The organism is Burkholderia sp. PU8-34 (assembly GCF_053427725.1).
The window spans coordinates 171,078-285,357 of record NZ_JBSAXC010000004.1 but is presented as its reverse complement, the minus strand read 5'-3'; the positions used below and the strand labels follow the sequence as shown (position 1 = coordinate 285,357).

Below are 114,280 nucleotides of genomic sequence, written 5' to 3'. Positions count from 1 at the left end.
TCCCAGGCGACAAGAATATTCTCGCCAAGGCTGCGCACCAGCCCTGCGTACGGCACGACGATGGCAGGCCGTCCGCTGCCCATCACCACGTCGTCGACGAAATGACGTGCAATATACGTCAAGCGATCCTGAGGATCCGGCTGGCCGAGCACCAGCAGATCTGCGTGACGCGCATGCAGGATCGCGGTTTCGGTCGCGGGGCCGGCGGGCGCGCGCCACTCGACGCTGCGTCCCGCGCGTTCGGCCGCTTCGAGGAAGCGCTCCTCGGCCTGCTTCCGGCGCTCCTCGCACAAGCGTTCGTACACGGCGAGCTTCAGCGGTTCGTCCGGACGCCGCAACGGCTCGGCCAAGTCCTGGCAAACCACGTAGAGGCCGATCAGGTGCGCGTTCCAGCGTCCCGCGAGATCGAGTGCGAGATCGATGCGCGCATTGCAGCGCCGGCTGTCGTCGAGATGGACGAACAAGGTCTTGTAGCTCATGACGGTTCCTTTTCGGTCGAGGCTGCGGCTGTTTCGGCGGCATGCGACGGCGCGCCGTGCGCCGTAATCATCAGGACGGGGCGCGTCGCGCCGCGCAGCACACGTTCGGCGACGCTGCCCAGTACGAGGCGCCGGATGCCGCGTCGGCCGTGCGTTCCCATGACGATCAGATCGGCACCGGTCTGCCGGGCAACGATCAGGATGCGCTCCGCGACGTTTTCACCCGGATCGGTATCGACGATTTGCGGCGTTCCCGGCACGCCGTGGGCAGCCATGCGCTTCGCGGCGTCATCGGTGACGCGCAGTCCTTCCTCGCGGAACGCGTCGATCAGGATCGACGGATCGTAGCCGGCCACATCATAGGCGGGCACCAGAAAATCGATGACGTAGACGGGCGTCAACCGTGCACCGGACTCGGACGCGAGCGTCAGTGCGGCATCGAGTGCCTGGGACGATGTTTCGCTGCCGTCAAGTGCGACGAGGATATTCGAGTACATGGCGATTCCGTTGATCAGGATGGCATAGGTTCATCATCGGCGCGCATGCGAAGATCGCGCTGATCTGGATCAAGCGGCGCGCCCGGCTCGCTCAGTGCGACATCAGCACGGGCAGCGTCATCGACGCGAGAACGGTGCGTGTCGCGCCTCCCATCAGCAGCTCGCGCCAGCGCGTGTGCCCGTAGGCCCCCATCACGAGCAGATCGGCGCCGGTTTCGTATGCGCGTGACAACAACGTGTCACCGGCCGACTCATCGGAATCGCCGGCGACGTCGAGTACGTTGACGTCTCGCGCATGGCGGGCGAGCATCAGCGCCGCATCGGCGCCAGGTATGCGGATACCGGCCGCTTCGTCGCTGCCGTTGGTGACGGCGACGACGGTCGTGCGTTTCGCACGCTTGAGGAACGGCAGCGCGTCATGTGCGGCGCGCACGGCCTCCCGGCTGCCGTCCCAAGCGACGATCACGCGCTCGCCAATCGACCGGAATTCCCCGGCGTACGGCACGAACAGCACCGGGCGACCCGCGGACAGCACCAGGTTTTCCGGGAACTGGTCGTCGATGAACGTCTCGGGGTCGTTCGGGTCGCTCTGCCCGGCGATCACGAGATCGGCGTGGCGCGCATGATGCGGTACCACGCTGTTTGCGCGCGCGTCAGTCGAAATCCAGTTGGCGGACACTTTCGCGCGCATGGCTTCCGCATGAAACAGGCGCTCGAGCGCAGCTTGCCGTTCGTCGCGCCATTGACGATGTTCGCGGAAATAGTCGGCGGAACCGGCCATCACGTAAAACGAAGTCGGCTCAGGCGTATAGATCGCGAACACGCCGGTCAGATGTGCGTCGAATTGCCGCGCGAGCTGCAATGCCAATTCGAGGCGTGAATGTGCGTGGCGGCTCGTATCGAGGTGCACGACTATGCTCTTGTAGCTCATCGCGATCGCTCCGTCGACGGGAAATCCGTCGGTGCAACCCAGTCTACAAAGCAGGCTTCCCGCACGCTTGACTCAGATCAACGGCGCCTGCGCGCGGCGGCCGCACAGTGAGACGGCCGCGCTGCCGGGCACCGGCGTGCCGACGTTCGTCGTCAGGCCCGCGCCGGGGCAGTTGCGCACTCGAGACATGAACAGGCGCGTCTCGCCCGTCGCAGGGGATGGCGCGCGTTCCCGTCGTGAAAGAACGAAGGGGAAGCGCCCCTTCGCTGGAGAAAACGAAATGAGAGCACTCGTATTCCATGGCCCCGGCCGCAAGGCGCTCGAACAGCGACCGATGCCGGAGCTGCAGGCGCCGACTGACGCGATCGTCCGGATGACACGCACGACGATCTGCGGCACCGACCTGCACATCCTCAAGGGCGACGTGCCGACCTGCGAGCCCGGCCGCATCCTCGGTCATGAGGGCGTCGGCATCGTCGAGCGGGTCGGGGCGGCGGTCGACACGCTGAAGGCGGGCGATCACGTGCTGATTTCGTGCATCTCGTCGTGCGGCCGATGCGAGTACTGCCGACGTGGCCTGTATTCGCACTGCACGACGGGCGGCTGGATCCTCGGAAACCGGATCGACGGCACGCAGGCCGAGTTCGTGCGGATTCCGCACGCGCCGACGAGCCTGTACCGGATCCCGCCCGGTGCGGACGAGGACGCGCTCGTGATGCTGTCCGACATCCTGCCGACCGGATTCGAATGCGGCGTGCTGAACGGCAAGGTGCAACCGGGCTGCTCGGTCGCGATCGTCGGCGCCGGGCCGATCGGGCTCGCCGCGTTGCTGACCGCGCAGTTCTACTCGCCCGCACAGATCATCATGATCGACCCGGATCGCAACCGGCTCGACGTCGCACGGCGCTTCGGCGCGACCGACGGCATCGACGGCCGTGCCGGCGATCCGGTCGGCGAAGTGATGAAGCTGACCGATGGCGTCGGTGTCGATTGCGCGATCGAGGCGGTCGGTATCCCGGCGACGTTCGAAATGTGCACGTCGATCGTCGCGCCGGGCGGCGTGGTCGCGAACGTCGGCGTGCACGGCGTGAAGGCCGACCTGCACCTCGAAAAGCTGTGGGATCGCAATATCGCGATCACGACCCGGCTCGTCGACACGGTCAGCACGCCGATGCTGCTGAAAACCGTGCGATCGGGGCGACTCGATCCGAAGCAACTCATTACGCACCGTTTCTCGCTCGACGATGTCGACCGGGCGTACGACACGTTCAGTCACGCCGCGGACACGCATGCGCTGAAGGTGATCATCGAAGTGGCATGAATGCAGAGGGCAGGCCGCGGAGCGGGTGCTCGACACTTGCTTCGCGCGCCTGCCGTCAGGGTGACGGCGCTGCGGGTTCGTCGGCGTGTTCGTCCGCGTGCTCGTTTGCGTTTTCGCCTGTATCGGCCGCCTCGATCTCGTCGAGATCGACGGTCTGCCGATACGTCGGCACTTCGCATGCCCCATGCAGTCTTTCCTCGATACGCCGGCGCAACGCATCCGCGGCCGCAGGCTCGCCGTGGGTCACGAACGTCCGGACAGGGGGCCGCTGCATCGCGCCGAGCCACTGCAGGATTTCTTCGTAATCGGCATGCGCGGACAGCGTCGTGATGGATTCGACCTGCGCGCGCACCCGCACGTATTCGCCATGAATCTTCAGGGTCGGCTCGTGCGCGGCCAGCGCGGCGCCGCGCGTCCCCGCGGCCTGGTAACCGACGAGCGCGATCGTGTTCCGGGCATCGGGTGCGTAACGGCTCAGGTGATGCAGCACACGTCCGCCCGTCGCCATGCCGCTTCCGGCAATGATCACCATCGGGCCCCGATGCTCGGAAATGGCCTTCGATTGATCGACCGTGCGAGTCATCGTTGCCGCATGGCCAAGCGCATCGGCTTCCGACAGGGTCAGCCGATGCTCGAGGAGGTGATGGCGATAAACGGTGGTCACGTCCGACGCCATCGGGCTGTCGAGATACACGGGCATGCGCGCCATCCGACCGCTCGCCGTCAGGCGCGCGATGTAGTGCAGGATCTCCTGCGCGCGGCCGACGGTGAAGCAGGGGATCACGACCACGCCGCCGCGCGAGAACGTCTTCTCGAACAGCGCGGCAAGTTCGTTTTCGGGATCCGACTCGGGGTGCAGGCGATCGCCGTAGGTCGATTCGACGACCACGTAGTCCGCATGGGCCGGCGGCATCGGCGGCCGCATGATCGGGTCGTGGCGGCGGCCGAGGTCGCCGGAAAAGGCGAGCACCTTGTGATGCCAGTTCATGACGACGCTCGCCGCACCGAGAATGTGGCCGGCGGGGAGCAGGCGAAACGACAGCGCACTGCCCAATGCGATGCGCTCGTCGAACGCACACGGCGTGAACTGGCGCAGCACACGCAGCGTGTCGTCCGTTGTGTAGAGCGGCCTGGCCGGATGATGTTTCGAGTAGCCGTGGCGATTCGCGAAATCGGCTTCCTCCTCCTGCAGCCTGGCGCTGTCGCGCAACATGATCTCGCACAGTTCGGCGGTCGCCGCCGTGCAGTACACGGGGCCGCGGTAGCCGTCGCGTGCCAGCGCCGGAAGATAGCCGCTGTGATCGAGGTGCGCATGGGTGAGGACGACCGCATCCAGCGAGTCGGGAGGAACCGGCAGCGGGTTCCAGTTGCGCAGCCGCAGGTTCTTCGTCCCCTGGAAAAGGCCGCAATCCACCAGTACGCGTTGGTCGCCGTGCTCGACCAGGTACTTCGAGCCGGTGACGGTCTCTGTCGCGCCGAGGAAGGTCAGTTTCATCGTTCGCCTCACGGGGTATCACGAGATCGGTGGCTCGATTACACCGGATACGCGGGCCGCACGGTTGACGGAAATCACGGAGCGCTTCGATGTCGTGCACGTGTAGTGCACTTGAAATCGACCGCGAGCGGCAACATGCGGTAAGGGCGCTTGACCCAGATCATGCATTCGCACGATGCCACTGCGGGCCATATGGAATCCGGCCATATTCGATCGGAGCAGCGCTAGGATGAATCGCAGATCCATCCGCCGCTGGAGAGAAACATGAAGATCAGCGAACCGATCAGGGCGTCGTCGGCACCCGACACGCTACCGGTGCTGCAACTGGGGCTGCGGCCGTTCTATCTGGGCGGCGCCTTGTTCGGCAGCGTTGCATTGGCGGTCTGGCTCGCCGAATGGCACGGCGTGCCGGTTGCCGGACGCGCGGCGCCGCTATCAGGGCTGATGTGGCACGTGCACGAGATGATCTTCGGTTTCGTGGCAGCGATCGTCGTCGGCTTCCTGCTGACTGCCGTGCGCGCTTGGACTTCGCGCGAGACGTTGCGAGGCCCGTCGCTGGCCGCGCTCTGGCTGCTGTGGGCGGCAGGGCGGCTGTTGGTCTGGACCGGGCCGCAGACGGTTGCTGCCGTCGTCGACACGCTCTTCCTGCCGGTCACGGCAGTCGTGCTGCTGCGCGTGCTGATCTCCGTGAAGAACCGGCACAACGTGTTCCTGCCCGTGGCGCTCGCGTTGTTCGGTGGATTGAACGCGCTGTTTCACGGGTATGCCGCGACGGATCGAGTGGACCTCGCGCTGCGTACAGCGTATGCGGCGACGGGACTGGTCGTGTTCTTCGTCGCGGTAATTACCGGGCGCATCGTGCCGATGTTCACGATGAACGCGATTCCGGGTTTCACGGTCCGGCGCGTCCGGTTCGTCGATGCGAGTGCCGCCCCGGCGGTCGCGCTGACGTTGATCGCGGACGCGACAGGCGTTCCCGGCGCGATCCTGATCGCCGCTGCGTGCGCCACGGCGTTGCTGCACGTGGTCCGCATCATCGGGTGGCGGTCGTGGCGCGTCGGCAATCGGCCGATCATCTGGATCCTGCATGTGTCCAGCCTGTGGATTCCTGTCGGATTCGCGATGCTCGCGCTGTCGGCCGCGGGCGTCATGCCGCATTCGCTGGCGATTCACGTGCTGACCGTCGGGGCGATCGGCGGCGCGATCATGGCGATGATCACGCGCACCGCGCTTGGCCATACCGGACGAACCCTCGTTGCCGGGCCCTGGGAGCAGCTGTGCTATTGGCTGATGGTCGGTGCGGTCATCCTGCGGGCATTCGGGCCGCTCGTCCCGCGCGTTCCGTACGGATTCTGGCTCGACGCTTCCGGTGCCTGCTGGATCGTGGCGTTTGCTGCATACGCGATTCATTACCTCCCGTTTCTGATTTCGGCGAGGGCTGACGAACGTGCGGATTGACGTTCAACCCGGCAATGGCGGTTCAGAAGATACCCATGACCGCTCGCGACCCTGGCACCTTGTTCGGGCTCAATCGGGCAGTCGATGTATCGGCCGCGGCCGGAGGCGAATCGAGATGTGCCGATGCTGGCATGGTCTCTGTTGATGCAGGTCATGCGGGCCCGCGTCGCGCCCGCTATATTTTTTGCATGGACTCCGGAAAGCCTATGCTGAAGAACGGCGTATCGCGGGAGCCATGATCCGAACAACGCGGCCGTCGCTGCGCCGGGTTCACGCGTGAGAGGTTCGATATGAAAGCGCCGGAAGCGAGCGCCGTACAGTCCATCCTCAGGGAACACCAACAGCTCTCGACCATCATTTCGGGCATGCAGCGCTTCGTCGAACTGCTCGGCGGTGGCGTACAGACCCCTGGGTTGATGGTGCTTCGGGCGATGCTGTACTACATTCGCGAATTTCCCGAGCAAGTCCATCATCCCAAGGAGGATCGCTATCTTTTTGCGCGTCTATGGCATCGTGCCTACGACCTCGACAGAACCCTCGCCGATCTCGAGGAGCAACACGTTCAAGGCGAAGCGCTGGTGCGAAACATCGAACACGCATTGACCCGATACGAACTGGCCGGCGAGTCGGCGCTTCCGGCGTTGCGCGCGATGGTAGACGACTATGCTGCGTTCTACCGAAATCACATGCGCGTGGAAGAAGAGGTGATACTGCCTGCCGCAAGGAGATGGCTGACGGAGCAGGACTGGAACGAAGTCAGCGAGGCGTTCGGCGCAAACCGCGATCCGTTCACCGGCGTTGAAGCCGAGGAGGATCTCGGCCACCTGTTTTCACTGATCGCCAACACCATTCCGCAAGCGTAAATCCGGGGTCTCGCCGGGCGCGACAGGGTGCGACGCGCGCCACCGCTGACGTGCGTGCGGCTTACTCGTGCCCCGCTACCGCGTGCGGCATGTACGGCCCTTCGAGCGCCGCGATTTCTTCCGCGCTCAGCTCGAGCGAGAGCGCCGCAACGGCGTCGTCGAGATGCTGAGCCTTCGACGCCCCGATGATCGGCGCGGTCACGCCGGACTTCTGCAGCAGCCACGCCAGCGCCACCTGCGCGCGCGGCACGTTGCGCTGGCGTGCGATCGTCGCGACGGCTTCGACGATCGCGCGATCGTTGTCCGCATACGCTTCATAGAGCGTCTTGCCGTAGACGTCGCTCTGCAGTCGCTCGCTCGACGCATCCCAGTCGCGCGTGAGCCGGCCGCGCGCGAGCGGGCTCCACGGCAGCACCGCAATGCCCTGGTCGGCGCACAGCGGCAGCATCTCGCGCTCTTCCTCGCGATACAGCAGGTTCAAGTGATCCTGCATGCTGACGAACTGCGTCCATCCATTCAGCTTCGACGTGTAGAGCGCCTTGCTGAATTGCCACGCATGCATCGACGACGCGCCGATATAGCGCGCCTTGCCGGCCTTCACGACGTCGTGCAGCGCTTCGAGCGTTTCCTCGATCGGCGTGTGATAGTCCCAGCGATGGATCTGGTAGAGATCGACGTAGTCGGTGCCGAGACGCTTCAGGCTATGGTCGATCTCGGTGAGGATCGCCTTGCGCGACAGGCCTGCGCCGTTCGGGCCGGGACGCATCCGGTTGAACACCTTGGTCGCGATCACGACGTCGTCGCGCTTCGCGAAGTCGCGCAGCGCGCGGCCGACGATTTCCTCCGACGTGCCGTCCGAGTACATGTTGGCGGTGTCGAAGAAGTTGATGCCGGCATCGAGCGCCTGGCGGATGAACGGACGGCTCGCCGCTTCGTCGAGCGTCCACGGATGCGTACCGCGGTCGGGGACGCCGTAAGTCATGCAGCCGAGACACAGACGCGAAACCTGCAGCCCTGTCGAACCGAGCCTGACATATTCCATTGCTGTTGCTCCTTGCGATTTTCCGGTTGGGGGTGCGTCGCACGCGCGGTGCGGCGGGCCTTCGCAAGTGTATTACCGAGCGGAAAAACGTGCTGGACACTGCCGCGCCCGGATGCGACGGGCGGCACTCCCACACGCTCGGCACGCGTGGCGACACGGTGACATGGATGCGACTTGGGATCTTGCGGCAGCACGAACAGAAGCCGTGCAGATAAAGTCACGGGTCGATGAAGGCAAGGATCCGCGAGCGCTGAAAGCTGAGCAACGTGCCGCTCACGAAACGCCGGAGCGCGCGAAGTGGCGGCAGGCTGTCACCGATGGAGGATGCCTGGGGCAAGAACAGTGCTGCGCGACAGCCGCACTGGAGCGAGCGTACTTTCCGGGATCATGTTTCTTCATTGTTTCCGGTCTGTCTCAAGCCGTACGTTACCTTGTTGGAAGCGTGTCAAACCGGAGGCGTGTGTCCGGTAGGCAACCGCCGGGCACGGCATTGCTGCTCGCGAAGCCACTGCATCCGCGGATGCTGATTCAAGACGGTGCAAAGGCTGCGACAGTCCGCGATGTTGCTGCCGAGATGGTTGGACGTGCCGTCGTCGACTCAGCGGCGGACGGGCGTATAAGCGATTGCATGAAACCGCAGGTCGGCACTATTGCTCGCCGCTTGCCTCGTCCCATTGAACAAGAAGCTCGGCCGGAATCGCCTTCACGGTCTCGGCGTAGCGTTTGCCGACGAATTGCTCTGCGCGTTTTAGCAGCACCGGAATCGGGCTGCTCGGTTCGTGATGCTCGAACCACGTCCGCGCGGTTCGAATCATGACTAGCGCCGCGTCGCGGTTAGCCGGTGCAGCTCCGTGTTGCGCTGATGTACTTTCGGAAACGCTGACAAGTGTAGTATCTGCCGGTTCGAGCGGTGTTGCCGGGTTGTGTGCCGACGTTGTAGCCGGTTCTGCGACGGGCTCGATTGGTACATTGAACGATTCTGACGAAGTCTCGAGAGTGGGCGCGTTTAACCTGCCGAGTAGTCGCGTCAGCGTCGAAAGTTCGGGCCGGTGAGTTTCAAGATGATTGCTGCACCACGCGTCGATACCGGTGAGATGTGCGATTGCATCGTCAAAGCTCGCCATTACTGCGGGTTGCTCGGTACGCAGACCCTGCAACTGCTGTGTGACGGACTCGGGCGCGAGCGCGTCGACTGGCCGCGGATGAGAAAACGCACGCTCGACATCGCGCACCTGCAACCGCGCCAGCATCGATTTGGTGAGGACGATTTCGCGAACGTCCGCCAGCAATCCCTCCGGGTCTGCGAGCGCTTGAAGTGCATTCATCCGCATCTCGAGGGACGCATCGGGTTCGCCATCGACGTCGGGCTGCGGATGAATCTGTTCCGCGAACGCCTCCAGCCAGGCGGCGAGTAGCCCGATGCCCTCGGCGAGACCCTCTGCGCCGACGAGCCGCGTGCGACACCGCGTGTAAAGCACGGCGAGGCGTATGTCCTTCGTGCGCCCCATGAGTCGCCTGCAATCTCGCTCGATATCACTCCAGTTAACCGGATCGGGTGAACCGACGAACGAGCCATACTGAACGTCATGCTTCGGTGCCGTACTGGCAAAGAGCACGACGAAGTCGTGGTCGTATTCGAGATCCGGGCCGCAAGGTGCGGCTACACTCACGGGCGCAAGCCAGTCATGATGCGATGCGCGCTTCGCGGTGCCTTTCCCGGCTCCGAGGTGCTGGCCTGATGGTTTCTTGCTCATGGTCGATTCCCGGATTGGATGGTGTGCTGATCCGAGCCGTCTGCATACCGCTCGGGCTCGAATCGCATTCCGATGATTGGTTTGTGCGGGCTCGGTCGACCCAACCACCCTGACCAGCCCATGCGCTGCGGACCGCCCATCACTGCCGGAGGCGCGCTGTCGGGCTTGATGCGCAATTCAAGCTCCCATTCAAGTTCGTAACCGACGAACGCGCGCACCCATTCGACGAGGCGGGGAAGATCGTCGCCTTGCGGCGTGAAGCGAAGATAGGCGTCGAAATCGACCGGCCCGATCACGATGCGGAAGCGGTGTTGACGATCCGGTGCGACGCGGCCGAGAATCGCGCCTCGTCCCATCGTGGCGGCCGCCCCCGGGCGACCCATGCGGCCGCAATCGGTGGGATCGATCTCGATCCAGTGAAACACGTTCTCCACGATGGTGACCGGGACGCCAAAGTAGTGTTCGAGCGTGGTGCGCAGTCCGTCCGGATTGCGCGATTCGCGCACGAGGTGCGCCGAGGCCGCGAGGCGCGCATGAGCGGGCAGGGGACGTCGGCCGATTTCGACAGTATCCTGCCCTGTCAGGCTCGCGATGTAGAACGAAAACCGTTCGTTTTCTTTGCGGTCGAGTCCGGCCGTCGCTTGACCTGCGGCCCATGTGCGATAGAACAGCGTCAGAAATCGATGATGGAAGATGTCGAAAAAGTCGACCGTCGTCGTATCGCGTCGGCTGTCTTCGCGATCCTTTGCCATCTCGGTGAAATGGATCGGCAGGGGGCCGTTGGGGCCGAGCATGCCCAGGCCGAACAGCCGCACCTTGAGGCGTCCCGCTGCTTCTTGCGCACTGGCGACCTCGCGCGGCGCAAAGGCAAGGCTTGGCTGCTGGCCGAGGCGGAACGGTTCCGCCTGCGGCCGACGCGCCGTGCCGATTGGTTCGAGTGCCGCGTTTGCGCCAATGCGCCGCAATAGCGACAGGAACCCGAAGCGCCACGGTTCTGCATGCAGGCGTTCGAGCAACTGGGGTGAAAGCGTGCTGTCGCGTACCAGCGCGGGCAGGGTGGCACGTTCCATCACAGGACTCCACGCGTACCCGTGCGCACAGGCCAGCGCGCGATGCGACCGCGCTGCATCGAGTGCAGCTCGGTCTGCGTAAAGCTGTTGATCGACACGTGGCGCGCCAGCCAATGCTCGAGGATCACGCCAAAAAGATAAGGACTCGCACCGGAGAAGCCCGCTTCATCGACGGTCAGCGCGCATTCGATACCCCGTCCGAATGTCATCGGGCCGGTACCGGGGAGCTTGCGCGTGACAGGTCGCGATTTGACGCCGACAAGACTTTCGACCTGCCGCTGGTGCTCGGCATCGTCGTCCGTGAGAAACAGACGCAGCAAGTCGCGAACGCCTTGCCCACCTTGCCGATGATCGCGATCCTCGAGCGGCAGATAGTTGAAGTTGAGTTGTCGAATCAGTCGCCAGGCCATTTCGCGTTCGGCAAAGGGCGCCTTCGGTGGACTGGGCGGGCGAATGAGACCGATGCTCTCGACCGGCGCGGATTGTGCAGTCTCCAGGTCGTGTACGCCGTTGCGCGGCACGAGTGTGGCGAGATCCCGGTTCGTCAGCAGCGCATTGACCGACAGAAAGCGGATGTTCTCGCTGTACGGCGCCTCGTTCTGGTCGACGAGCGAGAGAAACACTTCGGTGCCGACATAGGGCGTGCGCGTACCGTAGCGGCGCGCCGAATCCGACACGAGCCGTCGTTCGCGTCGCACCGAGAAGTACCTTCCGTGATTGCCTTCGTCGTTGTTCAGCGTCTGATAGAGCGGGCGGAACTCCATTTCAGTGGACGTCGCTGCCACCTGTCCATACACCGTTTCCACCGAGAATACTTCGTAGTCGAGCGGCGCAAGCCGCGCTGGCACCAGATGGAATTCCGTGTCGCGCGGCGAAATTTCGACGCGATCGGTATGCCGCTCGAACAAATTGATGACCGGCGTGCAGAACAGCGCGAAGCGCGACGCATCGACGAGATTGGCGAGATTTCCCGGTGCCCGGTCAAGCAGTACGACGATTTCGACCTCGCGGCCGTTCACGCGCGACAGGCCTTCGGCAAGTCCGTTCAGTGCAAAGAACCAGAATCGCGCCGGACAGGCAAAGTACTCGTGAAGCAGGTTGTGCCCGTGGAACTTCGTCCAGGTGAGCGGCAGCAGGTTTTGATCGGAGCGCAATCCCTCGTGCTGCACGGCATCGCAGGTGACAGCGGCGGGCGGCCGGCCCGAAGCACCGAATTCACCGGGTGCGGCGATCACGGATGCGACGCTCGCGACGTGCAGCAGTTCGAACAGATGCGAGGCGACCTGCTCGTCACCGGCCAGATACACGGGGAGCCGGTCGAGACCCTTCAGATCGGCGATCTGCACATCCCCCGTTGTTGCCAACCGCAATCGCAGCGCGCCGCGCACCTGCGCGTCGGACGGCACGTAGCGGTCCAGTGCCGGAATGTCGGGGGGAACCCCTGTCAGCCGCGCGTCGGTGATGGTGAGCGGCCAGAGCGTCACGTCCTGTCCGCTCGTGAACTGACATGCCGTTTTTTCCCCATCGGGAACCTGCGCGGTGAACGACGTGCCGCGCGCGATGCGATAGCCTTCGGCAAGATTGCCTTCGGAATGGCCGGGATGAAGGCGCGCGACGGCAATCGATGGCGTGGGCGCAACGTAGTTCGGGTAGATGACCTCAAGCAGCCGTTCCGTGAAGCGCGGAAATTCGGCGTCGAGCTTGATCTGCATGCGTGCAGCCATGAAGCTGAACGATTCGATGAGACGCTCGACGTAGGGATCGGCCACTTCGCCGGCCTGCATGCCGAGCCTCCGCGCGATCTTCGGGTGCGCATGCGCGAATTCGGCAGCGAGCTCGCGCATGTAGATGAGTTCCTGGTTGTAGTAATCGAGCAGTCGCGGGTCCATCGGAGAGGTCTCGTTGTCGTCGTTGTGTCGCGCCGGGTTCAGTTGCCGCGCATGCCGGTGATGCGGATCTCGCTCGTTTCGAGATCCAGCGAGCTCTGCACCATGAACTCGAGAGGATACGGATCCATGTGAATCAAGCCGCGAACTTCAAATGCGAGGACGTTGTGATGTTCGCCGGTGGCGTCGTTGGAGGTGCGAGGGGAAATCACCAGTGAATCCGGGATCAGTCGCGGCTCGAAATCGTTAATGGCCCGCCGAATCATGCGCTCGACGTCATTCCACTGACGCGAAGCGATAAAGGTGCCCGCGAGCGGCGGCACGCCAAAGTTCACGGTCGAGGCGGCCGCATGCGGATGACGCGTGCGATCGATCTGATCCTCGATGCTCGTCGTGTTGAGCAGGTAGGCGAGGTCGCGCTGCACGATGTCGCGCATCTGTTTGCGCGTGACCGCATATTCGTCCGGTGCTTCGACCTGTCGATGAGGCGCATCGTCACGTAGCCGGTCGAGCAGGGTTGGCATCAGATGCGCGTTGGCTCGCCGCGGTGTGCGAGCGACCATCGTGTTGCCGGAAGGCGGTGGTTTCCTGCGTTCAGTCATCGGCAGGCTCTCCGATGGTGGCGCCGTCTGCCGCCGTCCATTCATGCGACGCACCGAACTCCGCGTCAGCCAGTTCGAACAGACTGAAATCGCGCTGCTCGGTTGCCCAGGTCTTTTGTCCGAGCGCGATGACGCCCGTTCGGCCGCACTCCAGCCAGACGGTCTCACGTCCGAGCCGTACGGGGTCGTCGCCCGTCTCGGACCCCGGATACCGGGCCGGCATGAAGCCGTGGACGACGCTGCCGTCGGTGAGCGTCAGTACGCACGGACTCCAGACGAGATCGACGAGCGTTGTCGGCGTCGACACGCGCCATGCTGCCATGTCGGAAAACGACACCCATCGGTAATGTCCGGCCGTGAAGACCTCGCAGACCGGGCCAAAACGGGAATCGCTGTCGACGATCCAGGCGGCCTTTCCGTCGGGAAAGCGAACCGCAACGGTCGGTGCGGCATCGAATGCCGCCTCGCGCTTGCCGTCGGCTTCGTCCGTCCGCCCATCGGCAGCACAACCTAGCGCGTCGAGCAGATCATCGACCCACGGCATCGGCTCGAGAACAAAGCCCGGGCGCTTGAGTCCTTGTACTACGGACATTCTCCAGCGTTCGGCCCGGATCAGATCGCGATACACCTGTGCGATTCGTGTCTGATCCGTGCTGAGCTTGGCCCAAACCTGCAACTGCTGGATCGCCCGTGTCCACTCGCCCGTGACGCACATCAGCTGGAACAGCGCCCAACGATGGGATGCGGAGGCGGGTTGGGCGCGGATGCAAGATGCGATGCGGGCAATCTGCTCGCCTGGCGGCTCCTCGCCCAGGTAACGGGTATGAGGGGCCCGGGATGCGGACAGTCGAGTCATTCATCGTCCTTGCGTAATGGAGCAGCCAGCGGGCTGTCCATGGATAGCGCGTGGTGTTCGCGTCGGGTGAGGGCGGGCGGCAGGGCAGACGCATGGCGCGCCGTGGCCGCGAGAAATTCAGGGGGCGCGAACAACCGCAGGATTTCCGGAACACGCACTTCAGCGAGAGCAGGATCGCAGCCACCCTCCAGCCGACCGAATACGTCCTCGAGCGCGCGTTCGCCGGACAGCATGGTCTCGATTGAGTCGTAACCGCTATGACTGCCATGCGCGTCCTGCTCATCTGACGTCTCGTGCATTGCCGCAGTAGACGACGGTTCGTCCGTTTGTGGCGCCCACGTCCCGGCCAGTGACGCATTGGGATCGGTGAGTGCGCGCCAGTATTGCGCATGCAGTGTGTCGACCAGCGCATCGGCGCTGTCGTCGCCGGCGAACGGGGAGCGGGCCGATGCGTGTGCATATGCCGCAGTGCGATCCATGGTCCCGATGCCGATCAGACTCAGCACCGCGTCGTCAGCAGGCGAATGACTCGACATTTCGTCTACCGGAAAGTCAGTGCCGAGGGCCTGAGACGTGCGCCGTGCGTGCTCGTCGTGCGGCACGAGTTCGGTATGCGAAGTGTCCGATTGGCGACGCCACAGTAGGCGGAAAGAACGCATCGAGGTACCCGTTGACAAGAAGGACGCATTTTAACCACGAGTCATGGTGACTCGTCCATATCGAAGAGGGTATTTGATCTGTTTGGTCGATTGATTGCATTGGTTATGAAATGTCGCGAAGTGTCAAATGTGATCGTGTGGAAAAAGTAAAATCATGGGAAATCAGAAAGTTCGCTATTTATCTCAATTTTACTGCTGCGCATTGCCTGCACTTTATCTCGAAATAACAATGACTTGTAGGTGGGTGGCGGGAAGTGTTTGACGGAGTCCGGAAGCGGCCGAAGAAATTCGGACCGATGTGTTCCAATTTGATGGGGCCGGAATTTTTCGGTGGTTGCTTGAGTGAAATTCAATGGCCTCATCCGTTGACGGAAATTTCATTTCATGTTGATAATGCGACGCTGGTTCGAATTGGTCACCTGAATTGAATCGGTGAGAGTGAGTGCATTGAGCGTTTCCTGGCCGTCCGGTTCGATCTTCTTGTAGGAGTGCGAATCGGTGAAGCGAGCCGGGCGCCACTGTTGATAAAAGTCAAAGAAAGACCATCATGTCCATTTCACGCCAGGCCCTGTTCGGCAAGCTCGGGGTTCAGCTCTACCGGGGTATCGAATCGGCAACGAGCTTCTGCAAGTTGCGCGGCAATCCGTTCGTCGAACTCGTCCACTGGCTGCATCAGCTGCTGCAGCAGCCGGACGGCGACCTGCAGCGGATCGCGCGCCATGCAGGCATCGACCGGGACGTGCTCGAGCGTGACTGCGCGCGGGCGCTGGCTGCGCTGCCGGCCGGCGCGAGTTCGATCAGCGATTTTTCCTGGCATATCGAATCGGCGATCGAGCGCGCCTGGGTGCGCGCGACGCTCGAATACGGCGACCGCCATGTGCGCGGCGCGTGGCTGGTCGCAGCGCTCGTTTCGACGCCCGACTTGCGACGTGTAGTGCTCGCCATTTCTCCCGCGTTCGGAAAGATTCCAGTCGAAGGGCTCGATGCCGTACTGCCCGGCTGGATCGATGGGTCGCCGGAAGCGGGCGATGGTCCGTACGATCACAGCGAATTGATGCCCGCCGTGCCGGGCGAGGCGTCTGGCGCGATGCCGGGTGCGCCGAAGGGCGGGTCGCTTGAACAGTACTGCACGGATTTGACCGCCCGCGCGCGCGCCGGGGAAGTCGATGCGGTCATTGGTCGCGAGCTCGAGATACGCACGATGATCGACGTGCTGCTGCGCCGGCGGCAGAACAATCCGCTGGTGACCGGCGAAGCTGGCGTCGGCAAGACTGCTGTCGTGGAAGGCCTCGCGCGTGCGATCGCATCGGGCAATGTGCCGCCGAATCTGGTTGACGTGCGGCTGCTGAGTCTCGATGTCGGTGCGCTACTGGCCGGCGCCAGCATGAAAGGGGAATTCGAGGCCCGCCTGAAGGGGCTGCTCGAAGCGGCCGCGAAGTCGCCCGCGCCCGTGATTCTCTTCATCGACGAGATCCATACGTTGATCGGAGCCGGTGGACAGGCCGGTACCGGCGATGCCGCCAACCTGTTGAAACCGGCTCTCGCGCGCGGCACGATCCGCACGATTGGCGCGACGACCTGGGCCGAGTACAAACGGCATATCGAAAAAGATCCGGCGTTGACGCGTCGCTTTCAGGTGCTGCAGGTCGCGGAGCCGTCCGAAGCGGCTGCCGTCGATATGGTCCGGGGACTGGTGCAAACGTTCTCGGCGCATCACGGAGTCGTTGTGCGCGACGAGGCGATTCGTGCTGCGGTCACGCTGTCGCACCGTTACATCCCGTCGCGCCAGTTGCCCGACAAGGCGATCAGCCTGCTCGACACCGCCTGCGCGCGGGTGGCGCTGTCGCAACATGCGACGCCGCGCGAACTGGACGACGTGCGCCAGCGTCTCGCTGCCGCGCGAGCCGAAGAGACGCTGCTGGCGCAGGAAGCCCGCATCGGACTGGATGCGGACAAAGCCATCACCGGTGTGCAAGCACGCATCGATACGCTGGCGACGGAAGAGGTCGCAGTCGAGACTCGCTGGCGCGAGCAGGCCTCGGCCGCCCAGGCGTTGTTCTCCGCGCGCGAAGCTGCCACAGATGCGGAAAACCCGACAATACCGATTGAACAGCTGCGTGAGCTCGAGCGTACGCTTGCCGGCCTGCAAGGCGATGCGCCACTCGTTTTTCCCGACGTCGACGAAGCCATCGTTGCCGAGATCGTCTCCGACTGGACCGGCATTCCTGTCGGCCGGATGGTCACGGACGAGGTCGCGGCCGTGCGCAGACTGCCCGAGACGCTGGAGGCGCGCGTGATCGGCCAGACCGACGCGCTGCGCCAGATTGGCGAGCGCGTGCAGACGGCTCGGGCCGGCCTGACCGACCCGAAGAAGCCACTCGGCGTGTTCCTGCTCGCCGGCCCGTCAGGGGTCGGCAAGACCGAAACCGCGCTCGCGCTCGCCGAAGCACTGTATGGCGGCGAACAGAACCTGATCACGATCAACATGAGCGAGTATCAGGAAGCGCACACCGTGTCGGGCCTGAAAGGAGCGCCGCCCGGTTACGTCGGTTATGGCGAGGGCGGGGTGCTGACAGAAGCGGTGCGCCGCCGTCCGTACTCGGTCGTCCTGCTCGACGAGATCGAGAAGGCGCATCGCGACGTGCACGAGATGTTCTTCCAGGTATTTGACAAGGGCTACATGGAAGACGGCGATGGCCGCTATATCGATTTCCGAAATACGACGATCTTGCTGACCAGCAACGTCGGCTCCGATCTTACCGCGAGCCTGTGCGCCGATCCGTCGCTCGCGCCCAACTCGGAGGGTTTGCGCGAAGCGCTGACGCCCGAGTTGCTGAAAACCTTTCCTGCGGCGCTCCTCGGCCGTATGACCGTGGTGCCGTACCGATCGCTGGCCGACGATGCGCTCGCCAGCATCGTCCGCTTGCATCTGAGCCGAGTCGTGAAGCGCATGGCCGACAGTCACGACATCGCACTGAGCTACGACGACGAGGTGATCGACTACATCGTCAGTCGCTGCCTCGTGCAGGAAACCGGCGCGCGCGTGCTCATCGGCTTTATCGAGCAACACGTGCTGCCCCGCCTGTCGGCACTTTGGCTTGAGGCATTCACGTCGAAGGCGCCGCTGGCGCAGATCGCGATCGGCGTCGCCGATTCCGCGGCGGCGCCAGCGCAAGCGCTGACGTTCGAGGCGACGCCCATCCACCTAATCGAGCCCCTCTGCTGAGCTCGCATTCCGTTCTTCTTTGTTCAGGAGTCTGTTCATGTCCGCATCCAGCAGTTCGCAGAAATTTATTGCGCGCAATCGTGCGCCGCGCGTGCAAATCGAATACGACGTCGAGGTCTACGGCTCGGAAAAGAAGGTCGAGCTGCCGTTCGTCATGGGCGTGCTGGCCGATCTGTCCGGCAAGCATCCGGTCGAACCGCTGCCGGCGGTGTCGGAACGGCGCTTCCTCGACATCGACATCGACAATTTCGACGAGCGAATGAAGGCGATCCGGCCGCGCGTCGCGTTTGCCGTGCCGAACACGCTGACCGGCGAAGGTCAGATGATGGTCGACATGACGTTCGAGAGCATGGAGGATTTTTCGCCGGCCGCGATCGCGCGCAAGGTCGAACCGTTGCGCCAGTTGCTCGAAGCGCGTACGCAGCTGGCGAACCTGCAAACCTACATGGACGGCAAGTCGGGCGCCGAAGGGCTGGTTACCCAGTTGCTGCAGGACCCGACGCTCCTCAAGTCGCTGGCTGCCGCCCCGAAGCCTGAACGCGACGAAGGCGAAGCGGCTGACCAGAACGACGCGAACTGACCGACGAACCTATCGAGGATGACCACCATGGCAAAACAGCAAGTACAGGCCGTCGAGGCCCGGACTACTACTCAATCCGATTTTACGCAGCTGCTCGAAAAGGAATTCCGTCCGAAGACCGAGCAGGCCCGCGAAGCGGTCGAATACGCGGTCAAGACGCTCGCGGAGCAGGCGCTCACGCAATCGATCACGATCAGCGACGATGCGTACAAGAGCATCGCGGCGATCATCGCGCAGATCGATCACAAGCTCTCCGAGCAGATCAACCTGATCCTGCACCACGACGACTATCAGGCGCTTGAATCCGCGTGGCGCGGCCTGCACCACCTTGCGTCGAACACCGAGACCGACGAGCACCTGAAGATCCGCGCCATGGACGTGTCGAAGACCGACCTGCATCGCATCATGCGCCGCTACAAGGGCCTGGCGTGGGATCAAAGCCCGCTCTTCAAGCAGATCTACGAGCAGGAATACGGTCAGCTCGGCGGCGAACCGTACGGGTGTCTCGTGGCCGATTACTACTTCGACCATACGCCGCCCGACGTCGATCTGCTGGGTTCGATTGCCAAGGTCGCCGCAGCCGCGCACACGCCGTTCATCACGGGCGCGGCTCCGTCGGTACTGCAGATGGAGTCGTGGCAGGAGCTCGCCAACCCGCGCGACCTGACGAAGATCTTTACGCAGAACCTCGAATACACCGCGTGGAATTCGCTGCGCAACACCGAGGATGCGCGTTACGTCGGGCTTGCCATGCCGCGCTTCCTTGCGCGCCTGCCGTATGGCGCGAAGACCAATCCGGTCGACGAGTTCGATTTCGAAGAGGACACGAACGGCTCGGACCATGGCCGCTACGGCTGGGCGAACGCCGCGTACGCAATGGGCGTGAACGTCAACCGCTCGTTCAAGCAGTATGGCTGGTGCTCGCTGATTCGTGGCGTCGAGTCGGGCGGCACGGTCGAGAACCTGCCGTGCCACACGTTTCCGACCGATGACGGTGGCGTCGACATGAAGTGCCCGACCGAGATTGCGATCTCGGACCGCCGAGAGGCCGAGCTGTCGAAGAACGGCTTCATCCCGCTCGTGCACCGCAAGAATACCGATCACGCGACGTTCATCGGCGCGCAATCGCTGCAGAAGCCGGCCGAATATCACGACCCGGACGCGACCGCCAACGCGAACCTGTCGGCGCGGCTGCCGTATCTGTTTGCCTGCTCGCGCTTCGCGCATTACCTGAAGTGCATCGTTCGCGACAAGATCGGAGCGTTCAAGGAGCGCGAGGACATGCAGCGCTGGCTGAACGAGTGGGTCATGCATTACGTTGATGCCGATCCCGCCAATTCGTCGCAAGAGACGAAGGCGCGGCGGCCGCTCGCGGCGGCCGAAGTCCTCGTCGAAGACGTCGAGGGCAATCCCGGCTATTACCAGGCGAAGTTCTTCCTGCGTCCGCATTTCCAGCTCGAAGGTCTGACGGTATCGCTGCGTCTCGTCACGAAGCTGCCGTCGATCAAGGAAGCTGCCTGATCGCGTGTTCGTGCGCGTTTGACCGGGATCTGTGCGGATTTGAAGCGCTGACCGGATTCCGGCTGTCATTTCTCAACCTGAAGGAGTACTGATATGGCTCAGGATATTTTCCTGAAGATCGACGGCATCAACGGCGAATCGCTGGACGACAAGCACAAGGACGAAATCGAAGTCCTGACGTGGGACTGGGAAATCCAGCAGGAATCGACGATGCACTCGGGTAGCGGCGGCGGCGCCGGCAAGGCGACTGTCAAGGATCTGACGTTCGAGCACAACATCGATCGCGCGAGCCCGAACCTGATGAAGTACGCACTCACCGGCAAGCACATCGATCAGGCCGTGCTCGTGATGCGCAAGGCTGGCGGCAATCCGCTCGAATACCTGAAGCTCACGATGAGCGATGTGATCGTCACGCGCGTGAAGCCGTCCGGCAGCAGGAACGATACCGAGAAGAGCCGTGAAACGGTGTCGCTGTCGTTCTCGAAGGTCAAGCAGGAATACGTCGTGCAGAACGCGCAGGGTGGTAGTGGCGGCGCCATTACGGCCGGCTTCGACATCAAGGGTAACAAGGAAGCGTAAGTTCCCGAGAGCGCCGCGCGTTGGACGAAGGTTCGCCTTCGCTGCGCGCGGCGCATCTCGCGGTCGTTCAAGGTGAATCCCGCATGCGTTTGATTCTGACTGCCGGCGCGCTCGCCGGTGTTGTGTTGATCTCGGCCTGTGCGAACGGCGAGCCGAAGCCGAAGGAGCCGATCCGGCTCGTCATGACTGTCAATGCCAAGACCGATGTCAACCCGGACGATCGCGGGCGAGCCGCGCCGATCGTCGTGCGCGTTTACGAGCTGAAGAACGACGGTGCTTTCGAGACGGCCGATTTCTTTACGCTGCAAAACCAGGACAAGACGATTCTGGCGGACGACGTCGTCAAGCGCGACGAGTTTCTGTTGCGACCGGGCGAACACAAGTCGATCGTCAGGCGAGCCGATCCTGAGACGACTGCAATTGGCGTGCTGGCAGCCTATCGCGACCTGTCGAAATCGGTGTGGCGCGAGGTCTATCACATACCGAGCGCGCCGGATAAAGCGTGGTATCGCTTTTTCGCACCGAAACTGAAGTTGAACATCGATCTTGAGGCAAATGCCGTCAAGGTCACTGAAACGAAGAAATGACTCTCGCCGTGCAACGGAACGGAACACACGTATGAGCTGGTATGCCAAGGTCGCCTGGCAGGAAGGACTGTTTTTCCGTCCGCAACTGTTCCAGCAACAGGATCGCTACTTCGAAAAGTATGCGCACATGCGAGCAGCACCGCTGTCGCCATTCTTCTTCGGTTTCTCGCACTATGCACTCGATCTGGAGTCGCTCGCGCTCGGGAAGGTGATCGTCAAGTCGGCCGCGGGTGTTTACTCGGATGGCACTCCGTTCGACGCGCCCGGCAATACGCCGCTGCCGCCGCCGCTGACGATCCGTCAGGAGCATCTCGACCAGGTCATTTATCTGGCGGTGCCGGTTCGTTTGCCGAATTGCGAAGAGACGACATTCGACAATTCTGCGGATTCGCTCGCGCGGTATCTGGTGTTCGATACGGAATTGCGTGACACGAATTCGATCGGTCTCGCACCCGAAGCCGTGCAGTTGTCGAACCTGCGCTTGAGGCTGCTGCCGGAAAAGGAACTGGGCGACGCGTGGATCGGGTTGGCGCTGACGCGCGTGAAAACGATTCGCGCCGACGGCAGCATCGAACTCGACGATACGCTCGTGCCGCCCGTGTCCGGCTACGGTGCGAGCGATCTGCTGACGAGCTGGGTCACGAAGATTCACGATCTAGCACGTCTACGCGCAAATGCATTGGCGCAGCGACTGGCGGGTACCGACGACACCACCGCGAGTGCAGCGACTGTCACTGACTATCTGTTGCTCCAGATTCTGAATCGGTACGAACCCCTGCTGCAACACATGCTGCGCGTGCCGAACACGTCGCCCGCGGACGTGTACAGCCTGATGATCGCCATGGCGGGCGAGCTGTCGACGCATCTGCGTACCGGCACGCGCCGGCCGCTCGATACTCATCCGCCTTATCAGCATACGACGCCGCATCTTTGCCTGAAGCCGATTGTCGACGACGCGCACCGGCTGCTCAATGCCGTGCTGGTGCGCAGTGCGCAAAGCATCGCCATCGAGGATCGCGGACACGGCATGCGCAATGCGGTGGTCGATCCGGTCGACATGCAAGGCTTCACTGCGGTGGTGCTGGCCGTGCATGCGGCGATGCCGCAGGACGTGCTACAGCAGCAGTTCCTCGCGCAAGCCAAGGTCGGACCGTCGGACAAGCTGCCGAGCCTCGTGCGCAGTCACCTGCCGGGGATTGCGCTGCAGATGCTGCCGGTGCCGCCGCGGCAGATTCCGTTCAATGCTGGTTATATCTACTACGAGCTTACCCAGGGCGGGCCGCTCTGGGAGGAAGTCGTGCGTCATGGTGGGCTCGCGTTGCACGTCGCGGGCGAGTTCCCGTCGCTCAGGCTTGAACTTTGGGGTGTGCGTTCCTGAATGCGACCGGGATGCAAATCATGATTGGAGACGATGCAAATGGCCCTGTTTGATGCACCACGAACCCTGTCGGTTTCCGGAGCGGCACTGCCGATGCACGGCGGCCGGTCGATCCTCACGCCAGTGAAGCTGAGCGGCGTCGAGACCATCGGCGAGTTGTTCGAATACACACTCGAGCTGAAGACGCCCGACGAACTCGCATTCTCGCAAAGCATCGCGGCGAATATCGATCTCAAAAAGCTGATCGGCACGGAAGTGACCGTTTTGATCCAGTTCGAGGGGAAAGGCCGATTCATCCGGGGTTTGCCAGGCGATGCGGGTATGGCCAACATCGGTGCCGGCACGCGAGAGATTACCGGTATCGTGAGCAATGCGCGGTTGCTTCGGGAAGACGGTCGCTCGATCGTCTACGTGCTCACGCTGCGACCGTGGCTCTGGTCCGCAACCATGAATTGCGACCGCCGCATTTTCCAGGACATGTCGGTAATCGAGATCACCGATGCCGTGCTCTCGGCCTACCCGTTTCCGGTAGACAAGCGCCTGACCACGCCACGTCCGAACAAGGCGTGGCCGAAGCGGGACATTCAGCGCCAGCATGCCGAAAGCGACTGGACGTTCCTGCAGCGGCTATGGGAAGAATGGGGCATCTTCTATTTCTTTGAGCACAGTGACGGCAAGCATCGGCTTGTGCTGACAGATTCGCTGGCTGCGCTCAAGCCGCTTGGCGATGCTTATGCGACGATTCGCTATCAGACGCCGACCGGTCGGCGTATCGACGAAGAGCATATTCACGATCTTTCGGTTTCGCACGCGCTTACGACGGGCGCGGTGACCAGCGTCGACTACGACTACACCTGGCCGCGTGCTGATCTGAAGGTCAAGCGTGAAGATCCGCACGACACGGGGCTCGCCCATCAGGAGCATTACACGTGGGGTGATTATGCGCAGCCGCAGGCGGGCGCGACCGGCCTGACCGGAAATCACAACGAACCGCGGACTGAGGCCGAATACCTCACGCTCGTACAGATGCAAGCATATCGATGCCAGGGACTCAGGGCATCCGGCAAGGGGAATCTGCGCGGCGTCGTGACCGGGCAGACGTTCACGCTGTCGAATTACCCGCAGGTTGAGGCCAATCGGGAATACGCGGTCATCGCGTGCAGGTTGACGATCGAGGACGTGGGCGAAGCGTCGGGCTCCGGGCAGCACTACCACTGCGAAGCCGATTTCACGCTGCAACCCGCGAACGAGCCGTTCAGGCTGCTGCGTACCATCGCGAAGCCGAGTATTACCGGTGTCGAATATGCCGTAGTGACTTGCCCCGAGAATCAGGAAATCTGGACCGATGCGCTTGGCCGCGTGAAGCTTCAGTTCCTGTGGGATCGTCTCGGCAATAACGACGAGCGTTCGAGTTGCTGGGTGCGCGTCGCGGGTGCATGGCATGGGGACCAGTTTGGCGGGATCTTCCTGCCGCGTCGTGGGCACGAAGTCGAAGTCGCGTTCGTCAATGGCGACCCGGATTTGCCGATCGTGGTTGGCAGTGCGACCAACGGGTTCAACATGCCCCCATTCGAATTGCCGAAGAACCGTGCGCTGGCTGGTTTCCGCACTCGAGAAGTCGAGGCGCGGCGGGCGAACACGCTGGCTTTCGACGATACCAACGGGAAAATCCAGGTGCACCTGTCGAGTGACGAAGGCAGTTCGCAGTTGAACCTGGGGTACATCACGCGCATTGCGGGCAACTCCGGTCGGCAGGACGAGCGTGGTCGGGGCTTTGAGCTTGCGACCGGTTTATGGGGGGTGATCCGCTCTGCGTTGGGGATGCTGATTACGACGCAATCGCGATCTGGCTCGCAGGGACATGTCAAGAGCATGTCTGACACGCTGGAGAAGCTCGACAGCGCGCAGCGTTTGCATGATGCATTGAGTCGTGTGGCGCAGGAGACGGATGCGCAAGACGCCGACGGGCATCAGTCCGATCTCGCGGAAACGATCGCAGCACAGAACGAACAGATTCGAGGTCGGACAGGCGAGAACAATCCATTTCCGGAATTGGCTGAACCGCATCTCGTGATAGCGGGTGAAGCCGGCGTCGAGATGGTCACCCCGAGGACGGCACATATCGCAGCCCGTCAGGTCGCGGTAACGAGCGAAGGGCATGTCGGCGTCGCGAGTGGACGTAGTCTCTTTGCGAGCGTGCGCGACACGATTCGCATGATCGCGCAGCAAGGGATGATCAAGTTCGTTTCGGCCGCAGGAGACATTGTGCTGCACGCGTTGACGAAATCCATCGTTGCTCGCGCACAGAAACAGATTTTGCTTGAAGCCGACGAAATCGTGCTGCGCGGCAAGCAGAAAATTCGCTTCGAAGTCAACGGCAGCTTCACGAATATGGATTCCACTGGAATCGTACACGGTACGACTGGCAAGTTTCTGGCACACGCGTCGCTGCATCAGTTGCCTGGACCGCTGGATCAATCGGTCGATCTTTCGCCGAAGAAGATTTGTATCGAGTGTTTGATGAAGGCTGCGAGAGGTGGTACCGCTCTTGTGCTTCGCTGACGTAGTAGGAGTGGAAATGTCATTAACAGCAAGAGTTGCTCGCGTGATAATCGTATTCATCATGGTGGGATTTTGTGCGTCTTGTGCGCCTATTTATTCTCCTTACTTAGGAACTTACGTTCCCATTCCAATTCCTATGCTCGTTTCCTGGAAGATTGAAGAGGCGCATCAGCGACGTGCGAGTGAAAGACGGCATCGAGTTTATGAGGCTATTAAGGCTGACGACGCCGTTGAGTTCGCGAAGGCATGGAAGGCATGCGGAGAAGCATGTGATGCTAATAGGGAATATAAAGATTATGGTGTGGGTGGAGTTGATTCGTTGCAGATGCATACCAGTATTGCCGAAGGTGCATGGAAGGTACTTGCCTATCAATTGTCCATAGCTCCGCCTGAATTTAGGCAACGATTGTTGCACACTGCTGGCGGTTTCGGGTGGGGGGGATCGAAGGAACTGGTTGTGGCATTGATATCGAGCGGAGCTCAAGCAGATGGTATCGCGCTTGCCAATGGTGTCACCTACTGTAGGCAGGAAATGGTGGATGTTCTTCTTGCTAATGGCGCCGAGCCACGTGGAAGTTACACCGTGAAGAACCCTTTTAATTCATCGGGGGAAAGTGTATCACTCTCCCTGCTGTCTATAGCCGCGGCAGCGCACTGCCAAGCTGGAATTCGCGAATCGCTCATTGCGCACCGCGCAGATCCGAATGACGTTGATCCAGTATTGATTGGCTTGCAGGCCGCGATTGGCACGGACGATGCGCGGTTGTACGGAGAATTATGGGGCAGATGCAAAGGAGTTGATTTTTGCAGTTGGCCGGGATGGCGTGTGCCGCGTACGTTAAGCCGTGGGAGGTCGGGCGAAATTGGATGGGTCGATGAAGCAATTTCCCGAGGCTCGTGGCGTATTGTTTCCTCTCAGATTGGTCGGATGTCTGACGATATGCGAGATGAAATTCTTAAATTTAGTATTGCGTGCTATCCGAATAGGCCGGATTTAAAGTCAATCTTGAATTCGTATGGTGCGAAGTCTAGAGATTTTTTGAGGGAGTGCAATCGTAGCTTGGGTGGTTAATTGTCTTGAGTGTCGTGTTTGGATTGCGATAGATGAGATTTTTATGCCTTGGTGACCTTGGATAGGGCAGGCTATAACGGGCAATGTTGGGAATAAGCGTGAATCGACTGACTGGACTCGTTGCGGTATTGGCGGTGTTGCTTACTGTGCAGCGGGTTGCATACAGATGTGCCGCCCGCGATCGAAATACCGAAGCGCGTGGAATTGAGTAGCGGTGATTCTCACTCAATGAACTACACCTCGTTGTACATCCATTCGTTTTCGATTTCTGGGCCGAAGGGTTCAGGTGTTGGGGGAGGCGGCGGGAACATGATGCCGATGGACGAGAACGGAAGGCCTGGTCAGGCAGGGCGGCAATGCTGCACGAGCTACCCGAGCGAATGGCAGCCGGACCTGAGGGTCACGGTGCGGTGGCTGGTTAATAAGAAGAACAGCGAGATGTCGGGTTGGTACAAGGCCGAGAACGTTCGGATAGAGCCGTATACGACGCGGACCGCCGGGGTCTGGGCAATTTTCCTGCCCGACGATCGGGTGAAGATCGTAGTCGGGAACCCCAATGCGCGTGATCTTGCTCGTGATGCCGGACCTCCTGCCGCCGACGATCCTTACATAGCGCAAGGCGCGCCCGACGACGAATGGAATTACAAGTATCCGAACGGCAAAGTGCGGGGGATGAAGTGATGAGCGTGAAATGGCCGGAGCATATGCCGGAAGGTGGGCGTCTGTCGTCGAAAGAAGCGGATGCTGCGTGGTCGACAGGCTATTGCAGTGTGGCTGACCCAAGGATGTCGTGTCAGAAGACCTTGCACATTTCGTTGTTCTTCGATGGCACGAACAATAACGATAACCAGGACGGAGAATTGGGAAATGCGTATTGATCGATTGGTGATCCTGATTGGTGTATTGACGGTGTTGCTTGCGGGCTGCGGCGGTTTGCACACAGATGTGCGGTCCGCAGTGGAGATACCGAAGCGTGTGGAATTGAGTAGCGGCGGCACGAAGACGCTGAATTACACACGGTGGTACATCCACACGTTTTCGATATCCGGACCAAAGGGTTCAGGCATCGGAGGCGGTGGACCGAATGTCATGCCAGTGGGTGAGGACGGACGTCCATCTGGGGGCGGGAAGGAGAGCTGCTGTACGAATTATCCGCGCGAATGGCAGCCGGATCTGAGGGTCACGGTGCGGTGGTTGGTGGATAAGAAGAACAGCAGAATGTCGGGTTGGTACAAGGCCGAGAACGTTCGAATTCCCCAGTACGACGGAAATCGAACCTTCGGTGTATGGGCAATCTTCCTGCCGGGAGATCGAGTCAAGATCATGGTGGCTGATGGCAATGCGAATGGTCATAACTCCGTGGGCGTGCGGCCAACCGATGACGATCCCGATGTTGTCCAAGGCAAACCGGACAAAGAATGGAATTACGAGTATCCGAACGGCAAAGTGCGGGGGCTGAAGTGATGAACGTGAAATGGCCGGAGCATATGCCGGAAGGTGGGCGTCTGTCGTCGAAAGAAGCGGATGCGGCGTGGTCGACGGGTTATTGCAGTGTGGCTGACCTGAGGATGTCGTGTCAGCAGACCCTTCACATCTCGCTGTTTTTCGATAGCACGACCAATAATGATAACAAGGATATGGAGTTTGAAAATGCGTATTGATCGATTTGCGATTCTGATTGGTGTATTGGTGGGGCTGCTTGCCGGATGTGCTGGTCTTCGTGCGAATGCGCCAGCAACGAAGATACCCACGCGAGTCGAACTGAACAGTGGGGATTCGAGCTCGCTCAACTATACCCCGTGGTACATCCACGCGTTTTCGATTTCAGGACCGAAAGGATCGCGGGTCGGTGGCGGCGGCGGGAACATGATGCCGATGGACGAGAACGGAAGGCCTGGTCAGGCAGGGCGGCAATGCTGCACGAGCTACCCGAGCGAATGGCAGCCGGACCTGAGGGTCACGGTGCGGTGGCTGGTTAATAAGAAGAACAGCGAGATGTCGGGTTGGTACAAGGCCGAGAACGTTCGGATAGAGCCGTATACGACGCGGACCGCCGGGGTCTGGGCAATTTTCCTGCCCGACGATCGGGTGAAGATCGTAGTCGGGAACCCCAATGCGCGTGATCTTGCTCGTGATGCCGGACCTCCTGCCGCCGACGATCCTTACATAGCGCAAGGCGCGCCCGACGACGAATGGAATTACAAGTATCCGAACGGGAAAGTGCGGGGGTTGAAGTGATGAACGTGAAATGGCCGGAGCGGATGCCGGAAGGCGGGCGCTTGCTGTCCAAAGAGGCAGGTGACGCGTGGGCGATCGGGTACTGCAGCGTGGCAGATCCACAAATGTCTTGTCAGCAGACCGTCCACGTCTCGCTGTTTTTTGACGGTACGAACAACAATGACGACGAGGACAATCCAAAGTGGCGGGACTCGAAGACCGATCATCATACGAACGTGGCGCGCTTACACAACGCGGCACGGCATAAACCGGAAGACGGCATATACAAATACTACATTCCTGGAGTCGGCACGCCATTTAAAAAGATCGGTGAGGAAACCTATTCCCAAGACGGCAAAGCACTCGCGAAAGGGTTCAATCAGCGGTGTGTCTGGGCATACACGCGGGTACTCAACGCGGTTCATGACGCGATTCGGAAAGATTCTCTATGGGAATTGATCGACGACAAAGACGCAAAAAGGCTCAGCAATGATGGAGCGTTTTGTGACGAGCAAACTTTCAAGCAATGTTTCACGCATCACGTGAATCGGTTGCAGGTCGCGCATACCAAGGCCGCGAACGAAAATACGATAAAAAAAATATGGATCAACGTGATCGGATTTTCTCGGGGAGCGGCTGCTGCCCGTGCGTTCGTGAACAAGCTGATCAACGAATGGGCGCCGAATGGCAAGTTGGCGGAAAATACCGATGATCGCCTGCAGGGAGAGAAGGCGAACAATCGCCCACTGCCGTATCAGGTCAACTTCATGGGGCTGTTCGATACGGTTGCATCCGTTGGTTTGCCGGACTCGTTTCGTACCGCGCTGAATCTGGATGTCCTCGACGGGCACGCGCATTTTGCGAGCAACGGCGGACTCGCGATTCCCGACTCCGTTCGCAACTGCGTGCACGCGTTCTCGATCCATGAGCAACGCATGAGCTTTCCGCTCGACTCGATCCGTCAGGGAAGCAGTTATGCCGGCGGAGAAGTGCGGCGCGAGATCGCCTATCCCGGTGTGCATTCGGACGTGGGCGGCGGTTACGGGCCGGGCGAGCAGGGCAAAGGCTGTGATTCGAATGGGAAAGGCATGGATGAGCGAAAGCTCAGCCAGATTGCTTTGCACGACATGTACATCGCTGCACTTCGGTACGGCGTTCCGTTGATGAAAGCAGATGCGATTTTGGAAAATGAATATTTGAAACCAGATTTCGAATTACACGCCGACACCATCACCGCCTTCAACGCCTGGCGCCAGACGACGAACCCCGTCACCCGGCTGGAAGATGCGATGCACTTCGGCATGGCGCAGATGTTGAGCTGGCGCGCATTGCGCGCACAGGTTTCGGACGCCACCTATGTCACGAACCAGAATTTTTTCAAATGGGCGAGGGAGGATGGACTGACGCCTCGCAAGGTAACTCAGGCACTTGAGAAGGCGAAACCGGACGATCCCCGCCTACGGGAACTGAATGCCCGGAGGCGCGAAGCACTCGTGGCACTGTCACAGGCGAGGGCGAGCAAACCGTACCCGGAAAACGTTCCCGCGGTCGATGCGGCACAGGCAGAAGTCGATGCCGCAGACGAAGCGATTCGAACCCGAACCGAAGAGCTATGTGCGGAAGTCGCCTACCACGACACCGCGCCGTCGCAGCGGCCCGAGTCCGGCCGCCCAGGGGAAGGGGCGGGCGACATCACGACCAACGACCAAACCGATTTGCGTCAGGGGGCGGAGGAAATGCGTCTGTTGTTGGCGCATCTTCACCCAGACCAGCGCGTGAAATTGTCCGTCGATGAGCTTGATGCGGCTGTGCAGCCGCCGGAGCATCTTGCAGCCATCAATCGTGCGAAGACGCTCTCGGTGCCACATACGCAACCGGGTTCCGATTCGCATCGCATGTCGCTCGTGGACGTCGGCGTGATCAAATTTCACGCGGCGCGTACGTCGCTCAAACAAAAATACAACGCTGCCGACGACGTGTTGCCGAAGCCGGTCGCGGAGGTCGTTTCGTTTCTGCAGCAACACACGTCTGAGCACGCATTCAAAACGCTGCCCGAAGCGGCAGCGAATCTGTACGACAACTACGTGCACGACAGTCGTTGCTGGTTTCGCGTGCCGTATTTCCACGAGTACGCGCCCGGGGGGTATGGCTGGCCGCGCGTGGTGTTCGTCGGCAAAAAGCGCTTGCCATGGCTGGGGAAAGATCCGCTTGCCGTCGCGTTTCACATGTTCGATTCGGTCGAGACTGCCGTGGCTTGACGCGGGCTTCGACGCCGCCTCGCGCGGACGGGGCATGGCTATCCAACGCAATGATTTTGGCAAGAGACATGGAATCAAATTTCAACCAAGGGCGCGCCCGCCTGTTTGCGCTGATCGATGGCGCAGCGGCCCCCGAACCGCTGCAAGCGCTGCGAGAGCAAGCCGGCGTTGAATTCAAAAACGTCTACGAAGGGCTGCCCGAAGCGGAGTCCGGTTTGGCGTCGCTCTTCCTCGCGCCCGTGCCGGACCCGGATGCCGCCTGGGTGACGGAGCTGGATCGCATCGATCGTCACTCACCTTGTCTGTCGCTTGTCTGGGGGCGCGTCGCGATCGATCAACTGGCCGCGCACCTTCGCGCTTTCCTGTTCGCGGACATCGGCGACGGCGTGCAGGCAATGGTTCGGTTCTTCGATCCACGCAATACCGGCGCGGTGTTCCGCGTATGGGGCGATCAGATTCTGGACATCTTCATGGGCCCGATCGATCGGTGGATGTATCGCGGCCGTCATTCGAATTGGCAATGTGTGGAGAACGATACATTGCAAGGCGCCAAGGTGTGCCGGTCGATCCTGATCGAGCTTGAGCAGAAGGATGTCGACGCCTTGACCGCGCACACCGAACCGGACGAATTGCTGGCCGTGCTGGTCGAGACAGGGTTGATCGACGGTGCGCACCCGTATCTGGACCGGTTGGCCGCTTTCATGCCGCGTTACGAGCGCGCATTGCATTGGGGGCTGACCGAACCGTCCGATCGATTGAGCTTCTGCCAGCAGTCCTGTCTGCACGGCATGGCATTCGACTGCCACCCCGCGATTTCGGAGGCGCTGGAAGCGCGCAGAAGATCGGGCATGAGCCTCGGTCCGGTGATTGACGCCGTGCCGTCCTACGTTTGGACCGAGATTGCCCGCAAGCGCAGTGCCCAGTCCGAATCTTCCAACGGCGCTTACTTCTGAGAGAAAAGAACGATATGGCATTGAAAATCATTGTCATAGGCGACGGTACTTCGCACGGAGGCCGCGTCATCACCGGATCCAATACCCACATGATCGGCGACAAGGGAATCGCGCGTTTGTTCGATCTGGTCGATTGTCCACAAAAGTATCCCGACGGACGCCCGCATGGCATCAACAAGATCGTGGAAGCACACCCGACTTTCACGATCGGCGGCGAGCGCGTTGCGCTGCATGGGCATCGCACCGAATGCGGCTGCACGCTGATCGGTAGCGGCACCGCAAGCATTGGAGATTGAGGGATGGCAAGAGTGAGCGGGCACCTGGAATCCGACGTGTTGGACAAGGCAGCCGACGACGCAGTGGAATCCGCGTCGTCAAACACGATCAGGGGGGCAGTTGAGACTGCGGCAGGCGGATCGGAGTCGCGGCGGGAGCTGCCGCTACCGGAGCCATTTCCGCAGCGACTGACAGCCGTGAATGCGGCGCGAAACCCTTTGCTCGAAGCGTCGCGCGTGTTGTTGCGCGCACAGGCCGACATGCCGGAAAAGCTCGCGTCGAAAGACGCTATCGCTGCGTTGCGCAAGCTCCTCGAACAGGAGGTGCGGATTTTTCAGAAACTATGCGAGCAGGCCAATATCCGTCGCGACCACATGATCGGCGCCCGTTACTGCCTCTGTACCGCACTCGACGAGGCCGCGATGCAGACTGCGTGGGGTAAGGGCGACAACAATGGCATCGAATGGAGCACCAATGGACTTGCGACAATTTTCCATGAGGATCTCCACGGCGGCGACAAGATCTACTTGCTGATCGGCCGCTTGCTTGACGATCCGCGTGAACATCACGATCTGCTCCAGGTCATCTACCGGGTTATCAGTCTCGGTTTCGAAGGGCGCTACCGGGATGAAACGAACGGCAAGCGCAAGCACGACGCGATTCGCCAGCGGCTCTACAACGTCATTACGTCGCAACGCGAATCCGTGCCGATGACGCTGTCTCCGCACCGGCAGTCGGACGTCAAAGGGAAGCACCGGTCGTTCTACGATTTTCCGGTATGGATCACCGCGACTGTCCTGTCGCTGATCCTGCTCGGTCTATTCGGCTGGTTCAAGTACGACCTGTCGAACCGCAGCGCCAATGTGCAGAAGCAGATTGCCGACATCGCACGCATGACACCGCCGCCCGCTGAGCCGAAATTGCATCTGAAGCAATTGCTGAAGGACGAGATTGCGGCCGGCACGGTCAGCGTGAACGAGGATGCTCGCCACAGCGCCGTTACGTTCCGCGGCGATGCGATGTTCCAGCCCGGCGGCGCTTCGGTTCAGGCGTCGATGAATCCGCTGATTTCGAAGATTGCGAGCGAGATCTCCAAGGTGCCGGGCAACGTAACAGTGCTTGGTTATACCGATAACGTGCCGATCCGCAGCCGTCATTTCGCGTCGAATCAGGCGCTGTCGGAAGAGCGAGCCACCCAGGTGATGCAGAAGCTGCAGGCGGCAGGCGTTCCGGCGAATCGTCTCGAAGCCGTCGGCAAGGGCGATGCGGATCCTGTCGGCGATAACCGCACCGCACAGGGGCGCGCGCAAAACAGGCGCGCCGAGATCGTCGTCGCACGATAAGCCAGATCCGTTTCCGGAATAACACATGAAGAAGTTCAAGTTCCTGTCGTTTCTGGCCTCGCGCCAGTTTCTCGCATTCCTCGCGCTGATCGTCGTCGCACTGGTGATCTGGTTCGTCGGTCCGTTTTTCGCGTTCGGCGGACTGAAGCCGCTCGCGGGGGCCGGCATGCGCGTGCTGCTGATCGCATTGCTGCTCGCCGGGGTGCTGCTCTGGCTCGTCGGCTGGTCGACGAGCGTTGTGTTCGCCGCATTGCTTTGCTTGCTGATCTGGTATGCAGGACCATTGCTTTCGTTTGGTCATACCGCGCCGTTCGAGCCATCATCGGCTCGTTTGACCGCCATCGCGCTGGTGGTGGCCGTTCTCGTCATCTTCGGGATGTTCCGGTTGTGGCAGAAAATGCGCGAAGACGACGCGTTCCTGAAGACGATGCTGCGCTTGAATCGCAGGGAAGAGGATTCGCCTACCACTGCCCGTCTCCGGAAAGTCGAAGGGGGCGTGAAGAGCGCGCTCGCACGCCTGAAATCGATGCGTACCGGCGCGCGCGGTCCCGGCAAGCTGTTCCAGGGCAAGCGCTACCTGTACGAACTGCCTTGGTACATCACGCTCGGCTCGCAAGGGTCCGGCAAGACCAGCGTGCTGATGAACGGCGGATTGACATTCCCCGTTGCCGAGCAGATGCAGCGTGCTGCCGGGACGTCTGGCGGTGACGCCGCCGCGGTGGACTGGTGGCTGACCAATGACGCGGTGCTGATCGACACAACCGGCTACTACACGCGTCATGGCATCTCGACAGCTGGGGATGCCGACGCGAAGGTCGCGGACCCGGGCAAACCCGCAGCCAGCGTCCCGGATAGAGGGGACGCCGATACCCAGTCAGATGCGGAACGCGCCGAAGACGATGGGCAGCGGGACGCGCCGGGGCAATCGAAGGCGGCTACCGCATCGAAATCGAGTGCCGATTCTGTTCCGATTCGTCCGGATGCGCGCAACCTCCGGCAAGAGATCGATTGCGCGGAATGGCTCGGATTTCTTGGCATGCTGCGCCGAAACAGGCCCCGAGCACCGATCAACGGCGCGTTGCTGACGGTCGATCTTGTCACGCTGGCGGGTGCCGATGAACAGGCACGCGTCGCCGAGGCCGCCGCATTGCGAGCGCGGCTGGCCGAGCTGAGGCAGGAACTGGGCATCCGTTTCCCCGTTTACGTGATGGTCACGAAGATGGACGGCCTGGCGGGCTTTGCCGAGTATTTCGGGGCGCTCACGTCAGAGGGGCGGGCGCAGGCATGGGGCTTCACGTTGCCATACGGCAAGGAAACGGTCGCAAAGGAAGGGCTGCGCGCGCGTTGCCACCACGAACTCACCCAACTGGCGAAACGGCTGACAGGCTCGATCGATACGCATCTTCAAGATGAGTACGAGTTGCGCAAGCGGCGCAAGCTTGCGGCGCTGCCGGAGGAGTTTTCTGCACTCGTCGCACCGTTGCTCGATCTGATCGACCGGGTATTTCTCGATTCGCGCTATGACGATACCCAACTCCATTCGACGTTGCGCGGCGTGTATTTCACGAGCGCCCGGCAACGGGGCAGCGAGGTCGTTGCGGAGCGCCATACGGTCGTTCAACGCCTTCTGTCGACCCAGGACCACGCTTCTGTTCCACCGGTGCGTGTCGAAGGCAACCAGGGTTTCTTCCTGCACGATCTCCTGACCCGTGTCGTGTTCCCGGAAGCGCATCTGGTGAGCCCCAACCTGCGCTGGGAATACCGCTACCGGCTTTTGCGCCTTATCGGTCACACATTGGCCCTGCTGTTGTTCGTGTGGCTGGCGATGGGGCTGCGTGTGAGCTTCGGCAACAACAGCGACTATCTCGACGCGATCAGTCGCAAGGTGCAGGCGCTCACGGCTCGCGTCACCCAGCTGTATAAGGCGCCCAAGCCGGACGCCGTGCCGGACACGCTGACCGAAGCGCGCTATCTGCCGACCTTCCCGGGTCTCGATCTATCGGATCCGGATAGCACGTGGCGCTACGGTCTATATACGCCGACGGACATTGCAACCGAAAGCCGCCATGCCTACGACGCGCTCGAGGACAACCTGCTGTTGCCGCAGATTGTGCGTCGCCTGGAAGACGTCATGTCTGGCGCGATCGCGAACAAGGATCCGAAGGCCGCCTACGATGCGCTGCACGTGTACCTGATGCTGTACGACAAGGCGAAATTCAACGCCGACGACGTTAAGGCATGGGTGCTCGACGATTGGGCAAAGAACGACAGCGCCGCAATTTTCGGCGGCAGGGCGTCGATGATCGACCACGTTCAGCAGCTCTTCTCCGGCGAACGCGTCGTGCAGTCGCCGCTGATGCGCAACGACGCACTGGTGCAGCAGGCGCGCGCGTTTCTCGACGGCAGCAACGCTACCGACCGCCTTTACCAGCGCGCGAAGGCGGCGATGCTCAAGGAAGCGCCCGACGAGTTTACGCTGCTGCGCGCGGTCGGCCCGCAGGCCGGCACGGTGTTCACACGCGCGAGCGATGCGCCGCTCTCGCGCGGCGTGTCGGGGCTCTTCACGTTCGACGGTTATCGGAATCTGTTCGACAAACGGCTACCTGAATTCGTCCAGATTGCGCGCGACGACGACGCGTGGGTGATGGGACGCTCGTACTTGGGCGAGGCTCAAAAAAAAACGGCTGAGATTGTGAGCAACGCTTCCGGCACGGAGGATGCGTTGACCGACGCGGTTCGTCGCGAATACCTGATGGAATACGCGCAGCAGTGGGAAGCGTTTCTTGACGACATTCGGACTGTGAGCGGCACGAGCCTTGCATTCAATCTGCAGGTGCTGCGCAGCTTTGCGGCACCCGACTCGCCGCTCGCGCGTCTTGCCCGTGCGGCCGTGCACGAGACGACGCTTACGCAGCCGTCGGCTGCGTCGAATGGTTCACTTCTGCAGAAGGCTGCCGACCAGCTCAATCAAAAAACCGACAAGGCGCTGGGCATTCGGGCGTCGGAGCGCGTCGAGCGGGAACTTGTCGACAATCGCTTCGCAGCGTTGCGCGAGGTGGTTACAGGGAACGCTGATGCGCAGATTGATGTGCAATCGGCTGGCGCCCAAGCGGGCAATACAGGATTGGACGGCGTCACCACCCTGCTGAACGACTATTACACGGCGCTCACTGTTGCCGACAATGCGCTGTCGAACAACAGCATGCCGCCGGCGAGCGACTCGGCTGCGAAGCTCAAGATGACGGCCGACACGATGCCTGCGCCGTTCCGCGCGATATTGCTCAAGCTTGCTGCCGATGGATCGCGCGAGGTCAATCAGGGGATTGGCCAACTGCTGTCGCGTCAGATGCAGGCAGTGGTCGGCGACGTCTGTCGGCTGACGATAGAGGGGAACTATCCGTTCTCGCCCGACAGCAAGCGCGACGTCGGCATTGACGACTTCACGCGCGTATTTGCGCAAGGGGGCGTGATTGACGATTTCTTCGTGAAAACACTGGCGCCGTTTGTCGATACGTCCGCGAAGCCGTGGCGTTATCGGACGCTGCCGGGTGCAACGGAGCCCGTGCAGGGTCCGGATCTTGTGCCATTCGAGCATGCGAAGGCGATCCGCGACATTTTCTTCAACGATCCAGGTCACAAGCAGATGACGTGGAAGGCCGACATCAGGATTCCCGAACTTGCCCCGACGATCATGGGTCTCTCGCTCGACATCGACGGACAGACGACGCTCTATCAGCATGGTCCGGTTGCGCCCTTCACGGTCACATGGCCGGGGCCGCGCGGCGGCGTTCACGCGGAGATTACGGCGAGCCCGCGCATCCGGCCGGACACGTCGACGATTTCAACCGACGGCCCGTGGGCACTGATGCGACTGCTTCAGAAAGGCCGCGTGGTCGGGAGTGCCACACCCGGCCACACGCGAGTCGCGTTCAGTTTTGACGGTCGTGAAGCGGCGCTCGACATCGCGAGCGCTGGCAGTGTAGCGAATCCGTTGACGAGCGACGTGCTGAAGACGTTCCGGTGTCCGACTTCGATGTCGATGTTCAATTTGCCGGATAGCGGCCCCCCACCGGGATTGCCGCAGGGCACGTTGCCGATAAGCGCGGGAAGCGTTTCCCGCTGAATCGAGAGGGGCCGATCAAGATGAGTTTCTTAACAGCCGATCCGCAGAACCATGCCGAGGCCTTGGCGTCTCCGCCCGTCGGTGCACGGCTCAAGGCGGCAGAGCAGTCGATCAACCCGCTTCTCGAAGCGTCGCGTGTCCTGCTGCGCGCGTTGGCAGATAGGCCCGAAATTCTCGACGCCGATTCAGTTGCACGGCGACGGCGGTGGCTTGAGCATGAAATCCGGCTCTTTACTCGGATCTGTAGCGAACTCCACCTTCGATCGGAACACGTCCGGAGCGCAAGCTATTGCCTGTGCTCCGCGCTCGACGAGGCTGCCATGCAGACGAGTTGGGGAAAAGGCGAGGCAACCGGTGTCGAATGGCAAATCGATGGCTTGGCAGCCGCGATGGGGCACGATCGTCAGGGCGGCGACCGCGTTTTTCAGCTGATCGACGAGGCGATGCGCAGCCCGCGCGAGAACCTCGATTTGATCGAGTTGTATCAAAACATACTCGATCTTGGTTTTCGCGGGCGTTACCGATTTGAGCGTGAAGGTCAGAAGCGCTTGAAGGTCATTCGCGAGCGCGTACACGACGTGGTTGTGACAGGCGGGCTGTGCGTGAGTCACGTAAGCGAGTCTGCGAGATCGTCGCGACAGACGGTCGATCCGTGGGTACGTCCCGTGGCTGTACGTCGGTCACGCATCGGAGCCGTTTTCGGTCTTGCCGTTGCATTGCTGCTGGGAGCTGCAGGATATGCCTCGGTGGACCATTGGGTCCGTTCGAAAGAGGCTCAACAGGCGATGTCATTCGATTTGCTCGCTCGTGATCTGGAACAGCGGCTTCGCGACGAGGTTGCCGCAGGGAATGTCGAACTGATCCGGGATCCCGGTCGCAATGCATTGACGCTTCGCTTTGGCGGTATGTTTGTGCCCGGCGGTGAGACGGTGGCACCTTGGGGCGCTTCCGTCGTGGCGTCGGCCGGAAGGGAAATCGCAGCGATGGCCGATAGCGCGACCGTCCGGGTCGCCGGATACGCGGACAGTGCGCAGGTCAAATCAGCGCGTCAGGCTTCCAACCAGGCGCTTTCCGAAGCGCGTGCCCGACATGTTTCCCAGATTCTCGTTGCCGCTGGCGTACCCGCGCCGCGCATCAGCGTGGAAGGGCGCGGGGATGCCGAGTCGCTGGCGGACAACGGTACGGCGTCGGGAAGGGCGAGGAACCGTCGCGTCGAAGTGATCGTCTCGGATTGACGCAGAAAAACGTCGTCACGGAGGTTTTCTCGTGATCGATGTGGATCATCGTCCCGGCGGTGATCGTCGCGCGGACGATGGGAATGCTTTTTATGTGGGATAGGGCGGCACGCAGGTGATCGCGTTCGGCAACGCGGCGTGTACGAGTCGGTGCGCGCGTGGCCGTGTGCACGGCCGACTGGGCTCTTTTCCGGACGCCGACGGCCGACGCGCTCGTCGACGCACTCGACCGGTTCGACGCGCTGCCGGCCGGCACCTTCGATGCGCACGCGTGCCGCGGGCAGGCGGAGCACTTCAAGGCCGAGTTCACGCGTTTCGTGCGGGCTGGCTACGCGGTGCTGTAGAACGAGATGGCTGGCACGGCGGACGCGCGTCAGCGAGGGGCTTCATCCGCTATCCGGATCGACGCCGCCGACGCGGATTGCCTGCGCGTGTGACAGCCGTGTTGCGGCGGGCAGCCTGCGGCGCGATCATGTGCGTGTCCGGACCGGCATCGAAAAGCGCGCGCGAGACCCGCGGATTATGCGAATGATGGAAGCGTTTTCGCATCTTTCTAGTCATTCCGGAACGAATGTCGGGTAATCGTTCCAGCTCTGCGGGAAATTGGATAGTATTCCACACGGATTGACGGAAATGATCGAAGATAATTCCGTCCGAGTGGTCTATTCGCATGAGCACCGACTGCGCGACGGCGTAATCGAATGATTCGATGTTTAAAGATTCGTAACAAGACGATCTTGACGCGGGGTGTACATTCGGGAGCGGATGAAACGGGTCCGTCATCCTGGCGAGCCCGATCGAAAGATGCCGGTTCGGCATGCGGGGCGAGCCTGGCGCAGGCAGCCTGACGCGATGGCGGACGGATGTCCGCTGCATCGGCGCATCGTCCACGCGAAGCGCCGCATCGTAAGCGGAACCGCGCGGCCTGGCCGGCCGTGCATTCCGTTCGAGTTCAATGAAGCGAGACGGGATGAATTCCGGCGCGTACTTCGGAACCAGCGCGGCGCGCGACCTTGGTTGCGCCCGTGGCACGCGCTTGCATGCGTTGCCGGGCGGTGTTGCACGTCGAAGGTTCGCGAGGTGGAGAGAGTGACGGTTCGTTATGAAAATGCCAACTACCCGCGAAAAAGGCGGCGCGGCCGGGACCAACGTTGGCCAGCGCCCGCTGATCTACTGGACGCAAGCGCCGTCGATGATGCTGCGCAAGGAACTGGCGCGCCGCGACTGGAAAGTCACGATGGCCGCGCACGCAAACGAGATGCGCGACAGCATCGGCGAAACCACCTGCGGCATTCTCGACCTGAGCAGTTGCCAGGCCGATGCGATCGGCGAGATTGCGGCCGCGTGCGCGTGGATGCGCGACGTCGTATGGGTTGCGCTCGTCGATTCCGGACAGATCATGCTGCCGAGCGTGCGTGCGTTGCTGCGCGATTACTGCTTCGACTACATCACGCTGCCGGCGTCGCATCAGCGGATCGCCGACACGGTCGGTCACGCGTACGGGATGGAGCGCTTGTTCGCGCACGACCGTGAACTGCTCGACGCCGAGGAGCCCGGCATCGTCGGCACCTGCGGCCCGATGCAGCGGCTGTTCGACACGGTGCGGCGCTTTGCGCGCACCGATGCGCCGGTGTTCGTGTCCGGCGAGACGGGCACGGGCAAGGAGCTGACCGCCGTCGCTATCCATCGTCATTCCGAGCGGCGCAACGGCCCGTTCGTCGCGGTCAATTGCGGCGCGATTCCTCCACATCTGATGCAGTCCGAACTGTTCGGCTACGAGCGCGGTGCGTTCACCGGCGCGAACGCGCGCAAGATCGGCTACGTCGAGGCCGCGAACGGCGGCACGCTGCTGCTCGACGAGATCGGCGACTTGCCGCACGAGAGTCAGGCGAGCCTGCTGCGTTTCCTGCAGGAGCGCGCGATCCATCGGCTGGGCGGCAGCGATCCGGTGCCGGTCGATGTGCGGATCGTGTCCGCGACACACGTCGACCTGAGCGATGCGATGGAAGAAGGGCGGTTCCGGGCGGACCTGTTTCACCGGCTGTGCGTGATGCGCATCGATCAGCCACCGCTACGCGCGCGCGGCAAGGACATCGAGCTGCTCGCGAACCACATGCTCGAGCGCTTTCGCGGTGACGCGCGCCATCGCGTGCGCGGATTCTCGGCGGACGCCATCACCGCGCTGTACAAGCATGACTGGCCCGGCAACGTGCGCGAGCTGATCAACCGCGTGCGCCGCGCAGTCGTGATGACCGAAGGGCGGCTCATTACCGCGCACGATCTCGAACTGGAAAGCGCGCTCGATGCGGCATCGCCGTCCGTTGCATCCATTCGCAAGTCGCTCGAGCGCGAAGCGATCGAACTCGCGCTGCTGCGCACGCGCGGGCGGATCGCGGCATCCGCGCGCGAGCTCGGCGTGTCGCGCGCGACGCTCTATCGCTGGATGGAGGCGTACGGGATCGAACGGCCGCGCGGCACCGGGTCGTCGTCGGACTGATCGGCGCGCGTCAGCGGATCACGAACGCGTCCGGATAGTCGGTGGCCTGCGCGGTCTCCTGCACGCACGCCTTCGCGACGTCGAGCACGTCGCCGACCGCGGGATTGTCCTTCAGCGCGTGCTGGTGCACGAGATAGAAGTTGAACCATTGGGTCGAATCGAACGCGCGCGCGACCAGTTCGCGGTTCGCGCACAGATCGGCCGCGGTCAGCGCGTTGAGCAGGCTCACGCCGCCGGTGAGCCGGATCACCTCGCCGAGCGAACTCATGCTGACGCGCAACTCGTAGCCGAGCCGCCGCCGGTCGCTCGAATCGTCGTAGATCAGGTGGTCGGACTGGATCGGCTTGATGTATTGCTGGTCCGAGAGGTCGCCATAGGTCAGCAGCTTGCGCGCGGCGAGCCGGTTCTTGCGCGTGAGCAGCGCGACCATTTTCGCACCGAACACCGGGGTGAAGATCAGGCCTGGCTCGTGGATCTCGTACGAGACGATCGCGAGGTCGAGGCGGCCGCCTTCCACGTCTGAAATCAGCCGGCCGCTCGCGGCGACGTCGAGCGCGACGCCCGTGCCCGGATGCGCGTGCGCATACTGCTGCGCAAGCCGCGGGCCGAAACGGTGGCACAGTCCTGGCGCGCAGCCGATGCGCAGCGACGCGACGCCGCTTTCCTGCAGCAGTGAAATCTCCTCCTCGATGCGGTTCAGCCGGTCGAGCAGCTGCACGGCCTCGTCGAGCATGTAGCGTCCGGCCGGCGAGATCTGCAACCGCTGGTTCTCGCGCGCGAACAGCCGGATGCGCAGGCTCTCCTCGAGCCGCGCGAGCGCGTGGCTCACCGCCGACTGCGTAATGCCGAGCTGCACCGCGGCCTGGCGCGTAGAGCCCGCCGTTGCGATCGCGTGAAAGATCTCGATGTCGCGCAGACTGAAGTCGCTCCGCATTTTCGCTCCCGCCAATCAATTGATCAAAAAAGATCATATATTGACCGAAAAATAATTCAAAGCGAGACTGCGATCCAGTCAAACAACGTGCCGATTCATTCTGCTGCAGGCCTTCCGGCTCGCCGAGAGGTGATGAATCAAATCGGTCACATATCATACGGAGACGCTTATCAGCGCCGTTTCGCCCGCCGGCGACACGCGCTGGCCGGTCATGCCATGTTCGATTTCCAACTCGTCCTCAAGTACCTGCCGATGCTGGTCGAAGCGGCCGGCGTGACGGTGCAGCTGACGCTGCTCGCCACCGTGTTCGGCCTCGCGATCGGCCTCGGCGCCGCGCTCGGCAAGCTGTCGCGGCATCGCGTGCTGCGCGATGCGATGAGCGCCTACATCTGGCTGATCCGCTCGACGCCGCTCCTGGTGCAGCTCTTCATCATCTACTTCGGCCTGCCGCAGTTCGGCGTCGAGCTGTCGCCGTTCACGTCCGGCGTGATCGGGCTGGCGCTCAACGTCGGCGCGTACAACGCGGAGACGATCCGCGCGGGGATACTCGCGATTCCGCACGGGCAGATCGAGGCGTCGCGCTCGCTCGGCTTCGGCGCGGCGCGCACGATGCGCCTCGTCGTGCTGCCGCAGGCGCTGAAGCTGATCGTGCCGCCGCTCGGCAACAACCTGATCATCCTCACCAAGGACACGTCGCTCGTGTCGACGATCACGCTCGCGGAGCTGTTCATGCGCACGCAGCAGCTCGTCGGCGCGACCTTCAAGCCATTCGAACTCTACTTTGCCTGCGCCATGATCTATGCGTTGCTGACGACCGGAACGAGCCTGCTGCTGCGCCAGATGGAACAGCGCCTGATCCTGAAGGGAGGCCGCGCATGAACCGGCCGGAACCGCAGATCGCGCTGCGCGACATTCACAAGAATTACGGGGCGCTCGACGTGCTCAAGGGCATTTCGCTCGACGTGCACAAGGGCGAGGTGGTCGTGCTGATCGGCCCGAGCGGCTCGGGCAAGAGCACGCTGCTGCGCTGCGTGAACCACCTGGAAACGCCGACGCGCGGCGAGGTGCGCGTGCTCGGCAGCCTCGTCAACGACCCGCGCCGCGGCCACCGCGCGCAGGAGCGCTACCTGAACGCGATGCGTATGAGGGTCGGCATGGTGTTCCAGCATTTCAACCTGTTCCCGCACCTGACCGTGCTCGAGAACCTGACGCTCGCACCGATGCAGCTGCTCGGCATCGGCGCGGCGCAGGCACGCGACGAAGCGCGCGAACTGCTCGACAAGGTGGGCGTGCTCGACAAGCAGCACGTGTACCCGGGCAACCTGTCCGGCGGCCAGAAGCAGCGCGTCGCGATTGCGCGCGCGCTCGCGCTGAAGCCCGACGCGATGCTGTTCGACGAACCGACGTCGGCGCTCGACCCGGAGATGGTCGGCGGCGTGCTCGCGGTGATGGAGCGGCTCGCGAAGGCCGGCATGACGATGATGATCGTCACGCACGAGATGCGCTTCGCGGAGCGCGTCGCGGACCGCGTCGTGTTCATGGCGGACGGCCACGTGGTCGAAGCGGGCCGGCCGTCGGACATCTTCCACCAGCCGTCGCACGAGCGCACGCAGGCGTTTCTCGCCGACATCCGCTGAGCACGGCATCGCATTCACGAAACCACCAAGCAAAGGACGCCAATGAGCGACTATCTCTTCTACCAGTCCGCCGTGCAACTGCCGACCGTCGCGCGTGCCGAGGGCATCTACGCGTGGGACACCGACGGCAAGCGCTATATCGACGCGTGCTCCGGCGCGATCGTCGCGCAGCTCGGGCACGGGCATCCGGCGATCCGCGACGCGATGCTCGCGCAGCTCGACAAGGTCGCGTTCGCGTATCGCACGCAATTCGAGAACCAGCCCGCGCTCGATCTTGCCGAGAAGCTGATCGGCCTCGTCGGCGGGCGCTTCGACCGCGTGTTCTTCTCGAGCGGCGGTTCGGAGTCGGTCGAGTCGGCGCTGAAGCTCGCGCGCCAGTATTGGGTCTGTAAAGGCGAGCCGCAGCGCAGCGTGTTCATCGCACGCAAGCCGTCGTATCACGGCTCGACGATGGGCGCGCTCGCGATGACGAGCTACACGCCGCTCACGCAGCCGTTCCAGCCGATGTTCCAGCTCTACCCGAAGCTCGCGTCGCCGACGCAATACCGCGTGCCGGAAGGCAAGAGCGCCGAGCAGCATGCGCTCGATTGCGCGGACGAACTCGATGCCGCGATCCGCGAAGCCGGCGCGCACAACGTCGCCGCATTCATCGCGGAGCCGATCGGCGGCGCGAGCACGGGGGCGGAAGTGCCGCACGACGCGTACTTCGCGCGCATTCGCGAGATCTGCTCGCGGCACGGCATCCTGCTGATCCTCGACGAAGTGATGACGGGTGTCGGCCGCACGGGGCGCTGGTTCGGCTTTCAGCACTGGAACGTCGAAGCCGACATCCTGTGCCTCGCGAAGGGGCTCGGCGCCGGCTACTACCCGACGTCCGCGATCGTCACGCGCGCCGAACTGACCGATCCGATCCTGGCAGCGGGCGGATTCCAGCACGGCTATACGTATGCGGGAAATCCGCTCGCGAGCGCGACGGCGCTCGCGGTGATCGACGTGATCGAGCGCGATGGGCTGGTCGACAATGCGGCGTCCACGGGCGCCTACCTGCGCAGCCAGCTCGAGCAGCTCGCCGCGCGGCACGACTTCATCGGCGACGTGCGCGGCCGCGGTTTCCTGCTGGCGATCGAGTATGTCGCCGACCGTGCGTCGAAGACGCCGTTCGCCCCGTCGCTGAAGTTCGGCGATCAGGTGACGCGCGTGGCGCGCGAGCACGGCGTGATCATCTATCCGCGCAAGTCGCTGATGGGCGAGACGGGCGACCACACGCTGATCGCGCCGCCGCTGATTACCACGCGCGCGCAGTGCGACGAAATCGTCGGGCGGCTCGACGAAGCGTTCCGCGCGGTCGCGCGTTGAGGCGGGCGGCGATGAGCAAGCTCATGCAACTGGCCGACGCGATCGCGCCGATTCCCGACGGCGCGTCGATCATGGTCGGCGGCTTCGGGTCGCCGGGCACGCCGTTTTCGCTGCTCGCGGAACTGAAACGCCAGCGCAAGCGCGGCCTGACGATCATCAAAAACGACGCGAACCAGGACGGCTACGGCGTATCGCGGCTGATCGAAGCGGGTGTCGTGAGCCGGCTGCTGACCACCCATCTCGGGCTGAGCGGCCCCGCGCGGCGCGCGCATCTGGCCGGCACGCTGCAGGTCGAATTCTTTTCGCAGGGGCTGTTCGCGGAGCGGATCCGCTGTGCGGGCGTCGGGCTGCCCGGCGTCGTCACCGATATCGAGCTGCCGCCCGAACTGGGCGCGACGCGCGAGACGATCACGGTCGGCGGACGCACGCTGTTCTTCGAACCGGCGCTGCGCGCGGACTTCGCGCTGCTGTGCGCGGAACGCGCCGATGCGTACGGCAACCTCAGCTATCGCGGCGCCGCGCGCAACTTCTCGCCGCTGATGGCGATGGCGGCCGACCGCGTGCTGGTCGAAACGCGCGCGATCGACGACGCGCCGCTCGCGCCCGACACCGTGCATACGCCGGGCATCCACGTGCACGGCCTGATCCAGATTGACGGAGACCTCGATGAATACCGGCCCATCCTGCGCTGACCCGCGCCACGTGATCGCGCGGCGCGCCGCACGCGAAGTCGCGCGCGGCCAGCTGATCAACCTCGGCATCGGCCTGCCGACGCTGATTCCGTCGTATCTCGACGATCCGTCGGCCGCGTGGATCCACTCGGAGAACGGCATCGTCGGCGTCGGTGCGCTCGCGCACCCGGACGATCTCGACAGCCAGCTGATCGATGCGGGCGGCGGCTACGTGTCGGTCGTGCCGGGCGGCGCGATCGTCGACAGCGCCGCGTCGTTCGGGATGATCCGGCGCGGGCTGGTCGACATCACGTTTCTCGGCGCGCTGCAGGTGTCCGCGCACGGGGACCTCGCGAACTGGCTCGTGCCCGGCAGTCTCGTCGCCGGCATCGGCGGCGGCGCGGAACTCGCGCAGAAGGCGCGCCGCGTGATCGTGACGATGCCGCACGTCGACAAGAACGGACGGCCGAAGATCGTCGCGCGCTGCACGCTGCCGCTCACCGCGCGGCGGCGGGTCGCGACGATCATCACCGAGCATGCGGTGTTCGCGTGCGGCGACGACGGGCTGCGGCTCGTCGAACGGCTTGGTGCGCTGAGCGTCGCGGAATTGCGCACCGTCACCGAAGCCGACTTCACCGTCGACGAGGGGGCTGCATGACGCATCGTCAACAGCACGCATGGATCGTCGGCTACGCGCGCACGCCGATTGGCCGCGCGTTTCGCGGCGCATTCAACGACACGACTGCGCCGACGCTCGCGGCGTTCTCACTGCAGGCGGCGGTGACGCGCAGCGGCATCGATCCCGGACGCATCGACGACGTGATCCTCGGGTGCGCGCTGCCGGAAGGCACGCAGTACTACACCGTCGGGCGGCTCGCCGCGCTGGCGGCCGGCCTGCCGGTGACGACGCCGGGCATGACCGTCGACCGGCAATGCGCGTCGGGGCTGATGTCGATCGCGCTCGCGTCGGCGCGCATCGCCGGCGGCGATGCGGACGCGATCCTGGCCGGCGGCGTCGAGTCGATCAGCCTCGTGCAGAACGCGCACATGAATCGCTACCGTCAGCAAGATGCGCAACTGCTCGAGCGTCATCCGGACGCGTACATGCCGATGGTCGATACGGCCGACGTGGTTGCGCGCCGCTATGGCGTGTCGCGCCGCGCGCAGGACGATTACGCGGCGCTCAGCCAGCAGCGCGCCGCGCGTGCTGCAGAAGCGGGGTGGCTGCGCGACGAGATCGTCGCGGTGGACGTGCGCAAGCTCGAGCACGACAAGGCGAGCGGTACGAGTACGCCGCGTGCATTGCGTATCGCCGCCGACGAATGCGGCCGGCCGGGCACGGCCGTCGACGCACTGGCCGCGCTCGAAGCGGTGCGCGACGGCGGCACCGTGACGGCCGGCAACGCCTGCGCGCTCGCGGACGGCTCGGCGGCCTGCGCGGTGGTGTCCGACGCGATGCTGCGCACGCTCGCCGTGCCGCCGCTCGGGCGCATGGTCGCGTGCACGGTCGCGGGCTGCCGGCCCGACGAGATGGGGATCGGGCCGGTGCCGGCCGTGCGCCGGCTGCTCGAACGCACGGGGCTGTCGGTCGCGGACATCGGCCTGTGGGAACTCAACGAGGCGTTCGCGTCGCAGGTCGTGCACTGCGTGGACGCGCTCGGGCTGTCGTACGAGACGGTCAACGTGAACGGCGGCAGCATCGCGCTCGGCCATCCGTACGGAATGACCGGCACGCGCATGGTCGGCCATGCGCTGCTCGAAGGAGCGCGCCGCGGCGTCAGGCACGTCGTCGTGACGATGTGCATCGGCGGCGGGCAGGGCGCGGCGGCATTGTTCGAGGTGGCTTGTCCGTAACGCGCGAGCGATGCGCTCATGCCGAACGCATCGCATCGTGCCATTTTCAAAAACGACTCTGGAGACACAACATGACTTTCCTGCAACGGCTGACGACCGCGTTTTGCGCGGCGCTGATCGGTACCGCGAGCATCGCGGCCCATGCCGACGATCTCGACAAGGTCAAGCAGACCGGCAACCTGACGTTCGCGCTGACGGGCAAGTATCCGCCGTTCAGCTTCATCGACGAATCCGGCAAGCTGAACGGCTTCGACGTCGATATCGGCAACCGGATCGCGGGCCGGATTGGTGCGAAGCCGGTGCCGGTGATGACGGCCTGGGACGGCATCGTCGGCGGGTTGCTGGCCGGCAAGTACGACGCGATCATCGGCAGCCTCGCGATCACCGACGAGCGGCTGAAGGCGGTGGACTTCTCGCAGACCTACTACCGGTCGGGCGCGCAGCTGTTCGTGCCGAAAGGCAGCAGCGTGCAGAACATCGAGCAGCTGAAGGGCAAGGTGGTCGGCGTTACGCTCGGCGAAACCTACGAGGCGTGGCTGCGCAAGAACCGGCCCGACGTGCAGGTGAAGACGTACAAGGGGCTGCCCGACATCCTGATCGACCTGCAGAATCGCCGGATCGAAGGGTTCGTGACGGACCGCATCGCGGGCATCCTGACGATCCGCGAGAAGAACATCGACGCGAAGCCCGCCGGGCCGCTGCTGTATCCGGAGAAGATGGGCATCGCGGTGCGCAAGGACAGCCCGAAGCTGCGCGACGCGATCAACGCGGCGCTCGACACGCTGTTCAAGGACGGCGAGTACGGCGCGATCAGCAAGAAGTGGCTGGGCGAGGACGTGCGCTGATTGCGCGCGTGGGGCGGCGCGGCGGCAGGGAGGTACGGGCGCCGCATCGTGGCTGCCGGTCGAGGTCGTGTTTCGGCCAGCACGGTACGCGCCGGTGGCGGATTCTACCGGCGTCGTCAAACGACAGCGCCCGCTACGCAGTCCGTATCGACATGCGCACGACGACGGATCGTCACGGGCTGCGCGCGTTCAGCCCGAAACCTGCGCGGCGCCGCTGACCTGCGGCGCGACGGTCGCGTCCTTCGGCTGCATGCCGGGCGCGGCAGGGGCGGCGGTCGCGTCCGGCGTGTCGTGCGCGGCGGGCATGCTGGAAGGTGCGACGGCGTGCTGGATCGTCGGCACGACCATCGTCGGAAAGATGGCCGCCAGCGCGACCCAGATGATGACGCCGAAAACCATGGCTGTCTCCCGAGTGTCGACAGAGCGCGCGCGCACGCCGGCGCACGGCGTGCGCGCGCGGCCTGTCACCACTCTACGGCGCACCTTTGTGCAGGGGATTGATCGATCTCAAGTGCGCAGCGTCGAGCCATTGCACGCAGTGCGCCCGTGCGTTCACGATAGTCGTCGGATTCCCGTCAAATGCATGACCTGCACTTGCCGGGCAAGCGGCGGGACGGGCAACGACCCGCACCGGGCTGGATCGGAGCACGCGATGGCATGGGACGATGAGGACGAACGCGAGCTGCGTCATGTCGAGGCGATGATCGACGAACTGTCGCGCGTCGACGCACGTGAATACGCAGGCTCGACGACGATGGTGCTGCGGCCCGCGTACTGGCGTGCGCGGCTCGAGGCGATTGGCGGCCGGATGCGTGCGGGCGGCCGCGCGGCGACCGTCGCGCAGGCGTTGATCGCGCGTCTCGACGAGCTCGAACAGCGCCACGGGCACGACGGCGACGAGACAGAGCGCAAACGTTAGCGGACCGAACGAAGCGATCGCCACGCGCATGCGGCGCGCATTGGTCATATCGAATGCAGTATGCGGCACGCGCTGCGCATGTGCGCCGTATCTGCCTAACAAGCACATCGCTCGCCAGCCAGGAGGTGTGGAAAGCCCGCATTTTTTTGCGTGACGCATTCACGTCACACTGCATGGCACGGTTTGCGCCGTCACTTTCGTGCCAGAAGGCGAGGCGCGCCATTCGTTACGAGGAGCTCACTGCGATGCTGACCCCGCACGAATTGTCCACGCTGCTGCTGGTTGCCGATGCGCCGCAGCATGTCGATCGTTCCAGTCCCGATTTCGATGCGCTTGTCGCGCATGCGTATGTCGAACTCGTGTCCGGTGCGCCGGGCGAAGGGCCGCGCCCGGCGCTGACGCCACAGGGATGCGGCCTGCTTGCGTGCATCGGCGTCGATACGTCCCGTCATGCATCGACGGGCGCGCAGGGCGCAAGCCGCGAAGTGCGCCGGCTTGCCGCGCGCAGCGCGGCAAGCGCATGCGAAACGATTTCGCGTCGGTCCCCGCTTTTCGCGAGCACGTTCCGCGGCGCCTGATGCCGGTCGACCCGCTGGGCAACGCGCCGGTCAACACACGTCTGCACATTGGGTTTATGCTGCGTCGATGCGTCCGGCGTGTTGTCTGACCGGGCGTCGGACCGGCCGTGCGGCGCGTGTCTCGCGCGCGTTTCCCGCGCGCCGGGCCATGCCGCATGCCGTGGCTGTCTGCGGCTTGCGGGACCCCTGGGAAGGAGGCACGACAATGGCGCTGGACGAACAACAATGGCAGACGCTGCATCGCAAGCTGAGCGAGCACGAGCAGACGTTGCGCGCGGAGATCCGCGCGAGCGAGCATCAGCGCGCGTCGGAGTCGTATGCGGACCTGGCCGGTGCGGCGCCGGATGAAGGCGACGAGGCGAACGCCGATCTGTTCGTCGACGTCGATCACGCGCTGATCGGCATGAGGCTCGCGGAACTGCGCGCGGTCGCGCGTGCAATGCAGCGAATGCGCGACGGGACCTACGGCGACTGCGCGGACTGCGACGCACCTGTCGGCTATGAACGCCTGATGGCGCGGCCGACGGCCGAGCGGTGCGCGCATTGCCAGCAGATCTACGAACGGCGTTACGCGACCGGCACGCGCCCGTCGCTCTGACGCCGCGCACGATTCGCGAACCGTAGCGAACCGCCGACAGCGGGGCACGCAATGCGGGAAGTCGATTATCTGTTGATCGGCGGCGGAGTCGCGTGCGCGACCGCCGCGCTGACGCTGCGCCGCGAGGATGATGCGGCCACCATCGCGATGCTGTGCGGCGAAGCCGAGTTGCCGTACCGCCGGCCACCCCTCACGAAGCTGCCGGACCTCGCGGGCAGCGTGGGAGATCGGCACGCGAATCTCGCGCTGCACGACGCGGCGTTCTACGCGCAGCAGCGCATCGACCTGCTGCTCGGCGCACGCGCGACGCATGTCGACCGGCAGGCGCGCGTCGTCCGGACCGACGCGCACGGCGATTTCCACTACCGCGAGCTGCTGATCGCGACCGGCACGTCGCCACGCATGCCGCCCGTGCCGGGCATCGATCTCGCGGGTGTGCTGTGCCTGCACACGCTCGCCGACATGCGCGCGTTGCAGGCGGCAACGGCGCGGGCCAACCGTGTCGTGATCATCGGCGCGGGCTTCATCGGCATCGAGCTTGCGGCGACCTTGCAGGCGCGCGGCGTGCAGGTGACGCTGCTCGAGCTCGAGCGGAGCGTGTTCCCGATGCTGCAGTCCGACGTGCTGTCGCAATTCTTCGCGCGCTGCTGTGCCGAACGCGGGATCGCAGTCCGCACGAACTGCGACGTGCGTGCGCTGCTGGGCGACGGCAACGTCGAGGCGGTCGAGACGAGCGACGGCGACACGCTGCCGTGCGACGTGGCGATCGTCGCCGTCGGCGTGACGCCGAACTGCGCGTTCCTGGCCGGCAGCGGCCTGCCGATCGGCGATGGCATCGAGGTCGATGCGTTCCTGCGCACGGCGGATCCGCATATCTATGCGGCGGGCGACGTCGCGAACTTCCACGACCCGATCTTCGATGTGCGGCGCCGCATCGAGCACTGGGACAATGCGATCCGGCAGGGCAAGATCGCCGCGCGCAACATGGCGGGCCACCCGGTGCCGTACCGCGATGTGTCGATCTTCTTCGGCGACGTGTTCGGCGTGTCCTACAACTTTCTGGGCGACCAGTCCGGCGCGACCGACACGATCGAGCGCGGTACGCCCGGTGACGGTCCGTATGCGCTGCTGTACCTGAAGGATGACGTGCTGCGTGCCGCGTTCGTGATCGACCAGCCCGCTGCGAGCATCGCGTCGCTGGCCGATGCGATTGCGCTGCGGCTCGACCTGAAGGCGGAGCGCGGGCGCTTGCACGACGCCCGCTTTCCGCTCGATCGACTGCCTGTACAGACGGTGCTGATCCTGCAGGGCGGCGGTGCGCTCGGCGCGTTCGAATGCGGCGTCGCCCACGCGCTCGACGAGCACGGGATCCGGCCGGACATCGTGTCCGCTGTGTCGATCGGCGCGTTCAACGGCGCGATCATCGCGAGCCATCCGAAGGAACCGTCGCGTGCGCTCGATGCCTTCTGGCGCGAACTCGCGATTCCGCTGCCGGCAGCCGGCGGTCCGCAATGGCAGCAACTGATGGTGTCGGCGTACGTGTTCTGGTTCGGCGTGCCCAACTTCCTGCAGCCGCGCTGGTGGAACGCGCTGAACGGCATCGACTGGCTTTATGGACGCACGACGAGCCTGTACGACCCGCATCCGATCCTCAAGCTGATCGAAAAGTACGTCGATTTTGCGTCGCTCGGCGACAGCCCGACGCGCCTCTTGATCAGCGCCGTCGACGTGAAGAGCGGCGAGCCGCGCATCTTCGACAGCTATGTCGACCGGCTGACGCCCGAGCATCTGCTCGCGAGCGGCAGCCTGCCGCCGGGGATGCCGTGGACGAAGCTCGACGGGCACGCGTATTGGGACGGCGGCATCGTCAGCAATTCGCCGCTCGACCTCGTGCTCGAGCGGTGCGGCCGGATCGGCGGGCGGATCTTCATCGTCGACCTGTTTACCGGCAACAAGCGGATGCCGGACGACCTCGTCGAGGTGATGCTGCGCCGCGAGGAGATCAGCTACATGGACCGCGTGCGCAGCGACCTGCGCTTCGAGGAGTACGCGAACGACTTCAGCGATCTCGTCGGCAACATCATGACGCACGTCGCGGAGCCGGCCGCCAGCGCGATCCGCCAGCACCCGCTGTATATCCGGCTGATGGGCAATCGCGCGCGATCCACGTCGAGCGGATCGCGCTGCATCGCACCGGGCCCGTGACGTTCGCGACCGATTACGACTTCTCCGCCACGATGATCGCCGAGCTGCAGGCGCGTGGTTATGCGGAGGGGCTGAAGGCGCTGGCGGGGGATGAGAAGGGATGATGATGCGAGCGCATGGAAGTGCGGCGATGCTATCGCGTAGTGACGTAGCGAAGTAGCGGCATAACCGGTGCGGCGATGCATTGCCGCAATGCCGGCGTCGCGCGCTGCACGCATGCTCGAAACCCGCGCTGCATCGGCCGCCGCCATATCGATCTTGCGCAACGCAGCAACGCTGTATGGCGCGATACTGAGCGTGTCGTGCCGGGCGCCGCGCGGACCGATTGCCGCGCCGTCGGCCGGCGGGCGCCGCCGCCAGCGTTCCGGCACGACCCATGCATGGGTCGCCCGCGGCGATCCGGAACCTGCACGGACTGCGCGGGCGGCGTAGGATGGGATCTGGCGCCCGGCGTTTGTCGTCAAAGCGCCGGGCCGGCAGGCGCCGTGCTGAGGCGGCGCCATCCACGTGCAACGGAGCGACGCCGATCATGTCGATCCACAATGCCGAATGTGCGGCGGTGTTCGCCGAGATCGCCGACATGCTCGAAATCCAGGGCGCCAACCCGTTTCGGGTGCGCGCGTACCGTAATGCCGCGCGCACGATTGCCGACTACGGCCGCGATATTCCCTCCATGGTCGCGAAGGGCGAGGATCTCGGCCGGATCCCGTCGATCGGCGTCGATCTCGCGTCGAAACTGCGCGAAATCGCGGCGACCGGCACCTGCGAACTGCAGCAGACGCTGCGCCGCGCGTTGCCGCCTGCGGTCGTCGAACTGCTCGATGTGCAGGGGCTTGGCGCGAAGCGCGTGAAGGCGCTGCACGACGGGCTCCACGTCGAAACGCTCGAACAGCTGAAGGCGGCGGCGAAGAGCGGACGCATCCGCGAGCTGCCCGGATTCGGCGCGAAAACCGAAGCCCATCTGCTCGAAGCGATCGACGAACGCCTGCATCATGCGCCGCAGCGCTTCCTGCTGCCGTTTGCCGAGCAGTCGCTGATACCGCTGCTCGACCGGTTGCGCGCGGTGCCGGGCGTCGGCGACGTGGTGCCGGCCGGCAGTTTCCGGCGCCGCCGCGAGACCGTCGGCGATCTCGACGTGCTCGTGACGGCGCGCGATGCGGCGGCGGTTGCCGACGCATTCGCCGGCTACGGCGAAGTCGAGCGCGTGCTGGCGAGCGGCGCGACGCGTTCGAGCGTCGTGCTCCGCAGCGGCCTGCAGGTCGATCTGCGGGTCGTCGATGCCGATGCGTTCGGTGCGGCGCTCGTCTACTTCACCGGGTCGAAGGCGCACAACATCGCGTTGCGCCGCATCGCGCAGGCGGGCGGCCTGAAGATCAACGAATACGGCGTGTTTCGCGGCGACGAACGGATTGCCGGCGCGACCGAAGCGTCGGTCTACGAAGCAATCGGCCTGCACTGGGTGCCGCCCGAATTGCGCGAGGATCATGGCGAAATCGATGCGTCGCGCGTGGGAGGCCTGCCGGCGCTCGTCGAGCGCAAGCATCTGCGCGGCGACCTGCATGCGCACACCGATGCGTCGGACGGACGCGACGGCTTGCGTGCGATGGCGGAGGCCGCCCGCGCGCGCGGGCTTGCATATCTCGCGATCACCGACCTTGCGCCACGCGACGGCCGCGCACGGGGCGTCGATAGCGGACGCCTCGCGCGGCAGATCGACGACATCGATCGCCTGAATGAATCGTTCGACGATTTCGTGCTGCTGAAGGGCGTCGAAGCGGACATCCGGGAAGACGGCAGTCTCGATTTGCCGGACGACGTGCTCGGCCGGCTCGACCTCGTCGTCGGCGCGATGCGCAACGGCTTCGACATGCCGCGCGCCGCGCAGACCGATCGCGTGCTGCGCGCAATGGATCATCCGCATTTCACGATCCTCGCGCATCCGACCGGCCGCCTGCTCGGCGAACGGGACGCGTGCGAGCTTGACCTGCCGCGCGTGATCGAGCACGCGCGGTCGCGCGGCTGCTTCCTCGAACTGGACGCGCAGCCGCAGCGGCTCGATCTGGCAGACATCTGGTGCCGCGAGGCCGCGCAGGCCGGCGTGCTGGTGGCGATCGGTTCCGACGCGCACCGCGCCGACGAGCTGGACGATCTCGATCTGGGCGTCGACCAGGCGCGGCGCGGCTGGCTCACCCGCACCGACGTGCTCAACACGCGAACGCTCGAGCAATTGCGGCCGCTGCTGGCGCGCACGATGGGCGGCGCGGGCAGCAAGCATCGCGAGCCGGCGCGGCACCGCACGAAGGAGGCGTGATGGCGGGAGCGATGTGCGATGCCGGCGACGGCATGCTGCTGACCGATCTCTACGAGCTCACGATGCTGCAGGCGTACTTCGACGCCGGGATGAACGACGTCGCGAGCTTCGAGTTCTTCGTGCGCGCGCTGCCGCCGCAGCGCAACTTCCTGATGGCGTCGGGGCTCGCGCCCGTGCTGGAGTATCTCGAGCGGGCGCGGTTCACGGACGCCGACCTCGACGATCTGACCCGGACGGGACGGTTCCGCGCGGACTTTCTCGCGTCGCTGGCCGACTGGCGCTTCACCGGGGCGGTGGAGGCGATGCCCGAAGGCACCGTCTGTTTCGCCGACGAGCCGATGCTGCGGATCACCGCGCCGTTGCGCGAGGCGCAGCTCGTCGAGAGCCGCGTGATGAACCTGCTGCATTACGCGACGCTGGTCGCGAGCAAGGCGGCGCGCGCGGTGCTGGCCGCGCCGGGGCGAGTGCTCGTCGATTTCGGCCTGCGCCGCGCGCATGGCGCGGAAGCCGGATTGCTGTCCGCGCGCGCGAGCTATCTCGCGGGCTTCTCGGGCACGGCGACGGTGCTGGCTGCGGCACGCTACGGGATGCCCGCGTTCGGCACGATGGCGCATTCGTACGTGCAGGCGCATGGCGACGAGGCGCGTGCGTTCGAGCAATTCGCGCGATCGCAGCCGGACAACGCGGTGCTGCTGATCGATACGTACGACGCGGAACGCGCCGCGCAGATCGTCGTCGAGACGGCACGCAAGCTCGCGCCGGATGGAATCGCGATCAAGGGCGTGCGGCTCGACAGCGGCGACCTCGCCGCGCATGCGCGGCGCGTACGCGACATCCTCGATCGCGGCGGGCTCACGAACGTGACGATTTTCGCGAGCGGCAATCTCGACGAATACGGGCTGCACGACCTGCTGGCGCGCGGCGCGCCGATCGACGGTTTCGGCATCGGCACGCGGATGAACACGTCGGCGGATGCGCCGTCGCTCGACTGCGCGTACAAGCTCGTCGAATATGCGGGCCTGCCGCGGCGCAAGCGTTCGGAAGGGAAGGCGACGTGGCCGGGCCGCAAGCAGGTGTTCCGGCGTTTCGACGCGCACGGACGGATCGATGCCGATTGCGTCGCGCTCGCGCGCGAAACGCACGCGGGCATCCCGCTGCTCGGGCCGGTCATGCGCGACGGCGTTCGGCTTGCGCTGCCATCGCTCGACGCAAGCCGCGCGTATGCGGCCGACCAGCTCGCGACGCTGCCCGAACGCACGCGCACGCTGACGGCGGCGGAGCCGGTCGCCGTCGAGATTTCGGCGGTGCTGGCCGCGCTGGTGAGGCGGATGGATGCGCGGCAGGCCGCGTGATGACGGCCGCTGCGGCCCCGCACCTCCGCCCGCACACCGCCCCGGCGTCAGGCCCGCCCAGTCTCAGTCTTAGCCCAGCTTCAGTCCAGTCCAGTCCAGTCCAGCCTTAGCCTCAGCCCAGCCCAGCCCAGCCCAGCCCAGCCCAGCCCAGCCCAGCCCAGCCCAGCCCAGCCCAGCCCAGCCCAGCCTTAGCCTCAGTCCAGCCCAGCCCAGCCCAGCCCAGCCCAGCCCAGCCCAGCCCAGCCCAGCCCAGCCCAGCCCAGCCCAGCCAAGCCCAGCCCAGCCAAGCCAAGCCAAGCCAAGCCAAGCCAAGCCAAGCCCGCCGTCAGCCTCAGCCCTCAGCCCTCAGCCCTCAGCCCAGCATGTCCTCCGCAGGCACGTACGGCATCCCGAGCGCCCGCGCGACCGCTTCGTAGGTGACGTGTCCGTCGCATACGTTCAGGCCGGCCAGCAGATGCGCGTCGTCGGTCATCGCGCGTTTCCAGCCCTTGTCCGCGAGCGCGATCGCGTGGCCGATCGTCGCGTTGTTCAGCGCGAACGTCGATGTGCGCGCGACCGCGCCCGGCATGTTCGCGACGCAGTAGTGGACGACGCCATCGACGACGAAGGTGGGGTCCGCATGCGTGGTCGGGTGCGAGGTCTCGAAGCAGCCGCCCTGGTCGATCGCGACATCGACGACGACGGCGCCGGCGCGCATCTTCGCGATCAGGTCGCGCGTGACGAGGCGCGGCGCCGACGCGCCCGGCACGAGCACGGCGCCGATCACGACATCCGCGTCGCGCACGGCTTCCTCGATCGTGTGCGCGCTCGAACAAACCGTCGTGATCCGGTTGCCGAAGATCAGGTCGAGCTGGCGCAGGCGGCCGACGTTGTTGTCGAGCACGACGACCTGCGCACCCATGCCGACCGCCATCTGCAGCGCGCCCGTGCCGACGACGCCCGCGCCGAGCACGACGACGTGCGCGGCCGGCACGCCGGGCACACCCGCCATCAGCAGGCCCATCCCGCCGCGCGGACTCTCGAGATGCGTCGCCGCAACCTGGATCGACATGCGTCCCGCGACCTCGCTCATCGGCGCGAGCAGCGGCAGGCCGCCGCCGGGTGCGGTCACCGTTTCGTATGCGATGCATACCGCGCCGGACTTGACGAGCGCCGTCGTCTGCTCGGGATCGGGCGCGAGATGCAAGTATGCATACAGCATCTGGCCGCGCCGCAGCATCGCGCACTCGGCCGGCTGCGGCTCCTTGACCTTGATGATCATGTCGGCCCGCGCGAACAGCTCCGGCGCGCTGTCGCACAGCGTCGCGCCGGCGGCCGCGTAGTCGTCGTCGTGCAGCCCGATTGCCGTACCTGCGTTGCGCTGCACCAGAACCTGGTGTCCGTGGCGGGTCAGTTCGCGCGTGCCGGCCGGCGTGAGCCCGACGCGATATTCATGGTTCTTGATCTCCTTCGGCACACCGATCAGCATGGGTCACCTCCACGGGCCTTCGTTATAGGAATGTCTTGCGCACACGTACACGGCCATCGCGGCCGGCATGCGGGCGCGACCGTGCGACGCGCACGTGCGTGCGCGACCCTGCGCGTCCGTTCGCGTCACGCGGTTTTCGCGACCGGATCCGCCTGCTCGATTCGGTCCGCTCGATCGGGCGGCGTCTCGGTCGGCTGGATGCCGTCGCCGAACCACCGCACGTCGGCCGCGAGCGACGCGGTGTAGCGTGTCCAGCCGCGCGGGTTGCCGGCGAACAGCTTCGCGCAGACCGGCGCGGCGAGCGCATCGCGGTCGAGCTGCGCATCGAGCAGTTGCTGCGGCCACAGGCAGAACGCATGCAGCACGGCGCTTGCGAATTCGCGCACCGTCATGTGATCGAACACGTGTTCGAGCAGTGGCAGGTCGGCCAGCATCGGCCGCGTGGCGGTCAGCGCGCCGATCGTCGCGTCGTCGCGCTCGCTTTCGAGCAGGCAACTGAGTGTCCGCATCACACTGCCGAGATGCAGCAGCAGCGCGCGGCGTTCGAGGGCTTCGTTCATGAACCGTTCCTCCGGCAGGGAGGTGTGAGCGGTTGCGCTTTCATCCCTCGACTGCAGTCCTGGAATAAAAGGGTAGTAGCGGGTGGGCGGAAGTCAAGCAGCGACGGCGCCCGCCGCAGACCGTTCGAAGCGTGCGGCGCACGAACGATCCGAGAGGTCGGGGTACAACGCAGAATTTGCTGCTGTGCGGCGTTGGCCGGTTGCGCGCCAACCGCGGAAAGTTGCGCATTGCGACCGGACGTCGCAATGCGCGGGCTATCCGACTTCGGTATCGTCTCGGGGGCGCGGCCAGTGTGCCGGTTGCGCGCCGGAGCCGGGGCCGGGACGCAACGAAACAGAACGAGATAGAACGAGACAAGGAGCCAGACCGACCATGACCGCTGCGTATTTCAGCGTGCCGACGCTGTGTGCGATTGCGTTTGTTCACGTGTACTGGGCGTGCGGCGGACGCTTGGGCAAGCGCGCGGCGATTCCCGAACACGATGGCAAACCGCTGCTGCGTCCGAGCGCAGCCGGCACGTTCGCGGTTGCGGCGGCGCTGTTCGCGAGCGCCTGCGTGGTCGCTGCGCGGGCCGGCTGGCTGCTGCCGAGCCTGCATCCGGGCGTGATCGCCTTCGGGATCGTCGCGCTCGCGCTGATTTTCGCGGTGCGGGCGATCGGCGACTTCCGCTACGTGGGGTTTTTCAAACGGATTCGCGGATCGCGGTTCGCGCGGATGGACACGCTGTGCTATTCGCCGCTGTGTGTGGTGCTGTCGCTGTCCATTGCATCGATGCTCTGGACGAACTAGGCGCGGCGATTCGCTTCGACGTGCTGTGCGGTGCGGCGTCGAGCATGTCGTTCAGGCAGCAGGCGTGTCGAGCACCGACAGAAACGCGGCAGGGACCGCGTCGGCAAGCCACACGCCGTACTCGGCCAGAAAGAACGCGAACCGCTGTTCGTGCATGCGGCGCGCGTCGATCGCCAGCACCACCGGGTTGCCGTAGCGCTTGCCGACTGCGATGGCCGTGCTCAGGTCCTGCAACAGATGCACGTGATGACGCGCGCCTGTCTCCTGACGCCACCGCGCAAATTTTCCATCTTTGTGCATCCCATCACAAACCGCTACGGATTGTTGCAATTTTCGATTCAATAAATTGCGTCAAAATGTCTCGATATGGAACCGGTTCCATATATAATTCGCCGCACCGTCGACCAGGGTGTCCAGAGGGCCGCGCATGTCGTTCTTGCCGTTGGCAAGGGCGGCGACTAAGTTAAAAGGGCCATGGCGACGGCGGGCAGGTTCGGGCCGACTGGCGCGGATTTGTCCGACGAAAGACACGCTAGAGGTCGAAACGCTTTGGAGTCCGACGGATCGGGCCGAAAGCGGCTGCAGGACGCAAGCGGGATCGCCAGCGGTGCGAATCCGCCGTCCGCAGCGAGGTTGTTCGCAACACGGAAGAACAGGGGCGGTCCGGCGCGTCGTCGCGCCACCGTCTCGCGCCGCGCACGGCGCGTGCTGCATGTGCGTGTTCGAAGCGCTGTCCCCAACGATCATCATCCGACCATGACCACGCCACCCGACAAACCCAACTCGCGCCGCCATTTCCTGCGCTCGTCGGTCGCGCTCGTGCCGATCGCGACGCTCGCCGGCTGCGACCTGCGCTCGTCGTCGCCTTCCGCGACGACGGCCGGCAACGCGCCTGCCGCGTCGAGCGATGCCACGCGCGCGCCGTACAAGCCGACTTTCTTCGATGCCAAAGAATGGGCGTTCGTCCAGGCAGCGGCCGATCGCCTGATTCCCGCCGACGCCGAAGGCCCCGGCGCGCTCGAGGCCGGCGTGCCCGAGTTCATCGATCGCCAGATGGAAACGCCGTATGCGCACGGCGCGCTGTGGTACATGCAGGGGCCGTTCCAGCAGGGCGTGCCGGAGCTCGGCTACCAGCTGAAGCTCGTGCCACGCGACATCTACCGGCTCGGCATCGCGGCCGTCAACGCTTACTGCGAGAAGACCCACGGCAAGGCGTTCGCGGATCTCGACGCGCCGACGCGCGACGCGGTGCTCGGCGCGCTCGAGAAGGGTAGTGCGCAGATCGACGACGTACCGCCCGGCGTGTTCTTCGGCCAGTTGCTGCAGAACACGCGCGAAGGGTATTTCTGCGATCCGGTCCACGGCGGCAATCACGGCATGGCTGCATGGAAGATGATCGGTTTTCCCGGCGCGCGCGCGGACTTCATGGATTTCGTCAACCAGAACGGCAAGCCGTATCCGTACGGGCCGGTTTCGATCAACGGGGAGCGTACCTGATGGCCGCAGAGAAAAAACCGCACGTCGATGCGGTCATCGTCGGCTTCGGCTGGACCGGCGCGATTCTCGCGAAGGAACTGACCGAAGCGGGCCTGAACGTGGTCGCGCTCGAGCGCGGCGAATATCGCGACACGTATCCGGACGGCGCGTATCCGAACACGATCGACGAGCTGACCTACAACATCCGCAAGAAGCTGTTCCTCGACCTGTCGAAGACCACCGTGTCGATTCGCCATGGCGTGCAGGACACGGCGTTGCCGTACCGCCAGCTCGCGGCGTTCCTGCCGGGCGAGGGCGTCGGCGGCGCGGGCCTGCACTGGTCCGGCGTGCACTTCCGGATCGCGCCGGAAGAACTGCGGCTGCGCAGCCACTATGAAGAGCGCTACGGCAAGAAGTTCATCCCCGAAGGGATGACGATCCAGGATACGGGCGTCAGCTACGACGAACTGGAGCCGTACTTCGATTTCGCCGAGAAGGTGTTCGGCACGTCGGGGCAGGCGTACAAGGTCAACGGCAAGGTGGTGGGCGACGGCAACGTGTTCGACGCGCCGCGCAGCGACCACTTCCCGCTGGCCGCGCAGCTCAATACGTATTCGGCGCAGCGCTTCTTCGACGCGGCGAAATCGCTCGGCCTGCATCCGTACCGGCTGCCGTCGGCCAATACGTCCGGGCCGTACACGAACCCGTACGGCGTGCAGATGGGCCCGTGCAACTTCTGCGGCTACTGCAGCGGCTACGCATGCTACATGTACTCGAAGGCGTCGCCGAACCTGAACATCCTGCCCGCGCTGAAGCAGGTGCCGAACTTCGAGCTGCGCTCGAAGTGCCACGTGCTGCGCGTCGATCTCGACGACACGAAGAAGCGCGCGACGGGCGTCACCTATGTCGACCCGGCCGGGCGCGAGGTGTCGCAGCCGGCCGACCTCGTGATCCTCGCCGCGTTCCAGTATCACAACGTGCACCTGCTGCTGCTGTCGGGCATCGGCAAGCCGTACGACCCGATCTCGGGCGAGGGTGTCGTGGGCCGCAATTTCGCGTACCAGAACCTGTCGACGATCAAGGCGTTCTTCGACAAGGACACGTATACGAACCCGTTCATCGGCGCGGGCGGCAACGGCGTCGCGGTCGACGACTTCAATGCGGACAACTTCGACCACGGGCCGCTCGGCTTCGTCGGCGGATCGCCGCTGTGGGTGAACCAGGCGGGCGTGAAACCGATCAGCGGCATTGCGACGCCGCCCGGCACGCCGCAGTGGGGCTCGGCGTGGAAGAAGGCGGTCAAGGACAACTACGCGCACACGGTGTCGATGGACGCGCACGGCACGAACATGTCGTACCGCGACGTGTATCTCGATCTCGATCCGACCTATCGCGATTCGTACGGCCAGCCGCTGCTGCGGATGACGTTCGACTGGAAGGACAACGACATCAAGATGGCGCAGTACGTGACCGGCCAGATGAAGAAGATCGCGGAGGCGATGGGGCCGAAGGCGATCGGCGTGTCGACGCGCGAGTTCGGCAAGCACTTCGATTCGCGCCAGTACCAGACGACCCACCTCGTCGGCGGCGCGGTGATGGGCACCGATCCGAAGACGAGCGTGCTCAACCGCTATCTGCAGAGCTGGGACGTGCACAACGTGTTCGTGATGGGCGCGTCGGCGCTGCCGCAGGGCATCGGCTACAACCCGACCGGGATCATCGCGGCGCTGGCCTACTGGTCGGCGCGCGCGATCCGCGAGCACTACCTGAAAAACCCCGCTCCGCTGGTGACCGTATGAAGACGATCGTGATTCACAACGCGCGCGCGGCGAACGCGCACCGTGTGGCGCGCGCGATCGCGTGCGGCACGGCATGGCTAGCCGTGAGCTTCGCCAGCGGCGTCGCAACGGCGGCCACGCAACCGGCTGTCACAGCTGCTGCATCGGCGGCAGCATCGGCTCCGGCTCCGGCTCCGGCTCCGGCTCCGGCTGCTGCTGCCGCGCCGCAATCCGCGGATGCGCTCGTTGCCCGCGGCGCGTATCTGGCCCGCGCGGGCGACTGCGTCGCGTGCCACACCGCGAGCGGCGGCAAGCCGTTCGCGGGCGGGCTGAAGTTCGACACGCCGATCGGCGCGATTTACTCGACGAACATCACGCCGGACCCGAAGACGGGCCTCGGCGGATGGACGCTCGACGAGTTCGACCGCGCGCTGCGCGCGGGCGTGCGCAAGAACGGCGACACGCTGTATCCGGCGATGCCGTATCCGTCGTACGCGCGCCTCACCGACAACGACGTGAAGGCGCTGTATGCGTACTTCATGCACGGCGTCACGCCTGTGCAGCGGGAAAACCGCGCGGTCGACATCGTGTGGCCGCTGTCGATGCGCTGGCCGCTCGGGTTCTGGCGCAAGCTGTTCGCGCCGGCGCCGAAGCCGTTCGATGCCGCGCCGTACACCGACCCGGTTCTCGCGCGCGGCGCGTACCTCGTGCAGGGCCTCGGCCACTGCGGCGCATGCCACACGCCGCGCGCGCCGACGATGCAGGAGCGCGGGCTGACCGACGCGGACGGGCCGGACTACCTGGCCGGCGGCGCCGCGATCGACGGCTGGGTGCCGACGAGCCTGCGCGGCGAGCCGCGCACCGGGTTCGGCGCCTGGACGGAAGCGGAAATCGTGCAGTTCCTGAAGACCGGCCGTACGGAGCGCACCGCGGCATTCGGCGGGATGACGGACGTGGTCGGCCACAGCATGCAGCACCTGACCGACGACGACCTCACGGCGATCGCGCGCTACCTGAAGACGCTGCCGCCGAAGGTGCAGGGCGAGACGCCGTACGCGTACGACGCGGCGGCCGCGCACGCGCTGCAGACCGGCGACGCGAGCAAGCCGGGCGCGGCGGTCTACCGCGACAACTGCATGGCCTGCCATCGCAGCGACGGCCGCGGCTATACGCGCGTGTTCCCGGCGCTCGGCGGCAACCCGGTCCTGCAGGGCGACGATCCGACTTCGGTGATCCACGTCGTGCTGTCGGGCAGCGCGCTGAAGGGCACGCACACCGCGCCGTCGACGTTCACGATGCCGCCGTTCGGCTGGCGTCTGTCGGATCAGGAAGTCGCGGACGTCGCGAACTTCGTGCGCACGAGCTGGGGCAATACGGGCTCGCCCGTCACCGCCGCGCAGGTCGCGAAGGTGCGCAAGGCGACGCCGGGCACGCGGCCCGAGCCGCCGCCGGGCGCGCGGTTCCCGCAAGCGGCTCGTTGAGCGTCCGCTCCCACGCCGCCGCCCGTGAATTTTTCGCGGCGGCGCGCCATTTCTCCCGCCTCATCCCTTATCCTTGAACCTTACTAAACGGTTACGCATTCAAGGGAGGGGGGATGCCTCATGACGTCAGCCTGATTGCTTTGCTCGCGGCCGGTTTCGGTCTCGCGATGATCTTCGGTTATCTCGCATCGCTGCTGAAAATGCCGCCGCTGGTCGGCTATCTGCTGGCCGGGATCGTGATCGGCCCCGGCACGCCGGGCTTCGTCGGCGATTTGTCGCTCGCGCAGCAGCTTGCCGAGGTCGGCGTGATGCTGCTGATGTTCGGCGTCGGGCTGCATTTTTCGATCGGCGACCTGCTCGCGGTGCGCAAGATCGCGCTGCCCGGCGCGATCGTGCAGATCTCGGTCGCGACGGCGCTCGGTGGCGGGCTTGCGCTGCTGTGGGGCTGGAACATTGGCGCGGCACTCGTGTTCGGTCTCGCGTTGTCGGTCGCGAGCACGGTCGTGCTGCTGCGCGCGCTCGAGGGTCGCGGGCTCGTCGAGTCGGTGAACGGGCGCATCGCGGTCGGCTGGCTGGTCGTCGAGGATCTCGTGATGGTGCTCGTGCTGGTGCTGCTGCCGCCCGTCGCGGGGCTGCTTGGCGGCACGCCGCCCGGCGGCGCGGAGGCGGCCGGCGGCAGCCTGTGGGGCACGCTCGGCGTCACGATGCTGAAGGTGGCGGCATTCATCGCGCTGATGCTCGTCGTCGGCAAGCGGGTGTTTCCGCGCATCCTGTGGCTCGTTGCGCGCACCGGCTCGCGCGAGCTGTTCACGCTGTGCATGATCGCGGCGGCGGTCGGCATCGCGTTCGGCGCGGCGAAGCTGTTCGACGTGTCGTTTGCGCTCGGCGCGTTCTTCGCCGGGATGATGATGCGCGAATCCGAGTTCAGCCGGCGCGCGGCCGACGAGACGCTGCCGCTGCGCGACGCGTTCTCGGTGCTGTTCTTCATCTCGGTCGGCATGCTGTTCGACCCGAAGGTGCTGCTGGACGAGCCGCTGCACGTGATCGAGGTCGCGGCGATCGTGCTGGTCGGCAAGACGCTCGCGGCGGTCGCGCTGGTGCTCGCGTTCCGCTACCCGCTCAATACCGCGCTGATCGTCGGCGCGGGCCTGGCGCAGATCGGCGAGTTCTCGTTCATCCTCGCCGGGCTCGGGCATTCGCTCGGGCTGCTGTCGCCGGAGGGCCAGAACCTGATCCTGGCGGTCGCGCTGATCTCGATCGCGCTGAATTCGCTCGCGTTCGCCGCGATCGATCCCGCGCTCGCGTGGATCCGCAAGCATTCGGCGTTCGCGCGGCGGCTCGACGCACGCGACGATCCGCTCGCCGCGCTGCCGATGTCCACGCCGCAGACGCACCTGACCGGGCAGGTCGTGATCGTCGGCTACGGGAAGGTCGGCGCGCGGATCGCGCAGGCGCTCGACGAGCGCAAGATCGCGTATGTCGTCGTCGAGCAGAACCGCGAGCTCGTCGAGAAGCTGCGCGCCGACGGCGTTGCGGCGGTGTCCGGCGATGCGGTCGAGCCGATCGTGCTCGTGCAGGCGCACATCGCGCGCGCGGGGATGCTGGTCGTCACGCTGCCGGACGTGTTCGACGTGCGGCAGATCGTCGACATTTCGCACACGCTCAATCCTTCGCTCGAAGTCGTGCTGTGTACGAACAGCGGCGACGAAGCCGCGCTGCTCGCGAGCGAGGGCGTCGGCACTGTGTTCATGGGCGAGACGGAGCTTGCGCGCGGGATGACCGACCATGTGCTCGGCAGGATGACGAAGCCGGCCGCGGTCGCGCATTCACATTGACCGCGCGGCGGCCGCCGCCCGGCCGAATCTGTGCAGCATGCAGCCGGCACGCGTTGGAGGTCGCGCCGTATCGGCATGGCATGAAGCGCGATCCGTCGGTGTTGCCGGAGCGGCCGATGTCGCCAGTATCGCGGGTTTCGCTGGCGCGACTGGCGACGATCGGCACTTACGAACGCGTCGACGGCACCGCCGCCTGCGTCTGCACCGCGGGTTTCGGCGGGGCGAGCTTGTCCGCCTCGACGGGGGTGTCAGGCGGCACGCCGAGCAACTGCAGCGAGCCGCTCGTGACCGACGAGAACACGGGGCCTGCGACCGTGCCGCCGTAATACCCCTTGCCGCGCGGCTCGTCGATCATCACCGCGACGATCAGGCGCGGGTTGCTCATCGGCGCCATCCCGGCAAACAGCGCACGGTACTTGCCCTGCGCGTACGACTTGCCGACTTGCTTGCGGGCCGTGCCGGTCTTGCCGCCGATCCGGTAGCCGTCGACGCGCGCGCGGCGTCCGGTGCCGCCTTCGCCGACCGCCATCTCGAGCATCGAGCGGATCGCCGCCGCCGTCTGCGGCGTCGTCACGCGATGGCCGCGGTGCGCGTCGAGCGTTTGCTTGTCGGTGCCGTTCTTCAGCAGCGACACCGGATGTAGCGTGCCGTCGCCGGCGTACGCGGTGTACATCTGCGCGATCTGCAGCAGCGACATCGACAGCCCGTAGCCATACGCCATCGTCGCCTGCTCGATCGGCCGCCAGCGCTTGTATCCGCGCAACCGGCCCGACGCGACGCCGGGGAACGTCAGTTCCGGCGCGCGGCCGATCCCGTATTCCTGATACTTGTCCCAGATCGTCTCGGCGGGCAGGTTCAGCGCAAGCTTCGCGAGCGCGACGTTGCTCGACTTCTGCAGCGCCTGCGAGACGGTCAGCGAGCCGTGATTGGACGTGTCGTGGATCACGGCCGGGCCGATCTTGTAGGTGCCGGGCGACGTGTTGATGATCGTGTTCGGCGTCACCTTGCGCTCGTCGATCGACAGCGCGACGACGAGCGGCTTGATCGTCGAGCCCGGCTCGAACGTGTCGATCACCGCGCGGTTGCGCAACTGCTGGCCGGTCAGGCGCGCGCGGTCGTTCGGATCGAAGGTCGGATAGTTCGCGAGGGCCAGGATCTCGCCGTTCTGCGCATCGAGCACGACGACGCTGCCGGCCTGCGCGTTGTTCTCGAGCACCGCGGCCTTGAGCTGGCTGTACGCGAGCTGCTGGATGCGGCGATCGATCGTCAGCTCGATCGTCGCGCCGTGCTGCGCGGGCACGAGGGGCCGCGTGTCCGAGATGATGCGGCCGAGCCGGTCGCGGATCACCTCGCGCTGCCCGGCGGTGCCCGACAACGGCCCGTTGGCGGCGAGTTCGACGCCTTCCTGACCCTTGTCCTCGATGTTCGTGAAGCCGACCACGTGCGCGGCCGATTCGCCTTCGGGGTAGTAGCGCTTCGAATCGGCGATTTGCGTGACGCCCTCGATCGCCAGCTTGTCGAGACGGCTCGCGGTGTCGACGTCGATCTGGCGCTTGAGCAGCACGAACGTGCGGCCGTTGCGCAGGCGGCGCTTCACCTCGGCGAGCGGCATGTCGAGCAGCTTCGCGATCTGCGGGTAGTCGGTCTCGGCGACCTGCTTCGGGTTCGCCCAGATTTCATAGGTCGACAGGCTGACGGCAAGCATCGCGCCGTTGCGGTCGACGATGCCGCCGCGCATCGCGTCGAGTTCGATCGTGCGCTGGTAACGCTTCTGACCCTGGCCGACGTAGAACGCCTGGTTGGCGACCTGGACCCAGAACGCGCGCGCCATCAGCGCGGCGAACGCGAGGAACACGAGGATCACGACGAACTTCGAGCGCCACATCGGCAGGCGCGACGCCAGCATGGGATTCTTGGTCGCCGATGTGTATGGGTCGGCAGGATGGGTCTTCTTTTTCACGCTCATGCGAGGGCTGGATCGAGCCGCGTGGCGGCAAACTGTCAGTATGAATTATGCGATTGTAATAAAGGAGTAATCGTTGTGTGGGGAAAGTGTGATTCTTGATACCGGATCGGCGCAAGACCGGACCGCGAACCGGCGGACGATCGCGGAGGCGGAGGCGGAGGCGAGGGGTGTAGTGGGGGAAGCGGAGAAGCGGGGCGCGGCGGGGCAGGAAATGCATGCACGGCGATGGTGCATGCCGTGGCGTGAGCGGCCAGGGGGATATGCCGGCGACGTGCGCCGGCGTTTTCCATTCGACCCCGATTGAATGAATTCGGGCCAATTAAAAACGCCCCCGTGGGGGCGTCGTTAATCTCGGAAGCGGAAAGAATTTCGATAAAACTGGAATAAACCCGAAACCCGCAGACAATACAGGTCAAAAATATCTATCGATCAACGGAAATAAATTCCTTGTATTCCGGCTGGATCGTACAAGTATCGATTGCCTGCAGTCGCCATGCACCTTTTGCGTGCTCGCCCGACAGCACGGCTGTGCCCTGTTCGCGCTGTACCGCGTCGAACGACAGCCCTTGCAGCTTGCAGACGGCTTTCCCGTCGTCGGCTGCGCAGAGCGCCATTGCGCCCTCGACGTCCTTGACCTTACCCCAGGTCGGAAGATCGATACCCTGATGTGCCTCGCGAGACCACAGCCCTTCGTCGGTGTCGACCCACAGCACTGCAAAGGACTGCCGGGTCGCTGCTTCGCTACCATTAATCCGAATGGTGAGGCGCATTGGATCGTCTCCTATAAAAATGACTCATTCGACCGTTTAGACTTGACCAGTCTAGATAGACTGCGGTGAAACGCAAGACGCAATGCGCAATAAATAATGTCCGTGCGCATTGGCATTCCATATGAAATGACGTCAGACGAAAGCCCGCCTGTCGTGTGACGCCCGCTGCAGGCGGCTGCGGGCGGAACGGTGCCGCGTGACGCGTTGCCGTGGCACGGCGGGGCGTCAGGCGGCACGCGTCGATGTGTCGCGCCTGTTCCGGCGGCGAGATGCGGCGCGGCGCGTGGATGGCTCCACGCTATCGACGACATATTTCAGAAATTTGACACCCCGCGACGCGGACTGTGAATCGCGTCGGGCAGCGTGTACGCGCCCCGATCCACACACTCAGACAATCCGCACACAAATCGCCACACTTTCACGAAACTTTCGGAACAGACTTGTTCCCGATCCGGCCCCACACTGCAGTGTCCCGATCCTGCACCGCGACATGCGTTGGCGGCCCCGTCTGCGTGCGTCGTGCCGACGCACTTGCATGGCGGACATCGGGCCGCCGGGACGCCGGAGCGCACCATGCGGCCGCCGGCAGGCAAGCGCGCGTGCCCAGTGTCACGCGCATCGCGCCGCCAGGCCGATCTTTCGAAGGAGACTTCCATGCTGATCTGGAAAACCGCCTTGTCGCTCAACTGGCGCACGAGCCTCGTCTCGCCGTCCAGCGCGCCGGTTGCGGCCGCCAACGTCGGGCGGCTGGTGCTGACGGGGGCCACCGGCTTCATCGGCAGCACCGTGCTGACGGCGCTCGTCAACGCAGGGCTGCTCGATCGCGTCGTCTGCGTCGTGCGCGCGCAGGACCGCGGCCATGCGGTCGCGCGGCTGCGCGAGGCCGCGCTGCGCGCGGGGCTGGCGCCGTACTGGGCGTCGCGCCTGACCGGCGCGAACGTGATCGTCGGCGGGCTCGGCGACGTCTGGCAGGGCGCCGACGCGTCGCGCCTCGCGCAGGCGACGCACGTGATCCACTGCGCGGGCCATCCGTCGCTGACGGACAGCGCGCGCCTGCAGGCCGACGCCGACGATTCGCTGCGCTTTGCCGAGCAGTTTGCGCGAGTGCCTTTCCTGCAGCGCTTCGTGTATATCGGCACCGCGTTCGTGCGCGGCGGCAACGGCGGCATGGTGCATGAGGAGATCGAGGCCGACACGACCGATGCAGCCGGGTGGCCGTCCACACCGCTCGCGGGCGCCGTGCTCGCCGCCGACTATCTGCGGGCGAAAGGCGATACGGAGCAGCGGCTGCGCGCGCTCGGGCTGCCGCTGGTCGTCGTGCGCCCGTCGCATGTCGTCGGCCATACGGTGCTCGGCACGCGGCCCGCGCCGAATGCGTTCTGGGTGTTCCGTCTCGCGCACGCGGCGCGCCGCTACACGGCGCGGCCGATGACGCGCATCGACATCGTGTCGGTCGACGACGTCGCACGCGCGACGATGCTGCTGGCCGTCAAGCCGGCGCTCGCGCACGACGTGTATCACGTGTCGGCGGGCGACGAAGCGCCGATGGTCGCGCAGATCATGCGCGCGATGGACGAGGCGGCGGGGATGACGGGGGCGCCGCGCTACGCGGCGTGCGCACCGGCGGATCTGCCGCTCGTCGTGCGCGACGTGCTGGGGCGTGCCGTTCCGGCGCTCGAGCGCGTGATCGGCAAGGCGCTGCAGCGTTTCGCGGAGTTTGCGACGGTCGACCGCGTGTTCGACAACCGCCGCGTGCGCGACGAAATCGATTTCGAGCCGCTGCCGTTCATCGACTACGTCGAGGAATGCATGCGCACGTCGCGCGGCGTCGCGGTGACCGAACTGATGCGCAGCGCCGCGCGCTGACGCGCGCGGCTCAGGACGACGACGGGCTGTTGCCGAACTCGATCAGCCGGTCGAGCGCGCGGTAGATGTCGTCGAGCGCCGCCGGGCCGAAGCGCTCCTCGAGCAACCGGTACTGCTCGTCGATGCGCGGCCCGATCTCCGTGACCAGCTTCCGGCTTTGCGGCGTCAGGCTGACGAGCAGCCTGCGCTGGTCTTCCTGCGCGCGCGTCCGCTTGATCAGGCCATCGCGCTCCATCCGTTCCAGCACGCCGGTCAGGCTCGGGCTCAGGATGCAGCAGCGCCGCGCGATCTGTCCCGCTTCGAGCGCATTGGACGGCTCGCCGTCGAGCACGCGGATGATCCGCCATTGCTGCTCGGTCAACGCAAATTCCTTGAGAATGGGGCGGAACAGCCCCATCAGCGTTTCGCGGGCTTCGAGCAGCAGCATGGCCAGATTGCGGTGATCGAGCGTACGGTTCATCGACATGAGCGGGTGGACGGGACGCGCCAATCTTAACAGGCGGTTGTGACGAAATTCGGCTATCAGGGTAATCGAGGTTGTCGGCGTCCGATTGTTTACTTAAGATGTTAAGTATTGACGATGCGCCGCGACGCGCGGCAGGGGAATGACGCATGGAGCTGTCCTGCACGACCGCCGCGGCGCCGCCGCTGCCGGTCGCGATCGGTACCGTCTACGGCGCGCTGCTCAACGAGCGCGCCGCGCTCGACGCGCTTGGCGATGCGACGCATCAGCCGCCTTACGGCCGGCCGCCGCAGGCGCCGGTTCTCTACATCAAGCCCGCCAACACCGTTGTGCCTGACGGCTCGGCGGTCGCGGTGCCGGCCGGCGTCGATGCGCTGGAGATCGGCGCGTCGGTGGCCGTCGTGTTCAGCCGCCGCGCGACCCGCGTGGCGGCCGCACAGGCGCTCGACTACGTGCACGGCTTCACGCTCGCCAGCGACGTGTCGGTGCCGCACCCCGACTACTATCGTCCGGCCGTGCGCTACAAGTGCCGTGACGGCTTTTGTCCGCTCGGCCCGGCGATCGTGCCGGCCGGCGCGCTCGCGGACGTCGATGCGATCCGGCTGAGCGTGCGCATCGACGGCGCCGAAGTGCTGGCCGCGTCGACGGCCACGCTGATCCGGCCGGTGCGACAGTTGATCGCCGATGTGTCGGCCTTCATGTCGTTCGACGCCGGCGATGTGCTGCTGCTCGGCGTGCCGGGCGGCGCGCCGCGCGCGAAGGCCGGCAGCCGGATCGAGATCGCCGCGGACGGCATCGGCACGTTGTGGCATGCGTTGGTCGCGGAGGACGCCCGATGAAAACCGCACGCGTGATCTACAACGGCGCACTGCACGTGGCCGAGCCGGCCGGCGACGGCCTGATCCGCATCGATACGGGGCGGGTCGTCGCCGAAGACGTCGTGGTCTGGCTGCCGCCCGTCGCGCCGCGCACGACGTTCGCGCTCGGCCTCAACTATGCCGACCATGCGAAGGAGCTCGCGTTCAACGCGCCGAGCGAACCGCTGATCTTCCTGAAGGGGCCGAACACGTTCATCGGCCACCGGTCGCGCACCGTGCGGCCTGCCGACGCGACGCACATGCATTACGAGTGCGAACTCGCGGTCGTGATCGGCCGCCCTGCGCGCGGCGTGCGCCGCGCGCAGGCGCTCGACTACGTCGCCGGCTATACGGTCGCGAACGACTATGCGATCCGCGATTACCTAGAGAACTATTACCGACCGAACCTGCGCGTAAAGAACCGCGACACCTGCACGCCGCTCGGGCCGTGGCTCGTCAGCCGCGACGAGATCGGCGACGCGGGCGACCTCGCGCTGCGCACGACGGTCAACGGCCAGCAGACGCAGCGCGGCAGCACGCGCGACATGATCTTCGACGTGCCGTCGCTGATCGAGCACATCAGCGGCTTCATGACGCTCGCGCCGGGCGACCTGATCCTGACGGGCACGCCCGAAGGGCTCGCGGACACGCGCCCGGGCGACGAGGTCGTCACGGAAATCGAAGGCATCGGCCGGCTTGTGAACACGATCGTCGGCGAAGCAGACTACTACCGCGCCGGCTGAGCCCGCCGCACAAGGAGAGCAGATGACCATCAAGCACTGGATCGGCGGGCGCGAAGTCGCGAGCCGCGACACGTTCACCACGCTGAATCCCGCGACGGGCGACGTGATCGCCGAAGTCGCGTCGGGCGGCGAGGCCGAGGTCGACGCAGCGGTGCGCGCGGCGAAGGAAGCGTTCCCGAAGTGGGCGAACACGCCCGCGAAGGAGCGCGCGAAGCTGATGCGCAAGCTCGGCGAGCTGATCGAGAAGAACGTGCCGATGCTCGCGGCGCTCGAGACGCAGGACACGGGCCTGCCGATCGCGCAGACGAGCAAGCAGCTGATTCCGCGCGCGTCGGAGAACTTCAATTTCTTCGCGGAAGTGTGCGTGCAGATGAACGGCCGCACGTACCCGGTCGACGACCAGATGCTGAACTACACGCTGTACCAGCCGGTCGGCGTGTGCGCGCTGGTGTCGCCGTGGAACGTGCCGTTCATGACCGCGACGTGGAAGACCGCGCCGTGTCTCGCGCTCGGCAACACCGCGGTGCTGAAGATGTCCGAGCTGTCGCCGCTGACTGCCGACCAGCTCGGCCGGCTCGCGCTCGAGGCCGGCATTCCGCCCGGCGTGCTGAACGTCGTGCAGGGTTATGGCGCAACCGCCGGCGACGCGCTCGTGCGGCATCCGGACGTGCGTGCGGTGTCGTTTACCGGCGGCACGGTCACGGGCAAGAAGATCATCGAGCGGGCCGGTCTCAAGAAGTATTCGATGGAACTTGGCGGCAAGTCGCCGGTGCTGATCTTCGACGATGCGGACTTCGACCGCGCGCTCGATGCATCGCTGTTCACGATCTTCTCGATCAACGGCGAACGCTGCACCGCGGGCTCGAGGATCTTCGTGCAGCGCTCGATCTACGACCGCTTCGTGCAGGAATTCGCGCGCCGCGCGAACAATCTCGTGGTCGGCGATCCGGCCGATCATGCGACCCAGCTCGGCGCGATGATCACGCGCGCGCACTGGGAGAAGGTGACGGGCTACATCCGCATCGGCGAGCAGGAAGGCGCGCGCATCGTCGCGGGCGGCGCCGACAAGCCGGCGAACCTGCCCGCGCACCTGCAGAACGGCAACTTCGTGCGGCCGACCGTGTTCGCGGACGTCGACAACCGGATGCGCATCGCGCAGGAGGAGATTTTCGGGCCGGTCGCGTGCCTGATTCCGTTCGAGGATGAGGACGAAGGGCTGCGGCTCGCGAACGACACGAGCTACGGCCTCGCGTCGTACATCTGGACCCAGGACATCGGCAAGGTGCATCGCCTCGCACGCGGCATTGAAGCCGGGATGGTGTTCGTCAACAGCCAGAACGTGCGCGACCTGCGCCAGCCGTTCGGCGGCGTGAAGGAGTCGGGCACCGGGCGCGAAGGCGGCGAATACAGCTTCGAGGTGTTCGCGGAGATCAAGAACGTCTGCATCTCGATGGGTTCGCATCACATTCCGCGCTGGGGGCTGTAAGGGGCGCGCGCCTCTGCATCGCTTGACAGAACGACTCCGTAGCCGGCGTTGCGACGGCCGCGGGACTGCGAAGCATGGATCGGGGTAGGTGCTTAAGCGCCAACTCCGGTCGACGGGAGACTCACGATGGGCAAACTGTCCCTCGCTGCAAAGATTACGCACGTGCCGTCGATGTACCTGTCCGAGCTGCCGGGCAAGCATCACGGCTGCCGGGCCGAAGCGATTCGCGGCCATCGGCTGATCGGCGAGCGCTGCCGCGCGCTCGGCGTCGACACGATCGTCGTGTCCGACGTGCACTGGCTCGTCAACGCCGGCTATCACGTGAACTGCAACGCGCGGTTCGCCGGCACCTACACGAGCAACGAGCTGCCGCATTTCATCCGCGACATGCAGTACGCGTATCCGGGCAATTCGGCGCTCGGCCGGCTGATCGCGGAGACCGCGACCGCGCGCGGAATCGCGACGCGCGCGCACGAGATCGACAGCCTCGAACTCGAATACGGCACGCTCGTGCCGATGCGCTACATGAACGGCGACCAGCAATTCAAGGTCGTGTCGATCGCCGGCTGGTGCATGTGGCATGCGCTCGACGAAAGCCGCCGCTTCGGCGAAGCGCTGCGCGAGGCGATCGAACAGAGCGATTCGAACGTCGCATTCCTCGCGAGCGGGTCGCTGTCGCATCGCTTCAACGACAACGGCAGCCCCGAGGAATCGATCCACCGGATCAGCCGGGAATTCTTCCGGCAGGTCGACCTGCGCGTCGTCGAGCTGTGGAAGCAGGGCGACTTCGCAACGTTCTGCAAGATGCTGCCCGAGTACGCAACGCAGTGCTACGGCGAAGGCGGGATGCACGACACCGCGATGCTGCTCGGGCTGCTCGGCTGGGACCGCTACGACAAGCCCGTCGAAATCGTCACCGACTACTTCGCGAGCTCGGGCACCGGACAGATCAACGCGATCTTTCCGCTGGCCTGAACGTCCGCATCGTCAGGCATCCGACCGCGAAGCATGGGACCCGATCAAGCGCTAAAGCGCTAACTCGGATCGACCGCGAAGCATGCGGCCAGCGTAAATGCCAAAGCGCCAACGCTGGTCGACCGCGAAGCATGGGACCAGCGTAAGCGCTAAAGCGCCAACGCTGGTCGACAGGAGAACCGATATGCCACACATCGTTGTCGAATACACCGCGAACATCCGCGCCGACGCGCGCATTCCCGTGCTGCTGCGCGCGATCAACGAAACGCTGATCGCACAGGGCGGCGTGTTTCCGACGGGCGGGATCCGCTCGCGCGCGATCGAGCTGCAGGATTACTGCGTCGCCGATGGCACCGCGGACGACGCGTTCGTCCACGTGACGCTGAAGATCGGCGCGGGCCGCAGCGACGACGTGAAGAAAGCCGCGTGCGACGCACTGTTCAATGCGATCAAGGCGCACTTCGCGGAGCTGTACGCGAAGCGCTTCCTCGCGCTGTCGATGGAGCTGACCGAGTTCAGCGAAAGCGGCTCGTACAAGCACAACAACATCCACGCCCGCTACCAGCGGGCCGGCTGAACCCCAATCGCGATTCCACCATGCTCGATACCGCCACCATCGACCACCTCGCGCAGCGCCTGCACGACGCGGAGCGCGAACGCAAGCAGATCCGCCAGATCTCGCTCGACTACCCGGACATCACGATCGACGATGCGTATGCGATCCAGCGCGCATGGGTGAACGTCAAGCTCGCGGAAGGCCGCGCGCTGAAGGGGCACAAGATCGGCCTCACGTCGAAGGCGATGCAGAACACGTCGCAGATCGACGAGCCCGACTACGGCGCGCTGCTCGACGACATGTTCTTCGAGGACGGCGGCACGATTCCGACGCAGCGCTTCATCGTGCCGCGCGTCGAGGTCGAGCTCGCGTTCGTGCTCGGCAAGCGCCTCTCCGGGCCGAACTGCACGATCTTCGACGTCTACGATGCGGTCGATTACGTCGTGCCCGCGCTCGAGATCATCGATGCGCGCAGCCAGTCGATCGATCCGGATACGCAGCGCCCGCGCAAGGTGTTCGATACGATCGCCGACAACGCGGCGAACGCGGGCGTCGTGATCGGCGGGCGGCCCGTGCGCCCCGCCGACGTCGATTTGCGCTGGGTCGCGGCGATCATGTCGCGCAACGGCGTGGTCGAGGAGACGGGCGTCGCGGCCGGCGTGCTGAACCATCCGGCCAACGGCGTCGTGTGGCTCGCGAACCGGCTCGCGCGCTTCGACGTCGCGCTGGAGCCGGGGCAGATCGTGCTCGGCGGCTCGTTCACGCGGCCGTGCGCGGCGCGCGCCGGCGATACGTTCAGCGTCGACTACGGTCCGCTCGGGACCATCCAGTGCCATTTCGGGTGATGCACGATGCAGATTCCATCGAATCCGTTCAAGGCCGCGCTGGCACGCGGCGACGCGCAGATCGGGCTGTGGCTCGGCCTGGCGAATCCATATAGCGCCGAAGTCGTCGCGGGCGCCGGCTTCGACTGGCTGCTGATCGACGGCGAGCATGCGCCGAACACGGTGCCGACGATCCTCGCGCAATTGCAGGCGATCGCGCCGTATCCGTCGCATCCGGTCGTGCGCATGCCGTGGAATGACCCGGTAATCGTCAAGCAGGTGCTCGATCTCGGCGCGCAGACGCTGCTCGTGCCGATGGTGCAGAGCGCCGACGAGGCGCGCGCGGCGGTCGTGGCCACGCGCTATCCGCCGCACGGGATCCGCGGCGTCGGCAGTGCGCTGGCGCGTGCTTCGCGCTGGAATCGTGTGGGCGACTACCTGCATCGCGCGAACGGCGAGATGGCGGTGCTCGTGCAGGTCGAGACGCGTGCGGGGCTCGACGCGATCGACGGGATTGCGCGGGTGGATGGCGTCGACGGCGTATTCATCGGACCGGCCGACCTGGCCGCCGATCTCGGGCATCTCGGCAATCCCGGTCATCCGGACGTGCAGGCAGCGATCGACGGGGCGATACGCGCGATCAAGGCGGCGGGCAAGGCGCCGGGTATTCTGAGCGCGGACGAGGCGGCGGTGCGGCGGTACCTCGCAGCGGGGGCGACGTTCGTCGCGGTGGGTGTCGATACGACGCTGCTGGCGAGGAGCGCGGAGCGGCTGGCGGCACAGTTCAAGGGGAAAGGCGGCGACGCGGTGAAAAAGGGCGACGGGACGTATTGACGAAGCGGACGGGATCTTTTAGAGGGGACACATTCCGTTTCGTTTGCGGCGAACTCTACCCTGAATCGATGATCGATCGAACCACCATAAAACTGGATTGGGTCCTCAAGCATATGCGCGCAAAGAAGCGATACGATAGTCTCGTGAATGCCGATATATATAGCTCACGTGCGTATGAAACCCTTAAAGATATTCTTGGTCGCTACCGTAGTCGCGGAGACGTATCGCCTTGGACGGTCAGCGGCTACGATATCCGCAAGCTACACAAGGAATTCCAATTCCAGCGAGCGGCGGTAGAAAGCTCCTTTGAACAGAAGGCCTTGCAGGCTGCGCGGCGGCTGCCCGATGCCGGTGTCCCTGACGACCTGACCGGCGCATTGGGGGCATTCAACCTCTATGCGGCGGTAGCGCGCGTTACTTTCGACGCCGGAAATAAGAAGGCGACGGTTACGCACATCGTTGTATACGTCAGGGATGGTTATTCCTTTGAGGGAGCTACAGATTCGCGGTCCCAATACCTGGGCCACTGGAGCAAAAACGGCGTGGTTATCGTACCAAGCTATATGGCAGCGAATCTTGCGGATCAGCCGTGGTTTGACTTTCCGATAGTGGCAGGCAGTACGGTCGCAAACCTTTATGAACCAGGGAAGGTTTACTATCCTGTCCGGAACCGCTCGTTCCGCGAGTGGCAAGCGCGGCACCATCGAGGCGGCGACTTCATCATATTTTCCGACTATAAGCCAATCATGCTGGCTAAACCCATAACGGTGTATTTCGAATGAATGGATTGGCGACAGGTATGCAAGGGGCAGGAGTGGTTGCGCTTGCAGCAATCGTGCTGGCCGGAACCGCTGTATGTCTACTGATAGTCGTTTTATATAGCTTCTCACGCAAAGAGGGGCGCGTCGAACGAATGAAGTCGGGAGTGAAGGCACTGAGTTCCGGTCTGGCAATTGTCACTTTGTTATTCTGCGCCGGTTCTTACTATAAGGATGCGCGCGTACGCGCACATGCGACGCAGTTTGATACCGAGCTCTCCAAGAACGATGGGGGCCACTACACGGCGCAATACGCCTACCTGGGAGCGGATCGAATCCTTTTGCGACTCTATCGGACATCCGACATGCGATTGCTTGCCGAGCGGACTTACGAGTACCCGGATTCCGTTCGTTTGGTATGGACCAAGGAATCCCTGATATTTGATACTGCCGTTGATAGTGACGGAGAGATTAGGCTGCCACCTACACAGTTTGATCGATTCAAGGCTATGTTGCCGTAGCGGACAGTGATCCGTGCGTGTGCGACTTCGTGCTGCGCGCGGGGCTCGGCGCACGATGGCGCGCGAGTGCCAGTGACCGCATCGCATGTAGGCGGGCAGGCGGCGAAGCATGCCGCCGCCCGCGCCGTCAGGCCGGGAATCAGAACCGCTGCTGAATCCCCGCCGTCACGCCGACCTGCGTGTCGCCATACCCGGCCACATCGCGCGACACGCCCACCTTCTGCCCGTGCTGCGCGATTGCGAACGCGCCCGCCGCATACAGCACCGTGCGCTTCGACAGCGCGTAGTTCGCGCGTACCGACACGAGCGTGGGATCGGCATCCGTGCCGCCCTTGATGTTCTGGTGATACACGGCTCCGATCAGCGAGAATGCCGGCGTGAACTGATACGACCCGCCGACCCAATACATGTCGCTCAACTGGTTCGCCGCCGTGGTGCGGAACGTACGCTTGTAATTGCGGTAACCGGCCATCGTCTTCAGGTTGCCGAAGTCGTAGCTCAGGCCAGCATGAATCCCCTGGATGTAGTTGACGGTATCCGCGGGCGTCACGCTGTCGGCCGCGCCGTTCTGCCGGTCGAACGTGACGACCGCGGCGAAGGGCCCCGTCTCGTAACCGAGCGCGAAGTCGTACTTCGAGCTGGTCTTCACGCTGCCGGGCACATTCCCGAAGCCGTACAGCGCGCCGAACTTGAAGCCAGCGTATTCGCCGTCGTAGCGCACCGCATTCGACGAGCGCGTAAACAGGCCGTCCTTGCGTCCGCCGGTGGCCGTCGACGACGTCGCCCACGAATAGTTCTGCGCGTAGCCCATCGGGTCGAACGGCAGCATGTAGTCGTAGGTAACGGTGAAGTTGCGGCCCAGCGTGATTTCCCCCCATTTGCCCTTCAGGCCGACCGTCGCGCGGCGCGCGAAGATCGAATCGGGGCCGTCGTCGAACGCGCCGTTCGCGAGGTCGATGCCGCTTTCGAGGCGGAACACGGCCTTCAGCCCGCCGCCGAGATCCTCGACGCCGCGCAGTCCCCAGCGCGATGTGTTCTTGTTGCCCGATTTCAGCTTGAATGCGTTGCCGCCGCCTTGGGCCGTGTGATTCGTGTATTCGATGCCGGCATCCATGATCCCGTAGATCGTGACCGACGATTGCGCGTGGGCGGCTGCGGCGGCGACGCAGGCTGCGGCGGCCGATCCCGTGAGGACTACTGCGCGAAAGGAACGTTCTGCGCGAAACTTCATTGACGGTGTCTCCTTGGTTCTTGTGAGTTGGGGAAATCGTGGCGCGCAGGGCGCTGCCGAAGTCGTCGATCGACGTGCGTCGCATGGCCCTGAGGGGTGCGGCGCGCGGCGGTGAGTCGACCGCCGCCGCACGCCGGAATCAGCCAGCCTTCGCGAACGCCCAGCAGTCGTTCGTCGGGAATTCGATCCAGTGCTTGCCAGCCGAGCGCGGCACGTGGCCGAATGCGCGCAGCCTCAGCTCGCCGCAATGGAACAGGTATTCCCAGCGGTCGCCGAGATACATCGACGTGACGAGCTCCGCCTGCAGCCGGTTCGCACCGGGGCCGTCGGCGACCTGCACGCGTTCGAGGCGGATCACCGCCTGCGCGTGCTGGCCGGGCGCGAGCGCTTCGCGCGCGAGCGCGCGCAGCTGCCAGCCGTCGCCGGCGAGCGTCACGCTGTCTCCGTCGACCGCCGCGACCCGCGCATCGATCCGGTTGTTGCTGCCCATGAATTCGGCCGTATACAGCGAGCGGGGTGCGCCATACAGCTCGGCCGGCGTGCCTTCCTGCTCGATGCGGCCGTTGCGCAGCAGCAGGATGCGGTCGGACATCGCCATCGCCTCGGTCTGGTCGTGCGTCACGCAGAGCGCCGACAGCCCGAGCGACACGATCAGCTCGCGCAGCCACGCACGTGCTTCCTCGCGCAGCTTCGCGTCGAGGTTCGACAGCGGCTCGTCGAGCAGGATCACGGGCGGGTTGTAGACGAGCGCGCGCGCAATCGCGACGCGCTGCTGCTGGCCGCCGGACAGCTGGTGCGGATAGCGTGCGGCGAGATGGCCGAGGCCGAGCTGGTCGAGCGCGGTCTGCACGCGGCGCTTCTGCTCGGCCGGCGCGACGCGGCGCAGCTTGAGGCCGTAGCCGACGTTGTCCGCGACGGTGCGGTGCGGCCACAGCGCATACGACTGGAACACGAGCCCGAGCGAGCGCTGCTCGACCGGCAGGTCGACGCGCCGCGCGCCGTCGAAGAACACCTGGCCGTCGAGCTGGATGCGGCCGTCGGACGGCTGTTCGAGGCCCGCGACCGCGCGCAGCAGCGTGGTCTTGCCGCTGCCCGACGCGCCGAGCAGGCACACGACTTCGCCGGCCTTCAGTTCGAACGACACGCCCTTGAGGATCGGGTTCGCGCCGTAGCTGAGATGCAGATCGTCGACGATGAGCTTATCCATGAAGTTTCACTCCGAAGCGCAGGGCCACGCCGAGACCGGCGCCGACCATCGCGATGTTGATGACAGAGAGCGCGGCGACCTGGTCGACGGCGCCGGTCGCCCACAGCGACACGAGCAGCGCGCCGATCACTTCGGTGCCGGGCGACAGCAGGTAGACGGCGGTCGAGTATTCGCGCTCGAAGATCATGAAGATCAGCAGCCACGCGGCGAGCAGGCCGAAGCGCACGAGCGGCAGCGTCACGTCGAGCGACACGCGGCCGCGCGTCGCGCCGACGCTGCGTCCGGCTTCTTCCAGCTCCGGCCCGACCTGCAGCAGCGCGCTCTGGATCAGCCGCATCCCGTACGCGAGCCACACGACCGTGTACGCGATCCAGATGCTCCACATCGAGTTCTTCAGCTCGCGCAGGCCCGGCACGAACAGGAAGATCCACAGGAACGCGAGACCGGCGAGCAGGCCCGGCACCGCGCGCGGCAGCAGCACGAGGTAGTCGAGCAGCTTCGTCGCCCAGTCGTGGCGGCGGTGGCCCGCGAACGCGACGAGCGAATAGAAGCCGATTGCGAGCGCGCCGCCGATCACGCCGATGCCGAGCGTGTTGACGATCGCGCGCACGAGGTTGTCCTGCTCGAACAGCTCGACGAAGTTCGACAGCGTCAGCACTTCGCCGAGCGCGACGCCTTCGCCCCAGTTCGTCACGAACGCGCGCAGCACGATGCCGGAGATCGGCACGATCACGGTCAATGCGAGCCACAGCGCGACGATCGCGACCGCGACCCAGCGCCACACGCCGAGCGGCAGAACGGTCGTGCGGCCGGCCTTGCCCTTTACGGTGACGAAGCGGTTCGCGGTCTTCAGCAGCCGGCGCTGCAGCAGCACGAGCGGGAACGTGATCGCAACGATGCACACGGCGACCGCGGCCATCAGGTGATATGACGGCACGCCGAGCTTGTTGGTGAGCTTGTACAGGTAGGTCGCGAGCACGAGGTGGCCTTCGGGATCGCCGAGCACGAGCGGCAGCCCGAACACTTCGAAGCCGAGGAAGAACACGAGCACGCCGGCGAACAGCAGCGCGGGCATCGTCATCGGCAGGCTCACGTCGAGCGCGACGCGGAACGGCCGCGCGCCCGTCACGCGCGCCGCTTCCTCGACGTCGGAGCCGAGATTGCGCAGCGCGGCCGACGAGTACAGGTACACGTGCGGCACGTGCGTGAGCCCGACGATCACCGTGATCGCGAAGATCGAGTAGATGTTCCAGGGCACGCTTTCCACGCCTAAGCCGGCCACGCCGAGCAATGCCTTGAACCACACCGAGTAGAAGCCGACCGGGCCGACCGCGACCACATAGCCGAACGCGAGCACCATCGGCGACACGAACACCGGCGTGAGCAGCAGCGGCTCGAGCCAGCGGCGGCCGGGCAGGTCGGTGCGCACCATCAGGAACGCGAGGATGCCGCCGAGCGGAATCGAGATGAACAGCATCCCGCCGGCGATGATGAACGAGTTCTTCACGGCCGACCAGAAGTCGGGATCGCTGAAGATGAAGCGGAAGCCGTCGATGCCGACCGTCCTGTTCGCGTCGAAGAACGGCGCGGACAGCAGGCTCTGGAACAGGATGAAGCCGAGCGGCAGCGCGACCGCGACCGTCAGCACCGCGATGACGATCCAGCGCAGCATGCCGGCGAGCGGCTGCAGGCTGCTGGCGCGCAACGCGGGAATCGCGCCGCCGCCGGCGGGTTGGGCAACGGGCGGCGGCGTGCCGCGTGTGCTGGTTGAAAGCATGAGTTCGCCCCTGCGGCCCGCAGGCCGCATCAAGAAAGTCGACAGGGAGAGGTGGTCGCCGCCCGCGGCGCGGGCGGTGTTTTACGAGGCGATCAGCGCTTGATCGACTGCTGCCACTGCTTGAGGAACGCGAGGCGCTTCGACTGGTCGAGGTAGACGAGCAGGCCGCTGCCGATCTGGATCGGCTTCAGCGAATCGCCGAGTTCCTTCGACAGGCTCGCGGCCGACGTTTCGCCGTTCACGTCCGCGCGGATCGCGTACAGGTTCGCCTGGTTCGCGATCAGCGTCTGGCCGCGCTGCGACATCAGGTAGTCCACCCACAGCTTCGCGGCATTCGGGTTCTTCGCCTTCTTCGAGATCGTCGCGAGGCGGCTCACGACCTGCGTGTAGTCCTTCGGAAACACGTAGCCGATCGACTTGTCCTTCTTCGCCTTCGCATACGCATACGAACCGATGATGTTGTAGCCGATCAGGTTCTCGCCGGACGAGATCCGCTCCATCATCGCGCCGGTGCTCGACTGCAGCTTCGGGCCCGTCGCGCCGATCGCCTTCACGAGTTCCCACGTGACTTTCTCGTTCACGTGCGCATCCTGCGTCAGGTAGTTGAAGCCGACGCCCGACTTCTCGATGTCGTAGGTGGTGACCTTGCCCTTGAACTTGTCGGGCTGCGCGGTGAGCAGTTTGATCAGGTCGGCGCGCGTCTTCGGCACTTCGCTGTCGGGAATCAGCCGCTTGTTGTAGACGATCGCGAGCGGCTCGAACGTCGTGCCGTATGCCTGCTTCTGGTACTGCGCCCATTGCGGCACGTGCGCGCTCTCGGGCGAGTCGTACGACGCCATCAGGCCGTCGTTCACGAGCTTGACCTGCAGGTCCATCGCCGAGCTCCACAGCACGTCGGCGCTCGTGCTGTTCGCCGCGTTCTCGCTGATGTAGCGGTTGTACAGCTCCGTGCTGTTCATGTCGTTGTATTCGACCTTGACCCCGTAAAGGCTTTCGAAATCCTTGATCAGCGGCCGCACGAGGCCGGTGTCGGTCGTCGAATAGACGATCAGCTTGCCTTCCTTCTTTGCGGCGTCGACGACGCCCTGGTAGTTGCCCGGATATCCGGCCGGAACCTGCGCGCAGGCGGTGCCCGCGACGATCGACAGGACGGCGGCGAGGTGCTTCGGTGCGAACGGCATGTCTTCCTCCAATTACGCGTGTGTGTTGTTCGAGTGACGCGGATGGTAATTGCGAAGTACTTTCAGCCTGCTTTCATTTCGGTTCACAATAGCGTCCTTTGTGTCATGGATTTCCCGAGGTCCTCATGCGTGTGCTGCTCGTCGAAGACAACCCGAACCTGGCGCAGTCGCTGAACGACGCGCTGAGCGCCGCGCGCTTCGCGGTCGATCACATGGCGGACGGGGAGGCGGCGGATCACGTGCTGCGCACGCAGGACTACGCGCTGGTGATCCTCGATCTCGGGCTGCCGAAGCTCGACGGGCTCGAGGTGCTGCGGCGGCTGCGCGCGCGGCGCAATCCGGTGCCGGTGCTGATCCTCACCGCGCACGGGTCGGTCGAGGATCGCGTGAAGGGGCTCGATCTCGGGGCCGACGATTATCTCGCGAAACCGTTCGAGCTGACCGAGCTGGAAGCGCGCGCCCGCGCGCTGATCCGGCGCAGCCTCGGGCACGAGCATTCGAAGGTCGAATGCGGACCGCTCGCGTTCGACAGCGTCGACCGCAGCTTCCGGCTCGCGGGCGAACCGCTGTCGCTGACGCCGCGCGAGCGCTCGGTGCTCGAGGTGCTGATCCTGCGCAACGGCCGCGCGATCAACAAGGAAACGTTGTCGGAGAAGATCTTCGGAATCGACGAATCGGTCAACGCGGACGCGATCGAGATCTACGTGTACCGGCTGAGGAAGAAGCTCGAGAACACGGGGGTCGCGATCGTCACGCTGCGCGGGCTGGGCTACCTGCTCGAAGCGAAGCAGGCCACAGCATGACGCGCCCGAACCTGCGGATGCAGGTCGCGTTGTGGCTGCTGCTGCCGCTGCTCGGCCTGCTCGCGCTCGATTCGTGGCTCACCTACCAGCGCGCGATGAGCGCCGCGCACGTCGCGTTCGACCGCACGCTGTCGTCGTCGCTGAAGTCGATCCGTGAAGGCGTGCGGCTTGATCAGGGCGAAGTCGAGGTCGACCTGCCGTATCTCGCGCTCGAGATGTTCGAATCGGGCGACGGCGGCAAGATCTACTACCTGATCCGCGAGGACAACGGACGCACCGTCACGGGCTACCCCGATTTGCCGCTGCCGACAGGGCGCGATGCGGGCGACGGCGCGCCGTTCATCACGCGCTACTACGATGTCGTCTACCGCGGCGAACGGTTGCGGATGGCCGCGCTGCGCGTGCCGATCCACGACGTGCCGAGCGCGCAGTCGCGGATCGTATGGGTGATGGTCGGCGAGACGATCGAGGCGCGCCAGGCGCTCGCGCGCGAAATCCTGATGGGCTCGCTGCTGCAGGAGGGGCTGCTCGTCGTGCTTGCGCTCGGCATCGTGTGGCTCGGCGTCGGGCGCGGGCTGCGGCCGCTGAACCGGCTGTCGGCGACGGTCGCCGCGCGCACCGAGGACGATCCGACGCCGCTCGATACGGGCGGAATGCCGAGCGAACTCGCGCCGCTCGTCGATTCGATCAACCAGTACATCGGCCGCACGCAGCGGATGCAGGTCGCGCGGCGGCGCTTCTTCGCGGATGCCGCGCACCAGCTGAAGACGCCGCTCGCGGCCGTGCAGGCGGGCGTCGAGCTGGCGCTGCGGCCCGACGAGCAGCCGCGCGTGAACGTGCATCTGCGGCGCGTGAACGGCGCGGTGCGGCAGGCAGCGAAGATCGTCCAGCAACTGCTGTCGCTGTCGCGGCTCGATTCGGAAAGCGGACAGGCCGTCACGCACAAGCCGGTCGCGCTGCATCGGCTTGCACGCAGCGTGACGCTCGACTGGTCGCCGGTCGCACGTTCGCGCGACATCGATCTCGGCTTCGAGCACGACGCGGACGTCGACGTGCTCGGCCAGCCCGACCTGCTCGGCGAGCTGATCGGCAACCTGATCGACAATGCGATCCGCTATGCGGGCGACCGGGCGGTGATTACCGTGCGCGTGTCGTGCGACGGCGAGCACGCGCGGCTCGACGTGATCGACAACGGGCCGGGGATTCCGGAGCGCGAGCGAGATGCGGTGTTCGAACGCTTCCATCGCGGCAGCAAGACGCAGACCGTCGAAGGCACGGGGCTCGGGCTGTCGATCGTGCGCGAGATCGCGCGCGTGCATCAGGGCAGGGTGGGGCTGGCCGATACGGCAGGCGGCGGCTTGGTCGTGACGGTGATGTTGCCGGTGGCGAGCCGTCTTTAGCGCAAGGGGGCCAGACGAGCCGTGGCCGTTTGCGCCGAGCTGCCGGAACACGCGCAGGCATGTCCGGCAGTCTTCATGAAAATGGTGTCAGTCGCCGAACCCGATCTCCGCTTCGACGGACTGCCCGACTTCGAGAAAGCCGCCCGCACCATGTACGACGATCGCGTTGTTGCCGAACGTCAGCGCATCGTCGTAATTCGGATTCGCGCGGTACGTCTGCATCGTGTCGGTCGGTTCATGCGGCCACGCGGGATCGGGTGCGCCGGTCGTCTGGTCGATCGTCGGCATCGGGCAGCGCGTGCACAGCTTCACGAGACGCAGCCGCACCGGCGTCGCACCTTCGGTGTCGAGCTGCTCGACGTAGTCCTCTTCGTACGCATCGAGATCCGTCACGACGATGTTCGGACGGAAGCGGTTCATCGGAATCGCCGGCGCACCCTTCGCGGCGAGCCGCGCATTCAGGTCGTCGAGCGACGCCTGGCCGATCACGAGCAGCGGGTAGCCGTCCGCGAACTGCGTCGACGCGTCGATGTCGCCGGTCCACTTGCGGTTGCACGCGCGGCGCGCGTCGGGCGCGAAGCGCGCGAGCTTCGCCGGCATGCCGAGAAATTCGCTGAACCACGCTGCGGTGGCCGCGCCCGTGTCGATCGCGTCGACGGTGTCGCGCCACACGGTCGCCGCCATCGCCGGCGTTTGTTCCGATGCGTGGCCGTCGAGCGGCGTGCGCAGTTCAGGCATCCCCGGCGCGTTCAGCACCAGCGCATCGCCGTCGAGTGCGGGCTGCACGAGCGCAAGGCGCGGATGCGTGCGCTGCGTGATCATCTGGCCCTGCGCGTCGGTCACCATCCAGTGACGGTCGTACGCGAGCCCGGTGTCGAGCAATTGCGCGCGACGCAGCGCGATGCCGCCGCAGGATTTGATCGGATAGACGAAAAGTTCGCTGATGGCTGGCATGGCGCTGGCTTTGAATGACGCGGATAGTCAAAGCGCGATTGTGCCAGATCGTGCCGAAGCCGTTTGTGCGGCTTTGTCGTTACGCGGGCAGCGGAAAACCGCAGTCGAACGTCGTGCGCGCGACAGTCGGCTGCGTCATCCCGAGCTCGCCGGCCGCGTGGGTCTTTCCGGGATGCGCAACGACCCATGACCGCGGCATCAACGCCGCATGCAACGTTTTGGACGCCGGAGCGGCGGTGTCAGCCCTTGGTGAAAACGTAAATCCCATGTCTTTTTGAGGCGATGTCGGGATGCACTCGGTGAAGCGGGAATCTCCTGCCTGTAGGGGAAGGGGGGAAGGAGAGCAGTCAAGTCTGTTCTGCATGGCCTTTCAGGTGCACCATGACGATCCATCATATTAGGCCTCGGATTCGAGGAGTCAGCCGATGAGTACGCATTCGTTGCAGCAGACGCCGTTTCACCCGTTCGTCGAAAGCCTGGGCGCGCTGCTCGCGTCCGGCGCGGACGAGGCGCGCATCCTGGACGAAGGCGGCGGGCTGCTCGCCGCGCTCGTCGCGCACGACGACTGGCTGCCGGACACGCTCGCGCAGCCGGACCCCGAGCGCTACCGGCAGTACCTGCTCCATCTCGACCCGGACGAACGGTTCTCCGTCGTCAGCTTCGTGTGGGGGCCCGGGCAGGCGACGCCGATCCACGACCACACGGTGTGGGGGCTGATCGGGATGCTGCGCGGCGGCGAGTTCTCGCAGCCCTACCGGCTCGGTGCGGCCGGGCGGCCCGAGCCCGCCGGCGACGCGGTGCGGCTGCGGCCGGGGCAGGTCGAGGCGGTGTCGCCGTGCATCGGCGACATCCATCGCGTGAGCAATGCGTTCGCCGACCAGGTGTCGATCAGCATCCACGTGTACGGCGCGAACATCGGCAAGGTCGAACGCGCGGTCTATCTCGAGGACGGCACCGTGAAGCCGTTCATCTCCGGCTATTCGAATGCGTGACGCGCGGCGCCTTGCCGGCGCGCGCGGCGCGGCTCGAGACTCCATCTACTTCCTTCACCGGCTTCATCAGACATCGTGACGCAATCCGCTGATTCCACCCCACGCTTCGCCGCCGCGTCGTACCAGGACGTGCGCGCCCGCCTGCTTGCCGGCAACGAGATCGCGCTGATCGACGTGTGCGAGGAAGACTCTTACGCGCAAGGCCATCCGCTGTGGGCCGCCAACTTTCCGCTGTCGAAGCTCGAACTGGACGCGTGGACGCGGATTCCGCGCCACGACACGCCGATCGTCGTCTATGGCGAAGCCGGCGGCGAGGATCTCGCGCCGCGCGCGGCCGCGAAGCTTGCGCAGCTCGGCTACACGGACGTGCGGCTGCTCGACGGCGGCCTTGCGTGCTGGCGCGACGCGGGAGGCGAGCTGTTCATCGACGTCAACGTGCCGAGCAAGTCGTTCGGCGAATGGGTCGAGGCCGAACGCCATACGCCGTCGCTGTCCGCGCAGCAGGTGCAGGCGCTGATCGACGCGCGCGCGGACGTCGTGATCGTCGATGCGCGCCGGTTCGACGAATATCAGACGATGAACATCCCGACGTCGACGAGCGTGCCGGGCGCGGAACTCGTGCTGCGCGTGCGCGCGCTCGCGCCGGACCCGGCGACGCAGGTGATCGTCAATTGCGCGGGCCGCACGCGCAGCATCATCGGCACGCAGTCGCTGATCAACGCGGGGCTGCCGAACCCGGTCGCCGCGCTGCGCAACGGCACGATCGGCTGGACGCTCGCGGGACAGACGCTCGAACACGGCGCCGCCCGCCGCTTTCCGGACGACATCGACGCGCCGCTGCGTGCCGACGCGCGCCGCGCGGCGCGGGCGGTCGCCGAACGGGCGGGGGTAACGCGCATCGCGCTTGCCGACGTCGATGCGCTCGCGGAATCGGGCCGCACGCTGTACCGCTTCGACGTGCGCACGCCGGAAGAATATGCGGTCGGGCATCTGCCGGGCTTCCTGAGCACGCCGGGCGGCCAGCTCGTGCAGGAAACCGACCATCACGCGGCGGTGCGCGGCGCGCGGATCGTGCTCGCGGACGACGACGGCGTACGCGCGGACATGACTGCGTCATGGCTCGCGCAGATGGGCTGGGACGTGCGGGTCGTCGAGCCGGCCGGCACGCCGGCGTTCGCGGAGACGGGGCAGCCGCCGCGCGACGTGCCCGCGACGCCCGGCGTCAACGAAGTGTCGCCCGCGACGCTCGCGGGCTGGCTGCGCGACGCTGCGCCCGGCGACAGCGCGATCGCGGTGATCGACGTGACGCTCAGCGCGAACTACGTGAAGCGCCACATCCCCGGCGCGTGGTTCGTCGTGCGCGCGCAGCTACGCGACGCGCTTGCGACGATCCCGCCCGCGAAACGCTACGTGTTCACCTGCGGGTCGAGCCTGCTCGCGCGGTTTGCGGCGGACGACGCGCGTGCGTGGCTGCCGGATTCGGCGGAGATCGTCGTGCTGACGGGCGGCACCGCCGCGTGGATCGATGCGGGCCTGCCGCTCGAAGCGGGCGAGACGCGGCTCGCGTCGCCGCGCGTCGACCGCTACCGGCGGCCGTATGAAGGCACGGACAACGCCGCCGCGGCGATGCAGGCCTATCTCGACTGGGAGTTCGGGCTCGTCGATCAGCTCAAGCGCGACGGCACGCATCACTTCCGCGTGATCTGACGCGCGGCGCGGTCCGCGGACAGGCCGCGCGCCGGATGCACTAAACTTGCGGGAATTTTGCGTTGCCGCACCCGGCAATGCGGCGACTCGCGGGCGGGGGCGAGCGCCGGACGCCCGCGCGCGCCCGGTGCGCGAACCCGCCGATTTTCCCGGACCCATGACGAACCACACCGATCCCGCCTACCTGCTCGGCGAACTGCTGAAGAACGTATCCCGGTCTTTCTACCTGACGCTGCGCGTGCTGCCCGACGGCATGCGCGACCCGGTCGGCCTCGCGTACCTGCTCGCGCGCGCGGCCGACACGATCGCGGACACCGCGCTCGTCGCGCCCGAGCGCCGCGCGGCGCTGCTGACCGATCTGCGCGAGGACATCGAGCGGCTCGGCGACGGCGCCGCGCTGTCCCGCGCGCTCGAGGACGTAACGCGGATGCAGACGGATTCCCACGAGCACGTGCTGCTCGGCGCGATGCAGCCGATGCTCGCGCTGCTGCGCGCGCAGGCCGACGCCGACAGCACCGCGATCCGCAAGGTTGTCGCGACGCTGACGTCGGGGATGGAATTCGATCTGCGCACGTTCCCCGACGAGCAGTCGGGGCAGGTGGCGGCGCTGCCGTCGCGCGACGCGCTCGACCGCTACACGTATCTGGTCGCCGGCTGCGTCGGCGAGTTCTGGACCGACATGACCGGCATGCACACGCGGGCCGCGCGGCGCTGGAACCTGCCGGACATGCGGGAGAAGGGGATCCGCTTCGGCAAGGCGTTGCAGATGACCAACATCCTGCGCGACTGCGCGAAGGACTTGCGGATCGGCCGTTGCTACCTGCCGCTGGACCTGCTCGCGAGCCACGGGCTCGAGGTCGCCGACCTGCTCGCGCCGGCCGTGCCAGCCGTGCCAGCCATGCCGACCGCGTCGCTGCGCGCGCGCCCGGTGCTGTTCGACCTGCTGCGCGTCGCGCTCGCGCAATACCGCGACGCGTGCCTGTATACGCTCGCGATCCCGCGGCGCTTCGTGCGGCTGCGCCTCGCGTGCCTGTGGCCGATCCTGATCGGCCTCGAGACGCTCGAGCTGCTGGCCGGCCACGACGCGTGGCTCGATCCGGCGCGCCCGGCCAAGGTGCCGAGAAAGCGCATCTACCGGATCATGGCGTCGTCGCTCGCAATCGTCGGCTCGAATGCCGCGATCCGCGCCCGTGTGTCGCGTCTCGTCGACGCGGTCGACGCGCTGATCGGGCCGCCCGCCGCCCGCTGATCCCGGCGGCGTGCGCAGTGTCGCACGCCGGCAACGCACATTCCCGTAACCAGGAAAATCTGTCTGGCGGCCAGCGCAAGCCCGTTACTTGCGTGAACAGGCCCTGGTCCTTCCGCCCGGCGTCCTGCCGGGCACTGCCTCTTCGATATCCCAAGCATTCGTTGCGCCGCACGTCGCCGCATGACGATTCGGTTGCCGAAATACGCACGCCACAATCGCCAAGCAAGCTGCGCGGTCATGCGTGGGGCAGCGCGACGGAGCGCGCGGGCGCGGTCGTAGCACAACCGGGCCCACAGGTGTCTGACGACATTGGACAGGCGCGCGGCGCGAGTAAAAATGTAAAGCTAGGGTTTTCACTGGTAAATGCCGGAGAGCCGCGTCGGATATGGCGTCGGCGGTACTTTGTAACTGTTTAGTGAACCTGCGCGTTGCGTCGATCATACGATGACCGAATGTGTAACTTGGGAAATGATCGGCAATCCGTCAGAATGGCCCCCGCATGTACTCGCACATGTGTCATAAAAAACCACACCAGAAAAGAAGTCATTCTTTGAGGACGGAGAATCAATGAAAAAGCGCGTCGCTTTCGCCATGACGGCAGTGGGCCTTGCAGCCGCTACCGCCGCCCACGCCCAGAGCAGCGTGACCCTGTACGGTATCGTCGATAACGCTATCGCTTACCAGAACAACTCGTCGGCGACGAGCGCGACCTCGGGTGGTCACTCGAAGGTGCAGATGGCCACCGGCATTTGGGCAGGCAGCCGCTTCGGCCTGAAGGGCAGCGAAGATCTCGGCGGCGGCACGAAGGCGATTTTCCAGTTGGAAGCCGGCTTCAACGCGAATAACGGCACGTCGCAGTGGACCAACGGCATCTTCACGCGCCAGGCGTGGGTCGGTGTGACCGACAACACGTACGGTACGCTGACGGCCGGCCGCCAGTACACCGCGTACTACACGCTGCTGTCGCCGTACAGCCCGACGACCTGGCTGACCGGCTACTACGGCGCGCACCCGGGCGATATCGACTCGCTGGATACCACCTACCGCGCGAACAATTCGGTCGTCTACATGTCGCCGAAGTTCTACGGCTTCACGGTCGGCGGTTCGTACTCGCTCGGCGGCGTGGCAGGCAGCTTCAACCGCGGCTCGACCTGGAGTGCGGCGGTCCAGTACCTGAACGGCCCGGCAGGCATCGCAGTCGGCTATCAGCGCATCAACAACGCGACGCTCGGCGGCGGCGTGTGGGGCGCGAACTCGACGGTCCAGAACGGCCTTACGGCATCGGGCGATGGTAATCAGCCGGGCGTGTCGTCGATCAACGGCGGCTACAAGACGGCACAGTCGCAACAACGTGTCGCCGTGACGGCCGGTTACCAGTTCACGCCGGCGTGGGACATCTCGGTGTCGTACTCGAACGTCCAGTACATCCCGGGCACGCTGTCGGCGTTTCGCAATACGGCGATCTTCAACACGGCTGGCGCCGTGCTGCACTGGAAGGCAACGGCACAGTGGGACTTCGCGGCAGGCTACTCGTACACGGCGGCGACCGAATCGAACGGCGTCACGAGCTCGGCGAAGTACCACCAGGTCACGCTGTCGCAGTACTACAGCCTGTCGAAGCGCACGGGCCTGTATGCGGTTGAAGCGTACCAGCACGCCAGCGGCAACACGATCAGCGGCCTTACCGGCGGCGTCGTCAAGGCAACGACCTCGATCGGTGACGGCGTGGGTGCGGGTTCGAACCAGAACCAGATCGGCGTCGGCGTCGGCCTGATCCACCGCTTCTGATTCTGCGCGGCGCGCAAGCGCCGCATCGGAATGCAGCACACGAAACCGGCCTTCGGGCCGGTTTTTCTATTTCCAGCTTCCCCCCAACGCCTGAAACAGCGCCGCCGTGTCGGCGAGCCGGTCCGCCTGCGCGCGCGTCCGGTCGAGCGCGGTCTGCAGCGCCTGCCGCTGTGCGTCAAGCAGCCCGGATTCGCTGAGCCCGCCCGCCGCGTAGCGTGCGGCGGAGATCGCGTTGCTCGCGTCGGCCTCGCGTGCCGCTTCATCGCGTGACCGGAGCGCGGCCGCATCCTGTTCGACCGCGCGCATCGTGTCGGCCACCTGCTGCAGCGCCTCGAGCACGGTCTGCCGGTAGCTCGCGAACGCGGCGTCGTATGCAGCTTCGGCCGCGCGCTTCTTCGCGTGTAGTTCGCCGCCGTGAAAAAGCGGCTGCGTCAGGTTCAGCCCGAGATTCCACACGTTCAGGCCGTTGACGATGTCCGCAACGCGCGTGCGTTCGGAGCCGATGCCTGCCGACAACGCGAAGCGCGGATACAGGTTCGCCGCCGCCACGCCGACGTTCGCGCTCGCCTGATGAAGCATCGCTTCGGCCGCACGGATGTCGGGCCGTTCGCGCGCGAGCGTCGACGGCAGCGTGACAGGCAGCGTGCCGGGCAGGTTCAGCGTGTCGAGCGGCACATCGGGCAGGTCCGCATTAGAAGGCGGCTCGCCGAGCAGGATCGCGAGCCGGTGCTCCGTCTGCGCGAACTGGGCCGCGAGCGGCGGCAGCGACGTTTCCGTCTGCGCAAGCAGCGTGCGTTGCGCATGCACGTCCGCGAGCGACACGCCGCCCGCCGCATGGCGCGCTTCGACGATGCTCAACTGGCGCGTCTGCGCGTCGACGAGGCGCTGCGTCAGCGCGATCTGCTGCGCGAGCGACGCGCGCCGGATCACCGTCGACACGACGTTGCCGGCGAGCGTCAGGCGTGCCGCGTCGAGTTCGTACGACTGATAGTCGACCTGCGCGCGCAAGGCCTCGAGCGCGCGCCGGTTGCCGCCGAACACGTCGAGCACGTAGGACACGCTGACCGACGCGTCGTACAGCGTGAACGGCCCGGGGGGCGGCACGCTGGACGGCAGGCCGAACGCGACGATGTCGACTTTCTCGCGCGTGGCGGACAGGTTCGCGTCGACCCTCGGCAGCATCGTCGCGCCGGCTTGCGCGACGTAGTTCTGCCGTGCCTCGGCGAGCCGTGCACGCGCTTCATCGAGTGTCGGGCTGTGCTGCCATGCGGTGTCGACGAGCCGGTTCAGCGGGGCCGAGCCGAACTGCGTCCACCAGCGCTGCGGCGCGTGCGCGGCGGTGGCGAACGTCTGCGCGGTGCCCGCCGCGCCGTTCGCGGATGAGGTTGTCGCGGGCGGCTCGCCGCGCGTGTAGCGCTGCGTCGCCGGCGCGGCCGGCGTGTGGAAATCGGGGCCGACCGCGCAACCGGCGGCGAGCGACACGGCGATGGTGCAAGCAACGACGTATGCAACGACGCGCGCGACGGCGCTGGCGGCAGGGCGAACACGGCACGATGGCGGGGCTGGCATCGCACGCTCCCTAGTCGAGCGTGCGCCGGTAGAAGCGCAGCGCGACGGTCATCACGACCACGGTGAACACGGCGACCGGCCACACCGACGGCCACAGGTCGACCCAGCCGTTGCCCTTCAGCAGGATGCCGCGCACCAGCCGGTTGAAGTACGTGAGCGGCAGCAGGTTGCCGATGAACTGCGCCCATTTCGGCATCCCGGCGAACGGGAACATGAAGCCGGACAGCAGGATGTTCGGCAGGAAGTAGAACACCGCGAGCTGCATCGCCTGGAGCTGGTTCTGCGCAAGCGACGACAGCGTGATGCCGACCGTCAGGTTCGCCGCGATGAACAGCAGCGCGGACAGGTAGATCGCCAGCACGCCGCCGACGAAAGGCACGTGGAACACGACCCGCGCGGCCGCCAGGATGATCGACACCTGGATCAGCCCGATGAACACATACGGCACGATCTTGCCCGTCATCACCTCGAGCGGCAGCACGGGCGTCGCGAGCAGGTTCTCCATCGTTCCGCGCTCGCGCTCGCGCGTGATCGCGAGGCCCGTCATCATCACCATCGTCATCGTCAGGATCACGCCCATCAGGCCCGGCACCACGTTGTACTGCGTGATCCCCTCCGGGTTGTACAGGCGGTGCAGGCGCACGTCGAACGCGGCGGGGCGGCCGTTCAGGTGGGCGAGCGGGCCGGTCAGGTCCTTGTCCGCGACCGGCTGCACGAGGCCCGACAGCGTCGCGATGGCCGACGCGGTCGCGACGGGATCGGTCGCATCGGCCTCGACGAGCAGCGAAGGACGTTCGCCGCGCAGCAGCCGGCGGGAGAAATCGGCGGGAATGCTCAGCACGAACAGCACGTCGCCGCGCGCGAGCGCGTGCCGGCCGGCTGCTTCGTCGGGCAGCGTCTCGACGATGTCGAAGTACGCGGAATTGCGCATCGCGGCGACGAAGCTGCGCGTGAACGGGCTCGCATCGGCGACGATCACCGCGGTCGGCAGGTGCTTCGGGTCCGTGTTGATCGCGAAGCCGAACAGCGTGAGCTGGATGATCGGCACGCCGACGATCATCGCGAACGTCACGCGGTCGCGGCGCAGCTGCAGGAATTCCTTCAGCACGATGCTCCACCAGCGCGCGAACGAGAACGACCAATGAAACCGGAGCGGCGCGCTCATGACGGTGCGCCTCCGGAGCCGTTGTCTGCAACGCTCATCATGTAGATAAACACGTCTTCGAGCCCGGTGCCGATCGGCTCGGCGCGCAGCGACGCATCGGCGGCGACCTGCGCGACGCTCGCTTCGAGCACCCGGTGGTCGCGGCCGCTCACGTGCAGCGTGGAGCCGAACACGACCGTCTGGTCGACGCCCGGCATCGCGCGCAGCCGCGTGGACAGTTCGGTCAGGCGCTCGCCCGTGATCGCCCAGGTCGCGAGCCCTTGAGACGCGACGATTTCCGCCGCCGTGCCTTGCGCGAGCAGTTCGCCGTACGCGATATACGCGAGCTTGTGGCAGCGCTCGGCTTCGTCCATGTAGTGCGTGCTGACGAGCACCGAAATGCCTTGCGCGGCCAGCCGGTGCAATTCCTCCCAGAAATCGCGGCGCGCGGCCGGATCGACGCCGGCGGTCGGCTCGTCGAGCAGCAGCAGTTCCGGGCCGTGCAGCATGCATGCGGCGAGCGCGAGCCGCTGCTTCCAGCCGCCCGACAGCGCGCCCGTCAGCTGGTTCGCGCGGCTCGCGAGGCCGAGCGTGTCGAGCGCGCGCTCGACGGCCGCCTTGCGGTCCGGCATCTGGTACACGCGTGCGACGAAGTCGAGATTCTCGCGGATCGACAGGTCTTCCCAGTACGAGAAGCGCTGCGTCATGTAGCCGACGTGGCGCTTGATCTGCGCGCTGTCGCGCACGATGTCGTAGCCGAGGCAGGTGCCGCTGCCCGAATCCGGCGTGAGCAGCCCGCACATCATCCTGATCGACGTGGTCTTGCCGCTGCCGTTCGGGCCGAGGAAACCGAAGATCTCGCCGCGCGCGACGCGCAGCGACACGTCCTTGACCACGTGCTTGTCGCCGAAGCGCTTGTTCAGCCGGTCGACGTCGATCGCATACGGGACGGTCAGCGTGTTCATTGCGCCCTCACCGCGACGGGCTGGCCCGGATGCAGCTTCGGCGCGTCGGCGACGGCCGGGCGGGCCTCGATCATGAACACGAGCTTCGTGCGGCTTTCGTTGCTGTAGATCACGGGCGGCGTGTATTCGGCTTCGCTCGACACGTAGGTGATGCGCGCGGGCACGTCGGCCGCGCAGCCGTCGCAGTGGATCGCGACCGCGCGGCCCGGCGCGAGCGTCGCGACGGCGGTCTCGGGCACGAAGAAGCGCACCTTCACGTTCTGCGGCGGCAGCATCTGCACGACCGGGTTGCCGGCCTGCACCCATTCGCCGAGCCGGTACAGCGTGTCGTAGACGAGCCCGGACGCGGGTGCGGCGACACGCTTCTGGTCGAGCTTCCACTGCGCAACGGCAACGGCCGCCTGCGCGGCGTCGACCTGCGCGGCCTGCGCGGTGATCTGCTGCGAACGGCCGGGCAGGCGCGCGACATCGACCTGGCTCTGCAACTCGCGCACCTGCGCGGCGGTCGTTTGGGCGGACGCGCGCGAGTCGTCGAGCTGCTGCTTCGAGATGCCGCCCGCCGCGTATTGGCGTTCGTCGCGCGCGAGCTGGTCGGCGGCCTTGCCGGCTTGCGCCGCGGCCTGTGCGAGCTGCGCCTTCGCGACATTCACTTCCGGCGGCCGCTTGCCGGTCTGCAGGTCGGCGAGCTGCGCCTGCGCGGCGGCGAGCTGGTGCTGCGCCTGCTGCAGCGCGGCTGTCTCGTTGACGGCCTCGAGCGCGAACGCGGGCGCGTTCGCGGTGATTGTCTGGCCGCGCTGCACGGCGAGCTGCGTCAGCGTGCCCGATTGCGACGACGACAGATAGACGAATTCGCCTTCGACATAGCCCTGATAGCTTGCCTGGTCGCTCGTGCGCTGCCCGCAACCGGCAGCAAGCGCGAGGCACGCGACAAGCGCGAACGGCGTGGCGCGGGCCGGTGTCATGTCCGGCTCCGGGGCGAGCGCGTGCGGCGGGCCGGCGCAGCCGTGGGCGGCTGCAATCCGAAGCCGAGCAGCGCACGCACGTGCCGCTGCAGCACATCGCGATCGACCGGCGGCATCCCGCGTGCGCTCTGCCACAGTTTCGCGGTGGCGAGCGGCAGCATCACAAGCGCGATGATCGATTGGAACAGGAGCGCGGGCTCGAGCGCGGGGTTCACGGTGCCGGCCTGCTGCGCGTGCCGGATGCGTTCGGCAAAGCGTCCGACGTGTTCGAGCGGGATGCGTTCGACCATCCGTTCGCGCAGCAGGCCGCCTTCGTTGACGATCTCGCGCAGCCACAGCGACGGCAGCCACGGCATTCGCCCGGTAACGTCGAAGAAGCGGTCGACGAGTTCCGCGACGAGCGCGAACGGGTCGTGGTCGACCAGCGGTTCGGTAGGCCGCCAGACGAACGCGATCACCTGCATCAGGCGTTCCTCGACGATCGCGTCCAGCAGTTGCTCGCGGTTCGTGAAGTAGTAGTGGACCATCGCCGACGTGACGCCCGCGGCGGCGGCAATCTGCGCGACCGTCGTGGCCGCGATGCCGCGCTCGGCGAACAGGCGGGTCGCGACGTCGAGCATGTGGTTGCGCAGGTCGAAATCGTCCACCGACGGGCGGCGCCCGCGCGGCCTGGCGGCGGTGGATTTCGCGTTCATGCAGATGACGCTAATTGATGAGTTAGTTAATTTCAAGGAAGGGTTTTCGACGAAATTGACCGGGGTCACACGCCGGTCGAATCGGGGCGGGGCCGCAGGGCGCGGGCGGGCGGCGGGCGAGGGCGCATATGCGGATCGCCGGATGTAGGGAGTGGTTAATGCAACGGGAGGGAAGCGGGGGAAGCGGGGGAAGCGCGAGGAAATCGCGAGGGCGCGCCGCCGGCCGGACGGCGACGTGCTTCGATGCAAACCGCGGCAGGCGGCCTAGTGATCGAGCGGCGCCTTCAGCGGCTCATGCTCACCCGTCAGCCCGAACACGACGAGCTGCGCGGGCTCGGTATCGCTCGCATTGCGCGACACCTGATGCCGCGAGCCCGGCGGCTCGTACCAGCCTTCGCCCGCGCGGTAACGGCGCAGCGGGCCGTCGTTGATCTGCGACATCACTTCGCCTTTCGACACGACCGCGAACACCGAGCCGAGATGGCGGTGCGGCTCGGACGCCTGGCCGGGTGCATAGTCGACGGTCGCGACGACCGCGAGCTTGCCGGGCGCTTCGGGCACGGCCTGCCTCATCACGGGGTGCACGGCGTCGCCGACGTCGTGCGCACGTGCGGCCGGCGATGCGGCGCCGAGCGTGAGCACGAGCGCGGCAGCGGCCGCGCGCGGGAACCTGGAGCGCATCATCGCAGGCTCCTTACGCGGGCAGCTTGCGGAACGCGATCGCGAAGCGGTTCCATGTATTGATCGTCGATACGAGCAACGTCAGATCCGCGAGCTCTTCGTCGGTGAAATGCGGCTTCACGGCTTCCCACACGGCGTCCGGCACATGGTTGTCGGCCACCAGCGTCAGCGCCTCGGTCCACTCCAGCGCCGCGCGCTCGCGGTCGGTGAAGAACGGCGTTTCGCGCCACGTGACGACAGTCGCGAGACGGCGGTCGGTTTCGCCGCCCTTGCGCGCATCGGTGGTGTGCATGTCGACGCAGAACGCGCAACCGTTGATCTGCGACGCGCGCAGGCGCACCAGTTCGGCGAGCGGCTTGTCGATCGAGCTCTTCGCAAGGAATTCCTCGGCGTTGCGCATCACCTTGATGGCATTCGGGCTGGCGGCATAGAAGTTCAGGCGGGGTTGCATGGTGAGTCCTCGGTCGGTCGATGCGCACGGTGGCGCGACAGGACTCAGATTAACGACGGGACTGGCCTTCTGAAATGGCCAATTTTCGGTAAATCAAGGTAGCCAGTGTTCGGCGGTCAGGCTTGACGGTCAGCCGCCGGCGCGCAGCAGTGCAGCAAGTCGCGCGAGCGCCGTGTCGATGTGCGTCGCGTCGATCCCGCCATAGCCGAACAGCAATCCTGCGTGACGCGGCACGTCGACGTGAAACGCCGCGATCCCGTACAGCCCGACATCGTGCCGGCGCGCCGCGTCGACCAGTGCGGTTTCGTCGACGCCCGGCTTGAGCCGCGCCGCGAGGTGGATGCCGGCTGCGGGCACGATCGTGTCGAACCACGGCGCGAGGTCGCCGCGCAGGTGCGCGAGCAGCACCCTGCGCCGCGCGTCGTAGTGCTTCTGCACGCGGCGCAGGTGCCGCGCGAAATCGCCGTCGAGCATGAAGCGTGCGAGCGCGGTCTGTGTCAGCGTGCACGTATGCCAGTCGACGATCTGCTTGGCCTTGCGGAGCGCCGCATGCAGCGTATGCGGCGGAATCGCGTAGCCGATCCGCAACTCGGGAAAGATCGTCTTCGAGAACGTGCCGACATAGGCGACGAGGCCCGTGCAGTCGAGGCTCTTCAGCGATTCCATCGGCCGCCCTTCGAAGCGGAATTCGCCGTCGTAGTCGTCCTCGATGATGATCGCGCGCCGCCGCTGCGCCCATTCGAGCAGCGCGACGCGCCGCTCGAGGCTCATCGGCATGCCGAGCGGAAACTGGTGCGACGGCGTCACGTACACGAGGCGCGCATCGTCCGGCAGCCGGTCGGTGACGAGGCCATGCGCGTCGACCGGCACGCCGGCCACCGTCGCGCCGAGCGACGCGAACGCGGCGCGGGCCGGCGGATAGCCGGGATCCTCGACCGCGACGACGTCGCCGGGCCGCACGACGACGCGGGCGATCACGTCGAGCGCCTGTTGTGCGCCCTGCGTGACGATCACGTCCTGCCAGTGGCAGCCAACAGCCCGGTTGAACGCGACGTAGCGCGCGATCGCGAGCCGCAACTGCTGGTCGCCGGCAGGGTCGTGATACTGGCCCGGGCCGCGCGCCTGCACGCGCAGCGCATGGTGCAGGCAGCGGCGCCATGCGTCGAACGGGAACAGCGACTTGTCGGTCACGCCGCCGCGGAAATCGAAGGCGGGCGCGTGGTGCGGAATCGGCATCGCGAGCGCATCGGGCAGGTCCGTCCAGAACGCGCGGATGTCCGGCGCGTCGGCGGGGACGGGGGCGGCGGCGATGGCCGGCGTTGCCGTATCCGGTGCATGCGGCACGCGCGCGAGGCCGTCGGCGACGAACGTGCCGTCGCCGCGCCGCGTCCACAGGTAGCCTTCCGCGATGAGCCGCTCGAACGCGTCGAGCGTCGTCTTGCGCGACACGCCGAGCTGCGTCGCAAGATCGCGCGTCGACGGCAGCCGCGCGCCGCCCGCGAGGCGGCCGTCGACGATCGCGATGCGCAACTGCCGGTAGATTTGCCCCGTCAGGTCGTGACGGCCTTCGATGTGGATCGCGATGTCCATCGCAGTGGCTACCTCGGTTTCATTGATTTTGCCGGATTCGGCATACCGAAAGTATGCCGTCGCGATGGTCGAACCGCGCGGGGATTCACGTCGATCGGCGCGCGGCTGGATTGCGATGGACGGTCTCTCCGGATCGGGGGCGCGGCCATGCAGCGGGAGCGGCAATCGCGCCGTTCGACGCGAACCGAGTCACGGGCCGACGGTTGCAAGTTGCCAGTTGCTGGCCGCCAGTTGCTGGTCCTTGGTCACTGGCCGCGGGTAGCCGTTTGCCTTGCGCCGGTAGCTGTTCGCCGGTTACTGGTGGAACACGCGCACGCTGCTCAACGCGCGCCGCAGGCGCGCTCCGCATCGTCCTGCCCCGCGAGGTTCGTGACCGTCAACCCGCCGAACGTCGCGCTGCCGTGTTCCGCGAACACGGCGATCCGGTCGGCGGCGAGCGGCGGGAAGACCAGGTCGGTGATCGCGGTGCGTCCGCCACCGGCGAATACTTCGACCGAGCCGCGATCGACGACGATCTCGAGCGGCAGCCGCCCGTTTTGCAGCGGCAGGTTCACGATGTGCTGCTGGCTGAACGCACTGGAAAAATTCGTTTCGCCCGATTGCGACCGGTCGAGGGTCAGCGTCCGCTGCGCGGGGTCGTAGACGATCCGCGTGCCGATCGCACCATCCGCCGAACGCCGCACGACGAGCCCCGCACGCGCGGCGCCGTGCGGCGCGAGCGTCAGCGTGATCCGCTGCACGGCGCCACGTGTCGCGGCCGGCAGTTCGCGCAGCGCCGACGCGACGCTCAGGTCGCCGAGATGCGCCGCGGGCCGTCCGTCCGCCCATGCGTCGAACGCCGGGGCCGGCGTGACGACGAGTTGTGGCTCGCCGTCGATCGTCTTCAACGCGAGTGCGCGCGGCAACGTCATCGCGCCGCGCCATGGCGTCGTCGGCGCTTTCGCCGCGTAATCCCAGTTGCTCATCCACGCGATCGCGACCGGCTGCGTGCCGGGCGCACCCGCGAATGTGCCGGAAAATGTGCCGGCCGCGTAGAAATCCGCGCCATGGTCGACCCAGCGGAACTGCGCGGGATCCGAACCGGCGGGCGCGACACGATCGGGCGTGAACGACCGCCCGTCGAAATTCCCGACGAAATACATCGCCCCCGAGCCGCCAGCGATCGACCACGGATTCACGTTGACGATCATCACCCACTTGACCCGCTTCGGATCGCCGTCGACCGGCAGCGGAACCAGGTCGGGCATTTCCCACAGCGTGCCGTCGTGCGGGACGCCCGGCAGGGTGAAGTCGCTCAGGAATGCCCAGTGGATCAGGTCGTCGGAGCGGTACAGCTTCACCACGTGCGCGTCGGCGACGACGGTCGTCATCAGCCAGTACCCGCCGGGCGCGTACCACGACACTTTCGGGTCGCGGAACTGCCTCGACTCCGGATCGAGCGTGAGCACCGGATTGTGCGCGTACGGACGCCAGGTCGCGCCGTGGTCGACGCTGTACGCGAGCGATTGCGCCTGCGTGCCGGGCGCATGTCCGGAACCGGCCTTGTAGACGCTGGTGTACAGCGCGACGAGCGGGGTTTCGCCGGGCTTGCCGAGCCCGGACGTGTTGCGGGTGTCGGCGACGATCGAGCCGGAGAAGATCTCCTCGGCTGCGTTCGCGCGCATCGCGACCGGCTGCTCGCGCCAGTGGACGAGGTCCGTGCTGGTCGCGTGGCCCCACGACATGTTGCCCCAGTCGTTGCCGAGCGGATTGAACTGATAGAACAGGTGATAGCGGCCGTTCTCGTAGACGAGGCCGTTCGGGTCGTTCATCCAGTTGCGCTGCGGCGTGTAATGGAGCGCCGGCCGCCATTGCGAGGTGCCGTCGGCCACGGGCGCGGGGCATGGGGCGGCGACGACGCGTGCGGCGAGCGCGCACGCGAGCAGCCACGTCGCTGCGCGGAAGGGAAAGCGTTCGGGTGTGAGTCTCATGCGTCGTTGCGTGCTTCGCCTGACGAAGCGGGAAGAAGGGCGCTGCGCGACCGATGCCGCCGGTGGCGCAGCGCAAGGTCTGCCGAAGGTGACGGCAACGCGCGCACGGGACACGCCCGATGCGCGCGCGCCACTTACTGCGCGTTGCCGTCGTTGTGGCCGGCGCCCGTCGCGGGGAGGTTCGCCGGGATGTCGCCGTAGCCGCCGAGCCCGCCGCGCCCGTAGAAGCGGTCGACTGCCGTCGACGTGCCGTTGATGTTGACCTTCACTGTCGGTGCGAGCGTGCCGCCGCGGCGCGGCCCGATCGCGTCGATGAACGATTCGACGAGGCCGCCCGGCATCACGTAGTGCGAATACGACTGGAACTCGCGCGGGTTCTGGTTCGGATCCTGAAAGTACGGCTGGCCGGCCGGCGCCGAGAAGTCGGTCGGGTTGCCGAGCACGAGGCCGCTGCCGCCGTTCAGCGGCAGGAAGTCGCTGCGGATGCCGTTGCCGACGAAGCCGTACACGCCGTCCGGCCCGTCGACGCCGGCGGCCATCGTGTTGCGGTGGCTGATCGTGAACAGGTAGTACTTGCCGTCCTTCATGTAGATTTGCGGACGCTCGGTCTGGTCGTCCACGCAGTTCGCGGACAGCAGCGGCGGCAGGAACTTCCACGCGGTCAGCTGCGGGTTCGTCGCGATCGCGAGGCCGACGTTGGCCTTTTGATACACTGCGCCCGAATTCATCACCGCGTTCAGGTCTTCCCTGTACGGATCGTTCGGCGCGTAGCCGAGGTCGGCTTCGGTACAGGTGCGCGCGCCGCGCGGGCCGCCCGTGTTGCCCTCGAACACCATGTAGGTCTTGCCGGGATGCGCGGGGTCGGTGAACACGAACGGATCGCGGAACGAGAAATAGGTGTTCTGCTGGCCCGTCTGGTAATACGTGCCGTCCGGCTGCAGCAGTGCCTTGTGATCGTCGAAGCCGCTGAACCATACGTGCTTGTCGTCGGCGTGGATGTGGCCGTCGGCGCGCGTGATGATCGCCTGGGGCGGCGTGATGTCGGCACCGCCCGGCGCCGAGCGGTTGAACGACGTCGCGGTGTAGTAGAGGCTGACGTTGTCGCCGTGCGTGAGGCGCGCGGAGCCCGACCATTCGGCGTTGTTGGTCATCGGCGCGGTGCCGAACACCTTCACGCTCGCGCCGTCCGGGAACAGGTGGCCGCCCCAGGTCCAGCCGCCGTTCGCGGGGCGCTGCGACGCGGGGATGCCCGCGCGGCGGTAGAAGAAGCCGATCCGGGCATGGACGTGGCGGTCGTCGAACGTGTAGCCGGCATGCGGGTCGGCGGTGAGCGAGAAGATCACCTCCCAGCCCTTGTAGCTGAGCTGGTTCGCGCGCAGGTCGGCGAGCGGCCACGTATCCCAGACCCACACGTTCGGGTTGATCAGCGGGAAATCCTGCGGGATGTCCGGCATCGTCAGCGCTTGCGGCAGCGAATTCCTGTCCGCGCCGGCGACGTGCGATTGCGCGACGATCTGACGGATGTCGGCGCGCGTCCAGCGCATCGTGAAGTTGCTCTCGGGATCGTAGGCCTGCTGCGAGTGGGGCGTGGGCATGGGCGCGCCCGTGCCGCCGGACTGCGCGTGCGCGACGGCCGCGAAGGCGGCCAGTGCGCCGCCAGCGAGCAGCAAACGTTTGCCCGGGAGCGAGCGGAAAAGGGGAAAGTATGTCATCTCGGCGTTGTTTCGAAAAAGGGTGAAAGAGAACGTCTGAGGGTGGCATCGATGTCCAAACCGGTTCGGATGCTATTTCAAACCGGTTTGGACGTCAAAAGATATTTATTTGACAGTATTTATTACAGAAGTGAAAGAATCGGTCGGCAGACCGCGGGGCCTGCCGGCCGCACATCGCAAGGGACGATCGTGAAGGTGAATCTGAAGGCGCTATCGGACGCGCTCGGGCTGTCGCGCACGACGGTCAGCCGCGCGCTGAACGGGTACGACGACGTGAGCGAGGCGACGCGCGAACGCGTGATGAAGGCGGCACAGGAAATGGGCTATGTCGCGGATCCGACCGCGCGCCGTCTCGCGACGGGGCGAGCGGATGCGATCGGGATCGTCTATCCGTTCGGTGCGGGCGATCTCGGCGATCCGCGTTTCGGCGAGGTCGTCGCGGGGATCACCGAGCGGCTGGCCGAGCGCAACCTCGATTTCATCATCGTGTCCGCGCGGCCGAACGCGGAACTGGACACGTACCGCCGGCTCGTCGACGGCAAGCTGGTCGACGGGCTGATCGTCGCGCGCACGCTCGTCGACGATCCGCGCATCGCGTTCCTGCAGTCGCGCGGGTTTCCGTATGTCGCATACGGCCGCACGCGCAGCGCGGAACCGTACGCGTGGTTCGACTTCGACAACGAAGCCGGCGCGAAGGCGGCCGTGCGGCGCCTGATCGGGTTCGGGCATCGGCGCATCGCGATGATCGGCGCGCCGCTCGCGCTGAATTTCGCCGCGCAGCGACGTGCCGGTTTCGACGCCGCGATGCGCGCGGCCGGCATCGAACCCGATCCGGCGCTGCAGGTCGAGTGCCCGTTCACGCGCGACGGCGGATGGCTGGCCGCGCAGGCGCTGCTCGCGCTTCCCGAGCCGCCGACCGCGATTTTCGTCGACAACAATATCGCGGGCAGCGGCGTGTTTCGCGCGCTCGCCGACAGCGGGCGGCGCATCGGCGACGACATTGCACTGATCGTCTATGACGGGGTGCCCGCCGATGTCGCGCATCCGCGTCGCGTGACGGCCGTCGTGCAGCCGACCGGGCATGAGACGGGGCGTTCGCTGGCGGAACTGATGCTCGACATGGTTGCCGGCGGCGTGCGCGGGGAGCGCCTCGCGACGCCGGTGATCGACGCTGGCGATACCGACGGGCCGTTGCGCGGGTAGGGGGAGGTAATGGCAGGAGAGTGTGGGTAAGTGCTGGTAAGTACTTGTAAGTGCGGATAAGTACTGGTAAGTGCTGGTAAGTACGGGTAAGGGGGCGGGCGACGTCGGTGAACATTCGAGGCTGCCGTGCGGTCGTGGCGTGCGCCAGCCAGCGGATGAAACCCCTGAAGCCCGCATGGTCGAACGCCTGTTTTCTAGACGACCGGTCTAATCGGGCGCTATCATCCGCCCTGTTGATTGCAACGACGACCTGCGGCCCGGCGCAGTGCGCCAGACCAGCGGGATGCCGGAAATCTGCGGCGGCATGTTGATTCGCCAGGAGCGGACGCGAAATTGAAATATGCGGCAGTGATGCTGGCGGCGTCCGGCGTCCGGCGTCCGGCGTCCGGCGTCCGGTGTCTGGCGTCCGGTGTCCGGCGTCCGGTGCCCGGTGCCCGGTGCCGGTCGTCGCCGCGACGCGCGACGTGAGTCGCGTACCGCAGCATGGTTGCGCGCAGTCAAACGATCACGCGACGCCGTCGCGTTTTTTGCGGCAATGTTCTAGACGACTGGTCTAATAGCGTGAGTCGATGTAGAACTTTGACTACGCGAACCACGCGTTGTGGACCAATACTTGAGCAACACGCGACCGTGTTTCCACCCTTTCGACAGGAGTGCCCGATCATGAAGATTCTCATTGTCCTGACGTCGCACGACACGCTCGGCGACACCGGCAGGAAGACCGGTTTCTGGCTCGAGGAACTGGCAGCGCCATACTACGCATTCAAGGACGCGGGCGCCGAATTGACGCTCGTTTCGCCGAACGGCGGCCAGCCGCCGCTCGACCCGAAGAGCAGCGACCCGTCCGCGCAGACCGACGCAACGCGCCGCTTCGAAGCGGATGCAGCCGCCAAGGCCGAACTGGCCAGCACGCGCAAGCTGGCCGACGTGTCGATCGACGATTACGACGCGGTGTTCTACCCGGGCGGCCACGGTCCGCTGTGGGATCTCGCCGAAGACCTGCATTCGATCTCGCTGATCGAACGCGCGATCGGCGCCGGCAAGCCGGTAGCGCTCGTGTGCCACGCACCGGGCGTGCTGCGTCACGCGAAGGATCCGCGGACGGCCGAATCGCTGGTGCGCGGCAAGCGCGTGACGGGCTTCACGAACAGCGAGGAAGCCGCCGTCGAGCTGACCGAGGTCGTGCCGTTCCTCGTGCAGAACATGCTCGAGACCAACGGCGCGCGCTACGAGCACGGCCCCGACTGGGCGCCGCACGTGGTGGTCGACGGCCTGCTGATCACCGGGCAGAACCCGGCATCGTCGGAGCCGGCCGCCGAAGCGCTGCTTGCGCAGCTGAAGCAGGCCTGACGCAGCGCGGCGCAGTGTGCCGTCGCCCGGCGGCGAACGTTGCCGGGCAAGCCTTTTCTTCCCGTCGCACGACGCGCGGCGGGTGTCCCGTTTTATGCAGAAGCTAGCCAAGGAGTTGATGGATGTCTGCCCTGTTCGAACCGTTCAAACTGAAGGATGTCACGCTGCGCAACCGGATCGCGGTGCCGCCGATGTGCCAGTACGTCGCCGAGGACGGCGTCGTCAACGACTGGCATCACGTGCACCTGGCCGGCATTGCGCGCGGCGGCGCGGGCCTCGTGATTGCCGAGGCGACCGCAGTGGCGCCGGAAGGCCGCATCACGCCGGGCTGCGCCGGGCTGTGGACCGACGCGCAGGCCGACGCGTTCGCGCCGTCGGTCGCGGCGATCAAGGCGGCGGGCGCGGTGCCGGGCATCCAGCTCGCGCACGCGGGCCGCAAGGCGAGCGCGAACCGGCCGTGGGAAGGCGACGATCACATTGCCGGCGGCGATCCGCGCGGCTGGCAGACGATCGCACCGTCGGCCGTGCCGTTCGGCGCGCACCTGCCGAAGGTGCCGCGTGAAATGACGCACGACGACATCGCACGCGTGCAGGCGGATTTCGTCGCGGCGGCAAAGCGCGCACGCGACATCGGCTTCGAATGGCTCGAACTGCATTTCGCGCACGGCTATCTGGGGCAGAGCTTCTTCTCCGTGCATTCGAACCGCCGTGAAGACGCATACGGCGGCTCGGCCGAGAATCGCGGCCGCTTCCTCGTCGAGACGCTCGCGGCTGTCCGCAAGGTGTGGCCGGAGCATCTGCCGCTGACCGCGCGGTTCGGCGTGATCGAATACGACGGCCGTGACGACGAGACGCTCGCCGAGTCGATCGCGCTCACGCAGCGCCTGAAGGCGGAAGGGCTCGACATGCTGAGCGTGTCGGTCGGCTTCTCGACGCCCGACGCGCGGATTCCGTGGGGGCCGGCGTTCCTCGCGCCGGTCGCCGAGCGGGTGCGCCGCGAGGCCGGGCTGCCGGTGGCGTCGGCGTGGGGCATCGATACGCCGCAGCTCGCGGAGCGTGTCGTCGCCGACCAGCAGCTCGATCTCGTGATGGTCGGCCGCGCCCATCTCGCCGATCCGCACTGGCCGTATTACGCGGCGAAGCAGCTCGGCGTCGAGCGGCCGTCGTGGACGCTGCCCGCGCCGTACGCGCACTGGCTCGAGCGCTACAAGGTCGCCGCGAAGGCAGCCTGACCCGGCGCCGGCCGGCCCGCCGCATCCTGGCGGCGCGGCCGGCGGCCGGATCGCATCCCGACCCCGATAGAATGGCGGTTCGTGCCGGCGTGTGCGCCGCGCGAACCGCCATTTTTTTCGACTTCCGAGCTGAGGGGCCATGGGCGCTCACGTACCGCCGTCTTCCGATTCCGCCGCGCGGCCGAGCGCGCAACAGGTTGCCCGCGCCGTGCTGTATGCCGCGTTGCTTGCGCTCGCGCTGTGGGTGATCCGCGCGTTCATTCCGGCGATCGCCTGGGCGTGCGTGATCGCGATCGCGATGTGGCCGCTGCTGAAGCGCTTCGAGTCGCACCGGCTGTTCCGCGACCGGCCGACCGTCGTCGCGACCGTCATCACCACCGCGATCTCGTTGCTCGTCGTGCTGCCGGTCGCGATTGCGCTGATTCAGGCGATCGGCCAGGCGCACGACCTGCGCGAATGGCTGCGCACGGTCGAGGACAGCGGCATTCCGGTGCCGGACCTCGTCAACCGGTTGCCGTTCGGCGCGGCGCAAATCACCGCGTGGTGGCAGGCCCATCTCGGTCATCCGCTGCATGCGGCGACCGCGATGAAGGGCGTCAACAGCGAGACGTTCATCGCGGTCGGCCGGCAGTTCGGCACGCGGCTCGCGCACGCGGTGCTCGAATTCGGCTTCATGCTCGTCACGCTGTTCGTGATCCTGCGCGCGGGCCACAGCCTGTCGGGTGCGCTGCTGCATGGCGCGCAGCGCGCGTTCGGCAAGAACGGCGCGCAGCTGATCGAGCGGATGGCGGCCGCGGTGCAGGGCACGGTGACGGGCCTTGTCGTCGTCGGGCTCGGCGAGGGCGCGCTGCTCGGCATCGCGTATGCGCTGGCCGCGGTGCCGCACGCGGCGCTGCTCGGCCTCGTCACGGCGGTCGCCGCCATGCTGCCGTTCTGCGCGCCGCTCGTGTTCTGCGGCGCAGCGCTGTGGCTGTTCGTGCAGGGCGCAACCGGCTGGGCGATCGCGGTCGCCGTGACCGGCTTCGTCGTCGTGTTCGTCGCCGAGCACTTCGTGCGGCCCGTGCTGATCGGCAGCGCCGCGCGGCTGCCGTTCCTGCTCGTGCTGTTCGGCATTCTCGGCGGCGCGGAGACGTTCGGCCTGCTCGGGCTGTTCATCGGTCCCGCGCTGATGACCGTGCTGACGATGCTGTGGGCCGAATGGGTCGCATGATGCGGGGCCAGCCGACCGGGTGCGTTCGCAACGATCGTTGACGATCGGCGGTGCAGACCGCCGCGCGGTGGCGGATTCTCGCAGGGAACTTTACAAATCTTTTCGATCTGGACCCAAAGGTCGAGTAGCATGGGGTTTTCGGCCGCGCCGGCGCGGCGCAACAGAATTTCCCAGCATGCGAATGATCCCGATGTCCCGGCCGGTGGCAACGCTGTCGCTGGCAGCGAGCTGTCTGATGATGAGCGGCTGTTCGTGGTTCTACACGTTCCTGCCGTTTTCGTATTCGCGCCTGCCGGTGCCGAAGGCGGCATCCGCGCGCGGCGCGACGCGTGCCGAGATCATCCGCGCGGGCGGCAACCCGCGCAGCGTATGGATGGTCCGCAACGGCAGCGGCGTCTGCTACAACTACCAGCTCGATCACGGCGACCAGCATCGCCCGTATTTCGTCGTGTTCGACGAGGCGGGCGTCGTCAGGCAGCACGGCTTCGATACCTGCATGGAGGCCGATCGCAAAGGGCTGCTTCAGACCCAGAAAGTCGGCGCGAGGTAGCGCGCCGCAGCCCGGCGGCATCGGTTTGACGCGGCCGCTATGCGATCGTATCGACCACGCCGCCGTCGACCCGCAACGCGGCACCCGTCGTCGCCGATGCCTGCGGCGAACACACGTACACCACCAGATTCGCGACTTCCGCCGGCGTGGCCGGCCGCTGGATGATCGAGCTCGAGCGCTGCGTGCGGACGAAGTCGACCGCGACCTCGTCGATGCTGCGGCCGGTTTCGTCGGCGGTTTCCTTCAGCAGCGACCGCACGCCTTCGGACAGCGTCGGCCCCGGCAGCACCGAGTTGACGGTGACGCGGCTACCGGCCGCGAGCTTCGCGAGCCCGCGCGCGATCGACAGCTGCGCGGTCTTCGTGAAGCCGTAATGAATCATGTCGACCGGGATGTTCAGCGCGGATTCCGACGAGATGAACACGACGCGTCCCCAGTTCCGTTCGAGCATCCCCTGCATGTAATGCCGCGCGAGCCGCACGCCGGACATCACGTTGGTCTGGAAGTAATGCATCCATTCGGCGTCGTCGATGTCGAAGAACGGCTTCAGCCCGTAGATTCCCGCGTTGTTCACGAGGATGTCGGCCTGCGACGCGGCGCGCGTGATGCGGGCTGCGCCGTCGCTGTCGGACAGGTCCGCGGCTACGCCTTCGACGGTCGTGCCGGGCGCCGCGCTGCGCAGGTGCGCGAGCGCGGTCTGCACCGACGCTTCGCTGCGCCCGTTGACGACGACCCGCGCGCCGGCGCGTGCGAGCCCTTCGGCGATCGCAAGGCCGATGCCGGCGGTGGAAGCGGTGACAACTGCCGTCTTGCCGTTCAGATCGATATGCATGGTCGTGAGAGGGGGTGAGGGGGAGGGAAGCCGCCGGACCTGCCGCGGCGGCCGGAATTCAAAGCTTAGGCGAAACCGTGCGATTCGCCAGCGCGGCGATTGCTTCGTACCGGGCGGTCTTGTAGGGTATGCGTTTGCCGTCCAATCCGGGAGTTCTCGCGTGAGCCGCACCGTCAAACCCGCCGCGCCGTCGCCGTTCTGGCGCGATGCTGCGCTGCCGTTCATCGAGGCGCGCACCGTCGACGACGGGCGCGCGATCTGCTACGTGAAGCACACACACGATACGTTCTCGCTCGGCGCGATCGTCGGCGGCACCAGCACCTACCTGAACGGCGCGACGAACGAGCGCATCGGGCGCGGCGCGCTGGTGATCATCGATCCCGAACAGGTGCACGCGTGCAACCCGGACGGGCCGCACGCGTGGGCGTACCGGATGGTCTATGTCGACGTGCCGTGGCTCGCGCGGCTGCAGCATGCGCGCGGTCGCGATCCGAACACGGATTTCCACGGCTTTTCGCAGAAGCTGACCGACCGGCGCGACTTGTTCGCCGATTTCGCGGGCTTCTATCGCACGCTTGTCGCGCCTGGCGTCGAACCGCTCGGCAAGGAGAGCGCAGCGGTCGAGTTCTTCACGCGGCTGCACGACGCGCTCGATCCGGCCGCGCCGCGCACGCGGCGCGCCGGCGACAACGCGAAGCTCGCGCGCGCGGCCGACTACATCGCCGCGCATTGTCGCGACGCGGTGACGCTCGACGCGATTTGCGCGGCGGCCGATCTGTCGCCTTCGTATCTGATCCGCGCATTCAGCGCGCGCTACGGGATGACGCCGCATGCGTTCCTGATCGACCGCCGCGTGCAGTACGGGCGCGCGGAGCTGCGCCGCGGGCGGCCGATTGCGGACGTCGCACTCGATGCAGGGTTCGCCGATCAGGCGCACTTTCAGCGTGCATTCCGGCGGATTGCGGCGGCAACGCCCGGGCAATATCGCGGCGCGGCGGGCGCAGGCGCCGCGACGGCGTAGCGGCCGCCGCCGGGTAGTGCGACGCGCGGATTCACGCATCCCCGTCCGCGTCGGCGCGTGGCGTTCGCCCCGTCCAGCGCCGGTACGCATGACGGAAACTCCGCGGCTCGCTGTAGCCGAGGGTCTCCGCAATCGCCGCGACCGTGAGCGTGTGATCGCCCAGAAGCCGGGCCGCCTCCTCATGACGCACTTCGTCCAGCAGCGATTGAAACGTCACGCTGTCCTTTTCGAGCCGCCTGCGAAGGGTGCGCTCCGTCATGTGCAGCGCGTTCGCAAGTGACGTCATCGACTTGAAGCGGGACAGGTCGCGTCCCATCAGCTCCTTCGCGCGATCGGCGAAGCGCGTCCCGACCGACGCGGCCCACTGCCGTTCGAGGGCTTCGCACTGGCCGTGCAGCGCATTGAAGCTGACTTCGTTCGCGAGGGGCGGCGTCTCCGTACCGTTCACGGACGTGAACACGAGACTGTTTTCGCCGGCGTTGAACCCGACCCGGCAGCCGAAGTGGCGCGCGTAATCGGCGCCATTGCGCGGCGTACGTCGCACGAGATTCAATTGCGCGGGCCAGACCGGCTTGCCGACAAGATCGGACACGATCAGCCGAAGGCTGGAAAGGCACATGTCGGTCTGAAAGACTTCGAGATCGGGCTCGCCGTTGTACCGGCCGATCGTCACGCTCATCCCGTCCGCGCGCGCATGGACGCGCACGTCGAAATACAGGCCCATGAACAGCGGAAACTGGCTCATGCACTTGAGCGCCTGCGTGACGGAGCCGCTGATCAGCATCGCGTAGCCGGCAAGGCCGAGGGTCGACACATGGAGCCGGCTGCCGATCGACAGCCCGATCGACGGCACGCCGCTGCACCGCAGCAGGTTCCTGAAACAGCGCTGTTCCTGCCCGCGGTTCACGTGGAGGTTCGGCGATGCGACTTCGTCCGCGCCGAGCCCCGTGCCTTCCAGCATCACGGCGCGCTCGATATGCCGCACGCGGCACTCGTCGAGCGCGACCGCGATCGCATGGACGGTTGCGGGGATGTCTTCCTGGCGTCCGGCCGGACGCGCCAGGCCGAGCGCCGAACGCAGGCTGCGCTCGGCGCCGCTTTGATTTCGATGGGTTCTGCGATCCATTTTGCTGATGTCGCGACGGATTCGCGTAGAACATAGCCGGAATGGCCCCGGAACGCCAGTGGCGTGCGCTGCGGTCGGCCGCGCGCCGGATCGACTGGCGGCGACGCGTCCGAAAATATCCCTCGATTACGTCCGCTTTTCTCATTCGTCCTCGATTTTTTGGCGCACCACACTCGTTCTCGAATCGTGCATCGCAAGCGTTGCACACCGAGCGAGTGTTGAAGTCATCGACGCCATCCACGTGAGGACAGCATGAACAACAACAGGCCGGGTCGACACGCGTCAGCCGCCACGACGGACGGTTCCAGACAGCGTGCGAATCGAGGGTTCGAGGATGGGCGAGGGCACGCACACCTGCTCGGGCTCTCCACGCTGGTGATCTTCGGCCTGGCCTACATGTTGCCGATGACGGTGTTCACGACCTACGGGCTCGTCACCAGCGCGACGAACGGCCATCTCGCCGCAGCGTATGCGGTCACGCTGATCGCGATGCTGTTCACCGCGCGCAGTTACGGCCACATGGCGCGGCTGATGCCGAGCGCCGGCTCCGCCTACACGTTCGCGAGCCGCAACTTCGGCGCGTCGGCCGGGTTCATGGTCGGCTGGGCATTGCTGATGGACTACCTGTTCATCCCGATGATCAGCTACCTCGCGATCGGCATCTACATGAAGCAGCTGTTCCCGATGGTGCCGTCGAGCGTGTGGATCGTGGCGAGCATCGCGCTCGTCACGGGGCTGAACATCGTCGGCATCCGGCTCGTCAATCGCGTCAACCTGATCCTGATCGCGAGCCAGCTGGTCTTCATCGCGATCTTCCTCGTCGCGTCGGCGCGGCTCGCGGCCGGGCAGGGGCTCGCGATGACGGTCGCGCTGCCCGCATCGGACGACGCCCGCGCGATCATGGCCGGGTCCGCGATCCTGTGCCTGTCCTTTCTCGGTTTCGACGCCGTATCGACGCTGTCGGAGGAGACGCGCGAGCCGCGGCGCACGGTGCCGCGCGCGATCCTGCTCTGCACGCTGTTGAGCGGCCTGCTGTTCATGCTGATCGCGTACGTCGGACAAGTCGTCTTTCCGGACTGGCACGCGTTCAAGGATCTCGATTCGGCCAGTCTCGAACTGATGCAGCGGATCGGCGGCGGCG

Annotated in this window: 99 protein-coding genes and 2 pseudogenes (2 of these 101 only partly in view); 65 read left to right on the top strand and 36 right to left on the bottom strand. The window is 65.6% G+C overall.

All coding sequences use genetic code 11. The features are described from left to right. The 3 genes from ACV22Z_RS12630 to ACV22Z_RS12620 all read right to left on the bottom strand — a co-directional run. Window positions 1–479: the 5' portion of a universal stress protein gene (locus tag ACV22Z_RS12630; protein ID WP_448076637.1), read on the bottom strand. It extends 355 nt beyond the left edge of the window; 479 of the gene's 834 nt are visible here — the first part of the coding sequence; its start codon is at window positions 477–479; the stop codon falls past the left edge of the window. Then, window positions 476–976 carry a universal stress protein gene (locus ACV22Z_RS12625; protein WP_448076636.1) on the bottom strand — a complete coding sequence of 167 codons (501 nt, stop codon included), beginning with the start codon at window positions 974–976 and terminating at the stop codon, window positions 476–478. The genes ACV22Z_RS12630 and ACV22Z_RS12625 overlap by 4 nt, the downstream gene beginning before the upstream one ends. Before the next feature lie 91 nt (window positions 977–1,067). Further along, entirely contained in the window at window positions 1,068–1,907 is an 840-nt protein-coding gene (locus ACV22Z_RS12620) for a universal stress protein (protein WP_448076635.1), read from the bottom strand. A gap of 280 nt (window positions 1,908–2,187) precedes the next feature. Here ACV22Z_RS12620 and ACV22Z_RS12615 point away from each other — a divergent pair, with 280 nt between their 5' ends. Beyond that, window positions 2,188–3,228 (top strand): zinc-dependent alcohol dehydrogenase family protein, encoded by a 1,041-nt coding sequence (locus tag ACV22Z_RS12615; RefSeq protein ID WP_448076634.1) that lies wholly within the window; start codon window positions 2,188–2,190, stop codon window positions 3,226–3,228. Window positions 3,229–3,283: 55 nt separating this feature from the next. Here ACV22Z_RS12615 and ACV22Z_RS12610 read toward each other — a convergent pair whose 3' ends face one another. Further along, on the bottom strand, window positions 3,284–4,723 hold the full coding sequence (locus ACV22Z_RS12610; protein WP_448076633.1) for an MBL fold metallo-hydrolase RNA specificity domain-containing protein: 1,440 nt from the start codon (window positions 4,721–4,723) through the stop codon (window positions 3,284–3,286). 264 nt (window positions 4,724–4,987) lie between these two features. Here ACV22Z_RS12610 and ACV22Z_RS12605 point away from each other — a divergent pair, with 264 nt between their 5' ends. Together ACV22Z_RS12605 and ACV22Z_RS12600 are read left to right on the top strand one after the other, a co-directional pair. Then, the gene (locus ACV22Z_RS12605; RefSeq protein ID WP_448076632.1) at window positions 4,988–6,181 is read left to right on the top strand and encodes an NnrS family protein; all 1,194 of its coding nucleotides are present in this window, start codon (window positions 4,988–4,990) and stop codon (window positions 6,179–6,181) included. A 290-nt stretch (window positions 6,182–6,471) separates the two neighbouring features. Beyond that, entirely contained in the window at window positions 6,472–7,044 is a 573-nt protein-coding gene (locus tag ACV22Z_RS12600) for a hemerythrin domain-containing protein (RefSeq protein ID WP_448076631.1), read from the top strand. A gap of 61 nt (window positions 7,045–7,105) precedes the next feature. On the opposite strand, the gene ACV22Z_RS12595 is transcribed toward ACV22Z_RS12600, so the two are convergent. From ACV22Z_RS12595 to ACV22Z_RS12565, 7 genes are all read right to left on the bottom strand, one after another. Then, window positions 7,106–8,086, bottom strand: a complete 981-nt coding sequence (locus ACV22Z_RS12595; protein WP_448076630.1) for an aldo/keto reductase — start codon at window positions 8,084–8,086, stop codon at window positions 7,106–7,108. Between the two features lie 647 nt (window positions 8,087–8,733). Next, on the bottom strand, window positions 8,734–9,840 hold the full coding sequence (locus tag ACV22Z_RS12590; protein ID WP_448076629.1) for a type VI secretion system protein TssA: 1,107 nt from the start codon (window positions 9,838–9,840) through the stop codon (window positions 8,734–8,736). Then, on the bottom strand, window positions 9,837–10,910 hold the full coding sequence (tssG, locus tag ACV22Z_RS12585; protein ID WP_448076628.1) for a type VI secretion system baseplate subunit TssG: 1,074 nt from the start codon (window positions 10,908–10,910) through the stop codon (window positions 9,837–9,839). The genes ACV22Z_RS12590 and tssG overlap by 4 nt, the downstream gene beginning before the upstream one ends. Beyond that, complete coding sequence (gene tssF / locus ACV22Z_RS12580) at window positions 10,910–12,799, bottom strand: type VI secretion system baseplate subunit TssF (RefSeq protein ID WP_448076627.1); 1,890 nt, start codon at window positions 12,797–12,799, stop codon at window positions 10,910–10,912. Before tssF ends, tssG begins: the two co-directional genes overlap by 1 nt. 38 nt (window positions 12,800–12,837) lie before the next feature. Continuing rightward, window positions 12,838–13,398: a type VI secretion system baseplate subunit TssE gene (tssE, locus tag ACV22Z_RS12575; RefSeq protein WP_448076626.1), complete on the bottom strand. Its 561-nt coding sequence runs from the start codon at window positions 13,396–13,398 to the stop codon at window positions 12,838–12,840. Next, window positions 13,391–14,254: a type VI secretion system accessory protein TagJ gene (locus ACV22Z_RS12570; protein WP_448076625.1), complete on the bottom strand. Its 864-nt coding sequence runs from the start codon at window positions 14,252–14,254 to the stop codon at window positions 13,391–13,393. Before ACV22Z_RS12570 ends, tssE begins: the two co-directional genes overlap by 8 nt. Then, window positions 14,251–14,913 (bottom strand): TagK domain-containing protein, encoded by a 663-nt coding sequence (locus ACV22Z_RS12565; protein WP_448076624.1) that lies wholly within the window; start codon window positions 14,911–14,913, stop codon window positions 14,251–14,253. The genes ACV22Z_RS12570 and ACV22Z_RS12565 overlap by 4 nt, the downstream gene beginning before the upstream one ends. 547 nt (window positions 14,914–15,460) lie before the next feature. Here ACV22Z_RS12565 and tssH point away from each other — a divergent pair. The 20 genes and pseudogenes from tssH to ACV22Z_RS12465 all read left to right on the top strand — a co-directional run bounded on the left by tssH (window position 15,461) and on the right by ACV22Z_RS12465 (window position 41,320). After that, window positions 15,461–18,139: a type VI secretion system ATPase TssH gene (gene tssH / locus ACV22Z_RS12560; RefSeq protein WP_448076623.1), complete on the top strand. Its 2,679-nt coding sequence runs from the start codon at window positions 15,461–15,463 to the stop codon at window positions 18,137–18,139. Between the two features lie 37 nt (window positions 18,140–18,176). After that, window positions 18,177–18,719, top strand: a complete 543-nt coding sequence (tssB, locus tag ACV22Z_RS12555) for a type VI secretion system contractile sheath small subunit (RefSeq protein WP_448076622.1) — start codon at window positions 18,177–18,179, stop codon at window positions 18,717–18,719. Window positions 18,720–18,746: 27 nt separating this feature from the next. Next, on the top strand, window positions 18,747–20,240 hold the full coding sequence (gene tssC / locus ACV22Z_RS12550; RefSeq protein WP_448076621.1) for a type VI secretion system contractile sheath large subunit: 1,494 nt from the start codon (window positions 18,747–18,749) through the stop codon (window positions 20,238–20,240). A 93-nt stretch (window positions 20,241–20,333) separates the two neighbouring features. Then, on the top strand, window positions 20,334–20,819 hold the full coding sequence (locus tag ACV22Z_RS12545) for an Hcp family type VI secretion system effector (protein WP_448076620.1): 486 nt from the start codon (window positions 20,334–20,336) through the stop codon (window positions 20,817–20,819). Window positions 20,820–20,902: 83 nt separating this feature from the next. Next, window positions 20,903–21,406, top strand: coding sequence for a type VI secretion system lipoprotein TssJ (tssJ, locus tag ACV22Z_RS12540; RefSeq protein WP_448076883.1), 504 nt, complete (start codon window positions 20,903–20,905; stop codon window positions 21,404–21,406). A 31-nt stretch (window positions 21,407–21,437) separates the two neighbouring features. After that, a complete protein-coding gene (tssK, locus tag ACV22Z_RS12535) occupies window positions 21,438–22,784 on the top strand; it encodes a type VI secretion system baseplate subunit TssK (protein ID WP_448076619.1) in 1,347 nt (448 codons plus the stop codon). Between the two features lie 39 nt (window positions 22,785–22,823). After that, window positions 22,824–25,346, top strand: coding sequence for a type VI secretion system Vgr family protein (locus tag ACV22Z_RS12530; RefSeq protein WP_448076618.1), 2,523 nt, complete (start codon window positions 22,824–22,826; stop codon window positions 25,344–25,346). A 16-nt stretch (window positions 25,347–25,362) separates the two neighbouring features. Then, window positions 25,363–26,418: a hypothetical protein gene (locus ACV22Z_RS12525; RefSeq protein WP_448076617.1), complete on the top strand. Its 1,056-nt coding sequence runs from the start codon at window positions 25,363–25,365 to the stop codon at window positions 26,416–26,418. A gap of 228 nt (window positions 26,419–26,646) precedes the next feature. Further along, window positions 26,647–27,099: a DUF3304 domain-containing protein gene (locus tag ACV22Z_RS12520; RefSeq protein WP_448076616.1), complete on the top strand. Its 453-nt coding sequence runs from the start codon at window positions 26,647–26,649 to the stop codon at window positions 27,097–27,099. A gap of 186 nt (window positions 27,100–27,285) precedes the next feature. After that, complete coding sequence (locus tag ACV22Z_RS12515) at window positions 27,286–27,882, top strand: DUF3304 domain-containing protein (RefSeq protein WP_448076615.1); 597 nt, start codon at window positions 27,286–27,288, stop codon at window positions 27,880–27,882. Continuing rightward, a complete protein-coding gene (locus ACV22Z_RS12510; protein WP_448076614.1) occupies window positions 27,882–28,079 on the top strand; it encodes a hypothetical protein in 198 nt (65 codons plus the stop codon). The genes ACV22Z_RS12515 and ACV22Z_RS12510 overlap by 1 nt, the downstream gene beginning before the upstream one ends. Continuing rightward, window positions 28,069–28,656: a DUF3304 domain-containing protein gene (locus ACV22Z_RS12505; protein ID WP_448076613.1), complete on the top strand. Its 588-nt coding sequence runs from the start codon at window positions 28,069–28,071 to the stop codon at window positions 28,654–28,656. The genes ACV22Z_RS12510 and ACV22Z_RS12505 overlap by 11 nt, the downstream gene beginning before the upstream one ends. Beyond that, a complete protein-coding gene (locus tag ACV22Z_RS12500) occupies window positions 28,611–30,893 on the top strand; it encodes a T6SS phospholipase effector Tle1-like catalytic domain-containing protein (protein WP_448076612.1) in 2,283 nt (760 codons plus the stop codon). Before ACV22Z_RS12505 ends, ACV22Z_RS12500 begins: the two co-directional genes overlap by 46 nt. Before the next feature lie 68 nt (window positions 30,894–30,961). Further along, window positions 30,962–31,846: a DUF4123 domain-containing protein gene (locus ACV22Z_RS12495; RefSeq protein ID WP_448076611.1), complete on the top strand. Its 885-nt coding sequence runs from the start codon at window positions 30,962–30,964 to the stop codon at window positions 31,844–31,846. A 14-nt stretch (window positions 31,847–31,860) separates the two neighbouring features. Beyond that, the gene (locus ACV22Z_RS12490) at window positions 31,861–32,142 is read left to right on the top strand and encodes a PAAR domain-containing protein (protein ID WP_448076610.1); all 282 of its coding nucleotides are present in this window, start codon (window positions 31,861–31,863) and stop codon (window positions 32,140–32,142) included. 3 nt (window positions 32,143–32,145) lie between these two features. Next, entirely contained in the window at window positions 32,146–33,465 is a 1,320-nt protein-coding gene (tssL, locus tag ACV22Z_RS12485; protein WP_448076609.1) for a type VI secretion system protein TssL, long form, read from the top strand. 25 nt (window positions 33,466–33,490) lie between these two features. Next, window positions 33,491–37,588 (top strand): type VI secretion system membrane subunit TssM, encoded by a 4,098-nt coding sequence (gene tssM / locus ACV22Z_RS12480; RefSeq protein ID WP_448076608.1) that lies wholly within the window; start codon window positions 33,491–33,493, stop codon window positions 37,586–37,588. Window positions 37,589–37,608: 20 nt separating this feature from the next. Further along, window positions 37,609–38,823, top strand: coding sequence for a type IVB secretion system protein IcmH/DotU (gene icmH / locus ACV22Z_RS12475; protein ID WP_448076607.1), 1,215 nt, complete (start codon window positions 37,609–37,611; stop codon window positions 38,821–38,823). Between the two features lie 106 nt (window positions 38,824–38,929). Further along, a pseudogene (locus tag ACV22Z_RS12470) lies at window positions 38,930–39,164 on the top strand (glycosyltransferase family 4 protein); the annotation flags it as partial. Between the two features lie 761 nt (window positions 39,165–39,925). Beyond that, a complete protein-coding gene (locus ACV22Z_RS12465; protein WP_448076606.1) occupies window positions 39,926–41,320 on the top strand; it encodes a sigma 54-interacting transcriptional regulator in 1,395 nt (464 codons plus the stop codon). Between the two features lie 10 nt (window positions 41,321–41,330). Here ACV22Z_RS12465 and ACV22Z_RS12460 read toward each other — a convergent pair whose 3' ends face one another. Then, window positions 41,331–42,254 (bottom strand): LysR family transcriptional regulator, encoded by a 924-nt coding sequence (locus tag ACV22Z_RS12460; RefSeq protein WP_448076605.1) that lies wholly within the window; start codon window positions 42,252–42,254, stop codon window positions 41,331–41,333. A 216-nt stretch (window positions 42,255–42,470) separates the two neighbouring features. Between ACV22Z_RS12460 and ACV22Z_RS12455 the strand changes: the two genes are divergently transcribed. The 7 genes from ACV22Z_RS12455 to ACV22Z_RS12425 all read left to right on the top strand — a co-directional run bounded on the left by ACV22Z_RS12455 (window position 42,471) and on the right by ACV22Z_RS12425 (window position 48,617). Next, complete coding sequence (locus ACV22Z_RS12455; protein ID WP_448076604.1) at window positions 42,471–43,133, top strand: amino acid ABC transporter permease; 663 nt, start codon at window positions 42,471–42,473, stop codon at window positions 43,131–43,133. Beyond that, entirely contained in the window at window positions 43,130–43,891 is a 762-nt protein-coding gene (locus tag ACV22Z_RS12450) for an amino acid ABC transporter ATP-binding protein (RefSeq protein WP_448076603.1), read from the top strand. The genes ACV22Z_RS12455 and ACV22Z_RS12450 overlap by 4 nt, the downstream gene beginning before the upstream one ends. 42 nt (window positions 43,892–43,933) lie before the next feature. Continuing rightward, window positions 43,934–45,247, top strand: coding sequence for an aminotransferase family protein (locus ACV22Z_RS12445; RefSeq protein WP_448076602.1), 1,314 nt, complete (start codon window positions 43,934–43,936; stop codon window positions 45,245–45,247). Window positions 45,248–45,258: 11 nt separating this feature from the next. Then, the gene (locus ACV22Z_RS12440; RefSeq protein WP_448076601.1) at window positions 45,259–45,939 is read left to right on the top strand and encodes a CoA transferase subunit A; all 681 of its coding nucleotides are present in this window, start codon (window positions 45,259–45,261) and stop codon (window positions 45,937–45,939) included. Next, window positions 45,914–46,576, top strand: coding sequence for a 3-oxoacid CoA-transferase subunit B (locus tag ACV22Z_RS12435; protein ID WP_448076600.1), 663 nt, complete (start codon window positions 45,914–45,916; stop codon window positions 46,574–46,576). Before ACV22Z_RS12440 ends, ACV22Z_RS12435 begins: the two co-directional genes overlap by 26 nt. Then, complete coding sequence (locus ACV22Z_RS12430) at window positions 46,573–47,772, top strand: acetyl-CoA C-acyltransferase (protein WP_448076599.1); 1,200 nt, start codon at window positions 46,573–46,575, stop codon at window positions 47,770–47,772. Before ACV22Z_RS12435 ends, ACV22Z_RS12430 begins: the two co-directional genes overlap by 4 nt. A gap of 71 nt (window positions 47,773–47,843) precedes the next feature. Next, window positions 47,844–48,617, top strand: coding sequence for an ABC transporter substrate-binding protein (locus ACV22Z_RS12425; protein ID WP_448076598.1), 774 nt, complete (start codon window positions 47,844–47,846; stop codon window positions 48,615–48,617). Between the two features lie 189 nt (window positions 48,618–48,806). Here the strand turns inward: ACV22Z_RS12425 and ACV22Z_RS12420 are convergent, their stop codons facing one another. Continuing rightward, the gene (locus ACV22Z_RS12420; RefSeq protein WP_448076597.1) at window positions 48,807–49,016 is read right to left on the bottom strand and encodes a hypothetical protein; all 210 of its coding nucleotides are present in this window, start codon (window positions 49,014–49,016) and stop codon (window positions 48,807–48,809) included. 253 nt (window positions 49,017–49,269) lie between these two features. Here ACV22Z_RS12420 and ACV22Z_RS12415 point away from each other — a divergent pair, with 253 nt between their 5' ends. The 7 genes and pseudogenes from ACV22Z_RS12415 to ACV22Z_RS12385 all read left to right on the top strand — a co-directional run bounded on the left by ACV22Z_RS12415 (window position 49,270) and on the right by ACV22Z_RS12385 (window position 56,580). Beyond that, the gene (locus ACV22Z_RS12415; RefSeq protein WP_448076596.1) at window positions 49,270–49,536 is read left to right on the top strand and encodes a hypothetical protein; all 267 of its coding nucleotides are present in this window, start codon (window positions 49,270–49,272) and stop codon (window positions 49,534–49,536) included. A gap of 53 nt (window positions 49,537–49,589) precedes the next feature. Next, window positions 49,590–50,114: a hypothetical protein gene (locus tag ACV22Z_RS12410; RefSeq protein ID WP_448076595.1), complete on the top strand. Its 525-nt coding sequence runs from the start codon at window positions 49,590–49,592 to the stop codon at window positions 50,112–50,114. Window positions 50,115–50,319: 205 nt separating this feature from the next. Continuing rightward, a complete protein-coding gene (locus ACV22Z_RS12405) occupies window positions 50,320–50,712 on the top strand; it encodes a TraR/DksA family transcriptional regulator (protein WP_448076594.1) in 393 nt (130 codons plus the stop codon). A 51-nt stretch (window positions 50,713–50,763) separates the two neighbouring features. Beyond that, window positions 50,764–52,545 (top strand): annotated as a pseudogene (locus ACV22Z_RS12400) (FAD-dependent oxidoreductase); the annotation flags it as partial. Then, the gene (locus ACV22Z_RS12395; protein ID WP_448076882.1) at window positions 52,536–53,021 is read left to right on the top strand and encodes a DUF3734 domain-containing protein; all 486 of its coding nucleotides are present in this window, start codon (window positions 52,536–52,538) and stop codon (window positions 53,019–53,021) included. The pseudogene ACV22Z_RS12400 and the gene ACV22Z_RS12395, both read left to right, overlap by 10 nt. A gap of 425 nt (window positions 53,022–53,446) precedes the next feature. Next, window positions 53,447–55,228 carry a DNA polymerase/3'-5' exonuclease PolX gene (gene polX / locus ACV22Z_RS12390; protein WP_448076593.1) on the top strand — a complete coding sequence of 594 codons (1,782 nt, stop codon included), beginning with the start codon at window positions 53,447–53,449 and terminating at the stop codon, window positions 55,226–55,228. After that, on the top strand, window positions 55,228–56,580 hold the full coding sequence (locus ACV22Z_RS12385) for a nicotinate phosphoribosyltransferase (RefSeq protein ID WP_448076592.1): 1,353 nt from the start codon (window positions 55,228–55,230) through the stop codon (window positions 56,578–56,580). Before polX ends, ACV22Z_RS12385 begins: the two co-directional genes overlap by 1 nt. 352 nt (window positions 56,581–56,932) lie before the next feature. Here ACV22Z_RS12385 and ald read toward each other — a convergent pair whose 3' ends face one another. Continuing rightward, a complete protein-coding gene (gene ald, locus ACV22Z_RS12380; RefSeq protein WP_448076591.1) occupies window positions 56,933–58,048 on the bottom strand; it encodes an alanine dehydrogenase in 1,116 nt (371 codons plus the stop codon). 125 nt (window positions 58,049–58,173) lie between these two features. Continuing rightward, a complete protein-coding gene (locus tag ACV22Z_RS12375; RefSeq protein ID WP_448076590.1) occupies window positions 58,174–58,608 on the bottom strand; it encodes a hypothetical protein in 435 nt (144 codons plus the stop codon). A gap of 373 nt (window positions 58,609–58,981) precedes the next feature. On the opposite strand from ACV22Z_RS12375, the gene ACV22Z_RS12370 reads away from it, so the two are divergent. Further along, the gene (locus ACV22Z_RS12370) at window positions 58,982–59,398 is read left to right on the top strand and encodes a DUF3995 domain-containing protein (protein WP_448076589.1); all 417 of its coding nucleotides are present in this window, start codon (window positions 58,982–58,984) and stop codon (window positions 59,396–59,398) included. Window positions 59,399–59,449: 51 nt separating this feature from the next. Here ACV22Z_RS12370 and ACV22Z_RS12365 read toward each other — a convergent pair whose 3' ends face one another. Continuing rightward, a complete protein-coding gene (locus tag ACV22Z_RS12365; RefSeq protein WP_448076588.1) occupies window positions 59,450–59,728 on the bottom strand; it encodes an RNA 2'-phosphotransferase in 279 nt (92 codons plus the stop codon). 426 nt (window positions 59,729–60,154) lie between these two features. Between ACV22Z_RS12365 and ACV22Z_RS12360 the strand changes: the two genes are divergently transcribed. The 4 genes from ACV22Z_RS12360 (at window position 60,155) to ACV22Z_RS12345 (ending at window position 65,968) form a co-directional block, all read left to right on the top strand. After that, complete coding sequence (locus ACV22Z_RS12360) at window positions 60,155–60,895, top strand: gluconate 2-dehydrogenase subunit 3 family protein (protein WP_448076587.1); 741 nt, start codon at window positions 60,155–60,157, stop codon at window positions 60,893–60,895. Further along, window positions 60,895–62,673: a GMC family oxidoreductase gene (locus ACV22Z_RS12355; protein WP_448076586.1), complete on the top strand. Its 1,779-nt coding sequence runs from the start codon at window positions 60,895–60,897 to the stop codon at window positions 62,671–62,673. Before ACV22Z_RS12360 ends, ACV22Z_RS12355 begins: the two co-directional genes overlap by 1 nt. Beyond that, window positions 62,670–64,133 carry a c-type cytochrome gene (locus tag ACV22Z_RS12350; RefSeq protein WP_448076585.1) on the top strand — a complete coding sequence of 488 codons (1,464 nt, stop codon included), beginning with the start codon at window positions 62,670–62,672 and terminating at the stop codon, window positions 64,131–64,133. Before ACV22Z_RS12355 ends, ACV22Z_RS12350 begins: the two co-directional genes overlap by 4 nt. A 113-nt stretch (window positions 64,134–64,246) precedes the next feature. Next, on the top strand, window positions 64,247–65,968 hold the full coding sequence (locus ACV22Z_RS12345) for a cation:proton antiporter domain-containing protein (RefSeq protein WP_448076584.1): 1,722 nt from the start codon (window positions 64,247–64,249) through the stop codon (window positions 65,966–65,968). Between the two features lie 166 nt (window positions 65,969–66,134). On the opposite strand, the gene ACV22Z_RS12340 is transcribed toward ACV22Z_RS12345, so the two are convergent. Further along, window positions 66,135–67,934, bottom strand: a complete 1,800-nt coding sequence (locus ACV22Z_RS12340; RefSeq protein ID WP_448076583.1) for a peptidoglycan D,D-transpeptidase FtsI family protein — start codon at window positions 67,932–67,934, stop codon at window positions 66,135–66,137. A gap of 422 nt (window positions 67,935–68,356) precedes the next feature. Then, on the bottom strand, window positions 68,357–68,704 hold the full coding sequence (locus tag ACV22Z_RS12335) for a DUF3564 family protein (RefSeq protein WP_448076582.1): 348 nt from the start codon (window positions 68,702–68,704) through the stop codon (window positions 68,357–68,359). 654 nt (window positions 68,705–69,358) lie between these two features. Between ACV22Z_RS12335 and ACV22Z_RS12330 the strand changes: the two genes are divergently transcribed. Continuing rightward, a complete protein-coding gene (locus ACV22Z_RS12330) occupies window positions 69,359–70,570 on the top strand; it encodes an SDR family oxidoreductase (protein ID WP_448076581.1) in 1,212 nt (403 codons plus the stop codon). Between the two features lie 10 nt (window positions 70,571–70,580). Here ACV22Z_RS12330 and hpaR read toward each other — a convergent pair whose 3' ends face one another. After that, complete coding sequence (hpaR, locus tag ACV22Z_RS12325; RefSeq protein ID WP_448076881.1) at window positions 70,581–71,030, bottom strand: homoprotocatechuate degradation operon regulator HpaR; 450 nt, start codon at window positions 71,028–71,030, stop codon at window positions 70,581–70,583. A gap of 152 nt (window positions 71,031–71,182) precedes the next feature. On the opposite strand from hpaR, the gene ACV22Z_RS12320 reads away from it, so the two are divergent. The 9 genes from ACV22Z_RS12320 to ACV22Z_RS12280 all read left to right on the top strand — a co-directional run bounded on the left by ACV22Z_RS12320 (window position 71,183) and on the right by ACV22Z_RS12280 (window position 78,587). Continuing rightward, window positions 71,183–71,872 carry a fumarylacetoacetate hydrolase family protein gene (locus tag ACV22Z_RS12320; RefSeq protein ID WP_448076580.1) on the top strand — a complete coding sequence of 230 codons (690 nt, stop codon included), beginning with the start codon at window positions 71,183–71,185 and terminating at the stop codon, window positions 71,870–71,872. Beyond that, a complete protein-coding gene (locus tag ACV22Z_RS12315) occupies window positions 71,869–72,633 on the top strand; it encodes a fumarylacetoacetate hydrolase family protein (protein ID WP_448076579.1) in 765 nt (254 codons plus the stop codon). Before ACV22Z_RS12320 ends, ACV22Z_RS12315 begins: the two co-directional genes overlap by 4 nt. Window positions 72,634–72,655: 22 nt before the next feature. Beyond that, window positions 72,656–74,119: a 5-carboxymethyl-2-hydroxymuconate semialdehyde dehydrogenase gene (gene hpaE / locus ACV22Z_RS12310; RefSeq protein ID WP_448076578.1), complete on the top strand. Its 1,464-nt coding sequence runs from the start codon at window positions 72,656–72,658 to the stop codon at window positions 74,117–74,119. A gap of 126 nt (window positions 74,120–74,245) precedes the next feature. After that, window positions 74,246–75,094, top strand: a complete 849-nt coding sequence (hpaD, locus tag ACV22Z_RS12305; RefSeq protein WP_448076577.1) for a 3,4-dihydroxyphenylacetate 2,3-dioxygenase — start codon at window positions 74,246–74,248, stop codon at window positions 75,092–75,094. A gap of 184 nt (window positions 75,095–75,278) precedes the next feature. Beyond that, a complete protein-coding gene (locus tag ACV22Z_RS12300) occupies window positions 75,279–75,671 on the top strand; it encodes a 5-carboxymethyl-2-hydroxymuconate Delta-isomerase (protein ID WP_448076576.1) in 393 nt (130 codons plus the stop codon). Between the two features lie 20 nt (window positions 75,672–75,691). Next, the gene (gene hpaH, locus ACV22Z_RS12295) at window positions 75,692–76,495 is read left to right on the top strand and encodes a 2-oxo-hept-4-ene-1,7-dioate hydratase (RefSeq protein WP_448076575.1); all 804 of its coding nucleotides are present in this window, start codon (window positions 75,692–75,694) and stop codon (window positions 76,493–76,495) included. A 6-nt stretch (window positions 76,496–76,501) separates the two neighbouring features. Further along, a complete protein-coding gene (hpaI, locus tag ACV22Z_RS12290) occupies window positions 76,502–77,308 on the top strand; it encodes a 4-hydroxy-2-oxoheptanedioate aldolase (RefSeq protein ID WP_448076574.1) in 807 nt (268 codons plus the stop codon). Between the two features lie 68 nt (window positions 77,309–77,376). After that, window positions 77,377–78,090: a DUF6402 family protein gene (locus ACV22Z_RS12285; RefSeq protein ID WP_448076573.1), complete on the top strand. Its 714-nt coding sequence runs from the start codon at window positions 77,377–77,379 to the stop codon at window positions 78,088–78,090. Between the two features lie 17 nt (window positions 78,091–78,107). Further along, the gene (locus tag ACV22Z_RS12280; RefSeq protein ID WP_448076572.1) at window positions 78,108–78,587 is read left to right on the top strand and encodes a hypothetical protein; all 480 of its coding nucleotides are present in this window, start codon (window positions 78,108–78,110) and stop codon (window positions 78,585–78,587) included. A 139-nt stretch (window positions 78,588–78,726) separates the two neighbouring features. On the opposite strand, the gene ACV22Z_RS12275 is transcribed toward ACV22Z_RS12280, so the two are convergent. The 4 genes from ACV22Z_RS12275 to ACV22Z_RS12260 all read right to left on the bottom strand — a co-directional run bounded on the left by ACV22Z_RS12275 (window position 78,727) and on the right by ACV22Z_RS12260 (window position 83,983). Beyond that, on the bottom strand, window positions 78,727–79,818 hold the full coding sequence (locus ACV22Z_RS12275; RefSeq protein WP_448076571.1) for a porin: 1,092 nt from the start codon (window positions 79,816–79,818) through the stop codon (window positions 78,727–78,729). Window positions 79,819–79,957: 139 nt separating this feature from the next. Further along, a complete protein-coding gene (locus ACV22Z_RS12270; RefSeq protein WP_448076570.1) occupies window positions 79,958–81,025 on the bottom strand; it encodes an ABC transporter ATP-binding protein in 1,068 nt (355 codons plus the stop codon). Then, window positions 81,018–82,802 (bottom strand): ABC transporter permease, encoded by a 1,785-nt coding sequence (locus ACV22Z_RS12265; RefSeq protein WP_448076569.1) that lies wholly within the window; start codon window positions 82,800–82,802, stop codon window positions 81,018–81,020. The genes ACV22Z_RS12270 and ACV22Z_RS12265 overlap by 8 nt, the downstream gene beginning before the upstream one ends. A 92-nt stretch (window positions 82,803–82,894) precedes the next feature. Beyond that, a complete protein-coding gene (locus tag ACV22Z_RS12260) occupies window positions 82,895–83,983 on the bottom strand; it encodes an ABC transporter substrate-binding protein (protein ID WP_448076568.1) in 1,089 nt (362 codons plus the stop codon). A 125-nt stretch (window positions 83,984–84,108) separates the two neighbouring features. On the opposite strand from ACV22Z_RS12260, the gene ACV22Z_RS12255 reads away from it, so the two are divergent. Next, window positions 84,109–84,786 carry a response regulator gene (locus ACV22Z_RS12255; protein ID WP_448076567.1) on the top strand — a complete coding sequence of 226 codons (678 nt, stop codon included), beginning with the start codon at window positions 84,109–84,111 and terminating at the stop codon, window positions 84,784–84,786. Continuing rightward, entirely contained in the window at window positions 84,783–86,186 is a 1,404-nt protein-coding gene (locus tag ACV22Z_RS12250; protein WP_448076566.1) for a sensor histidine kinase N-terminal domain-containing protein, read from the top strand. The genes ACV22Z_RS12255 and ACV22Z_RS12250 overlap by 4 nt, the downstream gene beginning before the upstream one ends. 87 nt (window positions 86,187–86,273) lie before the next feature. On the opposite strand, the gene ACV22Z_RS12245 is transcribed toward ACV22Z_RS12250, so the two are convergent. After that, entirely contained in the window at window positions 86,274–87,140 is an 867-nt protein-coding gene (locus ACV22Z_RS12245) for an MOSC domain-containing protein (RefSeq protein WP_448076565.1), read from the bottom strand. A gap of 425 nt (window positions 87,141–87,565) precedes the next feature. On the opposite strand from ACV22Z_RS12245, the gene ACV22Z_RS12240 reads away from it, so the two are divergent. The 4 genes from ACV22Z_RS12240 to ACV22Z_RS12225 all read left to right on the top strand — a co-directional run bounded on the left by ACV22Z_RS12240 (window position 87,566) and on the right by ACV22Z_RS12225 (window position 92,876). Beyond that, a complete protein-coding gene (locus tag ACV22Z_RS12240; protein ID WP_448076564.1) occupies window positions 87,566–88,132 on the top strand; it encodes a cysteine dioxygenase in 567 nt (188 codons plus the stop codon). A 75-nt stretch (window positions 88,133–88,207) separates the two neighbouring features. Continuing rightward, window positions 88,208–89,839: a rhodanese-related sulfurtransferase gene (locus ACV22Z_RS12235; RefSeq protein WP_448076563.1), complete on the top strand. Its 1,632-nt coding sequence runs from the start codon at window positions 88,208–88,210 to the stop codon at window positions 89,837–89,839. A 157-nt stretch (window positions 89,840–89,996) separates the two neighbouring features. Further along, the gene (locus tag ACV22Z_RS12230) at window positions 89,997–91,088 is read left to right on the top strand and encodes a phytoene/squalene synthase family protein (RefSeq protein WP_448076562.1); all 1,092 of its coding nucleotides are present in this window, start codon (window positions 89,997–89,999) and stop codon (window positions 91,086–91,088) included. A 567-nt stretch (window positions 91,089–91,655) separates the two neighbouring features. After that, on the top strand, window positions 91,656–92,876 hold the full coding sequence (locus ACV22Z_RS12225) for a porin (protein ID WP_448076561.1): 1,221 nt from the start codon (window positions 91,656–91,658) through the stop codon (window positions 92,874–92,876). A 66-nt stretch (window positions 92,877–92,942) separates the two neighbouring features. On the opposite strand, the gene ACV22Z_RS12220 is transcribed toward ACV22Z_RS12225, so the two are convergent. The 10 genes from ACV22Z_RS12220 to ACV22Z_RS12175 form a co-directional block, all read right to left on the bottom strand. Then, entirely contained in the window at window positions 92,943–94,445 is a 1,503-nt protein-coding gene (locus ACV22Z_RS12220; protein ID WP_448076560.1) for an efflux transporter outer membrane subunit, read from the bottom strand. 10 nt (window positions 94,446–94,455) lie between these two features. Continuing rightward, window positions 94,456–95,610, bottom strand: a complete 1,155-nt coding sequence (locus ACV22Z_RS12215) for an ABC transporter permease (protein WP_448076559.1) — start codon at window positions 95,608–95,610, stop codon at window positions 94,456–94,458. Further along, window positions 95,607–96,554: an ABC transporter ATP-binding protein gene (locus tag ACV22Z_RS12210; RefSeq protein WP_448076558.1), complete on the bottom strand. Its 948-nt coding sequence runs from the start codon at window positions 96,552–96,554 to the stop codon at window positions 95,607–95,609. Before ACV22Z_RS12210 ends, ACV22Z_RS12215 begins: the two co-directional genes overlap by 4 nt. Next, window positions 96,551–97,516 carry an HlyD family secretion protein gene (locus ACV22Z_RS12205; RefSeq protein WP_448076557.1) on the bottom strand — a complete coding sequence of 322 codons (966 nt, stop codon included), beginning with the start codon at window positions 97,514–97,516 and terminating at the stop codon, window positions 96,551–96,553. Before ACV22Z_RS12205 ends, ACV22Z_RS12210 begins: the two co-directional genes overlap by 4 nt. Continuing rightward, window positions 97,513–98,211, bottom strand: a complete 699-nt coding sequence (locus ACV22Z_RS12200) for a TetR/AcrR family transcriptional regulator (protein ID WP_448076556.1) — start codon at window positions 98,209–98,211, stop codon at window positions 97,513–97,515. Before ACV22Z_RS12200 ends, ACV22Z_RS12205 begins: the two co-directional genes overlap by 4 nt. A gap of 264 nt (window positions 98,212–98,475) precedes the next feature. After that, window positions 98,476–98,895, bottom strand: coding sequence for a cupin domain-containing protein (locus tag ACV22Z_RS12195; RefSeq protein WP_448076555.1), 420 nt, complete (start codon window positions 98,893–98,895; stop codon window positions 98,476–98,478). Between the two features lie 10 nt (window positions 98,896–98,905). Then, window positions 98,906–99,343 (bottom strand): carboxymuconolactone decarboxylase family protein, encoded by a 438-nt coding sequence (locus ACV22Z_RS12190; RefSeq protein ID WP_448076554.1) that lies wholly within the window; start codon window positions 99,341–99,343, stop codon window positions 98,906–98,908. 129 nt (window positions 99,344–99,472) lie between these two features. Next, window positions 99,473–100,933: a MocR-like pyridoxine biosynthesis transcription factor PdxR gene (gene pdxR / locus ACV22Z_RS12185; protein ID WP_448076553.1), complete on the bottom strand. Its 1,461-nt coding sequence runs from the start codon at window positions 100,931–100,933 to the stop codon at window positions 99,473–99,475. A 320-nt stretch (window positions 100,934–101,253) separates the two neighbouring features. Continuing rightward, entirely contained in the window at window positions 101,254–102,903 is a 1,650-nt protein-coding gene (locus ACV22Z_RS12180; RefSeq protein WP_448076552.1) for a glycoside hydrolase family 32 protein, read from the bottom strand. Between the two features lie 134 nt (window positions 102,904–103,037). Then, entirely contained in the window at window positions 103,038–104,615 is a 1,578-nt protein-coding gene (locus ACV22Z_RS12175) for a glycoside hydrolase family 68 protein (protein WP_448076551.1), read from the bottom strand. Between the two features lie 189 nt (window positions 104,616–104,804). Here ACV22Z_RS12175 and ACV22Z_RS12170 point away from each other — a divergent pair, with 189 nt between their 5' ends. The 5 genes from ACV22Z_RS12170 to ACV22Z_RS12150 all read left to right on the top strand — a co-directional run bounded on the left by ACV22Z_RS12170 (window position 104,805) and on the right by ACV22Z_RS12150 (window position 110,160). Then, the gene (locus tag ACV22Z_RS12170; RefSeq protein WP_448076550.1) at window positions 104,805–105,818 is read left to right on the top strand and encodes a LacI family DNA-binding transcriptional regulator; all 1,014 of its coding nucleotides are present in this window, start codon (window positions 104,805–104,807) and stop codon (window positions 105,816–105,818) included. A gap of 663 nt (window positions 105,819–106,481) precedes the next feature. Beyond that, window positions 106,482–107,168 (top strand): type 1 glutamine amidotransferase domain-containing protein, encoded by a 687-nt coding sequence (locus tag ACV22Z_RS12165; RefSeq protein ID WP_448076549.1) that lies wholly within the window; start codon window positions 106,482–106,484, stop codon window positions 107,166–107,168. Window positions 107,169–107,290: 122 nt separating this feature from the next. Further along, a complete protein-coding gene (locus tag ACV22Z_RS12160; RefSeq protein ID WP_448076548.1) occupies window positions 107,291–108,400 on the top strand; it encodes an NADH:flavin oxidoreductase/NADH oxidase in 1,110 nt (369 codons plus the stop codon). A gap of 139 nt (window positions 108,401–108,539) precedes the next feature. Next, window positions 108,540–109,610: an AI-2E family transporter gene (locus ACV22Z_RS12155; protein WP_448076547.1), complete on the top strand. Its 1,071-nt coding sequence runs from the start codon at window positions 108,540–108,542 to the stop codon at window positions 109,608–109,610. Window positions 109,611–109,785: 175 nt separating this feature from the next. Beyond that, window positions 109,786–110,160 carry a hypothetical protein gene (locus ACV22Z_RS12150; protein ID WP_448076546.1) on the top strand — a complete coding sequence of 125 codons (375 nt, stop codon included), beginning with the start codon at window positions 109,786–109,788 and terminating at the stop codon, window positions 110,158–110,160. Between the two features lie 37 nt (window positions 110,161–110,197). On the opposite strand, the gene ACV22Z_RS12145 is transcribed toward ACV22Z_RS12150, so the two are convergent. After that, window positions 110,198–110,992: an SDR family NAD(P)-dependent oxidoreductase gene (locus ACV22Z_RS12145; RefSeq protein WP_448076545.1), complete on the bottom strand. Its 795-nt coding sequence runs from the start codon at window positions 110,990–110,992 to the stop codon at window positions 110,198–110,200. Window positions 110,993–111,152: 160 nt separating this feature from the next. Between ACV22Z_RS12145 and ACV22Z_RS12140 the strand changes: the two genes are divergently transcribed. Beyond that, on the top strand, window positions 111,153–112,013 hold the full coding sequence (locus ACV22Z_RS12140; protein WP_448076544.1) for an AraC family transcriptional regulator: 861 nt from the start codon (window positions 111,153–111,155) through the stop codon (window positions 112,011–112,013). 31 nt (window positions 112,014–112,044) lie between these two features. Here ACV22Z_RS12140 and ACV22Z_RS12135 read toward each other — a convergent pair whose 3' ends face one another. Beyond that, window positions 112,045–113,139 (bottom strand): AraC family transcriptional regulator ligand-binding domain-containing protein, encoded by a 1,095-nt coding sequence (locus ACV22Z_RS12135; protein ID WP_448076543.1) that lies wholly within the window; start codon window positions 113,137–113,139, stop codon window positions 112,045–112,047. Window positions 113,140–113,391: 252 nt separating this feature from the next. Here ACV22Z_RS12135 and ACV22Z_RS12130 point away from each other — a divergent pair, with 252 nt between their 5' ends. Next, window positions 113,392–114,280, top strand: the 5' portion of a protein-coding gene (locus ACV22Z_RS12130) for an APC family permease (RefSeq protein WP_448076542.1). It continues 503 nt past the right edge of the window; the window shows 889 of its 1,392 coding nt (coding positions 1–889); the start codon lies at window positions 113,392–113,394; its stop codon lies off the right edge, out of view.

Bases quoted from the DNA above. Each gene is read 5' to 3' on its own strand.
- ACV22Z_RS12220 (WP_448076560.1), bottom strand. From the start codon at position 94,445: ATGCCAGCCCCGCCATCGTGCCGTGTTCGCCCTGCCGCCAGCGCCGTC.
- hpaR (WP_448076881.1), bottom strand. From the start codon at position 71,030: ATGAACCGTACGCTCGATCACCGCAATCTGGCCATGCTGCTGCTCGAA.
- hpaI (WP_448076574.1), top strand. From the start codon at position 76,502: ATGCAGATTCCATCGAATCCGTTCAAGGCCGCGCTGGCACGCGGCGAC.
- ACV22Z_RS12320 (WP_448076580.1), top strand. From the start codon at position 71,183: ATGGAGCTGTCCTGCACGACCGCCGCGGCGCCGCCGCTGCCGGTCGCG.
- ACV22Z_RS12340 (WP_448076583.1), bottom strand. From the start codon at position 67,934: ATGAGCGTGAAAAAGAAGACCCATCCTGCCGACCCATACACATCGGCG.
- ACV22Z_RS12345 (WP_448076584.1), top strand. From the start codon at position 64,247: ATGCCTCATGACGTCAGCCTGATTGCTTTGCTCGCGGCCGGTTTCGGT.
- polX (WP_448076593.1), top strand. From the start codon at position 53,447: ATGTCGATCCACAATGCCGAATGTGCGGCGGTGTTCGCCGAGATCGCC.
- ACV22Z_RS12430 (WP_448076599.1), top strand. From the start codon at position 46,573: ATGACGCATCGTCAACAGCACGCATGGATCGTCGGCTACGCGCGCACG.
- ACV22Z_RS12385 (WP_448076592.1), top strand. From the start codon at position 55,228: ATGGCGGGAGCGATGTGCGATGCCGGCGACGGCATGCTGCTGACCGAT.
- pdxR (WP_448076553.1), bottom strand. From the start codon at position 100,933: ATGGACATCGCGATCCACATCGAAGGCCGTCACGACCTGACGGGGCAA.
- ACV22Z_RS12145 (WP_448076545.1), bottom strand. From the start codon at position 110,992: ATGCATATCGATCTGAACGGCAAGACGGCAGTTGTCACCGCTTCCACC.
- ACV22Z_RS12405 (WP_448076594.1), top strand. From the start codon at position 50,320: ATGGCGCTGGACGAACAACAATGGCAGACGCTGCATCGCAAGCTGAGC.
- ACV22Z_RS12415 (WP_448076596.1), top strand. From the start codon at position 49,270: ATGGCATGGGACGATGAGGACGAACGCGAGCTGCGTCATGTCGAGGCG.
- ACV22Z_RS12605 (WP_448076632.1), top strand. From the start codon at position 4,988: ATGAAGATCAGCGAACCGATCAGGGCGTCGTCGGCACCCGACACGCTA.
- ACV22Z_RS12350 (WP_448076585.1), top strand. From the start codon at position 62,670: ATGAAGACGATCGTGATTCACAACGCGCGCGCGGCGAACGCGCACCGT.
- ACV22Z_RS12545 (WP_448076620.1), top strand. From the start codon at position 20,334: ATGGCTCAGGATATTTTCCTGAAGATCGACGGCATCAACGGCGAATCG.
- ACV22Z_RS12420 (WP_448076597.1), bottom strand. From the start codon at position 49,016: ATGGTTTTCGGCGTCATCATCTGGGTCGCGCTGGCGGCCATCTTTCCG.
- ACV22Z_RS12335 (WP_448076582.1), bottom strand. From the start codon at position 68,704: ATGCGCCTCACCATTCGGATTAATGGTAGCGAAGCAGCGACCCGGCAG.
- ACV22Z_RS12300 (WP_448076576.1), top strand. From the start codon at position 75,279: ATGCCACACATCGTTGTCGAATACACCGCGAACATCCGCGCCGACGCG.
- ACV22Z_RS12165 (WP_448076549.1), top strand. From the start codon at position 106,482: ATGAAGATTCTCATTGTCCTGACGTCGCACGACACGCTCGGCGACACC.
- ACV22Z_RS12595 (WP_448076630.1), bottom strand. From the start codon at position 8,086: ATGGAATATGTCAGGCTCGGTTCGACAGGGCTGCAGGTTTCGCGTCTG.
- ACV22Z_RS12515 (WP_448076615.1), top strand. From the start codon at position 27,286: ATGCGTATTGATCGATTGGTGATCCTGATTGGTGTATTGACGGTGTTG.
- tssJ (WP_448076883.1), top strand. From the start codon at position 20,903: ATGCGTTTGATTCTGACTGCCGGCGCGCTCGCCGGTGTTGTGTTGATC.
- ACV22Z_RS12500 (WP_448076612.1), top strand. From the start codon at position 28,611: ATGGAATTACAAGTATCCGAACGGGAAAGTGCGGGGGTTGAAGTGATG.
- ACV22Z_RS12260 (WP_448076568.1), bottom strand. From the start codon at position 83,983: ATGCCGTTCGCACCGAAGCACCTCGCCGCCGTCCTGTCGATCGTCGCG.
- ACV22Z_RS12190 (WP_448076554.1), bottom strand. From the start codon at position 99,343: ATGCAACCCCGCCTGAACTTCTATGCCGCCAGCCCGAATGCCATCAAG.
- ACV22Z_RS12625 (WP_448076636.1), bottom strand. From the start codon at position 976: ATGTACTCGAATATCCTCGTCGCACTTGACGGCAGCGAAACATCGTCC.
- tssF (WP_448076627.1), bottom strand. From the start codon at position 12,799: ATGGACCCGCGACTGCTCGATTACTACAACCAGGAACTCATCTACATG.
- ACV22Z_RS12615 (WP_448076634.1), top strand. From the start codon at position 2,188: ATGAGAGCACTCGTATTCCATGGCCCCGGCCGCAAGGCGCTCGAACAG.
- ACV22Z_RS12265 (WP_448076569.1), bottom strand. From the start codon at position 82,802: ATGCTTTCAACCAGCACACGCGGCACGCCGCCGCCCGTTGCCCAACCC.
- ACV22Z_RS12460 (WP_448076605.1), bottom strand. From the start codon at position 42,254: ATGCGGAGCGACTTCAGTCTGCGCGACATCGAGATCTTTCACGCGATC.
- ACV22Z_RS12455 (WP_448076604.1), top strand. From the start codon at position 42,471: ATGTTCGATTTCCAACTCGTCCTCAAGTACCTGCCGATGCTGGTCGAA.
- ACV22Z_RS12565 (WP_448076624.1), bottom strand. From the start codon at position 14,913: ATGCGTTCTTTCCGCCTACTGTGGCGTCGCCAATCGGACACTTCGCAT.
- tssM (WP_448076608.1), top strand. From the start codon at position 33,491: ATGAAGAAGTTCAAGTTCCTGTCGTTTCTGGCCTCGCGCCAGTTTCTC.
- ACV22Z_RS12375 (WP_448076590.1), bottom strand. From the start codon at position 58,608: ATGAACGAAGCCCTCGAACGCCGCGCGCTGCTGCTGCATCTCGGCAGT.
- ACV22Z_RS12175 (WP_448076551.1), bottom strand. From the start codon at position 104,615: ATGACATACTTTCCCCTTTTCCGCTCGCTCCCGGGCAAACGTTTGCTG.
- ACV22Z_RS12495 (WP_448076611.1), top strand. From the start codon at position 30,962: ATGGAATCAAATTTCAACCAAGGGCGCGCCCGCCTGTTTGCGCTGATC.
- ACV22Z_RS12370 (WP_448076589.1), top strand. From the start codon at position 58,982: ATGACCGCTGCGTATTTCAGCGTGCCGACGCTGTGTGCGATTGCGTTT.
- ACV22Z_RS12425 (WP_448076598.1), top strand. From the start codon at position 47,844: ATGACTTTCCTGCAACGGCTGACGACCGCGTTTTGCGCGGCGCTGATC.
- ACV22Z_RS12505 (WP_448076613.1), top strand. From the start codon at position 28,069: ATGCGTATTGATCGATTTGCGATTCTGATTGGTGTATTGGTGGGGCTG.
- ACV22Z_RS12445 (WP_448076602.1), top strand. From the start codon at position 43,934: ATGAGCGACTATCTCTTCTACCAGTCCGCCGTGCAACTGCCGACCGTC.
- ACV22Z_RS12530 (WP_448076618.1), top strand. From the start codon at position 22,824: ATGGCCCTGTTTGATGCACCACGAACCCTGTCGGTTTCCGGAGCGGCA.
- ACV22Z_RS12135 (WP_448076543.1), bottom strand. From the start codon at position 113,139: ATGGATCGCAGAACCCATCGAAATCAAAGCGGCGCCGAGCGCAGCCTG.
- ACV22Z_RS12410 (WP_448076595.1), top strand. From the start codon at position 49,590: ATGCAGTATGCGGCACGCGCTGCGCATGTGCGCCGTATCTGCCTAACA.
- ACV22Z_RS12315 (WP_448076579.1), top strand. From the start codon at position 71,869: ATGAAAACCGCACGCGTGATCTACAACGGCGCACTGCACGTGGCCGAG.
- ACV22Z_RS12255 (WP_448076567.1), top strand. From the start codon at position 84,109: ATGCGTGTGCTGCTCGTCGAAGACAACCCGAACCTGGCGCAGTCGCTG.
- ACV22Z_RS12180 (WP_448076552.1), bottom strand. From the start codon at position 102,903: ATGAGACTCACACCCGAACGCTTTCCCTTCCGCGCAGCGACGTGGCTG.
- ACV22Z_RS12210 (WP_448076558.1), bottom strand. From the start codon at position 96,554: ATGAACACGCTGACCGTCCCGTATGCGATCGACGTCGACCGGCTGAAC.
- tssB (WP_448076622.1), top strand. From the start codon at position 18,177: ATGTCCGCATCCAGCAGTTCGCAGAAATTTATTGCGCGCAATCGTGCG.
- tssE (WP_448076626.1), bottom strand. From the start codon at position 13,398: ATGACTGAACGCAGGAAACCACCGCCTTCCGGCAACACGATGGTCGCT.
- ACV22Z_RS12440 (WP_448076601.1), top strand. From the start codon at position 45,259: ATGAGCAAGCTCATGCAACTGGCCGACGCGATCGCGCCGATTCCCGAC.
- ACV22Z_RS12355 (WP_448076586.1), top strand. From the start codon at position 60,895: ATGGCCGCAGAGAAAAAACCGCACGTCGATGCGGTCATCGTCGGCTTC.
- ACV22Z_RS12280 (WP_448076572.1), top strand. From the start codon at position 78,108: ATGCAAGGGGCAGGAGTGGTTGCGCTTGCAGCAATCGTGCTGGCCGGA.
- tssG (WP_448076628.1), bottom strand. From the start codon at position 10,910: ATGGAACGTGCCACCCTGCCCGCGCTGGTACGCGACAGCACGCTTTCA.
- hpaD (WP_448076577.1), top strand. From the start codon at position 74,246: ATGGGCAAACTGTCCCTCGCTGCAAAGATTACGCACGTGCCGTCGATG.
- ACV22Z_RS12600 (WP_448076631.1), top strand. From the start codon at position 6,472: ATGAAAGCGCCGGAAGCGAGCGCCGTACAGTCCATCCTCAGGGAACAC.
- ACV22Z_RS12155 (WP_448076547.1), top strand. From the start codon at position 108,540: ATGGGCGCTCACGTACCGCCGTCTTCCGATTCCGCCGCGCGGCCGAGC.
- icmH (WP_448076607.1), top strand. From the start codon at position 37,609: ATGAGTTTCTTAACAGCCGATCCGCAGAACCATGCCGAGGCCTTGGCG.
- ACV22Z_RS12330 (WP_448076581.1), top strand. From the start codon at position 69,359: ATGCTGATCTGGAAAACCGCCTTGTCGCTCAACTGGCGCACGAGCCTC.
- ACV22Z_RS12200 (WP_448076556.1), bottom strand. From the start codon at position 98,211: ATGAACGCGAAATCCACCGCCGCCAGGCCGCGCGGGCGCCGCCCGTCG.
- ACV22Z_RS12490 (WP_448076610.1), top strand. From the start codon at position 31,861: ATGGCATTGAAAATCATTGTCATAGGCGACGGTACTTCGCACGGAGGC.
- ACV22Z_RS12205 (WP_448076557.1), bottom strand. From the start codon at position 97,516: ATGACACCGGCCCGCGCCACGCCGTTCGCGCTTGTCGCGTGCCTCGCG.
- ACV22Z_RS12270 (WP_448076570.1), bottom strand. From the start codon at position 81,025: ATGGATAAGCTCATCGTCGACGATCTGCATCTCAGCTACGGCGCGAAC.
- ACV22Z_RS12150 (WP_448076546.1), top strand. From the start codon at position 109,786: ATGCGAATGATCCCGATGTCCCGGCCGGTGGCAACGCTGTCGCTGGCA.
- ACV22Z_RS12360 (WP_448076587.1), top strand. From the start codon at position 60,155: ATGACCACGCCACCCGACAAACCCAACTCGCGCCGCCATTTCCTGCGC.
- tssC (WP_448076621.1), top strand. From the start codon at position 18,747: ATGGCAAAACAGCAAGTACAGGCCGTCGAGGCCCGGACTACTACTCAA.
- tssK (WP_448076619.1), top strand. From the start codon at position 21,438: ATGAGCTGGTATGCCAAGGTCGCCTGGCAGGAAGGACTGTTTTTCCGT.
- ACV22Z_RS12245 (WP_448076565.1), bottom strand. From the start codon at position 87,140: ATGCCAGCCATCAGCGAACTTTTCGTCTATCCGATCAAATCCTGCGGC.
- ACV22Z_RS12520 (WP_448076616.1), top strand. From the start codon at position 26,647: ATGAACTACACCTCGTTGTACATCCATTCGTTTTCGATTTCTGGGCCG.
- ACV22Z_RS12525 (WP_448076617.1), top strand. From the start codon at position 25,363: ATGTCATTAACAGCAAGAGTTGCTCGCGTGATAATCGTATTCATCATG.
- ACV22Z_RS12590 (WP_448076629.1), bottom strand. From the start codon at position 9,840: ATGAGCAAGAAACCATCAGGCCAGCACCTCGGAGCCGGGAAAGGCACC.
- ACV22Z_RS12275 (WP_448076571.1), bottom strand. From the start codon at position 79,818: ATGAAGTTTCGCGCAGAACGTTCCTTTCGCGCAGTAGTCCTCACGGGA.
- ACV22Z_RS12465 (WP_448076606.1), top strand. From the start codon at position 39,926: ATGAAAATGCCAACTACCCGCGAAAAAGGCGGCGCGGCCGGGACCAAC.
- ACV22Z_RS12160 (WP_448076548.1), top strand. From the start codon at position 107,291: ATGTCTGCCCTGTTCGAACCGTTCAAACTGAAGGATGTCACGCTGCGC.
- ACV22Z_RS12195 (WP_448076555.1), bottom strand. From the start codon at position 98,895: ATGATGCGCTCCAGGTTCCCGCGCGCGGCCGCTGCCGCGCTCGTGCTC.
- tssL (WP_448076609.1), top strand. From the start codon at position 32,146: ATGGCAAGAGTGAGCGGGCACCTGGAATCCGACGTGTTGGACAAGGCA.
- hpaH (WP_448076575.1), top strand. From the start codon at position 75,692: ATGCTCGATACCGCCACCATCGACCACCTCGCGCAGCGCCTGCACGAC.
- ACV22Z_RS12435 (WP_448076600.1), top strand. From the start codon at position 45,914: ATGAATACCGGCCCATCCTGCGCTGACCCGCGCCACGTGATCGCGCGG.
- ACV22Z_RS12510 (WP_448076614.1), top strand. From the start codon at position 27,882: ATGAACGTGAAATGGCCGGAGCATATGCCGGAAGGTGGGCGTCTGTCG.
- ald (WP_448076591.1), bottom strand. From the start codon at position 58,048: ATGCTGATCGGTGTGCCGAAGGAGATCAAGAACCATGAATATCGCGTC.
- ACV22Z_RS12230 (WP_448076562.1), top strand. From the start codon at position 89,997: ATGACGAACCACACCGATCCCGCCTACCTGCTCGGCGAACTGCTGAAG.
- ACV22Z_RS12225 (WP_448076561.1), top strand. From the start codon at position 91,656: ATGAAAAAGCGCGTCGCTTTCGCCATGACGGCAGTGGGCCTTGCAGCC.
- ACV22Z_RS12250 (WP_448076566.1), top strand. From the start codon at position 84,783: ATGACGCGCCCGAACCTGCGGATGCAGGTCGCGTTGTGGCTGCTGCTG.
- ACV22Z_RS12285 (WP_448076573.1), top strand. From the start codon at position 77,377: ATGATCGATCGAACCACCATAAAACTGGATTGGGTCCTCAAGCATATG.
- tssH (WP_448076623.1), top strand. From the start codon at position 15,461: ATGTCCATTTCACGCCAGGCCCTGTTCGGCAAGCTCGGGGTTCAGCTC.
- ACV22Z_RS12215 (WP_448076559.1), bottom strand. From the start codon at position 95,610: ATGAGCGCGCCGCTCCGGTTTCATTGGTCGTTCTCGTTCGCGCGCTGG.
- ACV22Z_RS12450 (WP_448076603.1), top strand. From the start codon at position 43,130: ATGAACCGGCCGGAACCGCAGATCGCGCTGCGCGACATTCACAAGAAT.
- ACV22Z_RS12570 (WP_448076625.1), bottom strand. From the start codon at position 14,254: ATGACTCGACTGTCCGCATCCCGGGCCCCTCATACCCGTTACCTGGGC.
- ACV22Z_RS12620 (WP_448076635.1), bottom strand. From the start codon at position 1,907: ATGAGCTACAAGAGCATAGTCGTGCACCTCGATACGAGCCGCCACGCA.
- ACV22Z_RS12610 (WP_448076633.1), bottom strand. From the start codon at position 4,723: ATGAAACTGACCTTCCTCGGCGCGACAGAGACCGTCACCGGCTCGAAG.
- ACV22Z_RS12240 (WP_448076564.1), top strand. From the start codon at position 87,566: ATGAGTACGCATTCGTTGCAGCAGACGCCGTTTCACCCGTTCGTCGAA.
- hpaE (WP_448076578.1), top strand. From the start codon at position 72,656: ATGACCATCAAGCACTGGATCGGCGGGCGCGAAGTCGCGAGCCGCGAC.